Source organism: Stenotrophomonas sp. 85239_Sma (assembly GCF_056481725.1).
Window position 1 is genome coordinate 3,393,444 of sequence record NZ_CM151163.1, and the last position, 112,177, is coordinate 3,505,620.

A 112,177-nucleotide genomic window follows, 5' to 3' on the forward strand; every position below is an offset into this window, starting at 1 on the left:
GTATTGGCGATCAGCGGCCTGCAGGGGAGCGGCAAATCGACGCTGGCCGCGCAGGTGGTGGCGCGCGCACAGGCACGCGGCCTGAACGCCGCTACGTTGTCGATCGATGACGTCTACCTCACCCGCGCGCAGCGCCAGCGACTGGCCCGCCAGGTGCACCCGCTGCTGATCACCCGTGGCCCGCCCGGCACCCATGACCTGCCGCTGGCCCACGCGGTGCTGGACGCGGTGGCCGCACGCACGCCCTTGGCCATGCCGCGCTTCGACAAGCTGGCCGACGAACGCCTGCCCGAGGCGCAATGGCCGCAGTTGCAGCAACTGGACCTGCTGGTATTCGAAGGCTGGTTCCTGGGCACGCCGGCACAGGATGACGACGCGCTTGAAAGTCCGCTGAACGCGCTGGAGCGCGAGGCCGACGGCGATGGCCGCTGGCGCCGCTGGTGCAACCAGGCGCTGTCCCGCGACTACCCTGCGTTGTGGCAGCGCTGCGACCGCCTGTGGTTCCTGCAGCCGCCGGATTTCTCGGTGGTGCCGCGCTGGCGCTGGCAGCAGGAACAGAACCTGCAGGCCGCGCAGCCGGGCCGGCACGGCATGAGCCGGCCGCAGCTGGAGCGCTTCGTGCAGTACTACGAGCGGGTCAGCCGGCAGGCACTGCATGCCCTCCCGCGCCTGGCCGACCACGTGGTGATGCTTGATGGCCAGCGCCAGGTGCAGGCGGTGCGCTGAGGGCGCCTATTCCACCAGGAACGTCACCCGCAGGTTGACCCGCCATTCGGTGATTTCGCCGTTGCCATCGGTCACCACTTTGGTTTCGTTGATCCAGGCACCCTGGATGCCCTTGACCGTCCCGGACACCTTCTTCAAGCCACTGCGCACGGCATCCTCCACGCTCTTGGGCGAGGACGCATTGATTTCGATGACTTTGGCGACCGTCATGGCGGGTACTCCGTCAGGCGCGGGAAAACCCCCGCAGGAACGGCCACCCTGACGTGAAGAACGTAAAGGCCACGGCACGGAGGTGTTAGGATCGCAGGGGCATGAATCCTGCTCCGAACCTGATCCTGATCGGCCCGATGGGCGCCGGTAAAACCTGCATCGGCCGCCGCTTGGCCGAGCGCTTCACGCTGGACTTCGTCGATGTCGACCAGGCCATCGTCGATGCCGCCGGCGCCAGCATCCCGACCATTTTCGAGCATTCCGGCGAAGCCGGCTTCCGGGCCCATGAACGCCAGGCCCTTGCGCGCGTGCTGGACGGCCGCGGCAAGCTGGTTTCCACCGGTGGCGGCGCCGTGCTGGATCCCGGCAACCGTGCACTGATCGCCCGGCGCGGCTTCGTGGTCTACCTGCGGGTCAGTGTGGCCGCGCAGCTGGAACGGCTGGCCCGCGACAAGGCTCGGCCGTTGCTGCAGCGCCCGGACCGCGAGCAGGTGTTGCACGATCTGGCTGCACACCGCGACCCGCTGTACCGCGAACTGGCCGACCTCACCCTTGATACCGACCCGTATACCGCTGCCGACGCGACCGCCCACCTGGTGGTCAAGCTGGCCACGCAATGGCAGCGCCAGGACCTGACCGCATGACTTCCCCCGCCCTGCTGCAGGTCGCCGTTGGCGGCGACCGCCCTTACTCCATCACCATCGGCGCCGGTGCCCAGGCCGACGGCGCCGCGCTGGCCTCGCATGTTCGCGGCCGCCACGTGCTGCTGCTCAGCGACAGCGAAGTGGCCCCGCGCTATCTGGACGCCGTGAAGCAGACGCTGATGGCCGCACGCCCCGACCTGATCGTCGGCGAGCACGTGCTGGCCGCGGGCGAAGCCTCCAAGACCCTGGCCGAATTCGGCCGCGCGATCGAAGCGCTGGCCGCGCTCGGCGCCACCCGAGATGCCTGCGTGTTCGCACTCGGCGGCGGCGTGGTCGGTGACCTTGCCGGGTTCGCTGCCGCCTGCTGGATGCGCGGCGTGGACTGCGTACAGCTTCCGACCACCCTGTTGGCGATGGTCGATTCGTCGGTGGGCGGCAAGACCGCAGTCGATATTCCGGCCGGCAAGAACCTGGTCGGCGCGTTCCATCCGCCGCGCGCGGTGATCGCCGATACCCGCGTGCTCGCCACCCTGCCGCCGCGCGAGCTGCGCGCCGGCCTGGCCGAAGTGGTGAAGTACGGCGCACTCGGCGACGCGGTGTTCTTCGAATGGCTGCAGCAGCATGCCGATGCGCTGATCGCCGGCGAAGACAACGTGCTTTCCGAAGCCATCGCGCGCAGCTGCCGGCACAAGGCCGCCATCGTCGAGCGCGATCCGTTCGAGAAGGGCGAGCGTGCCCTGCTCAACCTCGGCCATACCTTCGGCCATGCCATCGAGACCGAACAGGGCTATTCGGCCCCGGGCCGCGATGCGCTGAACCATGGTGAGGCGGTGGCGGTGGGCATGGTGCTGGCGGCAAAGCTGTCCTCCGACCTCGGCCTGGCCGACGACGCCGACCGCGCGCGCCTGCAGGCGCTGCTGGAACGCCTCGGCCTGCCGGTGGCGATCCCGGACGGGCTGGACCCGCAGGCCCTGCTCGGCCGCATGCGCCTGGACAAGAAGAACGTGGCCGGCCGCCTGCGCCTGGTGCTGTGGCGTGGCATGGGCCGCGCTGAAGTGGTGCCGGACGTGGATGAAGCGGCGGTGCTGAAGGTGCTGGGCGCGGGCTGATCGTTTCCGCGCTCGCCGGGCATGGCCCGGCGCTACCGGGGAGGTTTCATGAGACTGCCGGCCAGTGGCCGGCACGACCGCGTTGCGGCCGGGGTCACCCTGGCCCCGCTACAATCGGCGCCATGCACGTCTTCCTGCAACATCCCGACGCCGGTGCGCAGGCACCGCGTTTCCTGCGCCTGAGCCTGCTGCCGGACCTGTTCGGTGGCTGGGAGCTGCTGCGCGAGAGCGGCCGCGTCGGCAGCCGCTCGCAGCTGCGGCGCGAACTGTTCCTGCAGGCCGACGAAGCCCGCCACGCCTTCGAGAAGGCCCGCGATGCCGAATTGCATCGCGGCTTCCAGATCCTTTCGCACGGCGACTGACGCCGCTGCTCCTCCCGTCCAAGGAATGCCCATCGTGACCAGCCCTCTCCGCAACGATCGCCTGCTGCGCGCCCTGCGCCGCGAACCGGTGGACTGCACCCCCGTCTGGCTGATGCGCCAGGCCGGCCGCTACCTGCCGGAATACCGCGCGACCCGGGCCAAGGCAGGCAGTTTCCTGGCCATGGCCAAGACCCCGGAGATCGCCTGCGAAGTCACCCTGCAGCCGCTGCGCCGCTTCCCGCTGGATGCGGCCATCCTGTTCTCGGACATCCTCACCATTCCCGATGCGATGGGCCTGGAGCTGTACTTCGTCGAAGGCGAAGGCCCGAAGTTCCGCCACCCGGTGCGTGATGAAGCGGCCATCGCCAAGCTGGCGGTGCCGGACATGGAACAGGACCTGGGCTACGTGATGGATGCGGTACGCCTGATCCGCCGCGAGCTGGACGGCCAGGTGCCGCTGATCGGCTTCTCCGGCAGCCCATGGACGCTGGCCTGCTACATGGTGGAAGGCGGCGGCAGCAAGGATTTCGCGCGCATCAAGGCGATGGCGCTGAACCATCCGCAGGCCCTGCATCGCCTGCTGGAGGTCACCACCGAAGCGGTGATTGCCTACCTCGGTGCGCAGCGCGCGGCCGGTGCGCAGGCGCTGCAGGTGTTCGACACCTGGGGCGGCGTACTCTCGCCGGCGATGTACCGCGAGTTCTCGCTGCGCTACCTGCAGCGGATTGCCCAGGGCCTGGACCGTGGCGAGGGCAGCGAGCGCACCCCGCTGATCCTGTTCGGCAAGGGCACCGGCCTGCACCTGGAAGCGCTGTCGCAGACCGGTGCCGATGCACTGGGCCTGGACTGGACGCTGGACCTGGACGAGGCGATGCGCCGCACCGGTGGCCGCGTCGCGCTGCAGGGCAACCTCGACCCGACCACGCTGTACGCTTCACCGGATGCGATCGCCGCGGCCGCCGCGCGCGTGCTCGACACCTACGCGGCCGGCAACGGCGGTTCGCGCGAGGGCCATGTGTTCAACCTCGGCCATGGCATGTCGCCGGACATGGACCCTGCGCATGTGCAGGTTCTGGTCGACGCGGTGCACGCGCACAGCCAACGCTGAGCATTGCGCATGCAGGTACGGCGCGTCCTTGATCGCGCCGTGACCCGCATTGCGCGATCATGGCGGTCCCCACGCTGCACCGGCCGCACGCCATGCCTACATCGTCATCGACCTACAACCGCCACCGCCCCCTGCTGTGGCTGGTGTCCTTGGCGATCTTCATGCAGATGCTGGACTCGACCATCGTCAACACGGCCCTGCCGGCAATGGCGGCGAGCCTGGGCGAGAGCCCGCTGCAGATGCAGTCGGTGGTGTTCAGCTATGCGCTGGCGGTGGCCACCTTCATTCCTGCCTCGGGCTGGATCGCCGACCGCTACGGCACCCGGCGCACCTTCCTGGTGGCGATCATCCTGTTCACCCTCGGCTCGCTGGCCTGCGCGCTGGCCCAGCACCTGCACCAGCTGGTCGGCGCGCGCGTGCTGCAGGGCATCGGCGGTGCGATGCTGCTGCCGGTCGGTCGGCTGGCGGTGATGCGTTCGGTGCCGCGCGAGGATTTCCTGCGCGCGATGAGCTTCATCGCCATCCCGGCCCTGGTCGGCCCGTTGATCGGCCCGACGCTGGGCGGCTGGCTGGTCGAGATCGCCTCGTGGCACTGGGTGTTCCTGATCAACCTGCCGATCGGCGTGATCGGTTTCATCGCCGCGATGAAGATCATGCCTGACCACTACGCCAGCCATCGCACACGTTTCGACCTGCGCGGCTACATCATGCTGGCCTTCGCGATGGTGGTGTTGTCGCTGGCGCTGGACGGCATCTCCGGGCTCGGTACGCCACACGCATTGGTCATGCTGATGACCGTCGCCGGCCTGGCCGCGCTGGTGGGTTACTGGCTGCACGCCGCCAACTCCACTGCGCCCTTGTTCTCGCTGGCACTGTTCCGCGTGCCCAGCTACCGCATCGGCATTCTCGGCAACCTGTTCTCGCGCATTGGCAGCAGCGCCATGCCGATGCTGATTCCGCTGCTGCTGCAGGTCGGCCTCGGCCTGGGCCCGATGCACGCTGGCCTGATGATGGTGCCGGTGGCGGCCGCCGGCATGGTGTCGAAGAAGCTGGCGGTAAAGCTGGTCGAGCGCTACGGCTACCGCCGCGTGCTGATGGTCAACACCGTGCTGGTCGGCCTGGCAATGGCCAGCTTCATCCTGATGACACCGGGCCAGCACCTGGCCTGGCGCCTGTTGCAGCTGGCGTTCTTCGGCGCGGTCAATTCCCTGCAGTTCACCGTGATGAACACCGTGACCCTGCGCGATCTGGACCGCGAATTCGCCAGTTCCGGCAACAGCCTGCTGTCGATGGTGATGATGCTGGCCGCCGGTTTCGGCGCCGCAGCCGCCGGCAGCCTGTTGGCCGCGTTCGGCACCCACCTGGACAGCACCGACGCTACTGCGGCGTTGCATGCCACGTTCCTGTGCGTGGGCGCGATCACGCTGACCTCGACGATGATCTTCTGGCAGCTGCCCGACACCAAGCCTGAACCGCGGCAGGTCGAGCACGTCGCGGAGTGAGGTCTGGCAGGGCCTGCGACCCTGCACCCGCTACACGCAACGGCAACGGCAACAGCTGAAGCAACAGCCAAAGCAGCATTCCGTGGGATGGTGGGGCGGTGTCGGGTTGCGGGGACGCCGCAAGTACGTCCTTGTAGGCTTGGCAGCCGCATCCATGCGGCTGACACCCCGCAACCCGACACCGCCCCACCTCTGACAGATGGTCGCTGCTGTTGGTGGCTGTCGACCTTGGTCGACACGGTAGATCCACGCCATGCGTGGATGAAAGCTGTCAGATATCGAAATACATCTGGGGTCAGATCCGTTTTCCTTCGGAAAACGGATCTGACCCTGAGCGTCGTTCCGACAGATCGCGGAAAACTGTCGAAGGCGGGGTGGGTCCGGTGGCGGGAGTCTCCGCGGCATGGATGCCGCGGCCAAGCCCCCAGGGACGGGTTTACGGCGTCTCCCGCCACCGGACCCACCCCGCCATCCCACGGATTGCACGCTTTTGACGTTGACGTTGATTCTGCAGGTGCAGGGCCGCAGGCCCTGCTGAATCCCTACCTTCCCATCGCCCTGGCGATCGCTTCCACCAGCAGCTCGCCGGTCACCGGCTTGCGCAGGAAGCCACCGATGCCGGCCGCTTCCACCTGCTGCTGAAGGTCCGGATCAGTCCGCGCGGTCACCGCCAGCAACGGCAGCATGTAGCCCTGGTTGCGCAGGTGCTGGGCCAGTTCGAAGCCGCTCAGGCCTGGCAGGTCCAGATCCAGCAGGCCAACGTCGAAATCGCCGGCACTGATCTCGCGCAGCGCCGCCAGCGCGTGGCCCGCATGCACCACCTCGTGGCCGCGTGCGCTCAACAGCCCCCGCACCACATCGGCCACGGTGGCATCGTCCTCGACCAGCAGCACCCGCAGCGGTGGCATGTTCGCCGCCTCGTCGCGATTGCCCTCCCCGGACGCCTCGGCATCACTGTCCACCACCAGTGGCAACGGCAGGGTCACGCCGAAACAGGTGCCCCGGCCCAGCTGGCTCTCCACCTGGATCCGCCCCTGCATCGCATGGGCCAGCTCGCGGCAGATCGCCAGGCCGAGGCCGCTGCCACCGTACTGCGCTGCGGTACGTGCACCGTCGGCCTGCTCGAAGCGGCGGAACAGGCGCTGCTGCTGTTCCTGGCTGATGCCGGGGCCGGTATCGCGCACTTCGAAATGCAGCGCGCGCAGTTCGCCATCGCAGCGTGCATGCAGGGTAATCGTGCCGCGGCTGGTGAATTTCACTGCATTGGACAACAGGTTGAGCAGGATCTGCCGCACGCGCATGGCATCACCGGTCGCCTGCAGGCCCGGCGGCAGCTGGTTGTCGAGGGTGAAGCGCAGGCCCTTCTGTGCGGCCAGCGGGCCCATCAGGGCCGCGAGGTCGTGCAACAGGCCATTCAAGGCAAACGACTGCGACTGCAGTTCCAGGCGGCCAGACTCGATACGCGCCAGGTCCAGCGCATCGTTGACCAGGTGCAGCAGGTGCTCGCCAGCATGCCGGATCGACTGCGTGTAGCCACGCTGCTGCGGGTCCAGTGGTGATGCCAGCAGCAACTCGCTCATGCCCAGCACGCCGGTCATCGGCGTACGGATCTCATGGCCAAGGTTGGCCAGGAAGCGGGTCTTGGCCGCCGAGGCCTGCTCGGCCAGTTCCTGCTTGTGCAGCGCCAACTGGTAGGCGTGGCGCCGCTGCAGGCGGCGTCGGTACAACCAGGCGAACCAGCTGGTCAGCAGCAATCCGACCGACGCCAGCACCAGCAGGCCGGACAGGCTGCGCCACCACGGCGGCTGCACGCGGAATTCCAGACTCTGCACCCGCGACCACACATGGTCGGCCGAGCGTGCCTGCACTTCCAGCCGGTAACTTCCCGGCGCCAGGCGCGAGAACAGACGCTCGCCCGCCGGGCCGACTTCGACCCAATCCGGATCGTAGCCCGCCAAGCGGTAGCGGTAGGTATTGGACGCCGAGTCGGCGAAGGACAGCAATCGCGCGACGATGCGCAGGTCGCGGTCGCCATCGGCGATCTGCAACGGTGCATCGTGGGTCATGTCCAGCACCTGCTCGTTGCGGCGCACTTCCACCCGCTCGATCACCAGTGGGGCGCGACGTACCGAAGGCCGCACCTGCTCCGGGTCGAACACCACGGCGCCCGCCGCTGTTCCGGCCACCAGGTGGCCATCGGCTGCTGCAATCAAGGTGTGCTCGCGGAACTCCTGGCTTGGCAGGCCGTCGTGCACGCCATACAGGCGCACGCTCTGCCCATCGACGCTGACACGTACCAGGCCGCGTGCGCTGGTCGCCCAGGCCACGCCCTGCGCATCCACCACCAGGCCAGAGGCGGAGATCGCCGGATAGCCCTGTTCGGCACCGACCACCGCCTGCCGTTCCAGGCGCCCCTGGCTCCAGCGATATCGCGACAGGCGCCCGTCCTCGGACAACCAGACCTGGCCATCGCCGCCCACATGCAGCGCATGGATGGCGGTTGCCGGCGCCCCCGGCACCGGCTGGAAGCGCTCGCTTTCCGGCAACCACTGCAGCAGGCCACGACTGCTGGCCAGCCAGATGTGGTCCTGCGGACCGCATTCCACATCGAGGTTGAGCTGGCCCTGCTGCAGTCCACGCTGGCCATTGTCCAGCTGGCGACGCACGCGCCCGTCGAGGTCGCGCTGCTGCAGGCCTGCGGGCAGCATCAACCAGAGGCTGTCGCCATCGCAGGTCATCATCGCTTCGATGACCCCTTCCATCGCTGCATCGGCACCGGCGTCGCGCCCCCAGCGGCGCACGTCGCGCCGTTGCGGGTCGTAGCGCACCAGCGCATCGGTCGACCCGATCCAGACCTGGCCGCGACGGTCCTCACGCACCGACGACAACCAGTGCATGCCGTTGACCCAGGTACGGTGCTGTTCGATCCTGCCGGTTTTCGGATCGAAGCGATCCAGCGCGCCATGGCTGCCCACGGTCCAGACGCCGCCATTGCTGGACGGGCTGGTGCCCAGCACCAGCGCATTGCGCAGCGAACTGGGGTCGTCCTCCAGGCGCGACAGCACCGAGAACTGCCACCAGCGTGGCAGCAGGTGCCACAGCCCGGCATTGGTGCTGGCCAACCAGATACCCCCCTCCCGATCCTCATAGGCACCGGTCCAGTTCGGTCGTACCGGCCCGCGCGCGATCGCGCTGTACAGCGGCACGGTCTGGTACTGGCCATCGACCGCGCGCCCCAGCCCGGTGCGCGTATCCAGCCAGTGCCCGCCCTGCTCGTCGCGCAGCATCATGCCCAGCACCTGCTCGCCCGGCGGAAGCTTCCACGGGGGTGCCTCGAAGCGCCCATCCGGGCGGCGCACGGTGGCCCCGGCCAACGTGCTGATCCACAGGCTGCCATCCGGTTCGGTGGTCAAGCCGTTGATCAGCAGACTGGGAATGACGTCCGTACCGACACGCTCGAAGTCGGTCCCGGTCCAGCGCGCCACGCCATGCTTGGTGCCGATCCACAGGCTGCCATCGGGCAGCGTGGCCAGGTAGGGCACCGACGCGGAGGGCAGGCTGCGCGGATTGTTCGGCTCGGGCAGGAAGCGCTGCAGGCGGTCATGGCTGTCCAATCGATACAGGCCACCTTCGTGGGTACCGAACCAGATCGAGCCGTCAGGCGTGCTGGCCAGGCTCCAGACCGTGTTGGTGCCCATCAACGGCTGGCTGCTGCGGTCGTAGAAGTGCAGCTGCCGGCGGTCGGCCGACATGCGCACCAGGCCGGCATTCTCGGTCCCTATCCACAGCTGGTTGCGGGCATCGACCAGCACCGTCCAGATGCGGTTGTCACGCAGCCCGTCCTCCGAGCGCCACACCCGGTAGGTGCGCCCGTCATAACGGGCCAGGCCATCGTTGGTGGCGATCCACAGGTAACCGTACCGGTCCTCGGCCATGCGGTTGACGGTATTGGACGGCAAGCCATCGAACACCGTCACCTGCCGCGGGCTGGGAGGCACCGGCTGTGCCGCAGCGGGCAACGCGCAGCACAGCAGGACCAGCAGCAGCATCGCCGCCCGCAGATACACCACCGATTGCCTCCTCACGCTGATCCTGATGATTCCCGCGCTGCGGGCGTCGGCATGGTAAACCGAAAGTCGCGCCGTTCACGCCCGGCGCCGACGCAGTCACGCAGTCGCCTGCCGTTTCGCACGCGCCTGGGCGATGGCCGCCACCAACAGGTCGCCGGTCACCGGCTTGCGCAGGAAGCCATCGAAGCCTGCGGCCAGTACCTGGGTTTCGGCATAGGCATCGGAACGGGCAGTCACTGCCACCAGGGGCAGTTCATAGCCCATGGTGCGCAGCTGGCGGGCGATGGCCGTACCGTCCAGTGCGGGCAGATCAAGATCGAGCAGGCCAACGTCGAAACCCTCGGTGGCGATCTCCGACAGCGCGCCCAGGCCATGCAGCACGTGCACCACCTCGTGCCCGCGCACCCGCAGCAGACCAGCGATGACTTCGGCCACCGTGGCATCGTCCTCGACCAGCAGGATGCGCAGCGGCGGCAGTTCCGGCAGGGCCGCCACCTCGCCCGCCGTGCTGGCGGACTGGCGTGTCCAGGGCAATGGCAGGCGCACACGGAACCGCGCGCCCTTGCCTGGCTGGCTGTCCACTTCGATACATCCGCCCATGGCCATCGCAAGTTCCTGGCAGATCGCCAGCCCCAGCCCGCTGCCACCGTAGCGCGATGCGGTGCGCGGGCCGTCGGCCTGTTCGAATCGATGGAACAGGCGCTGCTGCTGCTCGGCATTGATGCCCGGGCCACTGTCATGCACTTCGAAACACAGGCCGCCCTTTTCTTCCAGGCGTACGGCCAAGCCGACGTGGCCACGCTCGGTGAACTTGATGGCGTTGCCGAGCAGGTTCAGCAGGATCTGGCGCACACGCATTTCGTCGCCGCTGACGCTGACCGGCCCTGCGGGGTCCTCACCACGCTGGAATTCAAGCTGGCGCTGCTGCGCCATCGGCTGCATCAGGCCCTGCACCTGGTCGAGCAGCTCCTCCAGGTCGAACGGATGCAGGTCCAGCTCCAGCCGCCCGGCTTCGATGCGGGCCAGGTCCAGCGCATCGTTGACCAGCCGCAGCAGATGGCTGCCGGCCTGCTGGATCGACCCCGCGTAACCGCGCTGCACCGGATCGAGCGGAGTGGCCAGCAGCAGCTCGCTCATGCCCAGCACGCCGGTCATCGGCGTGCGCACTTCGTGGCCAAGCGTGGCCAGGAAACGGCTCTTGGCCTGGGAGGCCTGCTCGGCCAGCTGCTGCTTGTGCACCGTCAGCTGCCATTGCTGGCGACGACGCAGCCGCGCGCGGACCGACCAGACCAGGACCACCAACAGCAGCGACCCCAGCAGGATGTAACCGAAAATCGCCATGCCGCTGCGCCACCACGGCGGCAGCACCTTCACATGCAACTGCTGCGAAGGCGTCCATGCGCCCCGGGCGGTCGCCGCCTGCACCTCGATGACGTAGCTGCCGGTCGGCAGCCGCGACAGGGTGCGCTGGCCATCGCCACCCTGCTCCACCCAATCCTGATCGTAACCCTGCACGCGGAAACGGTAACGGTTGCCCTGCGGGCTGGCGTAGGACAGCAGCCGTGCATCGATCTGAAGATCGCGGTCATCCGGTCCCAGCAACAGGGTGCCGGTGACCGGCAACGGTTGCCAGCCGCGCGCATCATCGCGGCGCACTCGCACTTCGGCGATCACCAGCGATGAAGACGGCAGCACGGTGTCGTCGGCATTCACATCGAAGGCAACCAACCCGGTCTGGGTGACGGCCAGCACGCGGCCATCGGCGTTGACCGCCGGCGGGCGGCCGGTGAACTCCGCATCGGAGAGGCCATCGCGTTCGTTGAACTGCTGCAGGCGCCGCGTCTTCGGGTCCCAGCGCAGCAGGCCGCGCGGCGTGGTGGCCCACAGCTGGCCATTGTCGGCCAGCGCCAGCCCCCCCATGGTGACCGGCGGCACGCCCGCACTGGCGTCGATGCGCTGGATCAGGCGCAGGCTCATGCCATCCCACTGGTAGCGCTCGAACGCACCTTGGCGCGCCAGCCACAACTGCTGCGGATCGATCCACACCAGGTCGTAGATGGGTCCGCGCGAAACGCCCGGTACTGCCTCGAAGCGTCCAGCCTGCTCGCGCCAGATGCCCATGTCGCCCATCACCCAGGGCCGGCCATGGGCGTCGAAGCGGATCTGCTCGATCGGCGCATCGGCCGTTCCGCGGAAATGCTCCAGCGGATAGCTGTGCAGCAGCCGCCCGTCCGGACTGCGCTGCTGCAGGTTCAGGCCCATCACCGACACCCACACCGTGCCGTCAGGCGCCTGCCGCATCAGGTCGATGCGCTGGCGCAGGTCGGCACTGCCATCGATCCGCAGATCGCGCAGCGCGCCGGTGGCCGGATCGTAGACGGTGATGCGACCGCCGCGTCCCAGCCACAGGCGACCATCCGGGCGCGGCAACACCGACCACACCACGCCATTGCCGAGCTGCCGGTCGCTGGCCAGCAGGCGCAGGGTGCCCTGCGCATCCAGCTGGTACACCCCTCGCGCCGAGCCGACGTAGTAGTTCTTCCCGTCGCTGGCCGCGCTCAACAGGTACTGGCTGTCCAGCGGCTTGCCGTCGAGCTGGTTCCAGATCGAGAAGCGCCGCCAGTCCGGCGGCAGATAGGCCAGGCCCTGGGTCAGCAGCGCCACCCACAATCCGCCCTCGTGATCCTGCAGCAGATCGAGCACGCCGCTGTGCGCGGTCAGGAAGCCGCTGCCGCGGTCGCCTTCCAGCCGGCGCAGCGCCGCCGCATCCCCTCGCAACAGGCCATCGGAGGTGCCAGCCCAGTAGCCCCCCTGGCGATCGGCCAGGACCAGGGCCGAGCGCAGCTGGGCGCTGTCGGGCCAGCGCGGGCGACTGACCCGGTCCTGGCCATCGATGCGGTACAGGCCATCGTTCTGGCTGCCTACCCAGATCGAACCCTCCGCATCACGGCTCAACCGGAGCACGCTCAGCGTACCCAGTTCCCGCGCGCCTACCGGCTCGAACCCGCTGCCATTCCAACGTGCCACACCGGCTTCGGTGCCCACCCACAGGCGGCCCTGTGCATCGACCAGGCTGGTGAAGATGCTGTTGCTGGGCAGGCCACCCGGATGCGCTGGATCATGGGTGAAAAGGCGCACGCTGCCATCTTCGCCAAGCCGGCAGACGCCATGGTTGTTGGTACCGATCCACAAGGCGTCGTCGACATAGGCCAGTGCCCAGAACTGCCCCTGGCAGGTGGAATTGACCGTGTCGAAGGTCCGGAAGCGTTCGCGATCGGCATCCAGGCGGGCAACGCCCTTGCCGTTGATGCCCAGCCAGACCCGGTCCAGCGGGTCGATCAGCAGGGTCTCGATCTCGTTTCCAGGCAGCGAGCCCGGCTGTTCCGGATCGTGCTCCCAGACCCGCAGGCTGTTGCCGTCATAACGGGCGAGCCCACCGTCAGTGGCCGCCCAGATGTGGCCCTGGCGGTCCTCGGCCAGCGCCACCACCATGCGCGACGGCAAGCCTTCGGCGGCACCGAATCGGCGCAGGCGCGGTGTTTCTGCCATGTCCAGGGTTGCAGCCGCCGTGGCCATCGCCACCAGCAGCAGACCCATACCTGCGATGCCACGGCACCACTGGCGCCAGCCGCTCGTCATCCTGAACCCCCTGTCCTGGGCCGATTGTCACACAGGGCCGGGTTCATGGCTGCAACAGCGTGTTTCCAGCGGTGGCGCCACCACGAACTGTTGCAGCCATGCACGCAACGTTGGCAGGGGGCTGTGCGTATGATCACAGCGTCCCCTTCCGGAGCCCGCCATCGATGCGTCCCTGCCTGGCCCTGCTGCCGATGCTGCTCGCCACCGCCCCTGCCTGGGCGGCCGCTGACACCTATCGCCTCGATCCGGTGCATACGCGGGTGCTGTTCTCCATCGACCACGCGGGTTACTCGCAGGCCATGGGCACGGTGTCCGGCAGCGAAGGCCGCGTGCTGTTCGATCCCGACAACTGGCGCGACGCCACCCTGGAAGTGGACATCCCCGTGTCGCGACTGGACCTGGGCGACGCCAAGTGGAACCAGGCCACGCTGGCCCGCAGCCTGCTCGACGGCGAGCGATTCCCCAGCGCACGCTTCGTCTCCAGCCGGGTCGAACCGATCGACGCCAAGCGTGCGCATGTGATCGGCACGCTGACCCTGCGCGGGGTCAGCCAGGAAGTCACCCTGGACGTGACCCTCAACGCGCTCAAGCGCTACCCGCTCCCTCCATTCCGACGCACCGCCGGGTTTTCCGCCAGTACTACGCTGAGCCGGCGCGCGTTCGGCATCACCGCCTGGCCGGGCGTCATCGGTGATGCGGTACAGGTGCGGATCGAGGCTGAAGCCACCCTCGACCGCAGCGACGCCCCGGGAACTCCCGCTCCCGTTCCACACTCCGACAACACGACGGCCCCCAAGGACCCTTCATGACCGCCAAGAACACCCCTGCCGCCTGGGGGAGTGTCAGCCAGATCCTGCACTGGTTGATCGCACTGCTGATCCTCGCCTTGGGCGTGGTTGGCCTGACCATGGGCGAACTGCCCAAGACGCCCAGGTACTTCTGGGTCTACACCGCGCACAAGTCGATCGGCATCACCGTGCTGGCGCTGGTGCTGTTCCGTCTCGGCTGGCGCCTGTATGCCGGGGCACCGAAGCCGGTGCCGGGCGTGCCCAGTTGGCAGGAACGCATCGCCAGTGCCACCCACGTGCTGTTGTATGTGCTGATGTTCGCCATCCCGCTGTCGGGCTGGCTGTACGACTCGGCCAGTGGCCTGCGCCCGTTCCGCTGGTTCGGCCTGGTCGACGTGCCCAAGCTGAGCGGCCCCGACCCGCAGGTCGTCGCGGTGTCCCATGCCCTCCACGAATACGGCTTCTGGCTGTTGATCGCGGTGGTGCTGGCCCATGCCGGCGCTGCCTTCTACCACCACCTGTTCCAGCGCGATGCAACACTGTCCCGCATGTTGCCGCGCGGCTGGCTCGCCTCCCCTCAGAAGGACTGACCGATGAACCTGAAACTGACCACTCCGGCCGCCGTGGCCGCCGCCCTGGCCGGCATGCTGGCTACCGCCCCGGTGCTTGCTGCGGACTATGCGCAGGCCCCGGGCGCCGGCTCGATCCTGGTGTTCGCCACCAAGTACGACGGCGAAGTGTTCACCGGCAGCTTCCCGGGCTTTGCCACCAAGCTCAGCTTCGACCCGGCCAACCCGGCCGCCGGTTCGCTGGACGTGGTGATTCCGCTGGCTGGCGCCAAGAGCGGCAACAGCGATCGTGACTCGACCCTGCAGGGCGCCGACTTCTTCAATGTCAGCAAGTTCGCCACCGCGCGTTACACCGCCAAGGGCTTCCGCGCGGTGGGCAACGACCAGTTCGCCGCCGATGGCACCCTGGAACTGCGCGGCGTCAGCAAGCCGGTCACCCTCACTTTCACCTGGAAGCCGGGCACCCAGCCGGTGCTGACCGGCAAGGCCACGGTCAAGCGCCTGGACTTCGGCGTCGGCGGCGGTGACTGGGCGGACACCAAGACCATCCCGGACGACACCGCAATCAGCACGATCGTGAAGTTCGACGCGAAATAAAGCGGGTCTGGTAGTGCCGGCCGCTGGCCGGCATCACCGGGCATGGCGGGGTTGCCCGCCAGCGGCCGGCACTACCGCGAGATTCAACGCCCTGCGGCCAGCCAGGCCTGCACCGTGGCCGCATCGAACGGCCAGTCCAGCTCGCGCTCGCCCTGCTCGTCGCGCAGCACCGGCACCCGCGCGCCATAGCGCGCTTCCAGCGCCGGCTGGTCATCGAGGAACACCGACTCGAACTCCGGCGCCCGCGCTTTGGCCAGTTCGGCCAGCGCCAGGTCGCACAGGTGGCAATCGTCACGCTGGATCAGGGTCAACACCGGTCAGGCTCCCGTGGCGGAAATGCTGCGCCGCAGCCATCGGATGGCCCGGCAAGCCGCTAGAATAGCCGCTTGTCCGGTACCCGCAGTTTGGCATCCATGGCTGTCAGCACGTTCGACGTTTTCAAGATCGGCATTGGCCCGAGTTCCTCGCACACCGTCGGGCCGATGAAGGCCGCCGAGCGATTCATCCATCGCTGGCTGCTCGATCCGGGCCGCCTGCACGAGGTCGCGCGCATCCGCGCCGATGTCTATGGCTCGCTGGCGTTGACCGGCCGCGGCCATGGCACCGACAAGGCGATCCTGCTGGGCCTGGAAGGCCAGCGGCCGAACCTGATCGACCCGGACATCATCCCGGCCACCCTCGAGCGCATCCGCAGCAGCAAGCGCATCCAGCTGATGGGCCAGCACGAGATCGCCTTCGACGAGAAGCGCGACCTCGGCATGAACAAGCGCCAGAAGCTGCCGTACCACACCAACGGCATGCGCTTCACCGCGTACAACGCCGACGACGAAGTGATCGCCACCCGCGATTACTACTCGGTCGGTGGCGGCTTCGTGGTCAACCAGGACGACGCGGCCGATGACCGCATCGTGCCCGACGAGACCCCGCTGCCCTACCCGTTCAAGAGCGGCGACGAGCTGCTGGCGCAGACCGCACGCAGCGGCCTGAGCATCGCCCAGCTGATGTTCGAGAACGAGAAGTGCTGGCGCAGCGAAGACGAGATCCGCGCCAACCTGCGCGAGATCTGGAGCGCGATGCAGTCCTGCGTCGCGCGTGGCATCCGCGAGGAAGGCGTGCTGCCGGGTGGCCTGAAGGTCGGTCGTCGCGCACCGGCGCTGTACCGCGAGCTGTCGTCGAAGCCGGAAGCGGCGATGCGCGATCCGCTGACCACGCTGGACTGGGTCAACCTGTACGCGCTGGCAGTGAACGAAGAAAACGCCGCCGGTGGCCGCGTGGTGACCGCACCGACCAACGGCGCCGCCGGTGTGCTGCCGGCGGTGCTGCATTACTTCGACCGCTTCTGCCCCGGCGCCAACGAACAGCGCGTGTTCGACTTCCTGCTGACCTCGGCGGCGATCGGCATCCTGTACAAGGAAAACGCTTCGATTTCCGGCGCCGAAGTCGGCTGCCAGGGCGAAGTGGGCGTGGCCTGCTCGATGGCGGCCGGTGGCCTGGTTGCGGCACTGGGCGGCAACCCGAGCCAGATCGAGAATGCTGCGGAAATCGGCATGGAACACAACCTCGGCCTGACCTGCGACCCGATCGGCGGCCTGGTGCAGATCCCCTGCATCGAACGCAACGCGATGGGCGCGGTGAAGGCGATCAATGCTTCGCGCATGGCCATGCGTGGCGACGGCAAGCACAAGGTGTCGCTGGACAAGGTCATCAAGACCATGCGCGATACCGGCCGCGACATGCAGGACAAGTACAAGGAAACCAGCCGCGGTGGCCTGGCGGTGAACGTCATCGAGTGCTGAGCTGTAGGACGACACCATCACCACGTTCCGGTTAGGCTCGGGGTTCCCCTGCCCCGGATTGCCCCATGCGCGTGATCGCCGCTGCCCTGCTTGCCTGCCTGCCACTGTCCGCCCTTGCCACGCCGACCTATGGCCCGCGGCTGGAAGGCTTCGATTACGGCTATCCGGTGAAGACCTTCGCGCTGGAGTCGCAGCGGCAGCCGTTGGAGATGGCCTACCTGGACGTCCTGCCCAAACGCCGCGCCATCGGCGTGGTGGTACTGCTGCACGGCAAGAATTTCTGCGCCGCCACCTGGCAGCAGACCATCGCGCCGCTGTTGAACGCAGGCTACCGGGTAATCGCTCCGGACCAGGTGGGTTTCTGCAAGTCCAGCAAGCCCGAACGCTATCAGTACACGTTTGCGCAGCTGGCAGCCAACACCCATGCCCTGTTGCAGCAGCTGCAGTTGGGGGATACGCCGGTGCACCTGGTCGGTCACTCGATGGGCGGCATGCTTGCGGTGCGCTACGCGCTGATGTTCCCGCAGGACCTGCGCAGCCTGTCGCTGGTCAATCCCATCGGCCTGGAGGACTGGAAAGCGCTGGGCGTTCCCTGGCGCAGCGTCGACGCGTGGTATGCCGGAGAACTCAAAACCAGCTATGACAGCATCCGCCGCTACCAGCTGGACGTGTACTACGACGGCACGTGGAAACCCGCCTACGAACCGTGGGCGCGGATGCAGTCGGGCATGTACGAAGGCCCGGGCAAGCAGGCCGTTGCATGGAGCCAGGCGCTGGCCTCGGACATGGTGTTCAACCAACCGGTGGTGTACGAACTGAAGAACCTGCAGGTGCCGACCACGCTGTTCATCGGCCAGAAGGACCGCACTGCGATCGGCCGTGACCTGGCACCGCCTGCGGTGAAGGCGGCGCTGGGCAACTATCCGGTACTCGGCAAGGCAGCGGCCGCAGCGATTCCCGGCGCGACGCTGGTCGAGTTCGCCGGACTGGGCCATTCGCCGCAGGTACAGGACCCGAAGCAGTTCAACGCCGCGTTGTTGAAGGCCTTGAAGTCCCGCTGACCGACGGCTGCTTCTGTAGCGTCGAGCATGCGCTCGGCCTTACAGGAATCATGTGATCAACCCACGATCCGCAGCACGTCATCCAGCAACGCGGCTGCGGTAACTTCCGCGCCCGCGCCCGGCCCCTGGATCAACAACGGCTGGCGGCGGTAGCGATCGCTGTGGATGGCCACGCGGTTGTCGGTGCCCGCGCCCTGCGCCAAGGGATGATCGGCCGGCAGCTCGCGCAGGCCCACCTGCGCACCTTCGCCGTCAACACGGCCAACGAAACGCAGTACGCGACCGTTGTCACGTGCCTGCTGCCAACGCGCCTGCAACGGCGCATCCAGCTGCTCCAACGCAGCCACGGCATCTTCCAGCGGCAACGCCGCCAGCGCATCAGGCACCAGCGAATCCACCTGCACCTGCGAAGCATCCAGCGCCAGCCCGCTGCTGCGCGCCAGGATCAGCAGCTTGCGGCGCACGTCCTCGCCGGACAGGTCCAGGCGTGGATCGGGTTCGGTGTAACCGGCCGCCAGTGCCTCGCGCACCGCCGCCGAGAACGGCGACTGGCCGTCATAGCGATGGAACAGCCACGCCAGCGAACCGGACAGCACGCCTTCGATGGCGTGGATGTGATCGCCACCGGCCACCAGCGCGCGCAGGCTGCTCAGCAATGGCAGGCCAGCACCCACGGTCGCGCTGTCGCCATAACGCGCGCCACTGTCGGCACAGCTTTCGGCAATGGCCTGCGCACGGGCCAGCTGCGCGCCACGGCCCAGCTTGTTGGCGGTCACCACGTGCACGCCGCGTGCCAACCATTGCACGTGGCGGGCGGCCACGTCTTCACTGGCCGTCGCATCCACTACCACATCACCCCGTTCCAGCCCTTCGGCGCTCGCCCATGGCGGCGAACTCTGGCCATCGCGTGGTGCGCGACGTGCCAGTTCCAATGGCAGCACCAGGTCGCGATCAATCTCCAGCGCGGTACGTGAATTGGCCAGCCACTGCACGCTGGGCAGTTCCAGCCCGCGTGCCTGCAGCAACTGGTAGCGCTGCACGAAGGCCGAGCCGACCGTGCCGGTACCCAGCAGCGCCAGGCGTCCTGCGCCCAGCACGGGAATTTCAGCGGCGAGCGCGCTCATGCATCCACCACCTGTTTGCGGCGCGCAGCCGCATCGATCACGGCTTCGGCGCGCTGCAGCGCAGCGCCGAGGTCCGCCAGCAGGTCACGCTCGGCCTCGATGCCGACCGACAGGCGCAGCAGCCCTTCGCTGATGCCAGCCGCTGCGCGTGCTTCGGCGGTCATCGCTGCATGGGTCATGGTGGCCGGATGCGCGATCAGGCTTTCGACACCGCCCAGCGATTCGGCCAGGGTGAAACAGCGCAGCCCGTCGACAAACGCACGCACCGCCGCGTGCGGATCATCACCGGCACAGTGCGCCAGTTCGAACGACAGCATCGCGCCGAAGCCATTCTGCTGGCGCGCGGCGATGGCGTGGCCCGGGTGATCGGCCAGGCCCGGGTAGTACACCGCGCCGACCGCCGGATGCTGGTCCAGCAGGGCAACGATGGACGCAGTGTTTTCCTGGTGCACGCGCAGGCGCGCGTCCAGCGTGCGCAGGCCGCGCAGGGTCAGGAAGGCATCGAACGGCGAGCCGGTCAGGCCCAGCGCATTGCCCCACCACACCAGCTGCTCGTGCAGCGCCGGATCGCGCGCAACCACTGCGCCGCCGACCACGTCACTGTGTCCGTTGATGTACTTGGTGGTGGAGTGCAGCACCAGGTCCGCGCCAAACGACAGCGGCTGCTGCAGGGCCGGCGACAGGAAGGTGTTGTCAACAACCACGAGTGCGCCAGCCTTGTGCGCGGCATCGATGACGAAACGCAGGTCGGTGATGCGCAGCAGCGGATTGGACGGGGTTTCCACCAGCACCAGTTTCGGCTGCGTGGCCAGCGCCTGCGCCAGCGCACGCGGATCGGTCAGGTCGGCGGTGACCAGCTCGAAGTGGCCCTTCTTTGCCAGCGCATTGAACAGGCGCCAGCTGCCACCGTAGGCATCGTGCGGCACCACCAGGGTGTCGCCCGGCTGAAGCAGCGCGTTCAGCACCAGGTTGATCGCGCCCATGCCGGTCGCAGTGATGACGCCGCCGGCGCCGCCTTCCAGTTCGGCCAGCGCCTCGCCGAGCAGGTCGCGGGTCGGGTTGCCACTGCGCGTGTAGTCATACTGGCGCTTGTTGCCGAAGCCTTCAAAGCTGAAGTTCGACGACAGCACGATCGGCGGCGTGACCGCGCCATGCGCGGTGTCCCGATCGATGCCGGCACGGACGGCGGCAGTGGTACGACTACAGGACGGCTCGTTGGCGTGCAGGCTCATGCGGACTCTCCAGAAGTGCGGAAGGCGGTGGCGAGGATCGCGTCGATGCGATCGGTTTCTTTGAGAAAGGCGTCGTGGCCGTAGGGCGAGCGCAGCACGCGCAGGCTGCCGCGCGGACCCAGCCCTTCGACCAGGCCGACCAGGTCGGCCAGCGGCACCAGGCGGTCGCCCTCCACCGCCACCACCACGGTCGGCGGCAGGATCGCGGTGGGATCAACGCGATGCAGGTCGATCGATTCGGACAGGCGCAGGTAGGCGGTCACCGGCGTGCGCGCGACGTACTGCGCACCGGCGGCGTCGAGATAGTCTTCGGCGGCCACGCGCACGCGGCCGTTGATGACCTCCGGCGCGGCATCGAAGCGCTCGCCGAATTCTTCCGGCGTGCGGTAGCTGAGCATCGCGAACTGCCGCGCCAGGGCGAGGCCATGGTCTTCGCCGCACTGCAGCTGGCCGAGCGCGACCGCGCGGCGCTGCAGTGCGCGCCAGGCGGCGGCATACGGATGCGGTCGGTGCGCGCCGCTGGCGAGCACCAGCTGGCGCACGCGGGCACGATGACGGATCGCGAACTGCTGGCCGACCAGCGCGCCGTAGGAGTAGCCCACGAACGCCTTCAGCGCGCGGATGCCGAGGTGGTCCAGCAGCAGCGCCAATGCATCGGCCTGGTCGGCGGTATCGATCGGCACATCCAGTGCACCGTCGGCACCGATGAAATCGAAGGCCAGCACGCGCAGTTGCTGCGGATCCAGCGCGCGCCCGCTGCCCACCAGGTCTTCGGCCCAGCCCTTCTCGCTGAACTGTGCGTTGGACGCCACGTGGCGGTGGGCGGAAATGCCACCGGCCAGCACCACCACCGGTGCATTGGCCGGGCCGACCCACTCATAGCGCAGGCGCACCGGGCTGGGGCCTGCGTGGCGCATCGACAGCACCGCGGCGAACTCACCGCGCTCGGCATGCACGCGGTCTTCGACCGGCACGCTGACGGGGACAAAGGGTTCGGGGCGAATGGCGGTACTGGCGGCGAAGCTCATGGCGGGATCCGGTTGGGGAATCGGCCATCGAGCCTTCGCGGGGCCCGCGTTCGAGATGCACGTGTGGTGCATGGTTCGAACCATCTTTCGGTGGACGCCACGGTCCCCGCAGGATTTGGCACCTACGCAGACGCTTGCGCGCCTGCGGGCTGCCCCGGCTTCAAAGGGCCTGTCCCTCTGCCGGTCTCGATGGTGGAGCCACGATGCCAGCCCTTTTCCGCACTGTCAATCCCTTCATACGGATAAAGCGATGAATATTTTCAGGAACACTATGCGAAGGCCGTCGCGGTCGTCCCGTTCAGGATCAGCTACAGTCCCGGCGGTCCTCTCGCTGGAAACGCCGATGCCGCGCCTGCCCCTGTCCTGCCTGCTGTTGACTCTGCTGGCGAGCGCGACCGCACACGCCGGCGACTGGCGCCAGGGGTGGGGACTGGTTCCCTCGCCTGTCCCGGCCACCCGCGCAGCCAGCGCTGAGGTCACCGCCCCCATGGCCCGGTTGCGCCTGCAGCCGGTCGGCGGGCAGTGGCAGGCCCGCATCGACAACGGGCTGGCGGGGCCGCTGCAGATCCAGCTGCGCGCCGCCCCCGGGCACCCGGTTGAAGGCCTCCCGGTCGAGTCGCTGATCCAGGGCGACAGCAGCCTGGTGGTCGGCCACCTGCCCGCCCCGATCGATGGCCGCATGCTCGATCTGCGCCTGCAGTCGGTGCCGGGCCACCCGGCCGCACAGGCCGAAGATGTCGCCTACCGCCTGCCGTTCGACGCGGCCCGCCTGCGCGTGGACCAGGCGCCGCAGGGACGCTTCAGCCATGACGACGAGGAGAACCGCGACGCGGTCGACTTCGCGCTGCCGGAGGGCACCCTGGTGCTGGCCGCGCGCGAGGGCACGGTGATGCAGATCCAGGATGGCTTCCGTGGCAACGGCCAGGACCGCGAACGTGATGGTGCCCGCGCCAACTTCATCCGCGTGCTGCACAGCGACGGCAGCATGGCCCTGTACGGCCACCTGCAGGCCGGCGGCATGCGTGTGCGTCGCGGCCAGGCGATAGGGGCCGGGCAGCCGATCGGTCTGTCCGGCAACAGCGGCTACAGCAGCGCGCCGCACCTGCACTTCGTGGTGCAGGTCAACCGGGGCATGAACCTGCGCTCGGTGCCGGTGCGCATCTTCGCCGAACAGGGCCAACTGCAGTTCGCCCGCCAAGGCGGGGCTGAAGGCGGTACCGGGCGCTGACCGGCCCCGGCCGGTATAATCGGGCGCTTATCTCTTTGAAAAGCGCCCCGGGCGGGCGCCACTGCCATGTCCGAAGTCGCCAACGAAGCGTCGCGCCGCCGCACCTTCGCCATCATTTCCCACCCTGACGCAGGCAAGACCACGCTGACCGAAAAGCTGCTGCTGTTCGGAGGCGCGATCCAGATGGCCGGTTCGGTCAAGGGCCGCAAGGCCGCCCGCCACGCCACGTCCGACTGGATGGCCCTGGAAAAGGAGCGCGGCATCTCCGTCACCTCCTCGGTGATGCAGTTCCCGTACGAAGGCAAGATCGTCAACCTGCTCGACACCCCCGGCCACGCCGACTTCGGCGAAGACACCTACCGCGTGCTGACCGCGGTGGACTCGGCGCTGATGGTGATCGACGTGGCCAAGGGCGTGGAAGAACGCACCATCAAGCTGATGGAAGTGTGCCGCCTGCGCGACACCCCGATCATGACTTTCATCAACAAGCTCGACCGCGAGGGCAAGGACCCGATCGAGCTGCTGGATGAAGTGGAAACCGTGCTCGGCATCCAGTGCGCCCCGGTGACCTGGCCGATCGGCATGGGCCAGCGCCTGAAGGGCGTGGTCCACCTGCTAACCGGCGAAGTGCACCTGTACGAACCGGGCCGCAACTTCACCCGCCAGGACTCGACCATCTTCCCGTCCATCGATGCCCCCGGCCTGGCCGAGAAGATCGGTGCGCAGATGCTGGCCGACCTGCGTGACGAGCTGGAACTGGTGCAGGGCGCCAGCCACCCGTTCGACCTGCAGGCCTATCGCGAGGGCAAGCAGACCCCGGTGTTCTTCGGCTCGGGCGTCAACAACTTCGGCGTGCAGCCGCTGCTGGACTTCTTCGTCGAACACGCACCGGCACCGCAGGCGCGCTCCACCACCGGCCGCGAAATCGCCCCGGAAGAAAACAAGCTGACCGGTTTCGTGTTCAAGATCCAGGCCAACATGGACCCGCAGCACCGCGACCGCGTGGCGTTCATGCGGGTCTGCTCGGGCCGCTTCAGCGCTGGCATGAAGACCTTCCACGTACGTACCGGCAAGGAAATGAAGCTGGCCAATGCGCTGACCTTCATGGCCAGCGACCGCGAGATCGCTGCCGAGGCGTGGCCGGGCGATGTGATCGGTATCCACAATCACGGCACCATCTCCATCGGCGACACCTTCACCGAAGGTGAAGCGGTGACCTTCACCGGCATTCCCAACTTCGCCCCGGAACTGTTCCGCCGTGCACGCCTGCGCGATCCGCTCAAGCTCAAGCAGCTGCAGAAGGGCCTGGCCCAGCTGTCCGAGGAAGGCGCGACCCAGTTCTTCCGCCCGCTCACCAGCAACGACCTGATCCTGGGTGCGGTCGGCGTGCTGCAGTTCGACGTGGCCGCCTACCGCCTGAAGGACGAGTACGGTGTGGAAGCCACCTTCGAGCCGGTCAGCGTGACCACCGCGCGCTGGGTCCACTGCGGCAACGAGAAGAAGCTGGAAGAGTTCCGCGAGAAGAACGCGCTGAACCTGGCGCTGGATGCGGCCGGCCATCTGGTCTACCTGGCACCGACCCGGGTCAACCTGCAGCTGGCCCAGGAACGCTCGCCCGATGTGCGCTTCTCGGCCACCCGCGAAGCGGCGCATACCGTTTCGGTGGGCTGATGCCACGGGGGTCGGCGCCGTCTCCGCCAGGAAAGGGTTCCGACCCCAGCCGCCGCGGGCGGTTCATCCACGCAACGCAGGGATTCACCGACCATACGGTGACGGGCGTGCACATGTCGCCCATCGCGGCGATGATAGGGGGGTGCGGGTCCCCCTCCCCGCGAACGATGCCTACGTCATGTCCACGACTTCCGTTGCTTCGATCCGCGAAGAAATCGCCAGCGCCCTGACCCACGGCCTCGGTGCCGTGTTCGCGCTGGGTGCCGGCGCGGTGCTGATCACCCTGGCCGCCATCTACAGCGATGGCTGGCAGCTGGCCGGCGCCATCGTGTTCGGCATCGCGCTGCTGCTGCTGTACACCGCCTCCACCCTCTACCACGCCATCCAGCACCCGGTCGCCAAGGGGCGGCTCAAGGTGTTCGACCACTGCGCGATCTACGTGCTGATCGCCGGCACTTACACCCCATTCACCCTGATCGGCCTGCGTGGCCCGTGGGGTTGGGGCCTGTTCGCCGCGATCTGGACCCTGGCCCTGGCCGGCGTGGTGTTCAAGCTGTTCTACACCGGCCGTTTCAAGCGCCTGTCCACCGCCATCTACGTGGCCATGGGCTGGCTGGTGATCGTGGCGGTCAAGCCGATGCTGGCCTCGATCGACGGCTGGACGCTGGGTTGGCTGCTGGCCGGCGGCCTGTCGTACACGCTGGGTACTTATTTCTACCACCGCGAATCGATCCCCTATTCGCATGCCATCTGGCACCTGTTCGTGATCGGTGGCAGCGTCTGCCACTTCGTCGCGGTCACCATGCAGGTGCTGTAGCAGCTGCCCGCGCGCGGCGTGTGCACGCCACGCACATGGACGCTTCGCGCCCCGTCGACGATGAGGGGGCAACCATGGCAGCGTGAATGCTGCCGCCTCCCCTGCTGCAAGGCGCACGCCTCGCTGGCGCCTCCGCCGCCCTGGCCCGCGAGGCCAGCGCTGGCTGGCCCTGCTCACCTTCCTGCTGGCCGCGCTGCTGGTACTGATCGCGCTGTGGGACTGGAACTGGTTCAAGGGCCCGGTCGAGCGCGCAGTGCAGGCCCGTACCGGCCGTGCGCTGCACATCGGTCGCCTGGATGTCGACCTCGGCCGTACCAGTACGATCCGGGCCGATGCGATCACCTTCGCCAATGCAGGCTGGGCGGAACAACCGAACATGGCCAGTGCCGACCGCGTCGAGATCGACGTGCGGGTCTGGCCCCTGCTGCGCGGCAGCCTGCAGCTGCCCGAAGTGCGCCTGACCCGGCCGGACGTGCTGCTGCAAACCGCCCCTCGCAAGGGCGAACCAGGTAATTGGGATTTCCTCGGTGACAGCGCTGGCGGCACCAGCCCCCAGCTCAAACGGCTGCGCATCGATGACGGTCGCCTGCAGTTCCTCGATGCGCTCGGCCGCACCGATATCCGCGTGGACGTGCACAGTGGCAAGCCAAAGCAGGCAGACGCCGCGCCACCACTGCTGGTTCAGGGCAAGGGACACTGGCAGGGCAACCCATTCACCTTGCGCGGTGGCACCGAATCACCACTGGAGCTGACCGACAGCAACCACCCGTTCCGCATCCACCTCGACGGCCGCGTCGGCGCCACCCACGCCGTCGCCAGCGGCACACTGACCAATCCCTTCCAGCTGCGTGTGTTCGACCTGCAGTTCGCACTTAGCGGCCAGGACCTGGCCGACCTCTACCCATTGCTCGGCATCGCCATTCCGCCGTCCCCTCCCTACGCGTTGAACGGCCGCCTCAAGCGTGACCACAACGTCTGGCGCTACGACGCCTTCACCGGCAAGGTCGGCGACAGCGACCTTGGTGGCAACCTGCAGTTCGAAGTGGGCGGAGCACGTCCGCGGCTGACCGCTACGCTGGAATCCAAGCGCCTTGATTTCGACGATCTGGCCGGTTTTGTCGGCGCCCCACCAAAGACTGGTGGCGGTGAAACGGCGAACGCGGAACAGAAGGCAGAGGCTGCGCGCATCACCGCAAGCGCGCGGGTATTGCCCGATACCCCCTACAACCTCGGCAAGCTGCGTGCGATGGATGCCGACGTGCGCTGGAAGGCCCACCGCATCAACGCGCCCTCGTTGCCGCTTGACGACATGGATGCACACCTGCTGCTGGATGACGGCGTGCTGCGGCTGGACCCGCTGAACTTCGGCGTCGCCGGCGGCGATATCCGCAGCACGATCCGCATGGACGCGCGCCACCCGCAGATCAGCACCGCACTGAAGGCCAGCGTGCGCGGCGTGCAGCTGGGCCAGCTGTTCCCGGACGCGAAACTGGCCGAGCAGGCCAAGGGCGGCATCGGCGGCGAAGTGGACCTGAGTGGCCGTGGCAATTCGATCGCCGCGATGCTCGGCAGCAGCAGCGGCAAGGTCGGCCTGGCGATGGGCCGCGGCCATGTCGGCAACCTGGTGATGGAGCTGGCCGGCCTGGACATCACCGAGTCGCTGAAATTCCTGGTGACCGGCGACAAGCAGATCCCCCTGCGCTGCGCCTTCGCCGACTTCGGCGTGCGCGACGGCCTGATGACCAGCCAGGCGCTGGCGGTGGATACCACCGACACGATCCTCATCGGCGAAGGCACGGTCAGCCTGCGCGACGAGACCCTGGACCTGCTGCTGAAGCCGCGCCCGAAGGACAAGAGCATCCTGGTGCTGCGCTCGCCGCTGCACATCGCCGGCACCTTCAAGGACCCGTCATTCCGCCCGGACTTCAAAGCATTGGGCATCCGCGGCGCGGTGGCCCTGGCACTGGGCAGCATCGCCCCGCCGGCGGCATTGCTGGCGACCATCGAGCTGGGGCCGGGCAAGGATGCCGACTGCGGTGGGCAGTATGCGAAGTAGAAGCGGGGGTTCGCGGCGCCTCGTTGTTCCGCGCGTAGAGCCGGAGCAAGGCCACAGGCAGGACACGCCGTAAATACGTCCCTGTAGGCTCGGTCGGCGCATCCATGCGCCTCACGGTCCTGCCTGCCGCTACCAAAGGCAGTCAACCGACGCTGCAACCCACCGCACTCGTGGGACGTGTCCAGAGGCTGAGGGCATGGGCGTGCAGGACCGTTGGCGCCATGGGCCCGAGGCATGCCTCGGGCGGGTTGGGTACGACGCCCAACCCCGGTCTTGCCGCGTGCGCAGGACAGCGCACACGAGCAAGGCGCCATCGAGCCTACAGGGATGTACTTGCGGCGTGTCCTGCACGCCCATGCCCTCAGCCTCCCCCCGCATCAGGAAGGCGCTGCTTTGGCTTTGGCTTTGAGCTTCGAAAAGCGGGCCGGCGGGCCGCAGGCCCGCCAGCAACACCTCACCCCGCCACGATGTACTGCTGCAGCTGGTCCAGCTCCTTCCGCTGCGCATCGATCACCGACTTCACCAGGTCACCGATGGAGATCACCCCCAGCACCTGAGCACCCTCGACCACCGGCAGGTGGCGGATGCGGTAGTCGGTCACCAGTTGCAGGCAGTGCTCCACCTTCTCGCCCGGCGACACGGTCACCACCTGCGCCGTCATGATCTCCTCCACCGAGGTATCGCGCGACGAACGATCACGCAGCACGATCTTGCGCGCGTAATCACGCTCGGACAGGATCCCGACCAGCCGCGGCCCGTCCATCACCAGCACCGCACCGATGCCCTTCTCCGCCATCAACCGGATCGCATCGATCACCGCCGCGTCCGGCGCGACCGCATGTACTTCAGGAGACTTGCCGTCCAACAGTTGCCGTACCGTCGTCATCTGCCTGCCCTCCGAGGGTGGGTTGCAGGGCCGAGTCTGCCACGGCGGATGCTAGCCACGCGTCAACCAGATACAACGGCCGCTGCTTGGACTCCTCGTACAGCCGTCCCAGGTACTCACCCATCAAGCCCAGCGCGATCAGCTGCACCCCGCCCAGGAACAGGATCACCGCCATCATCGTCGGCCAACCCGCCACCCGGTCGCCATACAACGCCGCCTTCACGATCACCCACAGGCCGAACACGAAAGCGACCGCTGCGGTTGCCAGGCCCAGATAGGTGGCGGCCCGCAGCGGCACGGTCGAGAATCCGGTGATGCCTTCGAGGGCGAAATTCCACAGCCGCCACAGGCTGAATTTACTGGTGCCGGCCACGCGCGCGTGGCGGTGATAGGGCACGGCGATCCGCTTGAAGCCTACCCAGCTGAAAAGCCCCTTCATGAAACGGTGGCGCTCACGCATCCCGCGCAGGGCGCTCAGTGCGCGCGGCGACAACAGGCGGAAGTCCCCGGTATCGGCCGGAATCGGCGTCCGCGACAGGCGGCCCATCACCCGATAGAACATCGCTGCCGTGGCGCGCTTGATCCAGGACTCGCCATCGCGGGCCATGCGCGTGCCGTACACGTTGTCATGGCCCTCGCGCCAGCACGCAACGAACTGCGGCACCAGCTCCGGCGGGTCCTGGCCGTCGGCATCGAGGATCATCGCCGCCCCCTCGTGCACCAGATCCAGGCCTGCGGTCAGCGCCGCCTCCTTGCCGAAGTTGCGCGACAGCTTCAGCGCCGAGACGCGCGCATCGGCCTGGGCCAGCCCCGCGATCACCTCCCATGTGCGGTCATGACTGCCGTCATCCACATAGAGGATGTGGCCGTCGATGTCGGGCATGCCGTCCAGCACCGCGCACAGCCGTGGGTGCAGCAGCGGCAGTGCCAGGGCCTCGTTGTAGGCGGCGATGACGAAAGTAAGGCGTTCGCGGTTCATGCCCGGATTGTACGTTGCCTGCAGGCGCATGGCCCGCCGCCCCGAGGGCATCTGCCCTCAATCTTCCGACAGGTATGACGCGCCACCCAGCTGGCGTGCCTGGCGCTGGATCCATGCCGCGCGCCGCTGCACATACGGCCCTGGTTTTGCCGCGCTGTAGCGCCTCGGTGCCGGCAGTACCGCCGCCAGTCGCGCGCTCTCGGCCGGACTCAGCCGGGCCGCGTCCTTGCCCCAGAATTTCTGGGCTGCCGCCTGCGCGCCGTATACACCATCACCGAACTCGGCGATGTTCGCGTACATCTCCAGGATCCGCTCCTTCGGCCACAGCGCCTCGATCAGCACCGTGTACCAGACTTCCAGGCCCTTGCGGACCCAGCTGCGGCCCTGCCACAGGAACAGGTTCTTGGCCACCTGCTGGCTGATCGTGCTGGCACCGCGCAGGCGCCCGCCCCTGGCGTTGTGGTCGCGGGCCTTTTCGATGGCCTGCAGATCGAAGCCGTTGTGATCCGGGAAGCGCTGGTCCTCGGCCGCCACCAGCGAGATCGGCAGGCTCGGCGCCATCTGCTCGATGTCGCGCCATTGGTAATGCAGCCGATAGGACCAGTCGGCCTCGCCCAGCGCCTCGCCATAGCGCCACAGCATCACCGTGGACACCGGCGGATCGATGAACCGCAGCACCAGCACCTGCAGGCAGCTGAAGGCGGCCAGCAGCACCGGCAGCCACAGCAGCCGCTTCCAGCGCCGCCGGCGCGGGGCGGCCACCACCGCCTCTACCTTGTGCTGCTCTCCCACTGCCCCCATTACTGGTGCATCCTTCTTCTGTCTGGTTGTCGGCGCATTATCCGGCAACCGCCCCCGTTTACGCGCGATGTGAGCCGATGACCGCCAACTCCGATTCCCTGATCCGTTTCCTGCTTCCCGACGCCGGCGTCCGCGGCGTGCATGTGCACCTGCAGGCCACCTGGCAGGAAATCCTGTCCCACGCCGCGTACCCGGACGCCGCTGCCGAGCTGCTCGGCGAGGCCTGCGTCGCCTCCGCACTGTTCACCGGCCACACCAAGATCGATGGCCGCCTGTCAGTGCAGCTGCGCAGCAGCACTGCCCTGCGCACCCTGTTCGCCGAGTGCACCGCCGGCGGCACCCTGCGCGGCATCGCCCAGCTCAGCGAAGGCACCGACGCGCCGCGTGACCTGTCCAGCCTCGGTGATGACGCCATCCTCGCCATCACCATTGAAAATCCCGGCCTGGATCCGCGCGAGCCGCAGCGCTACCAGAGCCTGGTGGCGCTGAGCGCACCGGAACTGGACGAGGCCTTCGAGGACTATTTCCGCCAGTCTGAGCAGCTGCCGACCCGCCTGCTGCTGGCCGCCGACCGCAGCGGTGCCGCGGGCCTGCTGCTGCAGAAGCTGCCGGGCGACGAAGGCGACGAGGATGGCTGGGCCCGCGCCAGCGCCCTGTTCGAGACCCTGGGCAAGGCGGAACTGCTGGCCACCCCGGCCGAGCAGCTGCTGCACCGCCTGTTCCACGAAGAGCGGCCGGAACTGCTGGGCGGCAAGCCGCTGTCCTTTGCCTGCTCCTGCTCGCGCGAGCGGGTTGCCGGCATGCTGCAGTCGCTGGGGGAAGAGGAGGCCCGTGCGGCCGCCGAGGACACCGGCGCCGTCGAAGTCCGTTGCGAATTCTGCGGGCGCGAGTATCACTTTCCATTGACGGAGTTCGGCATACTGTTCCACGGCGCCCAGGGGGCTGTACCGGCGCCTGAACGACTTCAGTAAACGGCAGTCTTGTACCTGGGGAGGATCAAGGCTTGTTAAGAATTCATAAACACCCTAGGATCAGGTTCCCGTCCCCGCGGGAACTTCCGTTGTCCGTCCCTGTCTGAACTGGTCCGATGCGTACCTACCTGCGTCTACCGCTGGCCCTGCTGATCGCCCTTGGCGCGATCACGGGCGTGCATGCGCAGAGCAAGGACACGCGCACCGTGCTGCCGGTATGGAACAAGGGCAGCGGCAAGGTCGAGGCGCTGCTGTACCTGGAACCGACTGGCGAACAGGCCGCCGGCGCCCGCTGGCATTTCGGCCGCAATTCGCTGGACGCGGCCTTTGGCCTCTCCTCAGGCGATTCGCTCGGCCTGCTCTGCAACAGCAGCAGCGGGACCAGCATCAGCGGCCTGGCCAGTCATTGCATGCTGGCCAGCCTGGGCGACGAGGACGATCTGAACAGCCGCCGTTTCAGCGGTACCGCCGCACTGAACCGTGGCAACAGCCGCCTGGGCATCACCGCCGGCAGCGGCCGTGAAACCCTTCCCGCCTGGTTGTCCGGCCCGAACAAGACGCCCTCGCTGCGTGCCGAGCAGAACGATCTGACCGTGTTCGCGCAGAAGAACATCGGTCGCGAAGGCTTCGTCTCCATTGCCGGTACCTACGCCAAGGCGCGTCTGGTTCCGCTGGCCGACGCCTCGCCAGCCATCGTCGATCGCTGGGACAGCAAGAGCCTGAGCATCGGCGCCGGTTACGGCAACTTCACCGGCAGCATCATCGGCCGCGTGGTCGACGTCCCGGGCAAGCCCGGCAAGTGGGAAGGCCTGGGCATCGGCCTGACCTGGCGTACTCCGTGGTCCGGCCAGCTCACCGTCGGTGCCGAGAATGTGATCAGCCGCGGCAAGAATCCGTTCTCGCCGCGCAACGAAAGCAATGATGACGGCACCGTGCCGTATGTGCGTTACGAACAGGATCTCTGATCCCGCACGCAGGTTCAGTAGCGATGTTCCCAAGGGCGCCGAAGGGCGCCCTTCGCATGTGTGCGCCTGCCACGCACCGGTAGATGGATAACGCTATTGGATATGAAACCGAACACATCGACATAGTGTGATACATATCAGTCGAAACTTTTTCCATCATCCTGCGTTAACAATCGAGGCAGGAACGCATATCCATACCATCAACCTATTGATTGGCATGGATAAAGCGCATTTTTACCAAAATCACAGACTTGATTAACACAGCTTTAATTCTTGGCGAACGCCCGTTACTATCGGGTCAGCCTCGCGATTTGGGAGCGCTTTTTCGCTCCCCCGCCGGGCATTAACCCCAGCCAAGATTTCTTGGAGAGAGAGAGCCAATGAAACTCAAGTCAAGCCAACTGCGTGACGCAGTTGTGATCGCGCTTGTCGCCGGTGCCACCACCGCGACGGCCCACGCCCAGGAAGCCACCAACCTCGACCGTATCGAGGTCACCGGTTCGCGCATCCGTCAGGTCGATACCGAAACCGCACAGCCCGTCCTGAGCATCAGCCGCGCTTCGATCGAGAAGAGCGGCTTCAAGACCGTGGCCGACGTCCTGCAGAACATCTCTGCCGCCGGCAGCCCGGCCATCAGCCGTTCCGAGCCGCTGTCCTCCGGCGAAGCCGTCGGTGGCTTCTACATCGACCTGCGCAACCTCGGTGCCGAGCGCACCCTGGTGCTGGTCGACGGCAAGCGCCTCGGCGCCAGCGTCAGCGGCCTGCAGGACGTGTCGCAGATCCCGTCGGCCATCGTCGAGCGCATCGACGTGCTGAAGGACGGCGCGTCGTCGATCTACGGCTCCGACGCGATCGCCGGCGTGATCAACATCATCACCCGCAAGAACTTCCAGGGCCTGGAAGCCAACGCCTACGTCGGCCAGTACGGCGAAGGCGACGGCCAGAAGACCAGCTACGACTTCGTGGCCGGCTTCACCGGTGACCGTGGCTCGATCACCATCGGCGCCGAATACGCCGAAGAAAAGGAAGTGTGGGCCAAGGACCGCTGGTTCAGCCGTTATCCGCGCACCACCTTCCACCCGGCCCAGAACTGGAGCCCGGTCAGCCAGTGGGGCACCATCATCGATCCGGATACCGATGACTGGCTGGTGCTGAACCGTGGTGGCGACTACCGCGACGTCAATCAGTACCACGACCAGGACTTCGCCGGCATCACCGGTGACACCAGCAACTCCAATACGCAGATGCACCTGCTGACGCCGACCAAGCGTCGCTCGGTGTTCGCCAACGTTCAGTACGACCTGACCGACAACGTCCGTTTCGTCTCCGACCTGCTTTACACCCGTCGTGAGTCGCAGGCCCAGGTCGCAGGCTATCCGCTGCAGACCGCCTCGTATGAGCGCCTGGGTGCGAAGTGGGATGCCGACAGCTACTACAACCCCTTCGGCAAGGACATGGGCTTCATGCGCCGTGGCTGGGAAGTGCCGCGCCTGTCGACCAACAAGCTGACCACCTTCCGCTTCACCGGCGCCCTGCAGGGCAGCTTCCAGTTCAATGACAAGTACTTCGACTGGGAAGCGGGCTACATCTACCAGAACTCTGAGAACCAGCAGAGCCAGACCGGCAACTACAACGTGCTGGCGGTCAATGCCGCCACCGGTCCGTCGTTCTACAACCCGGCCACCGGCCGCGTCGAGTGCGGCACGGCCGCAGGCCTGGTCGACGGCTCCAATCCGATCTATGGCCCGGGCGCCGGCGGCTGCCTGCCGTGGAACCCGGCCATTCCGTATGGCCGTACCGGTGACGGTGGCCTGACCGGCAACCCGGACCTGCAGCAGTTCCTGTTCCCGACCACCAAGAACACCGGTGAAGTCACCACCAAGACCTACTACGCGAACATCGCCGGCAGCCTGTTCACCCTGCCCGCCGGCGACCTGGGCTTCGCGCTGGGTTACGAGTACCGCGAAGACAAGGGTTCGTACAATCCGGACGCCCTGTCGCAGACCGGCTACTCGACAGACCTGGCCGCCGGCCCGACCGGTGGCGGCTACGACGTCAACGAAGTGTACCTGGAGCTGAATGTTCCGATCCTGGCCGACCTGCCGGGTGCCAAGGAACTGAGCTTCAACGCCGCGACGCGCTATTCGAAGTACAGCACCTTCGGCAACACCACCAACAACAAGTTCGGCCTGAAGTGGAAGCCGATCGACCAGCTGCTGGTGCGTGCGACCTACGCCGAAGGCTTCCGTGCGCCGACCATCGACAATCTGTACGGTGGCAGCTCGCAGACCTTCGCGTACTTCACCGATCCGTGCGACACCTCGTTCGGCTCCACCGATCAGCCGGGCGTCGCCGCCCGGTGTGCCGCGGCCATCGGCCCGACCGCCAGCACCTTCCGCCAGCTGCGCCAGGGCTATGTGCCGGCCAGCGGTCCGGATGAGCAGACGCCGGATCCGTTCAATGCCGTCTCCAATCCGGACCTGACCCCGGAGAAGTCGAAGTCCAAGACGGTCGGCCTGGTGTGGAGCCCGACCTTCGCCCAGGGCCTGAACATGAGCCTGGACTGGTGGAACATCAAGATCACCAACACCATCGTCACCGACAGCCCGGATGACCAGCTGAACGACTGCTACGTGCTTGGCATCGCCGAGCGCTGCAACTCGTTCACCCGTGACCCGAACCGTCACAACGTGATCAACCTGACCTACGCACCGCGTAATGCCGGTTACCAGGAAACCGAAGGCTTCGACTTCGACGTGGCCTACCGCTTCGAGACCGACAGCTGGGGTACCTTCAACGCCAACCTGCAGAACAGCTACGTCACCAAGAACGTGCTGAAGACCACCAACGCGCAGCAGGTGCCGGTGTCGATCCTCAACGGCTTCGGCAGCAACTTCCGCCTGCGTTCGAACCTGGTGCTGGGCTGGGAGCGTGGCGACTGGGGCGTGACCTGGGGCACCCGTTACTTCTCCAGCGTCAAGGAGCGCTGCTATTACAGCGACGAGTGCAGCCTGCCGGACTTCGGTTCGCCGGATCCGGTGCGCGACCAGCCGATGAACAAGCGTGGTTCGACCATGTTCCACGACGTCCAGGTCTCCTGGAACGCCCCGTGGAATGCAACCATCGCCGTGGGTGCGCGTAACGTGTTCGATCATTACGGCCCGCAGATGTACTCGGCGCCGAACTCGCAGTACTCCTACTACGGTGGCTACGACATCGGTCGCTTCATGTACATGCAGTACAAGCAGAAGTTCTGATCGGCAGTCTGATCAGCTGATGCAGCAACGGCCCCGCAAGGGGCCGTTGTTCTTTGTGGTGCATGGAAGCACGCTGGGCCGCGCGCGAAAAAAGAAGCCGCGGCATCGCCGCGGCCTTCCTTCAGCATCATTCCCGGGCACTCATCCGTTCGGGATCAGCGTCTCGATCAGATGCTCGACGTACGCTTCGAAATCCTCGCGTGCCTGCTTGGGCTGCTGCAGCTGCAACGACAACTGCAGGAAGCCGACGTAGGCAGCGTAGGCCAGCCGCGCACGATGGCGTGCGTCGGTCGAGCTGAGGCCGGCCTGGCGGAACGAGGCGACCAGATAATCAAGGCGTCGCTGCGAGACGCGGTCGATCACCGGCCGCACCATTGGATGATCCAGTGCCTTGAGCAGCTCGCTGTAGATGATGTGCGGCTGCACTTCATGCGCCACCATCTGGAACAGCTGGCGCAGGCGCACGCGCGGATCCGGTACGTCTTCCAGGCTGCCGAACACCTGTTCCTGTTCGAACAGTTCCCAGCGTTCCAGCGCCGCCTGCAGCAATGCATCGCGCGAAGGGAAATGCCAGTAGAAACTTCCCTTGGTGACACCCAGTCGCCGTGCCAGCGGCTCCACCGCGACGGCGCCGACACCTTGTTCAGCAATCAGATCGAGGGCCGCCTGGGCCCAGTCTTCGGCACTCAGGCGGCTGTTGCGGCCGGCGCGCGGTTCGCCGGCGGAAGCGTCAGGTTGATTCATGGACTGATTTAACCATACGCCGGGGTTCGTTGCAGTACGCGGTTGCGGTCGGAAGCGTCGCAGGACCCTGGGGAGGGTCCATTCAGGCGCCTTTCGCAGTGCACCATACCCTGCAGTATTGACTTCCCCCCGAAGCGATCCATACTAGCAAGTATGGTTACGTCCCCAACTTCCGCTGCGTTCCACGACCTGCGCCTGGACGCCGCCCATGGCGCCCGCCTCGCGGCGACCGCCAGCGACCATGGCCGGCGCGGCCGCGTGCTGTTCGCGCATGGCTTCGGCCAGACCCGTCATGCCTGGAATGCCACCGCCCGCGCGTTGAACGCCGCTGGGCTGCAGACGCTGGCCTACGACGCCCGCGGCCATGGCGATTCCGACTGGAATGCTGCCGACCTGCCCTATCACGGTGAACAGTTCGCCGACGACCTGATCGTGCTGGCCGGCGAACAGCCGCGTCCGCCGGTACTGGTCGCCGCATCGATGGGCGGCCTGTTCGGCCTGCTGGCCGAGTCGCGCTGGCCGGGCCTGTTCTCGGCGATGGTGCTGGTCGACATCACCCCGCGTTGGGACACCGCCGGCGTCGAGCGCATCCTGGCCTTCATGACGGCCCATCCCGACGGCTTCGCTTCGTTGACCCAGGCCGCCGACGTGATTTCGGCGTACATGCCGCATCGTCCGCGCAAATCCGAGCAGTCGCTGCGTGCACTGCTGCGCGAGGACGGCCACGGGCGTTGGCGCTGGCATTGGGATCCGCGCCTAGTGGCCGAGCTGGCCCGCGACAGCGAACAGCACCAGGACGCACTGGCCGAAGCCGCACGCCAGGTGAAATGCCCACTGCTGCTGGTCAGCGGCGGCCGCAGCGACCTGGTCACGCCGCAGACCGTGGCCGAATTCCTGGCATTGGCGCCGCATGCGCGGCATGTACAGCTGCCGCAGGCCACGCACATGGTCGCTGGCGATGACAACGACGCCTTTACCGCTACTGTGTTGGACTATCTGGACGTGTTGCCCGCAGCGGACGCTGCGGCTTCGTCCGCCACAAACGAGCACGTCACCGGAGCACGCTCATGAGCATCGTTCTTCCCTTCCTCGCCCTGCTGCTGGCAGGCGCGTTCGTCGCCTACCACCGCATGCGGCTGGTTACCTGGACGCTGATCAGCGTGGCCCTGCTGGCCGCCTGCTGGTTCATTCCCTACGTCAACCAGACCGCCACGATCGTCGCGGCCGCCGTGCTGGCCGTCATCGCCGTGCCGCTGCTGCTGCCGTTCATCCGCAAGCCGCTGCTGACCGGCCCGATGATGAAGGTGTTCCGCAAGGTGCTGCCGCCGCTGTCGCAGACCGAGCGCATCGCGCTGGAAACCGGCTCGGTCGGTTTCGAGGGCGAACTGTTCACCGGTGATCCGGACTGGAACATCCTGCTCAACTATCCCAAGCCGCAGCTGACCGCCGAAGAACAGGCCTTCCTCGATGGCCCGGTGGAAGAGCTGTGCACCATGGTCAACGACTGGGAAATCACCCACGTCCACGCCGACCTGCCGCCAGAGCTGTGGGCCTTCATCAAGAAGAACAAGTTCTTCGGCATGATCATCCCGAAGGAATATGGCGGCCTGGGCTTCTCCGCGCTGGCCCACCACAAGGTGATCCAGAAGCTGGCCTCGGTGTCCTCGGTGGTCAGCTCCACCGTCGGCGTGCCGAACTCGCTGGGCCCGGGTGAACTGCTGGTGCATTACGGCACCCAGGAACAGAAGGACCAGTACCTGCCGCGCCTGGCCGATGGCCGCGAAGTGCCCTGCTTCGGCCTGACCGGCCCGTTCGCCGGTTCCGACGCCACCTCGATTCCGGACTACGGCATCGTCTGCAAGGGCGAGTGGAACGGCGAGCAGGTGCTGGGCGTCAAGCTGACCTTCGACAAGCGCTACATCACCCTGGCTCCGGTCGCTTCGCTGATCGGCCTGGCCTTCCGCATGTACGACCCGGATCGCCTGATCGGCGATACCCGCGACATCGGCATTACCCTGGGCCTGCTGCCGCGCGACACCGCCGGTGTTGAAATCGGCCGTCGCCACTTCCCGCTGAACTCGACGTTCCAGAACGGTCCGATCCGCGGCAAGGACGTGTTCATTCCGCTGACCCAGCTGATCGGTGGCGCAGCCATGGCCGGCAAGGGCTGGAACATGCTCAACGAGTGCCTGGCCGTGGGCCGCTCGATCACCCTGCCGTCCACTGCCAGTGGCGGTGCGAAGGCCGGTGCGGCCGTCACCGGCGCCTATGCGCGCATCCGCAAGCAGTTCGGCCTGTCGGTCGGCCGCTTCGAGGGCGTCGAGGAAGCGCTGGCCCGCATCGGTGGCAAGGCGTACAAGATCAGCGCACTTTCGCAGGCCACCGCTGCGGCGGTCGACCGTGGTGACGTGCCGTCGGTACCGTCGGCGATCGCCAAGTATCATTGCACCAGCATGAGCCGCGAAGTGATCTCGGACATGATGGACGTGATCGGCGGCAAGGGCATCATCCTGGGGCCGCGCAATTTCGCTGGCCGCAGCTGGCAGGCCGCACCGATCGCGATCACCGTGGAAGGCGCCAACATCATGACCCGCAGCCTGCTGATCTTCGGCCAGGGTGCGATCCTCTGCCACCCGTGGGTGCTGAAGGAAATGAAGGCCGCGCAGGATCCCGATACCCGTGCCGGCCTGCAGGACTTCGACCGCAGCCTGTTCGGCCACATCCGCTTCGGCATTTCCAATGCCGTGCGTTCGTTCTGGTTCGGCCTGACCGGCGCGCGCTTCGGTGCCGCCCCGGGCGACGCCTACACCCGCCGCTACTTCCGCAAGCTGGACCGCTACTCGGCCAACCTGGCGCTGATGGCCGACATCTCGATGATGACCCTCGGCGGCAAGCTGAAGTTCAAGGAATCGCTGTCCGGCCGCCTGGGCGATGTGCTGAGCCACGTCTACATGACCAGCGCCATGCTCAAGCGCTACCACGACGAAGGCGCACCGCAGGCCGACCAGCCGCTGCTGGCCTGGGCCTTCCATGACAGCGTGCACAAGATCGAAGAGTCGCTGTCGGCTGCGCTGCGCAACTTCCCGATCCGTCCGATCGGTTGGCTGATGTGGGCGCTGATCTTCCCGCTGGGCCGTCGTGCCGAGGCCCCGGGCGACCGCCTGAGCCGCCGCGTCGCCGCCCTGCTGATGGCGCCGAATGAAGCCCGCGACCGCCTGGCCAGTGGCGTGTTCCTGACCCCGTGCGAGAACAACCCGGGCGGCCGCATCAACAGCTACCTGAGCAAGGCGATCATGGCCGAGCCGGTGGAGCGCAAGTTCCTGAAGGCGCTGAAGAGCAAGGGCATCGAGGCGCTGGACTTCAAGGCGCAGCTGGACGAAGCCGTGGCCGAGGGCGTGATCACCCAGGACGAGCGCAGCCTGCTGGAAGAGCTGCGTACGCTGACCCTGGACACCATCACCGTGGACGACTTCGACACCCACGAACTGCGCGCGGCCAGCTACTACGACCGCCAGCACAAGGACCCGCATTCGCAGGCGGCCTGATCGCCCGCCACACGCGTTGCCTCGACGGCGGGCCTCGGCCCGCCGTCGCTTTATCCGCCGACCGGAATACCCCTCATGTCCACGCCCCTGCTTTCGCTCTACCGCCGCCTGCAGCGCTGGCCTGCCGGCAACTGGCTGTTCTCGCGCGCGGTGTGCTTCAAGGCGCCCTACTTCGCCAGCATCGCGCCCATCATCACCGCACTGGAGCCAGGCCGCTGCGAAGGCGTGATCCGCCAGCACCGCCGCATCAACAACCACATTGGCACGGTACATGCGATCGCGATGTGCAACCTGGCCGAACTGGTCGGCGGAGTGATGGTGGACGCCAGCCTGCCGGCAGACATGCGTTGGATCCCCAAGGGCATGGAAGTGAAATACCAGGCCAAGGCCTTGGGCACGTTGAAGGCCGTGGCGACGCCAATGTTGTCCATCGTCAGTGCTGCGGACGGCTACGACCTGCCGGTGGGGGTCAGCGTGACCGATGCGGCAGGGACCGAGGTGTTCCATGCGACCATCGCAATGTGGGTATCGCCGCGCCCTCCGCGCACAGGCTGATCAACCATGACAACCACAGAACTACTGGTGCGCCTGGCAGGCATTCACAGTCTGGGGTTTGCCGCCTTCCATCTGGCGTTCTGGCGGCTGTTCGGCTGGAAACGCGAGCTCGCCCAGCTCGGCACAGCCAACCGCGCGATCATGCAGATCCTCAATCTGCGCGTGATCTATGTGTTCCTGGGAATGGGGCTGATCGCGCTGATCTTTGCCCCGGACCTGGTCGACACTCGTCTGGGGGTGGTCCTGCTGGGCTTCATGGCGGTGTTCTGGGTGGGCCGCGCACTTGAACAATTCGTCTTCCTGCGCATCAACGACTGGCGCGTACACCTGCTGACGGGCCTGTTCGTGCTGGGTGCGGCACTGCATGCCGTGCCGATGTGGCTGGGCTTCATGCGCGCCATCAGCCGCTGAGCGGCGACGCCTGCCAGCACGCGCCGACTTCAGAGCGCTCGCAACACCAGCGCCAGGATCGCCGGCACCGCCTGGATCATGAAAATGCGGCGGCTCACGCTGTAGGCGCCATAGCACCCGGCCACCACCACGCAGGCCAGCGAGAACGTCACCAGCACCGGCTGATCGATCACCAGCCCCACCACGATGCCCGCCGCCAGGAAGCCGTTGTAGAGGCCCTGGTTGGCCGCCAGCACGCGCGTGGTCTCGGCCTTCTCCGGCGTGTTGCGGAAGGTCTTCAGGCCCAGCGGGCGGGTCCACAGGAACATTTCAAGCACCAGGAAGTACAGGTGCAGCACAGCGACCAGCACGGTCAGCAACAGGGCGATCACTTGCATATCAAATCCAGCCTCCAGATGGTGATGGTGATGGTCAACGCCGCATTTCTGCACCCTTGGGCGACCAACCTCTACGCGGTGTCCCATCAGGGTACGGAAGCGCCAAGGGCCCCGTCTCCACGACGGATAATGGCGAGGAGAGTTCCACACCTACTGGCTGGACCACCACTTTCCGCAGATGAACCCTTGGATGCTGCGACAACCGTTCCAGCATGTTCTCGTCAGAGCCGCGCCCTCCTGTTGCCCGAACGATCACCAACTGGATCCTGCGATAGCGACGCAGCAATTGGATGATGACATGGCAGCAATCACTGCAAGGGCGTCGCTCCGTAAAAAGATACAACACCCCCTCCATCCGCCTCCAATGGGAGAACCGGTAGAGCCGCCGAAGTGCCAGATCAAAGTAGTTGAGCAGCAGGAACTCCGAGTCGTGGTAGACCGATCGCTTGTGCGGGTACCCTGCACACTGATCGGCATGACGGAGTTGCTCCTCGCCTCCGCCAGGGCCCTGCCGCCTCTTCTGACCTCCCCTGCCGGCTCGAGACCCGCCTTTCAACCGCCCCGCGGTGAGTTGGGGAACAGCACTCAACCAGGCGTCTGGCTTCAGGTCATTGCTGCGGCGAAGGACGTTCAACTTTCCGTGTGTGGTGCGGGTAAGAACATCAAATTCCAGATCGCGTCGGGCTGCATCGACCACCCTCGCCAACGCTCGGGAGCTGGGGCCGATAACGTGCGGAAAGATGAGCCGACCGCCAAATCCACGCGCCGAGAAGTTCATCAGCCCGAGGTTGCCCTTGAGCCATCCTCCGACATCCTCCTCCTCATCAAGGGCGTTGGCGAAGAGCGTTCTCTCCAGGTTCCCATTTCGTAGCTGGCTGACCAGCTCCAGTACCGAAAACACCCATGCTTCCAACTGAGCCTCGTCCAGAACGTGGTCCTTCGCGCTCCCCTTGATCATCCCACTCTCCCCGAAACCAGACAATCAACAACCCTGCATGAGCCTATAGTTGCACGGCCTTCAAGCATCAATCGGCGCTCTATCGATCACGCGGCAGCTTCTTTTCTTCGCGCAGCACGCCGAACGCAGCCAGGGTCATGAAGCCGGCCACCAGCACGCCGCCGATGAACACCACATGCGAACCGAACAGGGTCAGCGCCTTGTGGATCCAGGTGAAGCCCAGGTCCGCGCCGCGGTACACCACCGTGTCGATCGCTGCGCCGGCCTTGTAGCGCCACTGCCGGTCCACGCGCGTGTAGATGGTCTCGCGCGCCGGCTTGGCCAGTGCGAATTCGCTGGCGCGGGTCATCACCTGCACCACCGCGACCATCAGCGGCATCGGCGAGGCCGCCAGCACCGAGAAGCCGATCAGGATCGCGAACCCCGGAATCAGCAGCGCCGGCGCGATGCCATGGCGCGACAGCAGCCAGCGGGTCAGGCCCACCTGCATCAGCAGCGCCAGCGCGTTCACCGCCAGGTCGATGCGCGAGAAGAACGCAGTACTGGCCGCCGGGTCGGTGAAGGCCGCACGCACGATGCTGGCCTGCTGGTTGTACAGCAGCGTGCCGACGCCCACGCCGAACACCACCATCACCGCCAGCCAGCGCAGCAGCGGCTCGCGCACGATCAATTTCAGGCCATCCAGCACGCTGCCGCCCATCGGCTTCTCGCCAGACACCAGTTGCTGCTCGCGTTCGCGCAGCACCGCCCAGTGCCGCAGCCGCCAGATGCACAGCAGGCACACGACCAGGAATGCTGCGGAGACCAGCATCAGGTTGGCGATGCCCACGCGCTGCACCAGCGCGCTGGTGAGCAACGGGCCGAGGAACGCGCCAACGGTACCGGCCGCACCGATGTAGCCGTAGTAGGCACGCGCCTGTGCGTTGGAGAACACGTCGGCCATGAAGCTCCAGAACACCGCCACCGCGAACAGGTTGAAGACCATCACCCAGAGGAAGAAGGCCATGCCCCGCCCTGGCACGTGACTGTCGAACAGTGCGTAGAACCCCAGCAGGGTGACGATGAAGAAGCCGTACACCACGGGAAGGAACACACGGCGTGGGAAGCGGCTGACCAGCCAGCCGTACACCGGCTGCAGCACCAGCATGATCACGAACACGCAGGAGAACAGGAACTGCAGGACGAAGTCCTTCAACGCGATGCCATGACTGGCGAACCAGGCGATCAGCACGGGCGGGAACACCGTTTCCAGGTCCGCCGAGGCGGCCATGGCCTCACGCACCGGGCGCAGCACGTAGTAGCCGCTGAGCAGGCAGAAGAAGTACAGGAACGACCACCACAGCGCCGGCGACTCGCGCAGTGCCGCCGTCAGGCCCTGCAGCGGCCCCTTCCCCCGTACCGCACTCACGCGGTGTCCCTCGCCTGAAGACGGCGGTTGGACAGCGGCATGGCAGGCTCCGGGGCGGTGAAGCGCGTACGTTAGCCAATGCACCGCAACATCGCCAGCGCGACCCGCCTTCCCTCCGGCAGATGAGCGCCGCGGCCGACCCCGGATGACATGTTCTGATACATGCATTCAAGGCGTCAAAATTCCAACTTTTTCAACGAGATGCGCATTCATCTTCGCTTTGTTTGTGCACAAGGGAAAAGCGGCGCTAGAATCGCCATCAGCAGTCGCGCACGGGTCCAACCGATGAAAAAGAACAGCCTGCGTCGTCCGATCCGTTCGGCGGCCACCGGTTTGCTGGGCATGTTGATGCCCGTTGCCTTGTCCACCACCGCGCAGACACCGCCGGCATTGCCGCCGATGCCGACCAACATCGAATCCGCAACGGCTCCCACCGTCGCCCACACCCAGCCGGCGGCCTACCGCACCGGTCTGGTGCCGCGCGTCCAGGCGCCGGCGGCTGGCTTCAACGTTGCCAACATCGAATCGATGGCGCAGCAGTTGACCTATGGCGAGCGCGTGCCAGGCATGGCGGTGGCGATCGTGCAGGGCGGCCGCATCCTCAGCGCGCGCGGCTATGGCGTCACCGACGTCAACAACCCGCTGCCGGTCGATGCGCACACCGTGTTCCGCCTGGCCTCGCTGTCCAAGGCCTTCGCCGGCACCATGGCCGGCCTGCTGGTCAACGACGGCACGCTGCGCTGGGACAGCAAGGTCACCGACTACGTGCCGGGCTTCCGCCTCAACTCGCCGGAAGCCACCGACCGCCTGACCGTGGCCGACGTGCTCAGCCATCGCGTCGGCCTGCCGTACAACGCCTACGACCGCGACATCGAAGGCAACGCCGAGTACTACTCGCTGACCCAGAAACTGGCCAACACCAGCCTGAAGTGCCTGCCGGGCGACTGCTACGCCTACCAGAACGTGGCCTTCAGCCTGATCGGCGACGTTGTCTATGCGGCCTCCGGCAGCTTCTACGAGCAGTCGGTCGAGCGCCGCATCTTCAAGCCGCTGGGCATGAATGATGCCAGCCTCGGCCTGGCCGGCATCCAGGCCAGCTCGCGCTGGGCGCGCCCGCACGTGCGGAGCCGCAACGGCTGGGTCTCGCTGACGCCGAAGCCGACCTACTACCGCGTTGCTCCGGCGGCTGGCGTCAATGCCAGCGCCAGCGACATGGCGCAGTGGCTGCTGGCCCACACCGGCCATCGCCCCGACGTGCTGCCGGCACCGCTGCTGGCCACCCTGCATTCGAGCCTGATCAACACGCCGGGCGAGATGCGTTCGGGCTGGCGCCGTGAGCGCCTGCACTCGGCCGGCTATGCATTGGGTTGGCGTACCTTCGACTACGCCGGCCACGACGTGGTGTTCCATGCCGGTGCCGTGCAGGGCTATCGCGGCCTGGTCGCGCTGGTGCCGGAACGCGATCTCGGCATCGCCATCATGTGGAACGGCGAAAGCAGCCTGCCCAGCGGACTGCTGCCGACCGTGCTTGATTCCGCGCTCGGCCTGCCGACACAGCGCTGGCTGGACGTGGACACCGACTTCGGCAGCGACAACCTGATGGCCGAGGGCGCGAGTCCGGCGCAGCAGGACAAGCGCAAGGGCAAGGGTGCTTCGAGCAACCGTGCGGTGGCATCGCCACGCTGATCTGGCGGGCTCGACCGTAGGCGCAAAGGGCGGCCTGCAGGCCGCCCTTTTTTGTTGGCATGTGTAGTCGGTGCAATCGCGTCCACCGTGATGCCCTGCCCGGCCACCTCCGACAATCCCTTGCTCCACAGGTGCAGTGCCGCCTTCGCCGCGGTGGCGGCATTCACCGCACGCGGTTCCATCGAGCCGCTGAATTGATCACCCGCTTCCATGCCGCGCCTGCATGCAGGGCAACAGCGCCTGGGTCAGCCATCGCCCGGCGGAGAAGTTCAGCGCGATCGCTTCCTCCCGGATACTGTCAGCGTCATCGACCGTGGTTGGCCGGGAGGGCGCCTGCGGCGGCGCCCAGGCACAGCACCCGCCTCTGGCACCGGCAGGCACGCTGCGTATCAGTGCACCGGTGATCTTCGGTACGCATGCGCTGGTACCGGCACTGGCCGAGTACAGGGCGCGTCATCCGGATGTCCGGGTCGAAGCCACGCTGGCGGGTCGTGTGCTCGACTTTGCCGGAGAGGGCTTCGAAGCGGCGCTGTGCATCGACAGCAGCGTGCTGGTGGCGCGTGCACTACCCGCCTATCGCCTGATGATGTGTGCCTCGCCGGGGTACCTGGCCAGGCATGGCACGCCACTCAGCGTACTGGCACGTGCCGGCCATCAATGCCGGTCGTTCGAACCGAGCGCACCTGCAAGTGGCGGCAGGCCGATGCTGGCAGGCTCGACCGTGTGCCCGACGACCGTTGCCACTCCACCCGCCTGTGCAGCTTCCTCGACGTCCTGGTGGAGCGCTTCCCGCCCCCGGCGCTGGCATTGCCCGCCGATACGCGGGCATAAAAAATGTCCGCAGTCAAGCGATTGTTGAAATCAGCCTGATGGCCGGAAGTCTATATGGGGTGCGGGTTTGGCTCTACTTCGGGCCGCCTTGCGGGGCTGTGGCGTTGTGGGCTGGGAGCCACATAGGAGCTTCGCGGTAGAAAGCCCGAGCGTGCTGCATCGGGGGCGGTTGCCTGCAGGCGGTAGCCGCGTTTGGTCTTCATAGCCCAATCGGTCGCCGTCCTCCAGAATGAAGAACGCGCAGCCTTGGGCTGCGCGTTTGAGGGATGGCCGCCAGCGGAAACCGGCATCATCAGCTTGGCTTCGGCGGCGCGGCCTTGCCCGCGCCTCCCTTCCTGAATCCCCGATCTCCGACCATGAAGGCTTCTAGCATGTGCGGAATTAGCACCGTGGCATCGACCGCCTCGCCGTAGGTCTGCGCGTGCAGCGTAGCGTAGCGGTCGAGGTCGGCTTTCAGGCTGGCCGGGCAAGCAAAAGTCAGCTTCGTGGATTCCGTTTTCGGCAGCGGCCCGAGCCGTAGCTTGCGCGTCGTCATCGCGAAGTCCCCCTGTTGAAGAAAAGTGGCTGGTACGGCCGCAGCACCAGATCGCGGTTGACGATGATGCGAACCGGCAAGCCGGGGCGCTCCGTCAAGGTGGGCTGGATGTTGAGGTTGCGCCGGGTCATCTCCTGACCGACCTGATTGATGCTGTCCTGGGCGCTATCGCGGCCGGCGATGATGACGCGATCACCGTCCTGCCGGTTCTCCGGCGCAGCCAGTTCGGCACCGATGCCCAGTAGCGTCGTCAGTGCCGCACCGGCAAAGACGCGATCCCAATGCCAATCCACATCATCTTCCAAGCCGGCGTAGCCGGCCGGATCGGTGCCGGCCAAGTTGTCGAGCTTGAGCGAAGACGTGTCGGGCAGGATGATCCGGTTCCACACCACTTGCACGCGGCTCTGCCCGTAGCTGACCTGGCTGTTGTATTTGCCCAGGATGCGTGACCCCTGCGGGATCAGCAGGAACTTGCCGGTAGCCGTGTCATAGACCGGCTCCGTCACTGTGGCGATCACATCGCCCGGCAAGTCCGACTTGATGCCCGTCACCAGCGCCCCGGCGACCACCGTTCCGGCCATGACCTGATACGGCGACGCCGGCAGCGTCAGGTTGCCGGAATCACGGGCTTCCGTGGTTCCGGCTTTCTGGAATGCCTCTTTCTGGTCTTGCCGGTTCTGCACGGCGGTCGGGTCGGCGGGCTGGGCCGCCGTCGACGCAGGCCCGGCCGCCAGCGGGTCGAAGGCCGCATTGGCGGTGAAGCCCGGCGCAGCGGCTACCTGTGTCTGCGCCACCGGCGCGGCCTTCTGCGAACCAGAGCGGAAGAACACCGCCGATGCCGCTGCTGCTTCGGCTTCCTTGCGCAACGCGTCGTTGGGGTCGTTGCCGGGGGCCGCGTAGGCGGCCGTCACCGGCTGCTGCGACTTCACAATGGCCGGGCCAAGATCGCCTGGCAGCGGCGGCCCCAACTCCGGCACGGATGCCGCCAAGGGGGGCGGCAGCTTCGAGTAGTCCGCCGGCAGCGCGTCCAACCCTTCGGACTTCGAGACGCGATCGACGTTGTAAAGCTCGGTCTGCTCGCCTGCACCGCGCCGCTGCGGTTGCAGCGACCACATCAGCGCGCCGAGCACAGCGACCGAGAGACCGCCGACGAGGATGGCCAGCGTGCGCCGGTTCAGGCGCGTGACCGGGCGCGGTTGGGCGCGCAGCGCAACTGCCTCGGGTGCCACCTTGCCCGCATGCGGCGTGGCGAGGTCGGGAGTGTCGTCCTGGCTCATGGTCAGTTCCTCCGCGCCAAGCCATCCGTGCGTTCGATACGCACCACGTCACCCTTGTCGCCGCCCAGGCGCAGTTCGGCCGCGCCGAACAGCCGATCCACGATGTAGTAAGGCGAGCGAAAACGGTAATTCACCAGTTGTCCGTCGCCCTGCGCGCCGATGACGAACAGCGGTGGCAGCTCGCCTTGGGCGATTCCCGGCGGGAACTGGATATAGACCTTCTCGCCATCGTCGAAGGCGCGCAGCGGCTTCCACGGCGGATTGCTGCCTGAGACGGAATATCGGAAGCGGATCTTCTCCAGCGACAGTCCGGTATCGACCGGTGCGGCGGCGCTAGCCGCCTGCGACTGGCGCTGCAAGGCCAACATCCGGTCTTTTGGGTAGTCCCAGGACACCGACGCCATCCATGCCTTTTCCGTCGAGGTCAGTTCCAGCAGGTATGTTCTGCGACTGGTGGTGATGACCAAATTCGTCTTGAGGCCTGAGCGGATGGGCTTGACCAGCACATTGATGCGCATCGCGTCGCCGCTGCCGCTGGACGTGTCACCGACGATCCAGCGCACGGTATCGCCGGCTGCGACCGTCACTAGTTCCTCGCCCGGCTGCAAGGAAACCACGGTCACGCGTCCCGGCGCGGCATAGACTTGGTAGAGCGCACCATCGGTGAAGGGCCACACCTGAATCGCATTGACGTAGCCCTCGCGCGTGGGCGCGATGCGCGCCTCGGCATTGGCACGGGAAACGCGCACCTTCTCATCGGCCGGCTCCGGCTTAGCCGGGGCCGCGTCCAACTCGTGCAGCGGCTTCAACTGCGCTGGCAGCGCCAGCGGCTCGGGCATGGCGACGACTTCCACTGGAGCAGGCGGCTCCGGCAGCGGCTGTGCCTGCACCGGCTCATCGAGCGAAATGGACGGAGGCGGCTTGCCCTGCGAAGCGCAGCCCGACAGGGCCACCACGGTCAGCGCGAAAGCGTATAAGCGGAAAGACAGGTTCATGGCTTGGCTCCTTCAGAAGAATCCAGTTCGCGGCTCCACGACAGGCCGTTGACGTAGATACCCAGCGGGTTCTTGCGCAGGCGCTGTTCGGTGCGCGGGGTTTGCAGGACGGTGGAAAGCACCGCGTTCCATCGCTCGGTCCCGGCGGGGGCACCGTTGATGAACCGTTGCTCCGTCCAACGGACGTTGAACGAGGCATCGCTGGCGCGTACCACGCTGGTGATCTGCACCGTCACCGACTCGCGGCCAACACGGGCGAAAGGATCGTTCTTGCTGGCGTAGTCGTTGAGCACCGCCGCGCCTTTGTCGGTGGTGTAGTCGTAGGCGTCCAGCCAGTTTTGCCGCACCACGATGGGATCGATAGACAGCGAGCGCACCAGCGTCACGAAGCGCGCCAGGTGGTGCGCGATCTGCGCATCGGCGGGCCGGTACGGCGTGGCGGCTTCGCCGACGGCGCGCACCTGCCCCGACTGATCGACCTCGATGACGTAAGGGGTGACGATGGACTGCGCCGAGCGCCACACCAGGCCACCGGCCATCAGCAGCGCAAGCGTGAGGCAGCCGAAGGCCATAAAACGCCAGTTCTTGGCCTGGACGCGGGCCGAGCCGATGCGCTCGTCCCACACCTGCGCGGCGGATTGGTACGGGGTGGCAGGCTGCGGCGTGTCGGCATAGCGCACCTGCGGGCGTTTGAATCGCATAGGGTTCTCCTTGGTGGTCAGGTATCGGGTCACGCATCGGGGCGCAGGCTTGGGCCTTGCCCTGAGCCGCCGCCGTCGCCACTGCGCAGCGTGTGGGCTGCGGTGGTTGCGGCATGGGTGATCTGCTGGCGGCGGTGCATCCGCTTTGCCCAGGCGGGTTGCTCTTGCTTCGGCGCGCTGGCTGCGCCTTCGCCTGCGGCGGCCTGGCCGGAACCGGCAGCGCCGACATCCGCACCGTTCCATCCTGCCCGGAAGGAGTCGGCCACCTTCTGACCGGCAGCGGAAGCGCCCGATGCAGCTCGGCGGCCTGCCGCTTGCGCGCCGGTCTTGGCGACATTGCCGAGGCCCGCAGCCGCGCCTTTAGCCCCGCCGCCCGCAGCGGCGGAACCGGCCTGGAATGCGGACTTGGCGCTGCTGGCCGCCGACGTGGCGGCGCGTGCGCCGCTCCCGGCCAGCTTTGCGGCGGCCGGGGCCATGCGTGCGCCCGCCATGACGGCACCGCCCACGCCGGTCGCGGCGGCACCGATGGCAACACCCGTGCCTACCGCGCCGACGGCAGCGCCCGCCATCGCACCCGCGCCGAGCTGCGGCGCACCGGACACAAGGCCCGTGGCGATGCCGGGGCCGAAGATGCCCAGCGCCAGCAAGGCAAGCGAAGCCAGCATCACGACAAGCGCATGGTCGATGGAAGGCTCGTCGGGATGAACCTGGAACTCCGCGAACAGGCCCGAGCCGATGCCGACGATTACCGCCAGCACCAAGACCTTGATGCCTGACGAAACCACATTGCCGAGCACCTTTTCCGCGAGGAACGAGGTTTTGTTCCAGAGCGCAAACGGGATCAAGACGAAGCCGGCAAGCGTGGTCAGCTTGAACTCGATCAACGTGATGAAAAGCTGAACCGCGAGCACGAAGAAACAGAGGATCACCACCAGCCAAGCGATGAACAGCACCACGATGGGGTCGAGGTTCACGAACACTTCGGGGAAGCCGGCCATGTCACCGATCTGGTCGAGGATCGGCGCAGCGGCGTCGATGCCGGTCTTGGCAAGCCGACCCGGCTGCAAGAAGTTCTCCATCGTTATGGCCGAGCCAGTGGCGGTGATGCCTAGCCCGGCGAACGAGCGGAACACGATGCTCGACAGCCAATTGAAGTTACCGATGATGTAGGCGAAGGCACCGACGTAAAGCACCTTGCGCAGCAGCTTGGCGATCACGTCCTCGCCCTGGCCGGTCGCATGGCTCATGGCCCAATACAGACCGGCAATGGTCATGTCGATGACAATGAGAGTGGCCGTCAGGAACGCGACTTCGCCTTGCAGCAGACCGAAACCGGAGTCGATGTAGCGCGAGAAGGTATCGAGGAATCTGTCGATGATCGTTACGTCGTTCATGGCGTGTCCTCCGCAGCGGCGAGCGACGCATCACCTTCCGGCGCGTCGTCGGTTGGCGTGTCGAAACTCGCCGGAATCGGCGGCAGTTCTGCCAGCGTCCGGTATTCGTCCGGCCCAGTCTGGCCGGTGAAGAAGCGCCGCCGGAAGGCTTCGGCAGCGGCGCGACAGGTGTCTTCGCCTGCGGTTTGCCGGTCGGCTGCGCATTGGGCGCGCAGCGCCTTGAGCCGCACGGGATCGGCGGCCAAGGTGGCGGTCAGGTCTTCAGCCGGCTGCTGGCCGCATGCGGTCAGCAGCACGGCCAGCAGGACAGGAACGCATCGCATGGCCGCCTCCCGTCAGTTGTTGTAGAAGTTGACGGACTGCGGTGTGTACGGCGTGCCGGTGCCCAGGAAGCGCCGCCGCACTTCGCGGGCGCGCTCGGTGGCCGCTGCCTGCCGCGCCAGCTCCAGCGAGGCCGCCCTGTCTTGTGTGATCTGGAGCTGCTGGGCCTGGATGGACTGCTTGGCCTGCAAGGCGAGAAGCTGGTTCGTTGCCTGCATCGCTTGCAGCGCACCCGTGGCCGATTGGCTTTGGCTCACGAGGTCGGCCAGCGCGCTTTCGTCTTGCGTCAGGTTCTGCGACACCTGCGCCTGCATCCGCATCGCGGTGTGCAGGCCGTCGAGCGTGTTCTTCCAGCGTTCGCGTGCGTCCTGTGCCATGCGGTCGCCGCTGATGGTGGCGGCGTACTGCTCCGGGTACAGGCGCGAGAACGTGGCATCCATGCTCTGCACGTCGTAGGCCAGCCCTTGCGCCTCGGCAATCAGGCGTTCAGTCGTGGCGAGCGTCGAGCGCAGCCGGTTGACGATGTTGAAGTCGAGATTCGCCAGGTTGCGCGCCTGGTTCATCAACATCTGCGCTTCGTTCTGGAGCTGGTTGATCTGGTTGTTGATCTGCTCCAGCGTGCGGATGGCAGTCAGCGTGTTCTGCACCAAGTTGACGGGATCAACGAAAGTGAGCGCCGCCGCTGGCTGAGCGAGCATCAGCGAGCCGGCCAGCGCGGCGGCGAGCGAAACGGAAAGTACACGGGTCTTCATGGCGAAATCTCCAGGGGTTGAGTAGCGAGGAAAGAAGCCGCCGACGGCGAGGACGGCAGCAGGTCGGCGGCCCAATCGAGGCCGCGATGGCGTAGCCACGCACCGGCGAAGCCGGGAGCGCCGGCCTGCGTCAGCACTCGGTCAATGTCGCGTTGGTCTTGCGGTGTGGATGCGCCCGAGAAGGCGAGCGCGGCTGGCCCCAGGTCGAGGTCGAACAGACGATTGCCCAGGCGCGATTGGTAGTAGTAGTCGCGCTTGGGCTGCGCGGTGGCGACGATTTCGATTTGCCGACTGTTGAGGCCAAAGCCCTCGTAGACCGTGCGAATCTGCGGCTCGGTCGCCTGCGGGTTGGGCAAGAAAATCCGGCTCGCGCAGCTTTCGATGATCGCGGGCGCGATGGTCGAATCCTTGATGTCGGCAAGCGACTGCGTGGCGAAGATCACCGACACGTTTTTCTTGCGCAGAGTTTTCAACCATTGCCGGATGCGTGCCGCGAAGGACGGTTCATCAAGGAATAGCCAGGCTTCATCGAGAATCAGCAGCGTGGGAGCACCGTCGAAACGTGCATCGAAGCGGGCGAACAAGTAGCGCAGCACCGCTTGCACGGCGGCGGGGCTGTGCATTAGCTCTTCCATCTCAAAGCCCTGCACGTCGCCGCTGCCGAGCCGGTCGCGGTCGGCATCCAGTAGCTTGCCGTGCGCGCCGCCCAGCACATACGGCGACAATGCCTGCCGCAGCGCGTTCGATTGCAGCAGCACCGAAAGCCCGGTCATCGTGCGCTGCTCCACCGGCGCACCAGCGAGGCTGCCGAGCGCCGACCAAATGGCGGCTTTCTCGTCGGGGCCGACGGTCACGCCTTCATGCAGCAGGCGGCCTTCGATCCACTCGGCGGCCCAGGTGCGATAGCCTTCGCTGTCGATACGGGCCAAGGGCTGAAAGGCAATGGCGCCGTCCGCGCCGAGGTCGTAGTGTTCGCCGCCCAGGCCCAGCACCGTCGCCCGCATGGATCGCCCCATGTCGAAGGCGAAGATGCGCGAGCCGCCATAGCGGCGGAACTGCAAGGCGAGCATCGCCAGCAGGACAGATTTTCCCATGCCCGTCGGCCCCGCGACCAGCGTATGCCCCACGTCGCCGATGTGCGTCACCAGCCGGAACGGCGTCGCGCCATCCGTGCGCGTGACGATCAGCGGCGGGCCGTCGAGATGGGCGTTTTTCTCCGGCCCAGCCCACACGGCGGACACCGGCATCATGTGCGCCAGATTCAGCGTCGAGACGATGGGCTGGCGCACGTTGGCATAGGCATTGCCTGGTATGGACGACAGCCACGCATCGACTGCATTTAAGGTTTCGGGGATGGTGACGAAGCCACGTCCTTGGATGACACGTTCCACCATGCGCAGCTTTTCGTCGGCTACGGCAGGGTCGTCATCGAACACCGTCACCGTGGCGGTGAGGTAGCCGAAGGCGACTTGATCGCTGCCAAGCTCTTGCAAGGCGGCATCCGCGTCGGCCGCCTTGTTGCTGGCATCCGTGTCCACCAGCGGCGATTCCTGCTGGAAGATGGTTTCGCGCAGTAGCGCAATGACATTCTTCCGTTTCGCAAACCACTGGCGACGCAGGCGGCCCAGCTCCTTTTCCGCCTCGGCTTTATCGAGGCAGAGAAACCGGGTACTCCAGCGATAGGCAAAGCCCAGGCGATTGAGGTCGTCCAGCAGGCCCGGCCAGGTCGAGGTCGGAAAGCCCCGCACCGACACCACGCGCAGATGCTGGTCACCCAGCATGGGCGCAAGGCCGCCGACTAGGGCGGAATCGGCCAGCAGTGCGTCGAGGTGGAAAGGCACCTCGGGCACGGCCAGCCGGTAGCGCCGCGTGGACACCGTGGCGTGAAGATAAGTCAGCGTCGCGGCATCGTCCAACCAGACGATTTCTGGCATCACGCCATCGAGCAGGTCGAAAACCCGATCCGTTTCTGCCAGGAAGGCGTCAAGCCGACCGCGCCAGTCCACACCATCGCCCGGCGCGTGCTCGTAGAGCAGCTTGGCTGCACGAGCGCGGGATTCCTCCGGCGGCAGATAGGCTAGCGTCAGGTGATAGCTGCTTTCGTAGTGGTTCCCCGATTCCTCAAAGGCAGCGCGGCGTTCTTCGTCCACCAGCCAGGACAGCGGTTCGGGAAAGTCGGAATGCGGATAGTCCGCGGCCGACTGGCGCTCGGCTTCCACGAACAGCGCCCAGCCCGAACCCAGCCGGCGCAACGCGTTGTTTAGCCGTGCCGTCGTGGCGATCAATTCGCCCTGCGTGGCGCTGTCCAGATCAGGCCCGCGAAAGCGCGCCGTGCGCTGAAACGAGCCATCCTTGTTCAGCACCACGCCCGGCGCGATCAGCCCAGCCCAGGGAAGCCAGTCGGCCAGCAAGGCGGGCCGCTGGCGGTATTCGGCAAGGTTAAGCATGGCGGCGTCTCCTACACGTCCAGCAGCGGCTTGTGCTTGATGTGCCGGGCGAAGACCTGCATGAACTGCGGATCGACCCTCGCGCCCCACACGGCCAGCGAGTGACCGACGATCCAGAGCACTACGCCAGGAATCCAGAGTTGCAGGCCCAGCCCGACGGCAGCGGCTAGCGTGCCGTTGGCAATCGCCACCGTGCGCGGTGCGCCGCCCATCAAGAGCGGCTCGGTCAGCGAGCGATGTAGCGGCACCTCGAAGCCGGCCGCGAAGCTATCCGGGCCACTCATACGACAGCCCCGCCGGAGAAGCTGAAGAACGACAGGAAGAACGAGGACGCGGCGAACGCGATGCTCAAACCGAACACGATCTGGATCAGCTTGCGAAAGCCGCCCGACGTGTCGCCGAAGGCGAGCGCGAGGCCCGTGGCGATGATGATGATGACCGCGACGATGCGTGCCACCGGCCCCTGAATCGACTCCAGAATGGATTGCAGCGGGCCTTCCCATGGCATCGAGGAGCCGGATGCCTTCGCCGTGCCCGCCGTCATCAGCATGACTGCGGCCAGCAGCAGGCCGTGGTGCGCGGGGCCGGCCAGCCGCCGCAGGCGTGCGATGGTTGAAACCGGATTTACGGAATTACGGAAAGCGTGAACGTGCATCTGCGTCATGGCAGTTCTCCAGGTAGGTCAAGGGACGAGGAAGGCGCAGCGGCATCGGCTGCGAGAGGAACCGGCATCAGCTCGGGAAACGGTGTTTCCAGCGCGTCCGCCAGGCGATAGCCGGTGCCGTCGAAACCGACGACACGGGCGATGCTTTCGACGCGGCGCTTGCGGCCACGCCCGGCGATGTGGATCACGACGTTGACCGCCTCGGCGATCAGCGCACGCGGTGGGTTCACCGCCACTTCAAGAATCAACTGTTCGAGGCGCAGCAGCGCGCCCAGCGCGGAACCGGCGTGGATGGTGGCGATGCCGCCGGGGTGGCCGGTGCCCCACACCTTAACCAAGTCCAGGGCTTCGCCGCCGCGTACCTCGCCGACGATCACGCGGTCGGGGCGCAGGCGCATCGTGGCCCGCACCAGCTCGGTCATAGACACGACGCCAGCGCGGGTGCGCAGCGGCACATGGTCGCGGGCTGCGCATTGCAGCTCGATGGTGTCTTCGAGCACAAGCACGCGGTCGCCCGTGGCGGCGATCTCCGCAAGCAAGGCATTGGCGAGTGTGGTTTTGCCGCTGCTCGTCGCCCCGGCGATCAGGATGTTCTGGCGCTCACGCACGGCGCGGCGCAGGAACTCGGCCTGGCCTGTGGTCAAGATGCCGTCGGCCACATAGCGATCCAGCCCGATGATGCTCACGGCGCGCTTGCGCAGCGCGAAGGCTGGGCCGGGCGCTGCGGGCGGCAAGATGCCCTCGAACCGCTCGCCGGTTTCGGGCAGCTCGGCGGTCAGCAGCGGCCGCCCGCGATGCACCTCTGCGCCGACGTGCGCAGCCACCAGCCGGATGATGCGTTCGCCATCGTCTTGGGACAGCTCCACGCCCAGCGGCATGCGGCCCGATGACAACCGATCCACCCATAGGGTGCGGTCGGGGTTGAGCATGATTTCCACCACGTCGGGGTCGGCCAGCGCAGCGGCGATGACTGGCCCCATTGCCGTGCGCAGCATCTGGATACGGCGATCCAGAGAGGTTGCGGCGGATGAGAGTTCGGGCGGGGTTTGCGGAATGGCGCTCATGAGGCACGCTCCTGCGCTTCAGCCAGTGCCTCCGCGTCATCCATTCGCGCCGGGTCTGGGTGCAGTTCTTCCACAACGTCGCGCACCAGGCTGCGGCCACGCAGCAGGTGGCGGCCGAGCCGCTCCACGAATTGCTCGAAACGCGCTTTGCCTTGGGCGCGAGCTGCGTCCTGATGGGCTTCGGGAATCGGGGTGCTGACGGTCAGGAAGTAGCGGATGAACAGCGCCAGTGTTTCGATCTGGATGTTCTGGTCGCGCTCCATGCGCTCGGCCTGCCGCGACAGGCGATCGAGCCGCTTGGCGATGGCCGCCTCGCGCTGGTCGCCAGCATCGGGCGATAGCCACGACGCGAGCGCCGCCGCGACAATGGACGACTTGGACACGCCTTTCTTGGCGGCCAGTTCTTCGAGACGCTTGGCGTGCTCGGGCTGAATGAACAGATTGAGGCGGTATTGGCTCATAAGTCGATTCCGTCGTTGGGGTCGAGGGAAGCCAGCCGGGCCGTGCGCTGCATGGCCGGGTCGAGCTGGCCGGGAAGCGGCAGCGGCAGGTCGTCGTCGTCATCGAGCAGAGTCAGGTCATGGCCGGCGAGCAGCGGTTCGGGGCTGTATTCGCTGACTTCGGATAGCTCCGGCTGTCGGCGTGGGCCGCCGTCATCGGCGGTGCCTGTGCCATCGCCGGACAGGCCCGCAGCCCGGACCGTTGACACGGCTGGGATCGATAGGCCGCTCCAGTCGTCGGGCCGGGCCGGTGGCGCGTCCGCGTATTGCCCGGCCGCGAGCACAGGCGGCGGTAAAACGCGGTTCTTGAAATTCGCGTCGGCGTAGTAGCGCAGCTTCTTGGCCTTGATCGGTGCCACGCTGGACACCATCACCACAGCTTCCTCAGTCGGAAGCTGCATCACTTCACCGGGCGTCAGTAGCGGGCGGGCCGTCTCCTGCCGCGACACCATGAGGTGCCCCAGCCACGGTGCCAATCTGTGCCCGGCATAGTTGCGCTGCGCGCGCAGTTCGGTAGCGGTGCCAAGCGTTTCGGAGATCCGTTTCGCAGTGCGTTCATCGTTGGTGGCGAACGTCACGCGGACATGGCAGTTATCCAGAATCGAATGGTTCTGGCCGTAGGCTTTGTCGATCTGGTTGAGCGATTGGGCGATAAGAAAACTGCGGATTCCGTAGCCCGCCATGAAGGCAAGCGCCGTCTCGAAGAAGTCCAGGCGGCCCAGCGCCGGGAACTCATCGAGCATCAGCAGCAGCTTGTGGCGGCGTTCGATGCCGTCGCTGCCGTCGAGCGATTCGGTGAGCCGTCGGCCGATCTGGTTGAGGATCAGGCGAATGAGCGGTTTCGTCCGCGAAATATCCGAAGGTGGCACTACCAGATAAAGCGACACCGGATGCTCGGACGCGATCAGGTCGGCGATACGCCAGTCGCAGCGCGAGGTGACTTCGGCCACCGTGGGGTCGCGGTAGAGGCCCAGGAACGACATGGCGGTGCTCAACACGCCGGAACGCTCGTTGTCCGACTTGTTGAGCACTTCGCGCGCCGCCGAAGCGACGACTGGATGCGGGCCACCACCTTCCACGTTCACGAGGTGCTGTGTGGTCATCATCCGGTGCAAGGTCAGCTCGAAGGGGCTGGCCGGATCGGAGAGGAAATTGGCGACGCCGCGCAGCGTCTTGTCCTCGCCCGCGTAGAGCACATGCAGGATGGCCCCGACCAGCAGCGCGTGCGAAGTCTTCTCCCAATGGTTGCGCTTCTCAAGCGCGCCTTCTGGATCGACCAGAATGTCGGCTATGTTCTGTACGTCACGCACTTCATGTGCGCCGCGCCGAACTTCTAGCAGCGGGTTGTAGGCCGCCGACTTCGCATCGGTCGGATTGAACAGCAGGCAGTGTGAGTAGCGTGAGCGCCAACCTGCGGTGATCTGCCAATTCTCGCCCTTGATGTCGTGGACTACGGCGGATGCAGGCCAAGAAAGCAGCGTCGGCACCACAAGGCCGACGCCTTTGCCTGAGCGCGTGGGCGCGAAAGTGAGGATGTGTTCCGGGCCTTCATGCCGAAGGTACTTGCCATCGTGCTGACCGAGGAACACGCCGATCGGCTGCGTAAGGCCGGCTTTGCGAATGTCCTCCGTACTTGCCCAGCGTGCCGAGCCATAGGTCGTGACTAGGCGTGATTGACGAGAGCGCCAGATCGACATGCAGACTGCGACCACCACCGCCAGCAAGCCACTGCCACCCGCTATGGCACCGCCCGTGTCGAAAACGCGTGGCGCGTAGGCATCGAAGAAGAACCACCACTCAAACAGCTTCCACGGGAGGTAGATCGGTGTGCCGAGGAAATCAAACCAGGGGGAGCCAAGGCGTACCTGATAGCCAAGGGCTGCTGCCGTCCATTGTGTGGCGCCCCACACACCCGCGATCACGATGCCGAATACCACGGCTATCTGACCGAACAGCACATTCGTACCTTGCATAGCCCCGCCTCCAATCTCTCCTACGCTGATTCCCTTGGGAAACGCGGCTTAGAAATGTGCCGCAGGCGTCAGGATCGGTGCTGGCTTAGTGCCGGTCAAAGACCGTTTGGGGCAGAAAGGTCGATAAGAAAGAATGAATTCGCGCTGTGTCTAGCCAGGGAGTGACTCCGTAAGCGCCGGCGAATATCAGCGTGCCGAACAGAAGATTCAGGCAGACTAGCGAATTGCTGAATTGCTGAATTGCTGAATTGCTGAATTGCTGAATTGCTGAATTGCTGAATTTCAGAATTTGGGGGATTCTTTGGGCGGTGTGTATGGCGTTTTTCCGTCACCGTAGAACCGCTTACGTGTTGCCTCCGCTACCCGGTTGCAAAGCAGTTCGCCCAAAGTAGGCCGATCCGTCTTGCATTGCTGGCGCAACTTCTTGAGCTGTTCCGGGTCTGCCACCAGCTCTTCTACTGTCGGGGTTTTCTTTTCTGCACTAGTGGCTTTGTGCGGTTTATCAGATTGACCGCATGCGACTAGCATTGCAGCGACGAGCGTGATGGCGAGTCTCATGGCATCAATTCCTCCGGAAGATCGGGATTTCGGCTTTTTGTTGACCTGAGAAACTCTGGCAATTCGATGGCCTGTACTCGCTGAATGAAGCGCGCAAGCTCGTCAAACGGATCGCCTTCAAGTCTGAGTAGATAGGTCGTCAAAGGTGGTACGCGTGTCGAAAGCGGCCTCGCCACGACTCCTGGCTCTCGGGAGGCTGCAATGTGTGCAGCCCCTGTAAGTCCGAGTGCAAAACCGGCAGATACCAACGCCATCATCAGGTCGAAAGTGGTAACCCGCTCGGCAACTAGAGGCTGCATTTCAGCCCGGCTAAGTACTCGCTCAATGTGCTTGGCGTGGCCCTCGCACACTTGAGGATCAGATAGCACTAGCGGGTAGCGCAGCAGTTCATCCAATGGAATTCGCTTAAGAGCCAGCAACGGATGCCGAGCTGGCAGCGCCACCATAAGCGTGTCAGTCCACGCGGGAAGTGCGACGATTCCATCACCTACGTCGTCGGACTGTGCAAAGCCGACGTCATACAGGTCGTCGTGCAATCCTTTGATTTGTTGGGATAGTGGCACCTCAAAAAAGCGAATCTCAACCTCGGGCTCCTCCTCGCGACACAACGCCAATAGGGCTGGTAAGCACAGTAGTGTTGCGCCGTCTGACAAGGCGACGCGGAGTTGTCCATGAAAGCCATTTTTTGCTGCCTTCACGCAGTCCCGCGCCTGTTGCAAGGATGCGAACACCCGAGGTGCGTGCTCCATGAGCATCAACCCAGCTCGTGTCAAACGCGTGCTTCTCGTGTTCCGAATAAAGAGCTGTGCTCCTAACTCCTCTTCGAGTTCTTTGATCGTGCGAGACAGTGGGGACTGCTCAATATGCAGTTTCGCAGCGGCGCGAGCGAAGTGAAGTTCCTCGGCGAGCGCCATAAAACAACGTAGATGTCGAATTTCCATGCGTCCCCTACTAATCGTCGATCTATTCAGTATTTAAAACTCGCTGCCATGCTGCGTTCTTCCAACTCAAGGACTCAGGGTGAAGATTGCAGATTCACATGCTCTGGCGAACCAGAAAGCGCTTTAGCGAGAACACCCCATTGCACGGCTGCGTCGGCGCGAGCACGGACCAGAGCCGCTCGCTGGGACAAGGTGCCACGCTCCGCTTCTGCAACAACGGTCGCATCCACCTGTCCCGCCTCAAAGAGGCGTCGACTGCGGTCAAGGAGTCGATCAGCGACGACAAGACCATCGACCTGATGCTGCAGAGAAGTCCGCTGGGTCTGCCAGCCCAGATAAGCGTTCTCCACATCCTGAAGCGCAAGCAAAACCGTGCGTTCCAGGTCAGCCTGTGCGCCGCGACTGCGTGCTGAGCCCTCGTCGATTCCCGCTTGTATTGCTCCACCGTCAAAGATCGGAAGCGTCACACCCAAGCCCAGAGAGAAAATGTTCCCTGCCACACGTGTTCCGTTGTTCTCGAAGCGTTGGCGCCCACCACTCAAATCGAGCACAAGTTTGGGGAACCGCTCGCCTTCTGCTGCGTTCCATCGCGCCGTCGCCGCTGCAAGACGCGCCTGCGCGGCTCTGACGTCGGGGCGCTGCTGCAGCAATTCGCCTGGCACGCTTCTGGGAGTCCAATCGGGCATGGTGAGAGAGGCAAGCGCAGGACCGCTGCCAAGCGCCCCCGGAATCCGGCCAACGAGCACATCCAAGGCATGCGTTGCTTCGCCGCGTACGCGTCGCAACTGCTCTTGCTCCACCCGGAGGGCGATGACCTCGGAACGCGTGCGTTCAATGTCAAAGCCCGTAGCTTGACCTGCCTTGAACTTCTGCTCTGTCAGACGCTCAAGGCGCTCGGCGACTTGAAGTCGCTCTTTTGCCAGATCTTCCAGCTCTGCCGCCTGCCGCTGCTGCAGTGCAGCGGACACTGTCTCAAAGGCGATCTGCCAACGTGTCGCGAACCAGTTCTGTTCGACAGCAACTGCGTCCATCCGTGCGCCATCAGCGGCATGCGAGAGGCGGCCCGCTAGATCAACTTCCCATGAAGCCGACAGCGGAAGCCTGGCATCGCTGCTGATGGTCGGTGCCAAAGAAAAGTCGCGCGCGCGCGTTGCTTGGGGCGTGAGCGCCAAGCTAGGGAACATTGAAGCGCGTGTACGTCGGGTGATCGCCACAGCTTCATCAATCCGCGCTCTTGCAATAGCGAGATCGGTGTTGTGCTCCAGCGCGTTGCGCACCAGCGCGTCAATCAGCGGATCACCGTACGCCGTCCACCACTCGGCCGGGAGTGCTTGTGCTGGCACCTGCTGCACAGCCAGACCCGCTTCGTTCATGAATTTGGCCGGAACCTCAACGCGTGATGTCTCCACCCTGTGAGGCGAGTGGCTGCACGCGGCGAGAAGCGTGATCGATAGGAATGCAACAGCAGTAAGGCCGCGGCGGGCGTAGGGATCGGACATGTTGAGCCACTAGGTTGTGAATTGAGGAGGCCGTCTTGACGGGCATAGTTCATGGCGTGTACTATACCGTCCAGACGGTTCAAAAATCAAGCATCTTTGGAGTTTCACCATGGCAACTCGTATGAAATCAAGCCCAGAGGAGTCGCATTCGGCGGACAACGGCGCTGAAGCCCCCTCCATCTCTAAGAAAGCGCAACAAACACGGGAGCGCATCCTTCAAGCTGCGCGTGACGTAGTCATGGAGGGAGGTGCCGGGCACCTAACGCTTGACGCGGTCGTTGCACGGGCAGGAATGAGCAAAGGTGCGTTCCTGTACCACTTCGAGACCAAGCGCGATCTGCTCCTCACGATGATTGATGACCAGGTCTCGGCGTTTGATGGCGGGCAGGAAGAGCGAGAGCTGCCATTCGTCGGCGATCCAGACCCTTGGCTATCCAGCCAGGTCTCGGCTATGCCTGACGGCGGGATGCAAAAGATGAGCGCTGCATTGCTGGCGGCCGTGGCTGAAGACCCCACGCTGCTTGAGCCTGTGCGCGGCTGGTACCGCAGGCAGTACGAGAACGCGAGCAAATCTCCACGCGGCACCGATATCGCCGGAATCGTTCTATTTGCCTTGGACGGAGTCTTCCTCGCCGAAATGATGGGTTTTCCGACGTTTGCTGCCGAAGACCTTTCTCGACTCATGCACACCCTCCAGGCGCTCGCCCGCGGCGAACTGGAACTCACCCCTATTGATAAACGCTGATGAAAGGCCTTCCCGTGTCTTGCACTCCCTTTAAATCCCAGTCCTGGCAAATGCAGAAAGTCGGCCTCGCGTTTGTTCTGCTCGCATCGCTTGCCGGCTGTGGTAGTCAGAAGGAGCCTGCTTCCGATCCACCGCGAGCGGTCAAGCTGCTCACGGTGGGGGATGTAGGTTCTGTGGCCAATCGCATTGAATTGAGTGGTCTAGCTCGCTCCAGTGAGCGGAGTACCTTGGGGTTCGAGACTGGCGGGCGTATCAGCAAGCTTCATGTGGACGTGGGAGATCGCTTCTCTCGCGGACAGCTTCTGGCTGAGTTGGATGTTCAGCCCGAGCAACTCCGCCTAGAACAGGCTCGGGCGACACTCGCTGCTGCGGAAGCCGCATTGGCAGACAGAATCGTGCAGACAACGCAGCAAAGGGGGCTGCTTGAGGGCAACGTAATCTCCCCGGCTGCATTCGAGAGTGTGAAAGCACAGTTGGTTGCAGCTGAAGGCCAGGTGCGCAATGCAAAGGCCGCATTCGGCCTTGCCGAGCGTGCGCGAAGGGGGGCCGCCATTCATGCGCCATTCGACGGCGTCGTCGCGGAGAAACTCGCTCTGCCGTTCACAGATATTGCAGCCGGAGCGCCGGTGCTTCAAGTGGATGGACTACGCAGCGGCGTAGAAGTCCTTGCGACTGCATCGACGACCCAGGCGGCAAATATCAAAATTGGGCAGGTCGCCGAACTGCGCCTGAGCGAGTCAGCAAGTCCCGTTCGTGCTTCGGTACAACGCATCGGCTTGCGTGCTGAAAATGGCTCACTTTTACCTGTCGTGCTCGTTCCTCAAGATGCTACTCTTGCGCGCAGTCTTCGACCCGGGTCTGCCGTTCAAGTATTGCTGAAGGCACCGGAAGCGAAGGATGCCTCACCAGATCGTCTGATGCTTCCCTATTCGGCACTGGTGCTCAGTGAGAAAGCAGGACAAGCCGCAGTGTTTGTATATGACGTGACCGGAAAGAAGGTGCACCGCCGGGAAGTGCAATTCCAGAGCGAGCCAGGCGGCGACAACGTTCGCGTTGTGGGCGGCCTGAAGCGCGGCGAGATGGTAGTCGCGGCTGGCGCGAGTTGGCTGACGAACGAGCAACAAGTCACCCCACTCAAGGCCACGACCCAATTGGCCGGACGCTGACCCGCTACAGGAAGACTTCGCTATGAAGATCACAGAAATGGCGCTGCGCGCCAGCAGACTCACCTACCTTGCCGCGGTCATCATTCTTGTTGCCGGCATTGCCACGTTTCTCAATTTCCCTTCGCAGGAAGAGCCATCGGTCACGATTCGAGATGCGGTTGTTGCCGTTCTGAACCCTGGAATGCCAGCCGAACGTGTTGAGCAGTTGATCGCGCGTCCGATCGAGGAGCGTTTGCGGGAGCTGGCCGAGGTCAAGCGTGTAACCACAACCGTTCGCGCGGGCGGGGCCGTCATACAGGTCACGATCTGGGAGCGGTACACCGACCTAGCCCCCATATGGCAGCGCGTTCGCGCGAAGGTTGCCGATGCTCAGCCTCTGCTTCCACAGGGTACGTTGGGGCCATTTGTCAACGACGACTTCGGCCGTGTTGCCGTGGCCTCCATTGCGGTGACCGCGCCGGGCTACTCCATGGGCGAAATGCGTGTGTCGTTGAAAGAGATGCGCGATCGCCTATACGCGCTTCCCGGCGTTGATCGCATCAGCTTCTACGGCTTGCAGGAAGAGCGCGTCTATCTCGAATTTGATCGACCAAAACTAGCCCAGCTTGGATTGACCCCACAAGGGGTGATCGATCAACTCGTTAAACAAAACGTCGTGCTTTCAGGCGGGCAAATCGCCATCGGTGGCATCAACGCTTCGCTGGCTGTTAGTGGAGAGGTTCGCGACGCCGCCTCGCTGCGCGCGTTGCCGATCATGATGGCGCAAGCTCAGGGTGCGCGCGGTGCTTCGCCTGCTCCTTCAATCTCACTGGGAGAGCTTGCGCGCGTGCAGGTACAACCTGCAGATCCTCCCGAGTCTGCTGCAGTCTATAAGGGCCAGCCTGCCGTAGTGATGGCAGTGTCCATGACCTCGGGCCAGAACGTGGAGCAATTCGGCGTAGCCCTCAAATCCCGTGTGGCCGAGCTTGAGAAACTTCTGCCCGCAGGTTTCGAGCTCTCCTATGTGACATTCCAGGCAGACGTCGTCAAACGTGAAATGGGCAAGATGAACCAGGTGATGATCGAAACGATTGTCATCGTGCTCGGCGTCGTCGTCCTTTTCCTGGGATGGCGCACAGGATTCATCGTCGGGATGATCGTGCCGCTTACCATTCTGGGGGCACTGATCGTGATGCGCGCGCTGAACATCGAGCTGCAAAGTGTTTCGATGGCAGCCATCATCATCGCTTTGGGGCTCTTGGTAGACAACGGCATCGTGATTGCCGAAGACATTGAACGGCGCTTGGCAGCCGGTGAAGACCGCAAACAGGCTTGTCTCGAAGCGGGTCGTACCCTCGCACTGCCGCTGCTGACGTCCTCATTGGTTATCGTCATCGCCTTCTCCCCGTTCTTCTTCGGCCAGAGTGCGACGAGTGAGTATCTGCGCTCTCTCGTCATTGTCCTCGCGCTCACGTTACTCGGATCTTGGCTGTTGTGTCTGACCGTCACTCCACTGCTGTGCTACCACTTCACCAAAGTGCATCATCAACCGGCGAATGACGCGCAAACCTACAACACACGCTTCTATCGCGGCTATCGCAAGTTGCTTGAGTGGGTGCTTGACCACAAGGCGATCTACGTTGGTGTGATGACGGGTGCATTGGCCGTAGCTCTGTACGGATTCACGACACTGCCATACGACTTCTTGCCGAAGTCCGACCGAGTTCAATTCCAAATACCGGTGCAGCTCGCCCCTGGAACGGATTCACGGCTCACTCTTGCCAAAGTGAAGGAAGTGAGCGGCTGGCTCGGTGATCAAGAAATCAACCCCGAAATCACGGATCACATTGGCTACGTCGCTGACGGTGGGCCGCGCTTCATCCTTGGGCTCAATCCCCCATTGCCAGCATCGAACATCGCGTACTTTGTCGTGACGGTCAAGGCAGGCACCAACATTGACGTCGTGATTGCCCGAACTCGGGCTTACTTCGCGCAGCATCATGGAGATGTACGCGCAGAGCCTCAGCGGTTCTCGCTAGGCACTACCGAAGCCGGCACAGCCGTCTACCGGGTCAGTGGGCCGGATCATGAGGTGCTGATGAATGCGGCGGCGAAAATTGAGTCCGCGCTACGGGAGCTGCCAGGTACGGCCAACATCAAGAACAACTGGGATACCCGTGTCGGCCGTCTCGATGTTCGGGTCGATCAAGATCGTGCGCGACGTGCTGGCGTCACCACCGACGACATAGCTGCCTGGCTTGGCACCCGCTACATCGGCCAGTCGATCTCTGTGATCCGAGATGGCGATACCAGCGTGCCAATCGTGATGCGCGGGACGTCCAATGATCGGCGCAGCACTGCGGACGTTGGTTCGACGACCATCTATCCAGCGTCGGGTGGCCAGCCGGTTTCCCTGGCGCAAGTGGCCGATGTCACGCTCGCTAGCGAGCCGTCTGTGATCCAGCGCCGCAATCTCATTCGTACAGTCACAGTTCAGGGGCAGAACACCGCATACACCGCGCAAGAGATCGTGGATCACCTCGCACCTCGGATCGCCGCAATTGAACTACCTGCAGGCTATGCCATAGAGCTTGGTGGAGAAATTGAGGAATCGGCTGAATCGAATGCATCGCTCACGCACTACATGCCGTTCGCTCTTCTGGCGATGTTGCTGCTATTCATCTGGCAGTTCAACTCCTTCCGCAAGCTGATCGTGATTCTCGCAACGATTCCCTTCACGTTGATTGGGGTCGTGATTGCACTGAAGGCAACAGGCACTCCTTTCAGCTTCATGGCGACATTCGGGGTGCTTGCGCTGTTCGGAATCATCGTCAACAACGCCGTTCTTCTGCTCGAACAAATTGAACACGGCCTCTCGGAAGGTCTCGCCCGACATGAAGCCCTGGTGGGAGCTGCGATGCAGCGGCTGCGTCCAATCGTGATGACCAAGGTGACCTGTATCGCGGGTCTCGTGCCCCTGATGTTGTTTGCGGGGCCGCTGTGGAAGGGCATGGCCATCGGCATGATCGGTGGTCTCGCACTTGGCACGCTCGTGACGCTTGGCCTGATTCCGTTGCTCTACGAGGTGCTGTTCGGAATGAAGTGGCCGGGCAGCAAACGGAGTCACGAGGCGGTACAACAACCAGTGCAACCGGTCTGATCCCTCAGCGTAACTGTCCACACGCTTCCCCCGATCTCTCTCGTGGCCGGAGAGATCGGGGAGACAGATTCTCGCCATCAGAGAGTTTAAGAAGAAATCAGAAGCAGAGCGAATTGACCGCCTACTGCCTATTCTTTGATGCTTTGATGCTTTGATAATCAATTTTCACTGAATAGATTTGGAGAAATATATGAACCCGTTGTCATGGAATCCATGGTTGGTTCTACTGATTGCCGGCCTGTTCGAAATCGGTTGGCCACTAGGCCTCAAGATGGGTGCGGCCAATGCAGCGATGCGCTACGTGGGGCCGGCGATTGCAGTTGCCTGTATGGCAGCCAGCGGCTTTTTCCTATGGTTATCTCTTAAACAGATCCCCATAGGAACAGCTTATGCGGTCTGGACCGGCATCGGTTCGCTGGGCGCGTTTTTCGTGGGCGTGTATGTGTTCGGCGATACCGCCTCCTTGATACGTTGGGTTGGAATTGCGCTGGTTGTTGCTGGCATCGTCTGTCTGAAAATGGGATAAATGAAAATATATATGAAACGCCCTATTTCATTAATCCATTTTGTGCTGCTGGCAGGCCTCACGGCAACCTTATCTGGCTGTGCTTCAAACGGAATGACTCGATCAGGGTTTCTTGGTGATTACGATGTATTGGGAAAAACGAAGTACGAAAATGTTCTGCTCTTCAAGGCGCCAGGCTTTGAACCCAGTCGTTACCGGGAAATATTAGTCGAGGATGCTCAGGTAGTGACGGCAACTGGACGCATAGGTGGGCTTGAAGCTGAGCAAGTGCGAGAGCTTCTCGATCACGTCAACAGTGAACTGCGACATCTCCAAACTAAGAGCTTATCCGTAAATAGTTAGAATGTCACTCCGAGCCGTATTGGACACGGTGTTGGAGACGCATGATGGGCAAGCGAGTTGATTCCTGGGTGGTAACGGATGCGCTCTGGCAGCGCGTGGAACCACTGGTACCGCAACGCGCTCTTGTAGCGGGCAAACAGTATGTGCGCAAGCCTGGAGCCGGTCGCCCGGCGAAGCCGGCGCGCCTGGTGTTCGAGGCCATCGTGTATGTTTTGCGCACGGGCTGCCAGTGGAAGGCGTTACCTGTGGAGCGCTTTGGTAGCGCCAGTGCCGTTCACAAGCGCTTTCTCGAATGGGAGAAGGCCGGCTTTTTCGAATCGGTCTGGAGAGCCGGGCTGGCAGAGTACGATGACATGCAGGGTATCGCTTGGCGCTGGCAAAGCATCGATGGCGCAATGATGAAGGCGCCTCTGGCGCAGGAGGCTGTAGGGCGCAATCCCACGGACCGGGGAAAAAAAAGGAAGCAAGCGGCACCTGTTGGTGGACGGCCGTGGCGTCCCGCTGTCGCTCGTCGTGACCGGGGCCAACGTCCATGACTGCAAAGGATTGGATGCCGTGCTCGGCGCAGTTGTGGTCAAGCGAAAGAGTCCACCGTGCAGACGGCACAAGCATCTGTGTGCCGATGCGGGCTACCGAGGTGCTGAGCACCTGCGCACAATGCAAAGGCATGGCTATATTCCTCACGTCGTTGGCCGACGCAAGGAGGCCGAGGCCAAGCGGCTCAATCCCAAGCAGAAGGCGAGGCGCTGGGTGGTCGAGGTGTGCCACAGTTGGTTCAACCGTTTCCGCAAACTGCTGGTGCGCTACGAGAAGCTTGAGCGCAGCTTCCTTGCGCTCAACCACTTGGCGGCGGCCATCATCGCTTTCCGCAAGGTGCCATTGAGCGTCAACATAATTTACGGATAAGCTCTTAGTTTTGCTGCATTGCCGTCTGACGAGACGAACGCAAATTGATCGTGAAGGCCACTACAACGATGACTAACACGGCGAACTGCGCTGAGAGTGTTTGCCACGACGGATAGATGCCTAGTAGGTCGATGCGTGGGATCGCAATCGGGCTGGTATGCAACAACCCGGCCTCTTGCAGTCCCGCAATACCCTTTCCCGCCAAGACCACGGCAAGTATGGCCACCAGCAGTGAGCTGGCAGCGAAGAACTGGCCAATCGGCAGGCGCGCACTGGTGCGCAGCAGCACGGCTGCAAGCAGGGCCAGGATTCCCATGCCGGTGCCCAAGCCTGCCAGCAGGGGCCAGCCATTTCCCTCTGTCCAGAGCGCAGCATAGAACAGCACCGTCTCAAACACTTCACGGTAGACGGCAACGAAGGCCAGCGAAAACAAGAACCAAGCCGTGCGTTTGTTGAGCGCCGAGGACAGCTTTTCCTTGAGATAGACCTGCCAGCGGCCAGCAACGCTCTTCTGGTGCATCCACATGCCCACACCCAGCAAGACCACGGCAGCAAAGAGTGACGAGAACCCTTCCGTCAGTTCGCGGCTCGCCCCGCTGACGCCCACCAAGTAGGTTGCCACGGCCCATGTAATGCCGCCTGCGGCCAGCGCGGACGCCCAGCCTGCATGCACGTAGATCAATACGTCTTTCCGTTCGGCTTAAAAACGTGGTGCGCTGAATTACCAGGTTTTAGCCAGATACTGCGCCTGTTGCCCGGTATAACTGGCCAGGTTTTGAATGGCTTGCGACGTTAAAGCGGTGACAGGATGAAAACCTCGTTGTTGCCAATAAGAAGCTGAATTTTGCACTGCAACCAGTGTTAAAGCTGAAAGTGAACACTGCCGCGCCTGCTGCTCAGCTGCGGCCAGCAATTGTTGCGCAACCCCCTGCCCACGGGCGTCACTACTAACCGCCATATCATGCAGATACAAACAATCAGCTTGCGTAACTTCAGTAAAATCTTCACCAAGCTGACTGAACAGATCAATCCCCGCTTTAATGAAACTGACGCGCTGGGCCATATCAATAACACAGTGCTGGCCTGCTGGTTTGAAGGCGCCCGCGACCCGCTGTTTCGTTTGTTTACCGCCGATTTGGATCCGGCCCACTGGCGGCTGATCCTGGCAAAATTCAGTGTCGAATTTCATGCCGAACTGTTTTACGGCCAACCAGTTGAACTGCGAAGCTGGGTCAGCCGGGTTGGCGGCAGCTCATTTGATGTGACGCAGGAAGCCTGGCAAGCCGGCCATAAATGCGCCAGCGGTGTCGCCGTGTTGGTGCAATATGATTTTGCCGGCAAACAAAGTGTCGCGCTGAGCGAGTCGTTAAAAACGCAGTTGCTGGCGTTGTGATGCCACGGCTACACCTCTGCCATGATGCGATGATCTGATGATGAAAAAACCCAGCGCTGCCAGCGATACCCTGACGCTGCATTATCTGCAAGCCTTTGTCCTCAGTGCAGAATTGGGTTCCGTTTCTGCTGCAGCGCGGGTGCTTGGCAAGCGGCAGTCTCAGGTGAGTCTGTGGGTGCAGGAGCTGGAAATCGAACTGGCGCAAAGCTTGTTTATCCGCAGTGGCAATAGCCTGCAACTGAGCGCCGCCGGTCAAAGTCTATTGCCGTTGGCCCAGCACACGCTGGCACAATCAGCGCGGCTGCAGGCGGCAGCGGCTGCGTTGCGACAACAACACAGCTTGGTGTTTCATATCGGCGTCGCCCGCCATATCCCACAACCGCTGTTCGCTGCGGCCATAGCCCGCTTTATCGCGTTACACCCACAGGTGCAGTTACGTGTAACGACCCACAGCGAAGACTACTTACAAGACCAGTTGGCCGGGGGTGGTTTTGACCTGATCCTGGTGCATGAAAGTCTGACGCAACATAGCAGCAGTTATGATTATTGCCGGGTTGGCTATTACGATGAAGTCATGGTGGTCAGAACGGGTCACCCTTTGTTGCAGCAACCTGGCAGCGCCGCGCATCTGGCGGCAGGCGATGCAACTGGTGTCACGCAGCACTTTAGCAGTGCCGACTTAGCGCCGTACCGCGAACTGGTCTGCAGCGCGGAAAGCCCGGCGACGTTGGATGAAAGTGGTTACAGCGGCCAGTTTAGCCTGCTGGACGATTTCCCCACGCTGCGGGCGGTGTTGTGCCGCACAGACAGCCTGGCCTTGTTGCCGCTGGTGTTAGTGCAAGCCGATCTCGACGCAGGCTTGCTACAAATTTTGCCGCTGGCGCAGGAGCGCTCCACTATCCGCCGACGCCTGGAATTACGCTGGCCGCTTGGCAGCCAGCATCAACCGTTGACGGCTTGCTGGCTGGCATTGTTACAACAAACCCTGACCAACAGCCGTTAGCCTCTGATTGCCTGCTCACCGCCAGCCCATCTGCGTCGGTTAATAGTCCGGGTGTTGATAAACCACCCGGCCCTGTAACACAGTCAGCAAAATCCGGCTCCGGCGAATTTGCGCCGGCGTCGCCTGGCTGATATCCCGATCGAGCAGCACTAAATCAGCCGATTTGCCGACCGTCAGCGAACCGGTTTCAGCAGCCAGCCCCAGCGCTTTGGCAGCATTGATGGTGTACGCATCCAGTGCGCCGGCCACATCGCTGAAAGCGCCATCCTGCAGCTCCAGTGCATTGGCAATGCTGATCAACGGATTGAGCTCATTCACATTCCAGTCGCTGCTTAGTGTCAGATTCGCGCCCGCTTGCCGCAGCGCGGCCACCGGCATTAAACGGGCGGCCCGCGCTTCACCCAACAACCAGGGTTCAGCCCACTGATGATCGGCATGTAACACCTCGTCATTGCCAATTTGCATATCCGCATCAACCTGCAGTTGTTTAAAACGCGGCAAATCTTCGGCGTCGACCAGCTCTAAGTGTGTCAGGCCGTACAAGCGGGTTGAGCCTTGCCGACGCGCCTGCGCAATGGCATCCAGTGCCTGCCGGGTGCCGCCATCGCCGATCGCATGAATATGCGCGCCATACCCCAGCGTGTTTAGCTGCTGCAGCCACCAGGGCAGCTGATCCGGTCCGATATAATCCAACCCGGTGGGCAAGTCAGGATTGATGGTGTGCCGGTACGGCTTCAGCAAACGGGCGGTGCCATTTTGCAGCAAACCGTCACTGTAGATTTTGACCTGATTAATCACTAACAACCGGCTCAGGTCCGGTTGATAAGCCTGGCGGAAAAATTGCAGTTGCCGTTGGGCAGCATCCGCCGGATACACCCAAGGCCGTACGCTGACCCGCGCGGTCAGTTGTCGGTCGCGTTCCAGTTGTTGCCAGCTTTGCAACCAGCCACGTTGCCAGTACAAGCGGCCATCACCGACCGTGGTAATACCGTTCGCTGCCAACTGGCGCAAACCACGCAGCAGTCCGCGCCGGTGGGCACTCTGCAAATCCGGCTGCGCCAGCCAGGCTTGTTCAAACAAACGATCGCCGGCGTTATCGAGCAAAATACCGCTGAGGCTGCCATCTACCTCACGCAGCATACGGCCACCTTGCGGATCCGCCGTGTTGGCGTCGATGCCACCCAGCGCCAATGCCGCGCTGTTCGCCCACATCGAATGGGAGGTTTGTTCCATGATGATCACCGGGTTAGCCGGATACAACCGATCCAACATCGCTAATGGCGTCTCATCACTGAGTTTGAGCAACTCAGCCAGCTGATGCCCGTATCCCAACACCCACTCGCCCGGCTGCAACGCTAAGGTGCGCTGGCACTGCAATAACAGCGGTTCGTAGTCACGGTAACCAGCGGCGTCGGACAAATCACAATCGCCGCCAATCTCTGCATCTGCTTCAAACACATGGTTATGGTTGTCGATAAAACCGGGCGCAATAAAAGCCTGCCCGACATCCTGCCAGTCTGCCTGTTGCGGGTATTGCTGTTTTGCTTGTGCTGCAGTGCCGATAAAGGCGATGCGGCCCTCTTTCATCACCAGCGTATCTGCCGCCTGATGCTGATAAATCACCGCATTGGTGAGCACGGTCACCGGCGGGGCTGAGGTCAATGTATTGGCGAGCGGCAATGGACTGACTGATTCATCAGCCGCTTTGCAACTCAGTAATAAAGTGCTGCTACACAACAAACACAGCGGTAAAAGTTTCATATTTTCGCACTCAATCTGCTTAAACTTTGTGCATAGTAACCATTTTTAGCAGCAGTAAAAGTTAGTCAGCATCACATAAACGAGATAGCAAAAACGACATCAACCGCCCCATCACCTTCGGCAGCACAGTTGACAGCGGCAGCCTGCCCACATTGTTACTGAAGTAACTTTGCTGTGAACTATGCAACATCATCCGGTGCGTGTCAAGATAGTTGTCGCGCAAGTCATGCGGCCAATTGTTGTGTATCGTGATGCAGCGTGAGGCCTTCGATCACCGCGTCGCGCTCGGGGTTGAGCGTGACGGCGCCGATGGGCTGCCAGTTGCGCGTGTGCCGACTCCAGCGCGACGGATGGCGCTGGCGGGCACGTTCGTAAACCTGATGCCTGGCCGCCAGGATCGCTTGGTCACGCCCTTCATGCCGCGCTGCCGGGCTCACGTAGCGGATGCCGCCGTGCAGATGCTCATGGTTGTACCAATGCACAAACTGCGCCGCCCAGTCGCGAGCGGCGTGCAGGACGGCAAAGCCACGGGCAGGGAACTCGGGCCGGTACTTGGCGGTGCGAAACAGCGATTCGACAAAGGCGTTATCGTTGCTGACGCGTGGGCGCGAGTACGAGGGCTTGATGCCCAGCCAATGCAGCATGGCCAGCACCGTGGTGGCTTTGAGCGTGGAGCCGTTGTCGCCGTGCAGCACGGGCTTGCTCGCCTGTGTGGCAATGCCCTCGGCCAGCGCCGTGCGGCGCACCAGGTGCGCGGCATGGCAGGCGTCGTCGTGCTCGTGCACCTCCCAGCCCACGATCTTGCGACTGTAGAGGTCTAGGATCAGATACAGGTAGAACCAGCGCCCGGCGATCTGGGCGGGCAGATAGGTCATGTCCCAGCACCAGAGCTGGCGCGGGCCACTGGCCACATGCGTGCTCGGGCCGCGTCGCGCCTGCGGCGCCTTGGCGCGGCCGCGATGGGCGGCTTGCCCTTGTGCGCGCAGGATGCGGTAGAAGGTCGATTCGCTGGCCACATAGCGGCCTTCATCGGCCAGCGCAGGCACGATGCGCGCAGGCGGCTGGTCCGCAAAGCGCGGCTCGTTGGCAATGCGCAGCACCTCGGCGCGCTCGGCTTGGCTGAGCGCATGGCTTGGCCTGGGTCGCTGCGCCTGGGGGCGAGCGTCACAGCGGATGGAGCCGTCGGCTATTGTCCAGCGCTGCAGCGTGCGCAGCGTGATGCCGGCCGTCTCGCAGGCCTTGTACAGACTGGCGCCATCGCGGTGCGCTTGCCCGATCAGTTCCACCAGATGTCGGCGGTCTTGCAGCGGGATCATGCGTCCTCGCCCCCCGGCAAGACCGCCTCGAGCTTTTTTGAGAGCACCAGCAATGCCGCGGTCTCTGCCAACGCCTTGTCCTTGCGGCGCAGATCGCGCTCGAGTTGTTTGATGCGGCGCTGCTGGGCCTTGGCTTGGGCCGGGCTGCTGCGCTCGCTGGCTGTGCTGCCCAGTGCCTCGGTGGCCGCCTGGCGCCACTCGATGAGCTGCTGCGGGTACACGCCGTTGGCGCGGCACCAGGCATTGCGTTGCTGTTCATCCATGGCCGCCGTCGTCAGCAACGCCTCAAAACGGGCTGCAGGCGTCCAGGCCTGGGCAGCGGCCGGCGGCGACAACGCCGCATCGCGCCACTTCTGCAGCGTCTGCACGCTCACACCAAATTCCCGCGCCACGTCTGTCAGCGAAGCGCTCTCAGGCGGCAGCAACCGCGCCACAGCACGGTCCTTGAATGCTTGTCCGTATCTGGCCAACTTGTTCTTCCATCATCGCCCCCAGGTTCAGAGTTCTATGCGGGCGACATCTATTCTGACGCGGGGGGCATCAATAGAGTCATATGGTTACAATATGATATTATCGGTACGGATTGTTTTTTGTTGCTGCTGTTGCAACATCGGATTGATTAGCTGGAAACTTTTATGCGTTTATTATGGATGTTTGGCTTCGGTATTTTTTCATGGGTTGCCGAGGCAGCGACTGAGCTGCAACACGGTCTTTGGTATCAACAAGGGCAATTTGTCGCGCAAACCTGGTATGAGGTTGATGGCAAGCTAACCCGCAATAAGCCAGCGCAAATCCGGCAAACTCTCGATTTAAACGGCGGTTATGTCGTACCGCCTTTTGCTGAGGCGCATAATCACAATCTGCAAAACCCTTGGTTAGTGCAGAATTTTCACCAGCGTTACTTGCAAGACGGCGTGTTGTACGGCCTGATGATGTGCGGCAACCACGGCAATGATCAGGCCACAAAGCAGGCACTGGCTCAGTTACCAATGAGTATCGACAGCGTGGGCGCCTGTATTTCCAGTTCTGACGGTCACCCGCTGCGGTTAGCGGTGAAAGCCGCCCCCGGCCAACCGGATCTGCAGCCGGCACAAGTGTACGACAGCGCCTATATCGTGATGGATACTCCGGCCGATATCGCAAAAAAGTGGCCATTGTTTAAAGACACCAAAGCCCGCTGGGTCAAAATCATCCTGGTCCATTCCGAACAACCGCAGCGCCGGACGGATAAACAATTGTTTGGCCTCAATGGCTTAGCACCTGAGGTGGTGCGGCCACTGGTCAGCTTTTTACACCAGCAAGGCTTAAAGGTGACCGCCCATGTTGAATCAGCCGCCGATTTTGCGCTGGCGGTGGAGGCTGGTGTGGACTTGATCGCCCACCTGCCGGGTTATCAGTGGTGGCAAGGCTATGCGCCGGCACTATACCGGTTGTCAGATGCCAGTATTGCCATGGCGGCGCAAAAACAGATCGCCGTGATCGCAACGGCGGGCATCAGTGCGGTGTTTTATCAAAAAGAACAAGACAAGCTGCCGGCGGTCCAAGCGCTGCAGCGCGACAACCTGCAGCGGCTGAAACAAGCAGGTGTTCAAGTACTGGTCGGCTCTGATCGCTTCGATGCCAATGTGCTGGCCGAAGTCAATTATTTGCAGCAAATGGGCGTTTACTCCAATGCCGAATTGCTGCAGCTGTTGGTCAGCGACACACCACGTTTTTTATTCCCCGGCCGTGCCATTGGTGCTTTGGCCGAAGGGCATGAAGCGAATCTGTTGGTTCTGCACGACAATCCGCTGAAGAACTGGCAGGCGCTGAGCGACATCCAACTAAGGATGTGGCAAGGGAAAGTGATTCAACTACCGCCCAAAGAGAAATCAGCAAGTCCGCAATAATGTCCGATCAGCGGGAGCATCATGCTCCCGCTGGGGTGGCAGATCTGCCCCGCCAGGCCGTTGATGCCGCGTATACCCGGCAATGACACCGCATATTTGTCTCTAATTCGTATAAATTCCACGGGTTTTGTTACATATCCTGCTCATTTCTACCACAGACTTGCCAACATTGCGCTGGCTACACTGCCCGACACGACAACCAACGCAACAATGCACCGACATCATGACAATATCTTCGCATCCTATCGTCTTCACGCTGCTCGCCACTATCTGTTTGCCGGCATGTAACGACAGCAACCAAACCAGCCCCGACCTGTTGATCACACAGGTTTCTCAGCTTAATCAGGTACAAGGGCTTTGGCACAAGAAAGCTTATGGTGAAATCATCGCCATCGGTAATGACCGGGTTAAGCGTTATCAATTCAACAGTAAAGCCTGCCTGCTACTGCAGGATGATAGCTATCAAACAGCACTGCAGAACCAAATTGACTCGCTGCGCCTGAAAAACGGCACCCTCTTAGCAGTGACCGAAAAAGGCAGGCCTATTGCCGATAGTTTTGCCAAAATGGCCGAACTGCCGGCCGCCTGTACAGCGCCATTAACGGTGCAACAACAGAACAGCCCCAGTCAGGTTTTTGAGTACTTTTGGCATACATTTCATGATTATTATGCCTTTTTTACGCTGCGAAACCTCAACTGGCAGCAGCAGTACCAGCGCTATGCACCGCAGATCCATGATGGAATGAGCGATGAAGCATTGTTTGCAGTGCTTGCTGAGATGGTGGATCCATTGCAAGACGCGCATATTTCGCTTGAAAGTGATTTCAAATCATTTACCGCATTTAAGCCTGCACCGCTATTGCGTAGCGCCACAGCAATCGCCCAATCTGAACTGTCGGCAGACGATGCCCCAGACACCGAAAGCGTCGTCAGACAAATGTTGGCTGCGGCCAGCCACATCGCTGCCGGTTATCTGACACCACAAAGCCTCAGGACTTTCCCGGCGGAAGGGGATGAAAAAACCTTGTTGTGGGGGATCACCCCGGATAACGCCGGCATCCTGGTGATCAACAACATGGCGAAATTTCAGCAAAACCCAGCGGCGACTGAAGTTGAACAACTGCAAGCCGCCGAAGCCATGCTAGACAAGGTCTTCAGTGAACTGAGCGGTACTGACGGGCTGATCGTCGACATCCGGCATAATCTGGGTGGCGATCTGTTTATTGCCCAAGCTATCGCGAATCGTTTTGCCAGCAGCGATCAACTGGTCGCGACATGGCAGGCCAATAACCGCTGGGGCCAGGGAGAAGCGGCCACATTGAGCCTAAGCCGTCACCCCAGACCTTACACTAAACCGGTGTATTTACTCACCAGTGAACTGACCATGAGCGCAGGGGGGATAGGAAATCCAACCGCATGAGCACAAGTATAGCACACGTTTGGGGCGTCTCAGGCATGCACACAGGGGACTGCTGGGTTGATTTCTCAAAGCCAGTTGCCCGAGATTTTTCGGTATGACCCGTTTTTGGCGGTGACAGGCGCAGCGCTGCCTCGCAACGTTGGCAAAACCACTGTTAACCGCTGTTGCCACCCTACCAACTGACGCGCTGATCGACCTCGAAGTCCGGGGCCGGTTGGGTCGCTTCATCCCAGTCTGGGGCTGGCTCCACGCCCTCTGCGGCTTGCGCGTCGCACTCGTCCCACAGTGGCGGCCCGCGTGCCGGGGTGATGTGCGGCGGCTCCGTCTCCACCCCGATGTGCTCCAGTATTTGGCGGATATCGGCACTGTGTGTGATGAAGGCGATGATGTGCATTTGCCCGCCGCAGATGGGGCACAGCAGCGGGAACACCTCGTAGATACGGGCCATCAGCACCGCCCACAAATAGTGCGCCGGGCGCTTGGGTGGCACCGGCTGGGCGGGCTCGGTCTGGGTTGGCAGTGGGCTTCTTACCCCAAGTGCGCCCTCGCCTGCAGCCGTGCTGGCTGGCTCGGCTTGCACCTGCGCCGGTTTCACCGCTGCATCACGCGCCAGCGCCGTGACGGCAGGCCTCAAGGGTGAGTTCGGTGCCAGCACGCCAAAGTAGCGGTGGCGGTGCGTGCGCGGCGGGGGCACCAGCTTGGCGATACGTTCAATCAGCTCCAGCGGGGTGAGGGTGATCTCATCGGCCTTTACGCCGCGCTTGTTGTGAGGCAGGCTGCCGGGCTCGCTGTGCTGCTTGGCGCAGCGGTAGACCAGCTCGCTGCCCGCTTTGCGCAGCCGCTCCATGGCAAACGGCGGGCGGGCGCAGTAGCGCAGCAGCCGCTCCAGCCCGGCGCGGTCGTGCGCCGCTATGCACACGCTGGTGTCCGCCGAAAACCCGCTGTGCTTGTAGCCCAGCATCTCTTGGGCCTCGAAACTCTCCAGCAGGCCCCGTCCGACAAAGGCGCGCAGGATGCGTTTGCGTAAGCTGGCCTGCACCTGACCCACGGCATCCGCAGTCACGCCGGTGGCGGGGTGGAAGATGATGCGCGATGGTGAGCTTTGAGAAGCTGCATCAGCAGCATCGCCCTCCTCGCCCGCCACTTCCTCAAACACGCCATCGACTGCGCAGACATGGAAGTGCACATGCTCGTTCAGACTGGAGCCAAAGCGGTGGATGAAGGCGACTGCGCCTATGTGCAGTGCTGCCTTGTCCACATTGGCCGCACCAGGGCTGTTGGCTTGCAGCGTTTGCGCGATGACGCGTAGGAAGATGCGCAGCACCATGCCCAGCACCGGGCCCTCTCGCTGCATGTAGTACCGCAGCCGTTTGGGCACCGACAGCACCCACTGGCGCACCGGCAGGCGGGGAAACACATGGTCGGTGAGGTGTGCCGCCGTCTCAGCCATGCGCCGGGTGTTGCATGAGGGGCAGACACCCCTGCCTTTGCACGAGAAGGCGACCAGGAAGTCGTGTCCGCAGTCGTCGCAGCGGGCGCGGGCAAAGCCGTGGGCGAAGATGCCGCACTCCAGATATTTCTCGAACGCTTTGCGCACGTAGGGCCTGGGGCTGTGGTGGTCGCCCTGGCCCTCAAATTGACCCTCGCAAGCCAGCTCCAGCCAGCTCTCGTAGTGCTCGGCCACGGTTTGGTAGAGCAGAGTGCGTTCGGGGTGGCGGGGGTTGTAGCGCTTGGGTTTGGCGGTGGCTGGCATGAATACTGCGCAAATACACAGTATTTTGCAGACTTCTCCTCAGCCGTGTGAACGCTGGTCAGGAACCGCCTCTATTCGCCGGTGAGGTGGCGGTTTTGATGCGCGGCGGGTTCAGCTGAGCAGCGCCTGCTGGTCTGGCCTGGCTTTGATCGGGGTGTACTCTCGGCGGTTATTCGCACCGGTTACTCGCGCGACGGCTGACCGACCAGTCCCATGTACTGGTCGGCAAACGAGAAGCGCGCGCCGACGCGGTTGCCGTAGTAGAGGTCGTGGTGCCAGAGCGTGAGCGTGGTGCCGCCGTCGTACTCCGCCTGCTGCGGCTCCCACGGTTGGCCGCAGAAATTCAGTGCGCTGAAGCGCATCGGGGCCAGCGCCGGCTGGCCGGCCATGAAGGTGGCTTCGTAGGCGCGGGTCGCTAATGCACCATGGACTTCAGGCGTGAAGCTTTCGCGGCCCCCACTAATCGAGCAGGCAATGCCATCAGCACCATGGAGCAGGGTAATGTGCTGATGCAGGAAGGCCTGTCGCGCAATGCCGACGTCGCGTCGGCCCTGGCACGCATTGACGAACAAAGCCGCTCGGCCGGCCAGCAGTTTGCCGCGATCACCACCGCCACCCAGGAGCAGAGCAGCACCGCAACCCTGCTCAGCAGCAACCTGCAGAGCATCGCCCTGGCCAATAGCGAGCAGCGTGAAGTGGTGTCGAACCTGGCCGTTACCGCCAAGGAACTGGAGACCCTGGCGGCAGGGTTGCGCCAGGAAGTGGATCGGTTCCGCTAAGGCTGATCAGTCCCCCAGCCCCGGGTCCACCCGTTTGCCGATGTCCTTGAGCCGCGCCAGTTGATCAACCATCCCTGGCGCTTCGTCGAGGCTGCTGACAAAGGTCCACAGATAGGTCATCACTGCATAGATATGGCCGGCCTTGACCGCCGGTGACAAGGCCAGTTGGCTGATCGCGACGATGAACAGCAGCGCGGCCAACGCGCCGAAGAACAGGTAGGCAGCGGCCTCGCGGTCCGACAGCCAGATCCGCAGGCGCGACAGCAGTTGATAATGGCGTCGCAGGGTTTGGGCGCCGACTTTCTCTACCAGGCCGATCTCCTTCTCCAGGCGGTTGTTCAACCGTTCGTGCAGTTGCTCGTTACGGCGGGCAAAGCGCGGCAGCAGGGTGATGCATATCGCCAGCGCGGCAAAGCAGGCCAGGCCAACCCAAGGTTCAATCACCAATAGCATCACGGCTGCACCGACGATGGACACCAAGGCCGTTGCAATAATGGGCACATGTTTTTCGAAGAAATCGACAAAGTCCCGCGCCAGTACCACCCGCGCGGCGGCCTTTGACGTGCTGTGATTTTGCAGGCGCTGATTGAGAATCACCGGTACGGCAAGATCGGCGTAGATCCGGGTGAAGGTGCGGGTATCCAGGGCCCGGCGTGCGGCACCGACTACCCAGAAAGCCATCACCACCGCCGCATAGAACAACGCACTGCCGGCATCGCCGCGCAGGATCGAGTCCACCGCAAAACCGGCAAACAGGGGATAGGCCAGCAGCAATGCGTTCTCCAGCGCGACCAGTGACAGCGTGCAGAACAGCTTGCCGGGATAGGCCTTGGCGATTGCCTTGAGGGTTTGGCTGGCGGATTGCTGGCCGATTTTCTTGCTTTCTTCGATCAGGATGTGTGGCGTTACGGATGGCATGGGTGCACCAAAGGAGTAATAGGCGCTACTATTGAGCGACCGCTCAAGTATCCTTGAGCAGTCGCTCAAGGGGATAGGAAATCCAACCGCATGAGCACAAGTATAGCACACGTTTGGGGCGTCTCAGGCATGCACACAGGGGACTGCTGGGTTGATTTCTCAAAGCCAGTTGCCCGAGATTTTTCGGTATGACCCGTTTTTGGCGGTGACAGGCGCAGCGCTGCCTCGCAACGTTGGCAAAACCACTGTTAACCGCTGTTGCCACCCTACCAACTGACGCGCTGATCGACCTCGAAGTCCGGGGCCGGTTGGGTCGCTTCATCCCAGTCTGGGGCTGGCTCCACGCCCTCTGCGGCTTGCGCGTCGCACTCGTCCCACAGTGGCGGCCCGCGTGCCGGGGTGATGTGCGGCGGCTCCGTCTCCACCCCGATGTGCTCCAGTATTTGGCGGATATCGGCACTGTGTGTGATGAAGGCGATGATGTGCATTTGCCCGCCGCAGATGGGGCACAGCAGCGGGAACACCTCGTAGATACGGGCCATCAGCACCGCCCACAAATAGTGCGCCGGGCGCTTGGGTGGCACCGGCTGGGCGGGCTCGGTCTGGGTTGGCAGTGGGCTTCTTACCCCAAGTGCGCCCTCGCCTGCAGCCGTGCTGGCTGGCTCGGCTTGCACCTGCGCCGGTTTCACCGCTGCATCACGCGCCAGCGCCGTGACGGCAGGCCTCAAGGGTGAGTTCGGTGCCAGCACGCCAAAGTAGCGGTGGCGGTGCGTGCGCGGCGGGGGCACCAGCTTGGCGATACGTTCAATCAGCTCCAGCGGGGTGAGGGTGATCTCATCGGCCTTTACGCCGCGCTTGTTGTGAGGCAGGCTGCGCGGGCTCGCTGTGCTGCTTGGCGCAGCGGTAGACCAGCTCGCTGCCCGCTTTGCGCAGCCGCTCCATGGCAAACGGCGGGCGGGCGCAGTAGCGCAGCAGCCGCTCCAGCCCGGCGCGGTCGTGCGCCGCTATGCACACGCTGGTGTCCGCCGAAAACCCGCTGTGCTTGTAGCCCAGCATCTCTTGGGCCTCGAAACTCTCCAGCAGGCCCCGTCCGACAAAGGCGCGCAGGATGCGTTTGCGTAAGCTGGCCTGCACCTGACCCACGGCATCCGCAGTCACGCCGGTGGCGGGGTGGAAGATGATGCGCGATGGTGAGCTTTGAGAAGCTGCATCAGCAGCATCGCCCTCCTCGCCCGCCACTTCCTCAAACACGCCATCGACTGCGCAGACATGGAAGTGCACATGCTCGTTCAGACTGGAGCCAAAGCGGTGGATGAAGGCGACTGCGCCTATGTGCAGTGCTGCCTTGTCCACATTGGCCGCACCAGGGCTGTTGGCTTGCAGCGTTTGCGCGATGACGCGTAGGAAGATGCGCAGCACCATGCCCAGCACCGGGCCCTCTCGCTGCATGTAGTACCGCAGCCGTTTGGGCACCGACAGCACCCACTGGCGCACCGGCAGGCGGGGAAACACATGGTCGGTGAGGTGTGCCGCCGTCTCAGCCATGCGCCGGGTGTTGCATGAGGGGCAGACACCCCTGCCTTTGCACGAGAAGGCGACCAGGAAGTCGTGTCCGCAGTCGTCGCAGCGGGCGCGGGCAAAGCCGTGGGCGAAGATGCCGCACTCCAGATATTTCTCGAACGCTTTGCGCACGTAGGGCCTGGGGCTGTGGTGGTCGCCCTGGCCCTCAAATTGACCCTCGCAAGCCAGCTCCAGCCAGCTCTCGTAGTGCTCGGCCACGGTTTGGTAGAGCAGAGTGCGTTCGGGGTGGCGGGGGTTGTAGCGCTTGGGTTTGGCGGTGGCTGGCATGAATACTGCGCAAATACACAGTATTTTGCAGACTTCTCCTCAGCCGTGTGAACGCTGGTCAGGAACCGCCTCTATTCGCCGGTGAGGTGGCGGTTTTGATGCGCGGCGGGTTCAGCTGAGCAGCGCCTGCTGGTCTGGCCTGGCTTTGATCGGGGTGTACTCTCGGCGGTTATTCGCACCGGTTACTCGCGCGACGGCTGACCGACCAGTCCCATGTACTGGTCGGCAAACGAGAAGCGCGCGCCGACGCGGTTGCCGTAGTAGAGGTCGTGGTGCCAGAGCGTGAGCGTGGTGCCGCCGTCGTACTCCGCCTGCTGCGGCTCCCACGGTTGGCCGCAGAAATTCAGTGCGCTGAAGCGCATCGGGGCCAGCGCCGGCTGGCCGGCCATGAAGGTGGCTTCGTAGGCGCGGGTCGCTAATGCACCATGGACTTCAGGCGTGAAGCTTTCGCGGCCCCCACTAATCGAGCAGGCAATGCCATCAGCACCATGGAGCAGGGTAATGTGCTGATGCAGGAAGGCCTGTCGCGCAATGCCGACGTCGCGTCGGCCCTGGCACGCATTGACGAACAAAGCCGCTCGGCCGGCCAGCAGTTTGCCGCGATCACCACCGCCACCCAGGAGCAGAGCAGCACCGCAACCCTGCTCAGCAGCAACCTGCAGAGCATCGCCCTGGCCAATAGCGAGCAGCGTGAAGTGGTGTCGAACCTGGCCGTTACCGCCAAGGAACTGGAGACCCTGGCGGCAGGGTTGCGCCAGGAAGTGGATCGGTTCCGCTAAGGCTGATCAGTCCCCCAGCCCCGGGTCCACCCGTTTGCCGATGTCCTTGAGCCGCGCCAGTTGATCAACCATCCCTGGCGCTTCGTCGAGGCTGCTGACAAAGGTCCACAGATAGGTCATCACTGCATAGATATGGCCGGCCTTGACCGCCGGTGACAAGGCCAGTTGGCTGATCGCGACGATGAACAGCAGCGCGGCCAACGCGCCGAAGAACAGGTAGGCAGCGGCCTCGCGGTCCGACAGCCAGATCCGCAGGCGCGACAGCAGTTGATAATGGCGTCGCAGGGTTTGGGCGCCGACTTTCTCTACCAGGCCGATCTCCTTCTCCAGGCGGTTGTTCAACCGTTCGTGCAGTTGCTCGTTACGGCGGGCAAAGCGCGGCAGCAGGGTGATGCATATCGCCAGCGCGGCAAAGCAGGCCAGGCCAACCCAAGGTTCAATCACCAATAGCATCACGGCTGCACCGACGATGGACACCAAGGCCGTTGCAATAATGGGCACATGTTTTTCGAAGAAATCGACAAAGTCCCGCGCCAGTACCACCCGCGCGGCGGCCTTTGACGTGCTGTGATTTTGCAGGCGCTGATTGAGAATCACCGGTACGGCAAGATCGGCGTAGATCCGGGTGAAGGTGCGGGTATCCAGGGCCCGGCGTGCGGCACCGACTACCCAGAAAGCCATCACCACCGCCGCATAGAACAACGCACTGCCGGCATCGCCGCGCAGGATCGAGTCCACCGCAAAACCGGCAAACAGGGGATAGGCCAGCAGCAATGCGTTCTCCAGCGCGACCAGTGACAGCGTGCAGAACAGCTTGCCGGGATAGGCCTTGGCGATTGCCTTGAGGGTTTGGCTGGCGGATTGCTGGCCGATTTTCTTGCTTTCTTCGATCAGGATGTGTGGCGTTACGGATGGCATGGGTGCACCAAAGGAGTAATAGGCGCTACTATTGAGCGACCGCTCAAGTATCCTTGAGCAGTCGCTCAAGGGGATAGGAAATCCAACCGCATGAGCACAAGTATAGCACACGTTTGGGGCGTCTCAGGCATGCACACAGGGGACTGCTGGGTTGATTTCTCAAAGCCAGTTGCCCGAGATTTTTCGGTATGACCCGTTTTTGGCGGTGACAGGCGCAGCGCTGCCTCGCAACGTTGGCAAAACCACTGTTAACCGCTGTTGCCACCCTACCAACTGACGCGCTGATCGACCTCGAAGTCCGGGGCCGGTTGGGTCGCTTCATCCCAGTCTGGGGCTGGCTCCACGCCCTCTGCGGCTTGCGCGTCGCACTCGTCCCACAGTGGCGGCCCGCGTGCCGGGGTGATGTGCGGCGGCTCCGTCTCCACCCCGATGTGCTCCAGTATTTGGCGGATATCGGCACTGTGTGTGATGAAGGCGATGATGTGCATTTGCCCGCCGCAGATGGGGCACAGCAGCGGGAACACCTCGTAGATACGGGCCATCAGCACCGCCCACAAATAGTGCGCCGGGCGCTTGGGTGGCACCGGCTGGGCGGGCTCGGTCTGGGTTGGCAGTGGGCTTCTTACCCCAAGTGCGCCCTCGCCTGCAGCCGTGCTGGCTGGCTCGGCTTGCACCTGCGCCGGTTTCACCGCTGCATCACGCGCCAGCGCCGTGACGGCAGGCCTCAAGGGTGAGTTCGGTGCCAGCACGCCAAAGTAGCGGTGGCGGTGCGTGCGCGGCGGGGGCACCAGCTTGGCGATACGTTCAATCAGCTCCAGCGGGGTGAGGGTGATCTCATCGGCCTTTACGCCGCGCTTGTTGTGAGGCAGGCTGCCGGGCTCGCTGTGCTGCTTGGCGCAGCGGTAGACCAGCTCGCTGCCCGCTTTGCGCAGCCGCTCCATGGCAAACGGCGGGCGGGCGCAGTAGCGCAGCAGCCGCTCCAGCCCGGCGCGGTCGTGCGCCGCTATGCACACGCTGGTGTCCGCCGAAAACCCGCTGTGCTTGTAGCCCAGCATCTCTTGGGCCTCGAAACTCTCCAGCAGGCCCCGTCCGACAAAGGCGCGCAGGATGCGTTTGCGTAAGCTGGCCTGCACCTGACCCACGGCATCCGCAGTCACGCCGGTGGCGGGGTGGAAGATGATGCGCGATGGTGAGCTTTGAGAAGCTGCATCAGCAGCATCGCCCTCCTCGCCCGCCACTTCCTCAAACACGCCATCGACTGCGCAGACATGGAAGTGCACATGCTCGTTCAGACTGGAGCCAAAGCGGTGGATGAAGGCGACTGCGCCTATGTGCAGTGCTGCCTTGTCCACATTGGCCGCACCAGGGCTGTTGGCTTGCAGCGTTTGCGCGATGACGCGTAGGAAGATGCGCAGCACCATGCCCAGCACCGGGCCCTCTCGCTGCATGTAGTACCGCAGCCGTTTGGGCACCGACAGCACCCACTGGCGCACCGGCAGGCGGGGAAACACATGGTCGGTGAGGTGTGCCGCCGTCTCAGCCATGCGCCGGGTGTTGCATGAGGGGCAGACACCCCTGCCTTTGCACGAGAAGGCGACCAGGAAGTCGTGTCCGCAGTCGTCGCAGCGGGCGCGGGCAAAGCCGTGGGCGAAGATGCCGCACTCCAGATATTTCTCGAACGCTTTGCGCACGTAGGGCCTGGGGCTGTGGTGGTCGCCCTGGCCCTCAAATTGACCCTCGCAAGCCAGCTCCAGCCAGCTCTCGTAGTGCTCGGCCACGGTTTGGTAGAGCAGAGTGCGTTCGGGGTGGCGGGGGTTGTAGCGCTTGGGTTTGGCGGTGGCTGGCATGAATACTGCGCAAATACACAGTATTTTGCAGACTTCTCCTCAGCCGTGTGAACGCTGGTCAGGAACCGCCTCTATTCGCCGGTGAGGTGGCGGTTTTGATGCGCGGCGGGTTCAGCTGAGCAGCGCCTGCTGGTCTGGCCTGGCTTTGATCGGGGTGTACTCTCGGCGGTTATTCGCACCGGTTACTCGCGCGACGGCTGACCGACCAGTCCCATGTACTGGTCGGCAAACGAGAAGCGCGCGCCGACGCGGTTGCCGTAGTAGAGGTCGTGGTGCCAGAGCGTGAGCGTGGTGCCGCCGTCGTACTCCGCCTGCTGCGGCTCCCACGGTTGGCCGCAGAAATTCAGTGCGCTGAAGCGCATCGGGGCCAGCGCCGGCTGGCCGGCCATGAAGGTGGCTTCGTAGGCGCGGGTCGCTAATGCACCATGGACTTCAGGCGTGAAGCTTTCGCGGCCCCCACTAATCGATCGAACGAGCCAACTAAGAGCTTATCCGTAAATAGTTAGAATGTCACTCCGAGCCGTATTGGACACGGTGTTGGAGACGCATGATGGGCAAGCGAGTTGATTCCTGGGTGGTAACGGATGCGCTCTGGCAGCGCGTGGAACCACTGGTACCGCAACGCGCTCTTGTAGCGGGCAAACAGTATGTGCGCAAGCCTGGAGCCGGTCGCCCGGCGAAGCCGGCGCGCCTGGTGTTCGAGGCCATCGTGTATGTTTTGCGCACGGGCTGCCAGTGGAAGGCGTTACCTGTGGAGCGCTTTGGTAGCGCCAGTGCCGTTCACAAGCGCTTTCTCGAATGGGAGAAGGCCGGCTTTTTCGAATCGGTCTGGAGAGCCGGGCTGGCAGAGTACGATGACATGCAGGGTATCGCTTGGCGCTGGCAAAGCATCGATGGCGCAATGATGAAGGCGCCTCTGGCGCAGGAGGCTGTAGGGCGCAATCCCACGGACCGGGGAAAAAAAAGGAAGCAAGCGGCACCTGTTGGTGGACGGCCGTGGCGTCCCGCTGTCGCTCGTCGTGACCGGGGCCAACGTCCATGACTGCAAAGGATTGGATGCCGTGCTCGGCGCAGTTGTGGTCAAGCGAAAGAGTCCACCGTGCAGACGGCACAAGCATCTGTGTGCCGATGCGGGCTACCGAGGTGCTGAGCACCTGCGCACAATGCAAAGGCATGGCTATATTCCTCACGTCGTTGGCCGACGCAAGGAGGCCGAGGCCAAGCGGCTCAATCCCAAGCAGAAGGCGAGGCGCTGGGTGGTCGAGGTGTGCCACAGTTGGTTCAACCGTTTCCGCAAACTGCTGGTGCGCTACGAGAAGCTTGAGCGCAGCTTCCTTGCGCTCAACCACTTGGCGGCGGCCATCATCGCTTTCCGCAAGGTGTAAGTCCGAAGCTCCCGCATCGTCAGGCCGCATACGTGTGCGTGTGGCAATTACGACCATTGAGACGCCCAATAGAGCAGTCAACACCCTAACGACGTTGCTTGTTGGACCAGTGACAACTGGGGGAGCTAGTTTGGAGTTTGAGGCAGTAGATGAACAAACAGATCGTCGGGTGGCTGCTGCTAGCTGCTTCGAGCACGGCAACGCTCTCGCGGATTTCAAAGGCTCCTACACACTGCTCGGGCATGCAAAGTCTGCAATCACCACCTGCCTTGAACGGATCAATAGCGCTTGGAGAAGTGCTGGCTCGTGAATAGCTGCTATTCCATAACTTCGCGCGGATCGCGAGGAGCCTCATCAAGGGGATTCGTAGGGTGCCGTTCTTGTAACGTCTGCAGCATTCTGGAGTGGCTCTGCTTCGTCGCAAAATTGCCGGCGTTTCTCGTTCTTGTCTATTCGAAACGCTGCGTGGTGCTGCTTGCAGAGGTAAAGCGCCTGGAGGTGTGTAAATTCACACGATGGAGTTTGGCCGGTGTGCTGGCAACGGTAGTTCTGACAGGGTGTTCCACTTACCGTCCTTGGATCAACCCGACACTTTCCGACGCCGCCTTAATGTCTCTCGCCGAGAACGACCAACGCATCAGGCCGTCGGAGGTCAACCAACCGGTGGTTGTAGCGGTGACACTGTCAGGCGGGGGCGCTCGGGCGGCGGCCTTCGGCCTGGGCGTGCTGCGCGAACTCAAGGCCACACGCTTCGCGCTAGAGGGCCAGGAGACCACTCTGTTGGATCAGGTGTTCCTGGTCAGCGGAGTGTCGGGGGGCAGCATCCTTGCCGCGCACTTCGCGGCCTTCGGCGATGCCACGCTGACTCGTTTCGAGCCGGATTTTCTGCTTGTGCCTTTTGAGGGGCGACTCATACGTGAAGCTCTGTGGCCTGAGCGTCTTTATAGACTAACTTCACCTTGGTTTGGGCGCAGCCAGATCCTGGCTCAACGCTTGGACGAACTTTTTGAAGGCCGCACCTTTGGTGACGTGCGCCGACGACCGGGCGCGCCCGAACTGATGATCACGGCAACCGACCTCACGACCGGTGCCCCTTTCGATTTCACCACCGAGCAATTCCGGCTAATCTGTTCCGACCTCGATGCAACGCCGCTGTCTTTCGCGGTGGCGGCCTCGTCGGCAGTACCGCTGGTGCTGTCGCCCGTAACGGTGCGAAACAACGCCAATACCTGTCCGCCGCCTCTCCGATCTTTGCCTGTCAGAGGGCAAAATTACAGATCACGCATCCTGCAAAGCGGCATAGACAGCTACCTCAATGCGCACGATCGGCCCTATATCCACCTCGTGGACGGTGGTGTCTCCGACAACCTCGGCGTACGTCTGATGCTAGACCGGCTAGTAGCTTCGGGCTCAATGAGCGCCAATTTCTCGGAGGTCAAGCCCGGAAGCTTGCGCCGACTCGTGTTGGTGACGGTGAACTCCGAACGAGGACTGAGCGAGAGAGTGGACAGTAGCGACCGAGTTCCCAGCACGACGCAAGTACTTGAGTCGCTGATCTTCGGTGCCGGCGCTCGCGAGACCCAGGTGACGCTGGCCATGCTTAACGACGACCTGCAACACTGGCGTTCCGAGATTGTCCGCACCCGTGGCCAAGCGGACAGCCCCTTTGCGGCCGACGCAGAAATCTACGTAGTAAGCGTAAGTCTGAACGACGTGCCGGACGACAAGATCCGGCATTCGCTGCTGCGCGTGCCCACAGCCTTCACGATCGAGGCTACGGATGTCTTGGACCTGCAAACTGCGGGAGGCGAAGCACTGAGGCAATCCAAGGAGTTTATGGCATTGATTGAATCTCTAAGAAGAATCACAGCAGCCAAGCAGACTGCGCCTGGTACTCAGCTTCCCTTGATATCTAACTGATACCGATACTGGGCTTTCGTCCAAGTTCCCAAGAGGCACTTCCGCCGATAACCTTTGCGGCAAGCTGTTGTCCCAGTCGCGGCTCAATTACCGGCCGCCACGGCACAAGGCTGAACCCCATGCCGTCATCGAGCATCGCGTAGCGCCCGCTGGCGAGCATAATGGAACGCCGGTAGATACCGGCTACGCGCTGCCCGTCGGCCACCGGGCGATGCTCTAGGCCGGTTTCCGCCGCAATGTCTTTCGCGGCCTGCACTAGTTCCCGATTGCGTAGCGTGCCCAGCAGGTTGCGCGCGAGGATGACGCGCTGCCCGCGGCGCTGTGCCAGCCCCTGTTCTTCGAGGAAATCGGCTCGCTGCTGTATGGCCTGCTTGGTATCACCGCCAAAGCCCAAGTTGCCCAGCCCACGGCCACCGCCGATCAGTTGCTGGTCAAGCCAAGTCGCGCCGATGACGCGGGCCTGCCGTTCAATAGGAAGGTGTGATTTCAGCTCTACGGCTACATCGCCCAGCCGTTGCGCGTCGTATTGGCGGCCACGCTCGGCCAGGTCGTCCGGTACCTTCCATAGCCCTTCGGCCACGCGCTCCACGATGCAAGCCCGGCGCAGGGCTTCCAGCCGCCGGACATGAGCGGCGACGACTTCCTGCGGGTCGCGTCCGGGCGTAGCCCGGCCCTGCTCGATTACCAGGTGATGATCGGTGCGGTACAGGCCATCGCTCGCCAGCGAGGCGATGTTCTTGTCGGCCGTGCGCACCTCAGTCGAACCCTTCACCTCTACCACAGCGCCCGTGGGATAGTTCGCCAGTTCGTCGCGGGCGTTCAGTGCAACGTAGTGGGCCTTACCGTCCGTGCCGTCGATGATCAGATAGCCTCGGTCGTGCAACTCATCGGCAAGCCCCTTCGCGGCCACGCGGCCGATGAGGCTGCGACCATCGTCGCCCGGCTCGAACACCGCCAGCTCACGCGGCTGGCCGCTCATGGCCCGCTGCATCGTTCGGATGATGTCGCCACGCTCACCCAGGGCACGCAAGGTCTTCTCGGCATCGGCATGAATGGCCCAGGTGCCGGGCTGCACCTCGTCGGCTAGGCCCAGGCGCTGCAAGCGTTGCAGGCGGCCGATCAGCAGCAGGCGCTGGCGTTGCAACCTCGGCTCGTTGAGCCGTTCGACATGCACCCGGCCATCCTCGCCGGTCTCGCGCTGCAAGGTGCGATCCAGGCTCGTCCACCGCTCCTGTTCCACCTCGCGCCTCAAGGTCTGCTGAATCTCCAGTTCGGTGCGCGGCCCCAGCCACTCGGTCGCCAGCTCGGCGGCGCGATGGCGGAAGCCGTGGGCGATGTAGTCACCCGCGATGATGAGGTCTTTGCCGGTGTCGTCGCGCCCGCGCACGATCAGGTGGGTGTGCGGGTTGTCGGTGTTCCAGTGATCCACCGCCACCCAATCCAGCCGCGTGCCCAGGTCGGCTTCCATGCGGCTCACCAGATGCCGGGTGTAGGTGCGCAGGTCGTCCAGCTCGGCCCCGTCCTCGGGCGAGACGATGAAGCGGAAATGGTGCCGGTCGTCGGCGCAGCGTTCCTTGAAGGCGTCCAGATCGGCTTCGTCGGCCTGTGGCCCGTAGCCCCGGCCCGGTTCGCCATCGCGACCCGCGCCGTCGCGCTCGATGTAGCGCAGGTGCTTGGCGAGCGATTGCGGGCTGGCCCGCTGGTGATTGACCAGCAAGGTCTTGATGGTCACGCGCCGCGACATGGGCATTAGCTTCGCCCCGGCGAAGCGCGCCGCCGTGTGGCCACGTCCGAGCCGAGAGCCGGGCCGCTGGCCGGTGCCAGCCGCGCCAGGACGGCGTACTGCCGACTTGCCGCTGCTGGCTTTGCCGGCCTGCTTGAGCACCTTGGAAACGAAGCTCTGCCCCTGGCCCTTGCCCCGGTTCTTCGGGGCGCTGGGGCGCACGCGAAAGTCGTCGTCGCGGCTGTCGGTCATGGCTGCGCTCCCCGCAAGCTTGGGCGTGTCCTGTCGTGCGAAGCACGCGGACATGCCAGCATTGGCGCGACCCTCGCGCCAAACGCGGCACGGTGGCGAAGCCGCTCCGTGCCGCGTTCCCCCCATGTGCTGACTGGCTTTCGACGCGGCCAGGTGCCGCGTCCTTTTGTCTTGCCTTCCGCCTTTGCCCTTCGCTGTCGCTCCAGGCAACGGCGGCCCGGCGGCGCTGCTGCGTGAACAGACAGCGCGCCGGCGAAAGCGCCAATGGCCGCAGGCCGGGCGCGTTCGAGGCAAGACGCCTGAACGTTGGACGGCTGCGCCGGATGCTGCGCGACGTGCGGTGCGAATGCACCGGCACGACAGGCGCAGCGACACTGAAGCAGCCAGCAGAACGACATGCCCGATGGCACGTCAGAGCGCAGCGAATCGGCGGCCATCATGGGCGTATCTCCGGCCACACCGGATGCGCAACGCCGATCACGGCGGATGCGCTGACCGGGCCGAAATAGCGGCTGTCGAACGATGCTGGATTCGTCACGCTCAACAGGAGCAGTTCGCCCGGTTCAAGGCGGCGGCAAAGCTGCAAGGACGGCAGCGCCCGGCCCAGCCGGTCGGCGGGCAGTACGGCGGCCGAAGGCACGCCGTCGATGCGTACCTGACCGGCGACGATGCAGACGTGTTGCGGCGCGACCGCGCCCACACGTTTGAGCAGCGGAACGCGCGTCGGCAGGTAGCCGCGCTGCGCAGCGAGCGCGGCAGCCGTGGCCGGAAGCGGCACCAGCACGATGCTGTCCACGGACAACGGACGTGGCAGCGAGGCGGTGCGCGGGTCGAACGGGTCAATGCGATACCAGCCGACCGCCACGCTGTCGGACGGGTTGTAGGTCAGACGCGGCAGCGGCGACACGAAAGCCGCCCAGGCCAGCGCAGCGAAGCCGATGGCGGCCAGTGTCGCCAGCACGATGCGAGCGCGCAGGCGTGAGCGAGGACGCGGCGCCACGTCGGGCGCGTTGGGTGTGGTGGTCGGGGCGGTCATGGCAGCACCTTCCCGGCCAGCCAGGCGGTATGCCGCTCGGTGGTGTATTCGGGCAGCGCAAGGCGAGCCGCAAGACGGTTGCCCAGCGTGCGCCAGTACGCCGGCGACACGTCGATGGCAGCGATGCCCAGCGCCTCGATGCCGTCGATGCGCTCCAGCACGGCGCGCACGTTGGCATCGCCTTCGGTGTGTAGGAGCAAGCGCGCGCCCGGCTGAACACCGGGGATGCGCTGCGCCGCGTCCAGCGGTGTGCAAGCCTGCATCACCATGAGTTGCCAGCGGATCGTGCCGTAGTCGTTGGCCTGCCAGCGGATGCGGCAGAGCATCGCGCCCGGCAGGAACACCGCGCAGCGCCGCCAGCGGTCGAGCTGAAGCGTGCGCGCCGGTTCGCCGAAGCGCAGGTAGAGCTTGAAGCGATGTTCGAGGTAGGCCAGCGAAACGCGCGTCAGCGGCACATTGCCGGCCTGTCCGGCGAGTGCCGAAAGCGCAGGCAGCGGCGCAGCCGGTGCCGCGTTCGCGGCAGGCCAAGCGAATGCGTTCATGGTGTGTTCTCCGGCGGAAACTCCCGCTCCAGCAGGCCGCGCAGCAGGTCGGCCACGGTCACGCCTTGCGTGAAGGCCGACACCTTGATGCGCGCCCGCATGGCGGGCGTGATGTCGAGCGTGAGGCGGGCCGTGTAGAGGTCGCCTTTGCCCAGCGCGTCGGCATCGCCCTGACGAATCCACGCCTCGGCGTGCGGATTCGCGGGCGGACGTGCGCCGATGCCGACGCGCTTGCCCGTGCGTTTGCTGTTGGGTGGCTGCTGCGCTGTCATGTCGGCCACCGCAGCAGTTCGTCCACCAGGGCGGTGATTTCGCGGGCGGCGGCACTGTCGGGCGCTGTCTCGCGTGCGAGCCGGCCAGCGGCCACGCTGTCGGCGAAGACGATGCGCTGATGCACCTCCGAGCGCAGCGCGGGCAGCGGCTGTTCGGCGAGCGATTGCCGCGCCTCGCGCCCGATGATGGTGGTGCTGACGCGCCGGTTGATGACGAAGGCCGCGCGGAGCAGCGGCCGGAACACCTGCGCCTCGCGGATCAGCGAAACCATTTCCGAGCTGGCCCAGAGGTCGTAGGGGCTGGGCTGCACCGGGATCAGCACGCGCTCGGCCGCCAGCAGCGCGGAGCGCGCCAAGGCGGCGATGCGCGGCGGCCCGTCGATGATGACGTGATCGGCCCGCCTGGCGAGTTCTGGCGCTTCCTGATGCAGCGTTTCGCGTGCGAGGCCCACGGCGCTGAACAGCCGTGGCAAGCCTTGCTGGCTTCTGCGCTGCGTCCAGTCCAGGGATGAACCCTGCGGGTCGGCATCGAGCAGGACGACATGCTGGCCGCGCATCGCCAGTTCGCCCGCGATGTGCGTGGCGAGCGTGGTCTTGCCGACACCGCCTTTCTGGTTGAGCAGAGCGAGGATCATGGCGCGGCCCTCCCTGCTGGAAAGCCGGGCTTTACCTGCCGTGCAAAACGCTGTTCGCCGTGCCGTTTCTCGGTTGTCCACCGAAACGGCGCGCTTCTACTAAAAGTTATGTATTTCTTGTTAGGGAAGTTAGAGGGGCCGCAAACCCGCGCCGTTATTGGCTTTCCGGCGTTTTCGTACTCCTGATAGCACGATAGGCGTACTCCCGATAGCACGATACCCGGTACTCCTGATAGCACGAGGCCGTCCACACCTTTTCCACGAGTTATCCCCGTGCCGTGTGCAGCACGGGCCGGAAGGTCAGCAGTTCTTGTCCGTCGTCCGGCATTCGCTCGATGCCCAGGACGTAGCCGGGCAGCGACTGCCGCGCCACCAGGACGCGCAGGTCGTAAGCGAAGTCGGAGAAGCGCGCAGCGCTGCCCGACTTGCGGTGCAGGTGCCGGAAGTCGAATTGCCAGCCGCCCGGCTGCTTGCCGCCGTGCTTGCGCACCAGGCGGTACAGCCAGCGCTCGATCCCGCCCTTCAAGCGGAAATAGGCTGGGTCGATGGTCAGCACCAAGGCGGCATCGAGCACGCCCGCATAGAACCAGTCCGGCAGGATCAGTTCGATGCCCAGCGGCACGCCGCTGGCATCGGCCAGTTCCTTCCACTCGTTGATCCACGAGAAGCGATGCAATCGCCTTCCCGTGGTTTCGCGGATGGACGTGGCCACCGTGGTCGATTGCAGCCGGTCGAGCGCGGCTTTCAGGCGCAGGTAGTCGTTGAGAGACGTGCCGCGCCCGATGAAGCGCAGGATCTCGTAGGGAGTGGCGCGTATCCAGCGCGACGGGCGCAAGCCCGCGTCGCGCGCCTCCACGATCTGCGAGGCGGCCCAAATCAGCAGGTCGGCATCCCATATCGTTGCGATGCCGTGCTCCTGCGTACCCTCCACGCGGATGGTGATGCCGCCGGCGCGGAAGTCGATCGGCGCGGTACGCCGCGACTTCGCCAGCGAGAAGAACGGAAAGGCCATCAAGTCCTGGCTGTCGCGGGGTGCCATGTCGCCCGGCAGCGCGCGGAACAGGTCGAGCTGTTCGCGCTGCAAGGCTTGCCCTGGCGGGCTGGACATGGCGACGGCCACCCACGCGCCAGCGATCAGCGGCCATCACGGTAATCGCCCGCGTGGCGTTCGGCATATTCCGGGTCGGAAGTCGCCTCGTAGCTGCGCTGGTCGGCCCAGGCATCGAGGTCGGACACCGCGTACATGACGCGGCGGCCGAACTTGCGGAACTTCGGGCCGCCGCCGATCACGCGCTGTTTCTCCAGCGTGCGTGGCGACAGGCGCAGGTACTCGGCGGCTTCGTCGTTGGTCAGGTAGCGTTGGGGCTGCGCAGGCGCAGCGACAGCAGCGGCGGCAGGCCGCAAGGGAGCGGGTCGCATGGGATGTACCTCCATCAAGCCCGGCCACACCACGCGGCCGGTTAGAGGCACTTTCAAGAAAGCGAGGCTGCTTGCTAAGGGACGATCTACGGGGGACGCGAAACGTCCCCCCCTACTGCAACGGCGGCGGAAGCTGTGCCAGGCGGCGATAGCCGCCACGCATCAGCGCATCGCCACGACGTACCAGCCGCCGCACGCGGGCACGTAAGGCGCTGTCCTTGTGCCAGTCGGCGGCGACGGCATCGGCGCCGAACAGCCCTTCGGCCACTTCGCGCAATGACGCGCCCGCCAGGGTCGCGTCGAGCGTCTGCAAGGTGTGCAGTTCCAGCACCGCGGCCGTCGTGGGCCTGGAACGGGCCGCCGCCGCAGGCGTGGCAACCGTGGCCACGGCCAATGCGTCCAGCTCGGACGCGAGCGTGCGATAGCGCGCGCAGGGCGTGGCGCAGGCGCGGGTGGCGTAGAGGTAGGCCATGCCGTCTTCCAGGCCCGGCGCGAGCGCGAGCCGCAGGCAGCAGCCGGGCCAATGCGACACCAGCACCAGGCGCTTGCCGTCGTGGATCAGTTGCTTGCGGCCAGGGACGCGCCAGAACTCGAAGGCATGGGCTTCGGGTGGCGGGTCATCGTCCGGGTAAACCTGCACGACGGCATCGTGATCGGGAAACCAGGCCGGATGCGCGTCGCGCGCATCCAGGGCTGGGTCTTCCAGCAGGCGCAGGCCCCACGCCTGCGCCGTGTCCGGCCGGCGGCGGCGGCGCAGCCAGTCGCGGCGGTAGTCGGGATTTCGGCGCAGGTATTCCCACGCCAGCGCAGGGCCGTCAAGGTGCAGAACGTAGAGATAGGCCGCTGTCGGATACCAGTGTTCGGCGCTGCGATCAGTCATGGCGAAACCTCCCTCTGTTTGGGATGCGTCGCCACGATTTCCGCGATGCGGGAACTATCGAAATGCCATCAGGTCGTCATCAAAATTGGTTAGGCTGTAACTGTCGGTGTCAAGACCATTTGGCTCTGCGTGTTGCGGAAATCGTCTGAATGCGACGGCTACGCCTTCAGGAAAATGACGCGCAGCACCGAACACCGTGCCGCAGCCCGCGCCCAAGATCAGGACTGTTTTCAACAGGATCGCACCACTTCGGTGCAAGAATGCGGATTCAGACCTGCACGGTCTTGATCAAGATTGAAATAGTCACGATGCGCCCCGGCTGGCTAGGCCGCGCTGGTTTTCATCAGTCCGTGATCGCGCCGTTCTCCTGCGCCAGCCGGACGTACTCCGATAACGGGCGCACCGCCTGGAAATACCGATCCCGCCGCACCGGCAGCTTGCGCGGCCCGACGATGCCCGCCAGGTCGGACAGCTTGACCATCCCGAGCTCAGGCATACCGATACCGAGGTCGATCAGGCCGTAGGCCGTGTCGCCATCCGCCGGGTCGAGCGACACCAGCAGCCAGGTCACATGCGCGTCCGGGGTGAACAAGCGCACCACGGGCAGCGGGTCGAGCCGCTGACCAGCGGCGAGCGCCGCGCCGTGGGCCAGCAGCCGGGCGCGTTCATCAGCGGTGACAAGCGGCAGGGTCATGGGCAGCTTCTCCACGAAACCGACGATGCGCGAATGCGCTTTGGTGCCGAAGCGCAGAACTGCCGAAACGCATCCGTGCATTCGTGTGGAAGCACCGATGTGCAAGCCATCGCATCCGTAGAAGAACAGAAGCGCCGAAGCGGAATTGTCGGAAGCCGGAAAGACACGGATGCGATTCCCCGGTTCTGTCGGAATCCGCATCTGCGGATTTCCGTAAAAGCACGAAAGCGGGCCTTTCAGCCATGAATGAACACTATAGATTGTAGCCCTATAGGGCGCAATGGGCTGTCATCTTGGTTTTTATGGGGAAACCAAGTTAGTGACAGCGAAACACTCATTGGCAACGGCAATACGGACAGTCAGGAAGGCGCGAGGCTTGAGCCAGGAAGCGTTCTCCGACGTGTCCAGCCGCACCTATATGAGTACGCTGGAGCGCGACTTGAAAAGTCCGACCCTGCACAAGCTGACCGAGCTGTGCGAGGTCATGGAAGTGCATCCGCTGACGCTGTTGACGCTGGCCTACGCCGGCGACGACACGCACAAGGCCGACGAACTGCTGGCGCGGGTGCGCCAGGAGTTCGAGGCCGTGCTGAAAGAGCGCGACGCGCCCTAGCGCGTCTGAATGCCCGCAAGCGGAGCGCGCAGCGCCGCCAGGCGCGAAGGCGTGAGGGATTGAAGCCGAATGGACATGACGCCATTGGCGGCATGGGGCGCAGCCCGAAAGCCCGGCGGCGCAATGCGCCGACACGCCATGCTGTTCCTACTGCCACGGGCTTCGAGCCATTCGACCATCACCAATGCAATGCTGGCCTTGGACATGCGGGACATGGGGCAACTGCCGAAACCCTGTGCGTGCGATGCTGCGATCAGCAGCACCGCGCCCCGCCGCAATGGGCGGGGCGCGGTGGGCGGCCGTCAGGCCGCCTTGGGCTTGCTGCGCGACCAGATGAGGTCGTGCGTGTCATTCTCGCCTTCGATCAGGCGGGCATAGACCGTCGCCGGGAATGAAGGATCGTCGATGGCCACCGACAGGTAATCCCGCCCGGCCTCGCTGGTTTTCTTCCACGCCGCGCCGAAGTCGTGGCCGGCCGCTTGCAGGCGGAAGTCCGGGGCGCTTTCGTTCTCGCCCTTGTCGTTGGGAACCAGCTTGACCTTGAAGTTGAGGGTCAGGGTGCGGAGCTGGCCGGTGAAGCCGTCTTTCTCTGCGGTGAAGGTGCCGATGTTAGCCATGATGATTTCTCCTTTCGGGTTGAACAAGGTCGCGCCAGTGCGTCCTTGTTGTGATCCGTCCGGCGGGGGATGGGCTGGCCGCACCGCGCAGCGGTCGCAACACCGTGGAGAACCTGGAAGCGAAAAGAATTTGTCCCGCGAGGAATGCGCGCAGCGCAGGGGGAATTGTTTTCGCTGGAAGGTTGCGGCCATGAAGCCCAGCCACCGCCAGGATTCACAACAACACAAGGACGTACTGGCCGCCCGCTCCCGAATGGAGGCATGGCCGACTCGGCATCCCCGCGCGACGGCTTCACCGGCCTGCGCCCTGACACGGGCAAGGACAATGCCCAGCGACAAGGTGAAAGCGTTCCTACCGCTGCTTGCGGCCCTTTGCGTGAGGCGTGGCGTGGAAGCTCCATTGCAAGGCCGGGCGGCGTGTCGGTGAACCGTCCTTCGTGACGTACAGGCGACGAACCGCCAGCGTCGAGGACGGCACGCTTTCGTGCAACCTGCGGCAGCAAGCCGGGGCGTAGCCCCACACGCCCGTCCATTGCGGTGGGGCGCGTTCGGAATGTCGTCGGCGCTGTGCGCCGACGCACTTATGGGCTTCGAGGGTTTCCCGCGCACAAGGTCACTTGTGCGCCGCCCCTTCGCCGTCCGCCCGAAGGCGGCGAAGGGGCGTTCTGGCTTTGGGCTTGGAAACCGGGCGCGGCCACCGCCGCGCCCGGATTTTTGACCATCGGCACCAGGGCGGAACGGCCTGGGGCCGATGCTGATGGAACAGCGAAGCGCCCCGGCCGAAACCGGGGCGCTCGGTGGTGGTGAAGGTCAGGCGGCGAGTGCGTGGGCCTGCTGCTCGTCGTCGTTGTCGATGGCTTCCGGCTCGTCGTTCGTCACCGCCTGCGGCGCATCCTGCGCCGTGGTGTCGTCGGTGCCTTCGGCCTTGAAGATGGCAGGCATCCAGCCGGTGCCATCGGCCAGCCGCTCGGCTTCGCTGGCAATGTCGGCCTTCTTCAACTTCGCCAGCCGGGTGACGTGCGCCGGGGCGTACTGCTCCACGGCTTCCAGAATCGCGGCCTTCGGCACATGCCGGAAATAACCCTCATTGGTGGGCTTCCACCATGCGGCCATGTCCAAGCCGACAGCCTGCGCCAGTTCCGCGCCCGGTTGCTGCGGCGTGGCGCGGGGTGTCACCACGTCCACCGTGACGGCCACGGATATCGCCAGCAGCCGCACCAGTTCATCTTGCGACTTCGCTAGGGATGGTCTGAATAACTCGTTTGCGGAGAGTCAGACAACGTGAAGGCCGCAACAAGTTCGCTGAATTCGCTTCGGGCCACCTCGCCCGGTTGGCCAAACAGCCAGAAGCCGGCGACTTGGCACTGAAAAACGCCCTGCGTCCTGCATTTTGGGCGCACTCATGCCGCCGCATCCATGAGGATGCCGCGCACCATCCACAGGTTGCTGAGCATGAACAGAGTCTTGAGTTGTGCGGTGTTTTTATCCAGCCCTCGGTAGCGAACCTTCACATGGCCGAACTGCTTCTTAATCACCCTGAACGGATGTTCAACCTTGGCGCGGATGCTCGCCTTGATTCGTTCGACCTGGTCGGTGAGGGCGTCAAGTGGGTCCGTCAAATCCAGCGCCTTGCGTTTGCCTGGGCGCATGGCCACATGCCAGTTCACATCACCCTTGGCCTCTGGCCGTTTGTGTGCACCCCGGTAGCCCGCATCGGCAAAGGCATCTGTCTCTTGGCCGTGCAGCAACTTGTGCGCCTGGGTCACGTCATTGACGTTGGCAGCCGTACCCTCCACGCTGTGCACCAAGCCAGAATCGGCATCCACACCAATGTGCGCCTTCATGCCGAAGTACCACTGGTTGCCCTTCTTGGTTTGATGCATCTCTGGATCTCGTTTGCCTTCAGCATTCTTGGTCGAGCTCGGCGCCGAGATCAGCGTGGCATCCACCGCCGTGCCCGACTTGAGCAACAACCCCTTGTAGGCCAGCAGATCGTTGACGATGCGCAGCATGTCGGTGGCTAGGTCATGCTTCTCCAGCAGATGACGGAACCGAAGGATCGTGCTCTCGTCGGGCAGGCGGTCAAGCACGCCATCGAGCTTGGCAAACTCGCGGTACACCGGCATGTCATGCAGCGCTTCTTCCATGGCCGGATCGCTCAGACCGAACCATTGCTGCAAGTAATGGATGCGCAGCATGGTCTCAATGGCAAAGGGGGGGCGGCCAGTCTTGGACTTGGGCCAGTGCGGCTCGACCACGCCAACCAGCACATCCCACGGCACAACCTTGTTCATCTGCTCCAGGAACTCGCGCTTGCGCGTCTTCTTGGTCGACAGGTTCAATCCCAAACTGACTTGCTTCATGTTCTTGCGCCACGCATCAACTTGACGACATCATCCCTCAAGATCCACGCACTGCGGCCGGGTTTTGCAGACTTTCCCTAGCAGCACGGCGAACAGTTCGGCGCTGTCCTCCGGCAAGCCTTCGCCTGCTACCTGCTGCAACTCGCGCAGCGCCACGGCGGCGGGCGAATCCGGTATATCCGGGGCGATGCCTTCCAGCCGGTCTTGCGCTTTCAGGCTCACGCCCAGCGGCAAGTCGTGGCCGTAGTGGCTGCCCTGCAAGACGGTCTGCACCATGCCATGCACCAGCGCGGCCAGCGCCACTTGCGGATGCCGGGCGACTTCGATTTGCAGCGCGGCGGTGCGGTGGGCGCTCAACCGCTGCGCCAGCTTGTCGGACATGGCGGCGGTCTTGGGCTGCTCGTCGTCCTCGCCTTCGTCGTCGTTCCCGGCTTCGCTTTCGCTGCCGAAACCTTGGCGCAGGCGTTCCAGTGTGCGCAGCGCCTTGGCCTCGGCCTCGCGCATCAACCCGCGATGAATCACTGCCTGCCCGTTGCGGTCGATGGTGACGATGGCACCGGCTGCGGCCTTCACGGTCGTGCCGTAGTCCTGCAAGCCATCTTCCAGCGCCTGCAACTGCTCGCCCACGGCTTCGCCTTCTTCCTGCAAGGCATCGGCCTTTTCCTCGTCCTCGGTATCAAGCGCGTCATCCACGGCGGCGGCCAGTTCGTGCATCTTGGTTTGCAGCTTCTCGATGCGCTGCGCTTCGCGCTTGTTCGGTTCGCGGCGCTCCCTCGGCGCACGCTGGAAGGCGTGCAGGTCGGCATGGGTCACGGCGGGGGTGGCATCCACCCACGCCCAGCCTTCGTCCTTCACCTCGGCGGCGATACCTGCCAGCTTGTCTTGCGCCAGCCGTTCCAGCAGCGCGGCATCGGTCAGATACACGCCCGCGTCACCTTCCGCGAACAGGTCACGGCGCACACCACCGCCTGCGGCTCCGTAGGTATCCAGCCCCACGAAACGCACCAGCGGATGCCGGTATGCGTCAATCTCGCGCTCGGTGAGGCGGTCGCGCAATTGGGAAGGGTTGCGCTGCCACGTCGGCGCGTCGTAGAACGCGGTTTCCTGCGCGGCGTGGTCGTCGGTGATGGCAAGGGCCATCAACTGATCGAGCGTCACGGCTTCGGCGCGGTAGTCGGCCAGCAGCCGGGGCGAGACGTTCGCCAGCTTCAAGCGGCGCTGCACCACCAGCGGCGTGACGCTGAAATCGGCGGCTATGTCCTCGATGGGTCGGCCTTCGGCCACCAGCGCGGCGAATGCCTCGAACTGGTCGGCGGGGTGCATGGCTTCGCGCTGCACGTTCTCGGTGAGGCTGGCCGTGCGGGCGGTGCCATCGGCCACCAACAGGCAAGGCACTTCCCATTCCTTGCTGATGCGGCGCTTCTTCGCCAGCAGCTTCAACGCGGCCAGCCTGCGGCCACCGGCCACGACTTCGTAATGCTCGCCATCGGCGGCGGCAATGACGATGAGGTTTTGCAGCAGGCCGACACGCTGAATGCTCGCGGCGAGTTCGGGAATGGACATGCGCGGGGTCTTGCGCACGTTGCGGCCAGCAGGACGCGACACCAGCCGCGACAGCGGAACCAAAATCAGGTTCTTGGTCGGGTCGGCGGCTTCCAGCGGGATAGCGGCGGCGGTGTTGAGGGCGCGGGCTTCGGTTTGGGTAATGGCGTTCATGGTGATAACTCCTATCGGTTCAGGGATGCAGCAGCGAAGAAAGCGGCAAGGGCTGCTGCCTGCCCCTGCCGCGTGGGGAATCAGGCCTTCAACTGGCGCAGGCCATCGGCCAACATCCAGAGGGCGCGATTGAGGCGCACATCGGAATCAATGCCCTGCACGGGGCGGGTCTGCTGGCGGCGTCCGTTGGCGCTGCGGCCATGCAATCCGCCTTTGGTCAGGTTTTCTTGGGTGCGGTTGAACACGCTCCACAAGTCCGGGCGGCGGTCGTCGAACCGGCGCGGCATCAGGATTTGGCTTTCCGTGATGGGCGCGGGCTTGTTATCGGTGGGGTCGTACTTGAGGGCCAGCGCGGAACGGGCGAACACTTCGGCTTCGCCTTCGTCCAGCGTGATAGCGCGCATCAGGTCGCGGGATTCCTTCACGCGTTCGAAGCCGCTCAACACCTCGAAAGCGCCTTCGATGACAGAACCGGCCACGTCGCCCTTGTGCGGCACGCGCACATCGGCCACGGTATCGCCGCACACAAGGCCATTGCTGCAAACGAACCGGAACATTCCGGCCAGCATCTGATAGCTGCTGGTGCCGTCGTGCGAGTTCAGCAGCACGATTTCATTGGCTTCCGCGCCGTTGATCTGACTGGCATGGCGCAGGCGAATCATGTGTTTGGTGTAGTCGCGGCGGTCGTCGTGCCGCACGCGGGTTTGCGCTGCCATGAAGGGTTCAAACCCTTCCTTGCGCAGTTCCGCCAGCACGGCGGCGGTGGGAATGTAGGCGTACCGTTCGGAGCGGCTATCGTGCGGGGCCTCCGCGAAGATGGACGGGGCTACGCGGCGGATTTGGTCGTCGGACAGCGGGTAGTCACTGCGCAGCGTCGGGGAATGGGAAGCGAATCGAGATGCGAGTTGCATGGTTTTCTCCAATGAGTTGCTGTGGTTTCAAAGCTGACCGGATTCCAAGATTCGGAGCCCGTTGTGGCTTCGGTTGGTTCGGCGCAGAGACCTGGGCCGGTCCTGTTTGCCGCCGTCTTTCCTGAGTTCATCGCCCGCGAAAAACCGGGCCAGCGAGGGACTGGCCGTCAAGGGAGAAGCGCAGGGTTGGTGCGGCCCGCAGCGCAGCGAGGACTCGGCCCTGCGCGCCTTGACGGCCAGGCACCGCGGGCTACGGTCGCGGGAAAAAGCGATGAACTTGGGGAAAGACGAACAGCGGCCAATGGGCCAGGGGGTGCGCTGAAACCAACGCCGCGCGGCGAGCGCCCCTGCGTGCCAGCGGCACGCCTAGCTGGATGGCTGTTGGTCGATCAGGTGCAACCTGTTCGGTGCATGCGAGGGGCGCCAAGCAAGGCGCGGCGGGGATGGGCTGTCCAGCCGATCCCCTGGAGGGCAAGCGCCGCGCGCAGGCCAGGAGCGAAGAGACGGCCGGAGGCATCAGGGATCAAAGCCGCATGGCCGCGACTCGGCACGAGGCGCGGGGCAACGCCCGCGAGCCCGACGGCGGCACGCCGGGATGCTCTACTGTTCACAACAAAATGTAAGTGACGCAATAGTACTTATGAGCCACAATGTAGCTACATCTATTGTGAGCGCAACAATGGCAAGTAACGACGTCGTTCGTGCCCGGATTGACGGGCAGATTAAAGAAGCCGCAACTGTTGTTCTGGCTGAAATGGGGTTATCAATTTCGGATGCGATTCGGATGCTGCTGACCCGAATCGCGGCAGATAAGGCACTCCCCTTTGACATCAATCGTGTGTCGTCCGATTCTGATCGGAAGGCACCATAAGGTTGCGCTGAGGCAAGGCCCGCAAATCGTTTCTCTGAACAGTAGGGATCAAGAATAGTTCATGGCATCTATCAGACCTTCAGCATTCAATCAACGTGAGCGTTTGGACGGCGGCCCCTTCCTTGTCATTGAAGCAGCCGAACCGGAAGAGGAAGGCATTAACGTTTTCTTCACTGATATTCCCGCAGCGGAGCGCAAGCCGGATTCGCCAATAGCGAGACTGCTCAATGTGTGTCCAGACAGATTGACCATTTGGCCTCTTAATATTCGAGAAGATCGCGACGATTACCTGCAACCTAAATACGGCACCCTTGAACGCATCGTCGTCGCTCGGCCTGTTATCGAGCCCTACATACTGCCAGAGACTACTGACGATGTCGTTGGGCTTCTTGAGCAGTTGCCGGATGGGTTTGCCAAAGATTTTCGATTCGGTTTGGGGCTTCTGTGGGAATATCGGCAAATTTGCGAAACAGCCGCCAGCTTAGAAAACGTAAGCATACTCATTGTCCACAAAGGAAATGACGCGAAAATTGATTCGCCATTCTTTATTCTCGGAATAAGAAGATTTCATGAATTAAGAAAAGAATTAAATCGCATAGCCTCTCGCCACCAGAGAGACGCGCGCAAGGACAAGCAATTTCATGTCTACCAGACCTTATTACATGCTGCCGATTCAGCACAATTTCCCGCTCTAAAGAAGAGCGTAAGACCTGATGCACTAACGGAAATGACCGATGGTGGGCGGCAGCATGTGACGCTTTCCAAGCGTGATCGGCGCGCCGCTGTTCGCATGGTTCAAGACAATATAGAAGCACTGGCGGAATCTGAGCCGCGCTCGCTGCTGGCATTAAAGAATGATATTGAGCTCATCACACTGAATCAACTGATTGAGCGATACCAGGAAATGCTTGGAAAAGGACTGACGGAAAGCAAGTGGCAAAGCTTCTTTCTGGAAAATCCTTTCATACTTAGTCTTGCATTTGCCGTTCCAGCCATGCTGGTTCAGGGGCAAGCTTATGCAGGTGGCAAGCGACTTAACGGGTCCGGCGGAAAATTTTCAGATTTTCTATACGCATCCGCTTCCACGGGCAATCTTGGCCTCATTGAGATAAAAAAGCCGCAAACCGAACTGCTAGGAAAATCTCCCTATCGTGGAGATGATGTTTTTGGCCCATCGACAGAATTGGGTGGAGCGATTGCTCAAATTCTAGATCAGCGTTTCAAATTGCAGAGTGAACTACCCGTCATAAAAAATAACATGAACCGATACGACCTCCACAGCTATGCGGTTCGCTGCATAGTTGTCGCTGGCATGACGCCACAAGAGCATCAGCAAAGAAAGTCATTCGAGCTCGTTCGAAATGCGTTCGCAGAGATCGTGATCGTGACTTTCGATGAACTACTTGCAAGGCTAACCGAGATTAAAAATGCGCTCCAACCGATTCCTACCTTAGACACGGTGCCGTTCTAAAACCAACTGACAGTTGGCCATTCCGTAGTTGGGATCAATGGCTGCAGTGTTCAACCAATCCATCGGCCGATCGGCATGTGGATTTCAACAACAAGATTGAATCAAATGCATATATCCAAGCTCAGCCTGGTCAACTACCGGAACTTTCCCAACACGAAGCTGCTGTTCCAGAAGGGTATCAACACTGTCATCGGCGAAAATGGATCTGGCAAAACCAATCTCTTTCGCGCAATCAGATTGCTGCTTGATGACAACATGATTCGCTCTGCCTACCGGCTGGAGCATACCGACTTTCATCGCGGCCTAGGGCGCTGGCAGGGACATTGGATCATCATCAGTCTTGAGTTTGAGGAAATCTCTGCGGATGAATCAGTGCAGGCGCTCTTCCGACATGGGACGGGCGTAATTGAGGAAGAGGCGAACGGCAAGGCCACTTACAACCTGATCTTTCGTCCGAAGAAGGAAATCAGGCTGCGACTTTCTCAATTGAACGATGGTGATCAGGCAGGCCTCGACGCTATCCTGAACCCGGTCACCATCGACGACTATGAAACGATTTTCACAGGTCGGAGTGAAGCCGACTTCAACGACGAGGCCTTCTATAAGGATGTGGTCGGCGACTTCGCGAATGTTCGATTCAATGAAGAGGTTGAATTTCGTGTTATCGGCGCGAAGATTCCGAACGTGCTGTCCGTCTCCAAAGAAATTTCGTTCACTTTCGTCCAGGCGCTACGGGACGTCGTCTCCGAATTTCACAACAACCGGACAAATCCGCTCTTTTCGCTTCTGAAGGGCAAGAGCGGCGATATCGACCCCGTGGCGTTCCAGGCTATCACCGACGGGGTAAAGGCATTGAATGACTCCATCGAAGCGTTGCCAGACGTGCAGGTCGTCCGGACGGATATCAGAGACACCATCAAGGATGCGGCGGGTGAGGCGTATTCGCCGTCTTCTCTTTCTATCAAGTCGGATCTGCCAGACGAAGCTGACAAGTTGTTCCAGTCGCTCAAGCTGTTCGTTGGCGAATCGGGGGAGAGCCACGAAGGACCGATCCACGAGCTGAGCCTTGGTGGAGCAAACCTGATATTCCTCACGTTGAAACTGCTTGAATTCAAGTATCAAAAGGCTAAACAGTCGATCGCCAACTTTCTGCTTATCGAAGAGCCGGAAGCTCACATTCACACACATATCCAGAAAACACTGTTCGACAAGCTCAAATACGACGACACACAGATCATTTATTCGACCCATTCGACGCACATCTCTGAGGTCAGCAATGTTCAGAACGTGAACATCCTCGGCAGAGAAGGTGATCGTTGCGAGGCATACCAGCCTGCAATTGGCCTAAACCCAGAAGAGATCGGCAACATTCAACGCTACCTGGATGCTGTCCGTAGCAACTTGTTGTTTGCCAAGAGCGTCCTCTTAGTGGAGGGCGATGCAGAAGAAATTCTCGTTCCGATCCTGATCAAGAACGTGCTAGGCGTCAGCCTTGATGAACTCGGCATCAGTTTAATTAATATCCGCAGCACTGGATTTCAGAACGTCGCGGTTCTTTTCGATGATGCCCGAATCCGGAAGCGGTGCAGCATCGTCACCGACCTTGACAAGTCCATCATTGACACAACGCCGGCGGCGGGAGACTCCGAAGGGCTGCTCCGGCGCAAGGGCAAGTATCAGGCATCCCAGGAAAAAGGGGTCGCCAGGAAAGCGTTATTGGAAGACACCTTCAAAGATAACGGGTGGGTTTCTCCATTCTTTGCCCCCCATACCTTCGAGGTCGACTTCATTGCCGCCGGCAATGCGCGTAAGGTGGTCGGCATCCTTCCTGATGTCTACAAGGATGCACCAACCATCGCGACGGCCAAGGCGGAGCTCGAATCAGCGGACATCGCGTTGTTCGGTCAGCGCGCATTGACCATGGCGGACAACTACGGCAAGGGATGGTTTGCCATCTTGCTGGGAAAGAAGATCGATCCGCAGACCGCCATTCCGAAGTACATCTTGGACGCCATCGCTTTTGCGCATCCGGTGGTCACTAAGGAAGTCTGGTTTAACGTGCTGAGCTACCGCGTGAACTACATCGATGCAGAAGATATCTTCACTGCGTCTGCCGTATTCGACGACTTTAGGGCCAAGCTGCTGGCCTTCCGAAATGGAGACATCGACTTCGTCGGCATCCGAAACGAGATGCTTGCCACGTTCCCAGATGATCGCATCAACGATGTACTCGCGGTGTTCTGATCATGTTCATGTGGAACAAAGATGATCTGAATCCCGAGCAGGAAGCAGCCATTCTGAAGCCAGGGAGCGTCTTTCTCATCGCTTGCCCGGGCAGCGGGAAAACGCGCACGCTCACCTACAAAATCGCCTATGAGTTGTCCAGGCTGAAATCGAACAAGCAGTTTGTCGTTGCCATCACTTATACGCACCGTGCCGCCGACGAAATCCACGAGCGCATTGAGAGCCTTGGGGTGGATACATCCCGATTATGGATAGGAACGATACATTCGTTCTGTCTTGAATGGATATTGAAACCGTACGGCATCTATCACGAAGCGTTGGATCGAGGCTTCCGTGTGATCGATCAGCATGAGCGCGAGAAAATCCTGGAGGCATTGTGCAAGCCTTACCAGAAGCCAAAAATAACATTCTGGGATTGTGAGTTTTATTACACCGAAACTGGATATGTGCTCTCCTGCCCACAAGATTGGAAGCATTCGGGTCTTCACGTCATATTGGGCAAGTATTTTGAGATTCTGCACGAAAGTCGGCAGCTAGACTTTGAGCTCATTCTTTACTATGCGTACCAACTGATCGCACGTCATCCTGCGATCAGCACTCTTCTGGCACAGTTGTTCTCTTTCGTGCTGATCGACGAGTATCAGGACACCAAACGAATTCAGTATTCGATCATCACCGCCATTCTGAAAGCTGGTCAAGGTGCGACCAAGGCCTTTATTGTCGGAGATCCTAACCAGGCGATTTATCAATCGCTTGGCGGATATCCGATTGCCTTCGAGGATTTCAAGGCGATGGCCAATATCGATTTGGACGAACTCGAACTGTCGCGGAACTACCGTTCTTCTGAGCGCATCATTGAGTACTTCGGAAACTACAACGTTCACAACACACGCATCGAAGCCGCATCCGAGGACAAGGCGTACCCAAGCCTTATTTCATTCGACGACACAGTGAGCAAAAATGATCTGGACGCTGAGCTCATCCGGCTCATCCGTTTCAACATTGAGACTATGGGCATCTCACCTCACGAGGTGTGCATTCTCGCGCCACAGTGGACGCATCTTGCAAGCATGACACGTCGTTTGGTCGCCAGCATGCCGGAGTCCTCATTCGATGGCCCCGGTATGGTTCCCTTTGCACGGGACACAGAGAATTTCTGGTACAGGCTTTCTAAGATTGCACTTACTCAGGCATCGCCGGGAATGTATGTGCGCAGACTGCGGTGGGCCGGGGAGATTCTGAATGACCTAGAGGCGGCCGGGGCTAGCGTGTCGAAGCTCACGCGGAGGTCCTTGTTGAGGGAGTGCAATGCAATTAAGATCGATGAAACAGATGGTCTTACCTACTTGAGCGCATTTTTCGAGCGTCTGTTTGCAAACTTAGCAATCGACTTTCGCCTTTTCACGCTGCTTCAAGAGCATCACGTTGCCTTCTTCGATAGTTCGCAAGCCCGGGTAAATCGATTGAAGAGTGAAGGTAGCGAATTTATAGGCGATATTGAGACATTCAGGAAGGTATTTCAGCATAGGACTGGAATCACCATCTCGACGATACACGGCGTCAAGGGAGCCGAGTTCGATGCAGTGATCGCTTATGCATTATTAGAAGATATGGTGCCGCATTTCAATGATCCGAACGGTCAAGAAAGCGCGATGAAATTGCTGTATGTCATTGGTTCGCGGGCAAGGAAGAACCTGCACCTTGTTTCGGAACGAGGTCGAGTTCGCCAGTATTCTGGCGAAGAGTATCAAGTAACTCGCAAGCTTGCCTCATGCAGTTTTGGATACGATCAAATTCCATAGAAATCACGAGTAGCGCAACCGCGCTCTCTATGGGATGCCCTACAGCTTTGTTTAGCGTTTGGCTGAATCATCTGCGCGCGGCTCGCTCTGCATGCCCTGCTGTCGCCAGCTCAACATGCAAGCGGAGCGCGCAGGCCCGGATCACAGTGTCGGGCCGTGGAGGGCTGGCGAATGCCAGTCCCGTCAGGGATGAGCGAATAGCGAACGTGGAGCAGCGCGATCCACAAAGTGGAGACGCTCAAGGTTCCGTCGCTTACTATTTGGACTACGGCGAGTTGAGTAAAAAATATGAAAAATATCTTTGAAGAAATCAATGAATTTTCTTCGGAAAAAATCGCGTTATTCAGCTTTGGGAAATTTTGCTACGTCTTTCTTAATAAAGACCCGATCTTTGTCAAGAAATTGCTTCCCCTCATCCAAACCTCTCTGGCAAATGAGAGCTTTCAGGCAGACGTAATGCGTGCTTATACGGAGGGCTGCATGAATGAAAAGGCGGCCATTCTGAAAGAATTTGAAGCCAAACGCGACCATCCAAACGCAGCCAAGTTTTATGGGCCACAGCTTGATCTAGTGGACAAGCGATTGGCTATAAAGACAATCCAGCATTTAATGGACTACTTAAATAATTATCTCAACGAGTATCCGGGATCGCTAGAAATTCTCAACAATTCCTACAAGCATATCCATGACGAAGATGGTGTTTCGTACATAAAAGAAAATTACGCAAATTATCGCATTGGCTGCATTTTTTATTCCAAGCACCAATCAATCATGGGGAGGGCTGAGATGCTGGAGCTAAAATATTCCAAGGTAGTTGAACGTGAGTACGAGAAAATTGGAATTGACATAAGAAAGGAAGATGCTCAGTTCTCTAAATATAGTCTTGTCAGCCTGAACGAGAATATTCAGATATTCAACGACAAGGATAGTCAGACAATACGCGATGAACGCATAGGGCGACACTTCTGGATAAAAGTTCCGAGGAAGCTGCTTACCTCTATCGAGGAACTCATTGAAAAAGGAATGCTGTCCGAAATAGCATTCAGGATTGATTACGTCTCCGATTATGTCCCTGCAATGGAGGAGATGGAGTTTGGCGCTCCGTTGCGATTGAAAATATCTTCCCTTCCTAGATTGTCAAAGTTCTACTCCACCGATAAATATGAGAACAATCTATGGATTCACCATGACGCAGAGAAGCTAAGTTTGACTTTTGAAGAATTGATGGAGGACTTTGAGGTGGCAGGCGACGACGTCGTAACGCAAGTCATCCATCTTGAATACAGTTCAAAAGGCGATGATTTTTTTATAACTCACTTGGATCACGAATTTATCGTATATACGTTGGATAGCTATCAAGAAAGATTGAGCAATGCCAACATCAAGGGGCATAGAAAAATAAAGACATTCAAAATAGATAACTCAATGATCCCGTTTGATATAAATATTAGCGGGGATCTTTTTCTGTTTCAGGTTCTCGATTCGTATTTAAAAAATGATGACTTGATTCGTGAATATTTTGAAAAAATTAACTGACTTTATAGTTTGAGATATTTAATTAAAACAGCGATCGGCATAGAACATGGCGCTGCTGCCCGCGATAATCATGTGATTGGGCGCTCGCGCCCACTAGCCCCAGCGCATCCTTGAGCCGCAGGCCAGTTCCTTATCGGCCTATGGCGATTCCACACTAGCATGGAGCCTCGATAGAGCAAGAGATCCGTTGCCACATGCTCGTGCTGTGGTTTGGGTGTACGGTTGGACAGATGCTGCTGTCAGGACTTCTCGCCAGGCTGCCGCTGCTCGATCTGCAACCGCGCCCGTTCGGTCGCCTGCTGCAACCGCTCCCCCAGCACCGCACGCGGCGGCAGGGTCGTCAGGTATTCGGCTACGTGGATGCCCGACTTGTCCAGCTCCAGCAACTCGATCTGCTCTGACTTCTTGCCGGTACAAAGAATGATGCCCAGCGGCGAGGCTTCCTCCGGTTCGCGTTCGTGCTTGTCGAGCCAACGCAAATAAAGCTCCATCTGCCCCTTGTATGCTGCCTTGAACTCGCCGATCTTCAACTCCACCGCCACCAGCCGCCGCAGCTTGCGGTTATAGAACAGCAGGTCCAGGTGGAAATCCTCGTCGTCGATCTGGATGCGTTTCTGCCGGGCTAGGAAAGAGAAGCCCGCGCCCAACTCCAGCAAAAAAGACTCCATTTCGCGGATGATCGCGGCTTCCAGGTCGCCTTCCTGCCAGGTATCGCGCAGGCCCAGGAAGTCGAGGATGTACGGGTCGCGCATGACCAGCGCCGGCGACATGCGCTGCGCATCGCGCATCGCCGCCAGCTCTTGCGTGATCGTCTCGTCCGGCTTCTTGGACAGCGCCGTGCGCTCGTATAGCATCGAGTCGATGCGCTCGCGTAGCGTCCGCACGCTCCAGCGTTCGGCGCTGGCCATTTGCACGTAGTAGTCCCGCTGGAGCGGGTCTTTTAGCGGCAGCAGCGCCACGAAATGCGACCAGCTCAATTGTCGTGACAGCGTCACGACAATTGGCTCGTCCGAGAAGGTGGCGGCGAACTGCACCATCCGGCGCAGGTTCTTGTCCGCGAAGCTACGTCCGTAGTCGCGGACAAGCTGCGCCGCCAGGGTCGGCAGGATTTCGTCGCCGTACCCGGCCCGCTGCCCGGCAAGCACTTCCGTATGGATGCGCTGGCCAATGCGCCAGAACAGCAATGTCAGCTCGGCATTGACCGCCGAGGCGACGCGCTGGCGCGACGCTTCGATCAGTGCCCGGATGTCGCCCAGCAGCGCGGGCGGCGCTGCTGGCGCTGAGACGGATGCCTTGCGCCGGGTCATGCGGCCACCTCCTTGGCTCCCTGCATCCCGGTGATCGTCTTACGCCGATTCGCCACCAGTTCGGCCGCCTCTCGCACCGGCTTATCCTCGGTGTGGACGTAGCGCATGAACATGACGACGGTCTTGTGCGCCGTTAGCGCCATGCCGACCTTGACCGGGATGCCCGAATTGGCAATGTCGGTCGCCGA

At 63.3% G+C, this 112,177-nt stretch carries 103 protein-coding genes, 1 pseudogene and 1 riboswitch (2 of these 105 only partly in view); of the genes and pseudogenes, 45 read left to right on the forward strand and 59 right to left on the reverse strand.

What is annotated here, in order from left to right; all coding sequences use genetic code 11:
* A protein-coding gene (locus ACYKG1_RS15870) for a kinase (protein WP_478470889.1) crosses the window boundary here: on the forward strand, nucleotides 1-726 show its 3' portion. Its footprint begins 99 nt before the window's first position; only the last 726 of its 825 coding nucleotides appear in the window; its start codon lies beyond the left edge, outside the window; the stop codon is at nucleotides 724-726.
* A gap of 6 nt (nucleotides 727-732) precedes the next feature.
* Here ACYKG1_RS15870 and ACYKG1_RS15875 read toward each other — a convergent pair whose 3' ends face one another.
* Nucleotides 733-936: a dodecin family protein gene (locus tag ACYKG1_RS15875; RefSeq protein ID WP_012511846.1), complete on the reverse strand. Its 204-nt coding sequence runs from the start codon at nucleotides 934-936 to the stop codon at nucleotides 733-735.
* 101 nt (nucleotides 937-1,037) lie between these two features.
* On the opposite strand from ACYKG1_RS15875, the gene ACYKG1_RS15880 reads away from it, so the two are divergent.
* From ACYKG1_RS15880 to mdtD, 5 genes are all read left to right on the forward strand, one after another.
* Nucleotides 1,038-1,580, forward strand: a complete 543-nt coding sequence (locus ACYKG1_RS15880) for a shikimate kinase (protein WP_100473612.1) — start codon at nucleotides 1,038-1,040, stop codon at nucleotides 1,578-1,580.
* A complete protein-coding gene (aroB, locus tag ACYKG1_RS15885) occupies nucleotides 1,577-2,689 on the forward strand; it encodes a 3-dehydroquinate synthase (protein ID WP_262082846.1) in 1,113 nt (370 codons plus the stop codon). The genes ACYKG1_RS15880 and aroB overlap by 4 nt, the downstream gene beginning before the upstream one ends.
* Before the next feature lie 122 nt (nucleotides 2,690-2,811).
* Entirely contained in the window at nucleotides 2,812-3,051 is a 240-nt protein-coding gene (locus ACYKG1_RS15890; protein ID WP_100473614.1) for a WGR domain-containing protein, read from the forward strand.
* Nucleotides 3,052-3,076: 25 nt separating this feature from the next.
* On the forward strand, nucleotides 3,077-4,159 hold the full coding sequence (gene hemE, locus ACYKG1_RS15895) for a uroporphyrinogen decarboxylase (RefSeq protein ID WP_478470890.1): 1,083 nt from the start codon (nucleotides 3,077-3,079) through the stop codon (nucleotides 4,157-4,159).
* A 92-nt stretch (nucleotides 4,160-4,251) separates the two neighbouring features.
* Complete coding sequence (gene mdtD / locus ACYKG1_RS15900; protein WP_100475236.1) at nucleotides 4,252-5,661, forward strand: multidrug transporter subunit MdtD; 1,410 nt, start codon at nucleotides 4,252-4,254, stop codon at nucleotides 5,659-5,661.
* A gap of 542 nt (nucleotides 5,662-6,203) precedes the next feature.
* Here mdtD and ACYKG1_RS15905 read toward each other — a convergent pair.
* Nucleotides 6,204-9,731, reverse strand: a complete 3,528-nt coding sequence (locus tag ACYKG1_RS15905) for a hybrid sensor histidine kinase/response regulator (protein WP_478470891.1) — start codon at nucleotides 9,729-9,731, stop codon at nucleotides 6,204-6,206.
* A gap of 96 nt (nucleotides 9,732-9,827) precedes the next feature.
* Nucleotides 9,828-13,370 carry a sensor histidine kinase gene (locus tag ACYKG1_RS15910; protein WP_478470892.1) on the reverse strand — a complete coding sequence of 1,181 codons (3,543 nt, stop codon included), beginning with the start codon at nucleotides 13,368-13,370 and terminating at the stop codon, nucleotides 9,828-9,830.
* A 164-nt stretch (nucleotides 13,371-13,534) separates the two neighbouring features.
* Between ACYKG1_RS15910 and ACYKG1_RS15915 the strand changes: the two genes are divergently transcribed.
* The 3 genes from ACYKG1_RS15915 to ACYKG1_RS15925 are packed head-to-tail and all read left to right on the forward strand — an operon-like array spanning nucleotide 13,535 to nucleotide 15,324.
* Nucleotides 13,535-14,179, forward strand: a complete 645-nt coding sequence (locus ACYKG1_RS15915) for a YceI family protein (RefSeq protein ID WP_100473619.1) — start codon at nucleotides 13,535-13,537, stop codon at nucleotides 14,177-14,179.
* Complete coding sequence (locus tag ACYKG1_RS15920; RefSeq protein ID WP_100473620.1) at nucleotides 14,176-14,748, forward strand: cytochrome b; 573 nt, start codon at nucleotides 14,176-14,178, stop codon at nucleotides 14,746-14,748. The genes ACYKG1_RS15915 and ACYKG1_RS15920 overlap by 4 nt, the downstream gene beginning before the upstream one ends.
* Before the next feature lie 3 nt (nucleotides 14,749-14,751).
* The gene (locus ACYKG1_RS15925) at nucleotides 14,752-15,324 is read left to right on the forward strand and encodes a YceI family protein (RefSeq protein ID WP_100473621.1); all 573 of its coding nucleotides are present in this window, start codon (nucleotides 14,752-14,754) and stop codon (nucleotides 15,322-15,324) included.
* Nucleotides 15,325-15,407: 83 nt separating this feature from the next.
* Here ACYKG1_RS15925 and ACYKG1_RS15930 read toward each other — a convergent pair whose 3' ends face one another.
* Complete coding sequence (locus ACYKG1_RS15930) at nucleotides 15,408-15,638, reverse strand: glutaredoxin family protein (protein WP_100473622.1); 231 nt, start codon at nucleotides 15,636-15,638, stop codon at nucleotides 15,408-15,410.
* Between the two features lie 99 nt (nucleotides 15,639-15,737).
* Between ACYKG1_RS15930 and ACYKG1_RS15935 the strand changes: the two genes are divergently transcribed.
* Both ACYKG1_RS15935 and ACYKG1_RS15940 read left to right on the forward strand, forming a co-directional pair.
* Entirely contained in the window at nucleotides 15,738-17,120 is a 1,383-nt protein-coding gene (locus tag ACYKG1_RS15935) for an L-serine ammonia-lyase (RefSeq protein ID WP_049456519.1), read from the forward strand.
* 65 nt (nucleotides 17,121-17,185) lie between these two features.
* A complete protein-coding gene (locus tag ACYKG1_RS15940; protein WP_478470893.1) occupies nucleotides 17,186-18,181 on the forward strand; it encodes an alpha/beta fold hydrolase in 996 nt (331 codons plus the stop codon).
* A 56-nt stretch (nucleotides 18,182-18,237) separates the two neighbouring features.
* Here the strand turns inward: ACYKG1_RS15940 and ACYKG1_RS15945 are convergent, their stop codons facing one another.
* Genes ACYKG1_RS15945 through metX form a run of 3 tightly spaced genes read right to left on the reverse strand, consistent with a single transcriptional unit; the run spans nucleotide 18,238 to nucleotide 21,565 of the window.
* Entirely contained in the window at nucleotides 18,238-19,305 is a 1,068-nt protein-coding gene (locus ACYKG1_RS15945) for a homoserine dehydrogenase family protein (RefSeq protein WP_100473624.1), read from the reverse strand.
* Entirely contained in the window at nucleotides 19,302-20,537 is a 1,236-nt protein-coding gene (locus tag ACYKG1_RS15950; protein WP_046432019.1) for an O-succinylhomoserine (thiol)-lyase, read from the reverse strand. Before ACYKG1_RS15950 ends, ACYKG1_RS15945 begins: the two co-directional genes overlap by 4 nt.
* Entirely contained in the window at nucleotides 20,534-21,565 is a 1,032-nt protein-coding gene (metX, locus tag ACYKG1_RS15955; protein WP_100473625.1) for a homoserine O-succinyltransferase MetX, read from the reverse strand. The genes ACYKG1_RS15950 and metX overlap by 4 nt, the downstream gene beginning before the upstream one ends.
* Before the next feature lie 77 nt (nucleotides 21,566-21,642).
* A riboswitch (SAM riboswitch) is annotated at nucleotides 21,643-21,761 on the reverse strand.
* Nucleotides 21,762-21,908: 147 nt separating this feature from the next.
* On the opposite strand from metX, the gene ACYKG1_RS15960 reads away from it, so the two are divergent.
* From ACYKG1_RS15960 to ACYKG1_RS15975, 4 genes are all read left to right on the forward strand, one after another.
* Nucleotides 21,909-22,793 (forward strand): M23 family metallopeptidase, encoded by an 885-nt coding sequence (locus ACYKG1_RS15960; protein ID WP_478470894.1) that lies wholly within the window; start codon nucleotides 21,909-21,911, stop codon nucleotides 22,791-22,793.
* Between the two features lie 66 nt (nucleotides 22,794-22,859).
* On the forward strand, nucleotides 22,860-24,464 hold the full coding sequence (locus tag ACYKG1_RS15965; RefSeq protein WP_100473627.1) for a peptide chain release factor 3: 1,605 nt from the start codon (nucleotides 22,860-22,862) through the stop codon (nucleotides 24,462-24,464).
* Nucleotides 24,465-24,642: 178 nt separating this feature from the next.
* On the forward strand, nucleotides 24,643-25,281 hold the full coding sequence (trhA, locus tag ACYKG1_RS15970; protein ID WP_014038156.1) for a PAQR family membrane homeostasis protein TrhA: 639 nt from the start codon (nucleotides 24,643-24,645) through the stop codon (nucleotides 25,279-25,281).
* Nucleotides 25,282-25,363: 82 nt separating this feature from the next.
* On the forward strand, nucleotides 25,364-27,337 hold the full coding sequence (locus ACYKG1_RS15975; RefSeq protein ID WP_478470895.1) for an AsmA family protein: 1,974 nt from the start codon (nucleotides 25,364-25,366) through the stop codon (nucleotides 27,335-27,337).
* A 454-nt stretch (nucleotides 27,338-27,791) separates the two neighbouring features.
* Here the strand turns inward: ACYKG1_RS15975 and ACYKG1_RS15980 are convergent, their stop codons facing one another.
* From ACYKG1_RS15980 to mtgA, 3 genes are read right to left on the reverse strand one after another with little or no spacing between them, the layout of a single operon-like run.
* Nucleotides 27,792-28,223: a CBS domain-containing protein gene (locus ACYKG1_RS15980; RefSeq protein ID WP_100473629.1), complete on the reverse strand. Its 432-nt coding sequence runs from the start codon at nucleotides 28,221-28,223 to the stop codon at nucleotides 27,792-27,794.
* Nucleotides 28,183-29,202 (reverse strand): glycosyltransferase family 2 protein, encoded by a 1,020-nt coding sequence (locus ACYKG1_RS15985; RefSeq protein ID WP_100475237.1) that lies wholly within the window; start codon nucleotides 29,200-29,202, stop codon nucleotides 28,183-28,185. Before ACYKG1_RS15985 ends, ACYKG1_RS15980 begins: the two co-directional genes overlap by 41 nt.
* 57 nt (nucleotides 29,203-29,259) lie before the next feature.
* Nucleotides 29,260-30,003 carry a monofunctional biosynthetic peptidoglycan transglycosylase gene (gene mtgA, locus ACYKG1_RS15990; RefSeq protein ID WP_478470896.1) on the reverse strand — a complete coding sequence of 248 codons (744 nt, stop codon included), beginning with the start codon at nucleotides 30,001-30,003 and terminating at the stop codon, nucleotides 29,260-29,262.
* Nucleotides 30,004-30,080: 77 nt separating this feature from the next.
* Between mtgA and hslO the strand changes: the two genes are divergently transcribed.
* From hslO to ACYKG1_RS16005, 3 genes are all read left to right on the forward strand, one after another.
* Complete coding sequence (gene hslO, locus ACYKG1_RS15995; RefSeq protein WP_262227543.1) at nucleotides 30,081-30,974, forward strand: Hsp33 family molecular chaperone HslO; 894 nt, start codon at nucleotides 30,081-30,083, stop codon at nucleotides 30,972-30,974.
* A 116-nt stretch (nucleotides 30,975-31,090) separates the two neighbouring features.
* Nucleotides 31,091-31,939, forward strand: a complete 849-nt coding sequence (locus ACYKG1_RS16000; RefSeq protein WP_100473632.1) for an XOO1806 family protein — start codon at nucleotides 31,091-31,093, stop codon at nucleotides 31,937-31,939.
* 380 nt (nucleotides 31,940-32,319) lie between these two features.
* On the forward strand, nucleotides 32,320-35,196 hold the full coding sequence (locus tag ACYKG1_RS16005; protein ID WP_262227544.1) for a TonB-dependent receptor domain-containing protein: 2,877 nt from the start codon (nucleotides 32,320-32,322) through the stop codon (nucleotides 35,194-35,196).
* A 141-nt stretch (nucleotides 35,197-35,337) separates the two neighbouring features.
* Here the strand turns inward: ACYKG1_RS16005 and ACYKG1_RS16010 are convergent, their stop codons facing one another.
* Nucleotides 35,338-35,940, reverse strand: a complete 603-nt coding sequence (locus tag ACYKG1_RS16010) for a TetR/AcrR family transcriptional regulator (protein WP_005418411.1) — start codon at nucleotides 35,938-35,940, stop codon at nucleotides 35,338-35,340.
* Nucleotides 35,941-36,093: 153 nt separating this feature from the next.
* Between ACYKG1_RS16010 and ACYKG1_RS16015 the strand changes: the two genes are divergently transcribed.
* From ACYKG1_RS16015 to ACYKG1_RS16030, 4 genes are all read left to right on the forward strand, one after another.
* Nucleotides 36,094-37,011: an alpha/beta fold hydrolase gene (locus tag ACYKG1_RS16015; protein ID WP_100473634.1), complete on the forward strand. Its 918-nt coding sequence runs from the start codon at nucleotides 36,094-36,096 to the stop codon at nucleotides 37,009-37,011.
* A complete protein-coding gene (locus ACYKG1_RS16020) occupies nucleotides 37,008-39,485 on the forward strand; it encodes an acyl-CoA dehydrogenase (protein WP_478470897.1) in 2,478 nt (825 codons plus the stop codon). The genes ACYKG1_RS16015 and ACYKG1_RS16020 overlap by 4 nt, the downstream gene beginning before the upstream one ends.
* Nucleotides 39,486-39,560: 75 nt before the next feature.
* Nucleotides 39,561-40,040 carry a hotdog fold domain-containing protein gene (locus ACYKG1_RS16025; RefSeq protein WP_478470898.1) on the forward strand — a complete coding sequence of 160 codons (480 nt, stop codon included), beginning with the start codon at nucleotides 39,561-39,563 and terminating at the stop codon, nucleotides 40,038-40,040.
* A 27-nt stretch (nucleotides 40,041-40,067) separates the two neighbouring features.
* Nucleotides 40,068-40,451 carry a hypothetical protein gene (locus tag ACYKG1_RS16030; RefSeq protein ID WP_232289652.1) on the forward strand — a complete coding sequence of 128 codons (384 nt, stop codon included), beginning with the start codon at nucleotides 40,068-40,070 and terminating at the stop codon, nucleotides 40,449-40,451.
* 29 nt (nucleotides 40,452-40,480) lie between these two features.
* Here the strand turns inward: ACYKG1_RS16030 and ACYKG1_RS16035 are convergent, their stop codons facing one another.
* The 3 genes from ACYKG1_RS16035 to ACYKG1_RS16045 form a co-directional block, all read right to left on the reverse strand.
* Nucleotides 40,481-40,828: a DUF1304 domain-containing protein gene (locus tag ACYKG1_RS16035; protein WP_014038168.1), complete on the reverse strand. Its 348-nt coding sequence runs from the start codon at nucleotides 40,826-40,828 to the stop codon at nucleotides 40,481-40,483.
* 34 nt (nucleotides 40,829-40,862) lie between these two features.
* A complete protein-coding gene (locus ACYKG1_RS16040) occupies nucleotides 40,863-41,786 on the reverse strand; it encodes a hypothetical protein (protein WP_099562610.1) in 924 nt (307 codons plus the stop codon).
* A gap of 79 nt (nucleotides 41,787-41,865) precedes the next feature.
* Nucleotides 41,866-43,194: an NTP/NDP exchange transporter gene (locus tag ACYKG1_RS16045; RefSeq protein ID WP_262227546.1), complete on the reverse strand. Its 1,329-nt coding sequence runs from the start codon at nucleotides 43,192-43,194 to the stop codon at nucleotides 41,866-41,868.
* Nucleotides 43,195-43,479: 285 nt separating this feature from the next.
* Here ACYKG1_RS16045 and ACYKG1_RS16050 point away from each other — a divergent pair, with 285 nt between their 5' ends.
* Nucleotides 43,480-44,880, forward strand: coding sequence for a serine hydrolase domain-containing protein (locus ACYKG1_RS16050; protein WP_478470899.1), 1,401 nt, complete (start codon nucleotides 43,480-43,482; stop codon nucleotides 44,878-44,880).
* 223 nt (nucleotides 44,881-45,103) lie between these two features.
* Nucleotides 45,104-45,739: a LysR substrate-binding domain-containing protein gene (locus ACYKG1_RS16055; protein ID WP_478470900.1), complete on the forward strand. Its 636-nt coding sequence runs from the start codon at nucleotides 45,104-45,106 to the stop codon at nucleotides 45,737-45,739.
* Between the two features lie 264 nt (nucleotides 45,740-46,003).
* Here the strand turns inward: ACYKG1_RS16055 and ACYKG1_RS16060 are convergent, their stop codons facing one another.
* The 16 genes from ACYKG1_RS16060 to ACYKG1_RS16135 form a co-directional block, all read right to left on the reverse strand.
* Nucleotides 46,004-46,246: a DUF2274 domain-containing protein gene (locus ACYKG1_RS16060; protein ID WP_004883121.1), complete on the reverse strand. Its 243-nt coding sequence runs from the start codon at nucleotides 46,244-46,246 to the stop codon at nucleotides 46,004-46,006.
* On the reverse strand, nucleotides 46,243-47,523 hold the full coding sequence (locus tag ACYKG1_RS16065) for a TraB/TrbI/VirB10 family type IV secretion system protein (protein WP_004883119.1): 1,281 nt from the start codon (nucleotides 47,521-47,523) through the stop codon (nucleotides 46,243-46,245). The genes ACYKG1_RS16060 and ACYKG1_RS16065 overlap by 4 nt, the downstream gene beginning before the upstream one ends.
* Nucleotides 47,524-47,525: 2 nt before the next feature.
* On the reverse strand, nucleotides 47,526-48,518 hold the full coding sequence (gene trbG / locus ACYKG1_RS16070) for a P-type conjugative transfer protein TrbG (protein ID WP_004883112.1): 993 nt from the start codon (nucleotides 48,516-48,518) through the stop codon (nucleotides 47,526-47,528).
* Entirely contained in the window at nucleotides 48,515-49,219 is a 705-nt protein-coding gene (gene trbF, locus ACYKG1_RS16075; RefSeq protein ID WP_004883108.1) for a conjugal transfer protein TrbF, read from the reverse strand. The genes trbG and trbF overlap by 4 nt, the downstream gene beginning before the upstream one ends.
* A gap of 29 nt (nucleotides 49,220-49,248) precedes the next feature.
* Nucleotides 49,249-50,613, reverse strand: coding sequence for a P-type conjugative transfer protein TrbL (gene trbL, locus ACYKG1_RS16080; RefSeq protein WP_004883106.1), 1,365 nt, complete (start codon nucleotides 50,611-50,613; stop codon nucleotides 49,249-49,251).
* Nucleotides 50,610-50,936, reverse strand: coding sequence for a hypothetical protein (locus ACYKG1_RS16085; protein WP_004883103.1), 327 nt, complete (start codon nucleotides 50,934-50,936; stop codon nucleotides 50,610-50,612). The genes trbL and ACYKG1_RS16085 overlap by 4 nt, the downstream gene beginning before the upstream one ends.
* 12 nt (nucleotides 50,937-50,948) lie before the next feature.
* The gene (trbJ, locus tag ACYKG1_RS16090; RefSeq protein WP_004883101.1) at nucleotides 50,949-51,686 is read right to left on the reverse strand and encodes a P-type conjugative transfer protein TrbJ; all 738 of its coding nucleotides are present in this window, start codon (nucleotides 51,684-51,686) and stop codon (nucleotides 50,949-50,951) included.
* On the reverse strand, nucleotides 51,683-54,133 hold the full coding sequence (trbE, locus tag ACYKG1_RS16095) for a conjugal transfer protein TrbE (protein ID WP_004883099.1): 2,451 nt from the start codon (nucleotides 54,131-54,133) through the stop codon (nucleotides 51,683-51,685). The genes trbJ and trbE overlap by 4 nt, the downstream gene beginning before the upstream one ends.
* A gap of 11 nt (nucleotides 54,134-54,144) precedes the next feature.
* A complete protein-coding gene (locus ACYKG1_RS16100) occupies nucleotides 54,145-54,417 on the reverse strand; it encodes a VirB3 family type IV secretion system protein (protein WP_004883097.1) in 273 nt (90 codons plus the stop codon).
* A complete protein-coding gene (locus ACYKG1_RS16105; protein ID WP_004883090.1) occupies nucleotides 54,414-54,797 on the reverse strand; it encodes a TrbC/VirB2 family type IV secretion system protein in 384 nt (127 codons plus the stop codon). The genes ACYKG1_RS16100 and ACYKG1_RS16105 overlap by 4 nt, the downstream gene beginning before the upstream one ends.
* The gene (gene trbB / locus ACYKG1_RS16110) at nucleotides 54,794-55,861 is read right to left on the reverse strand and encodes a P-type conjugative transfer ATPase TrbB (protein ID WP_004883088.1); all 1,068 of its coding nucleotides are present in this window, start codon (nucleotides 55,859-55,861) and stop codon (nucleotides 54,794-54,796) included. Before trbB ends, ACYKG1_RS16105 begins: the two co-directional genes overlap by 4 nt.
* Nucleotides 55,858-56,322: a ribbon-helix-helix protein, CopG family gene (locus tag ACYKG1_RS16115; protein ID WP_004883086.1), complete on the reverse strand. Its 465-nt coding sequence runs from the start codon at nucleotides 56,320-56,322 to the stop codon at nucleotides 55,858-55,860. Before ACYKG1_RS16115 ends, trbB begins: the two co-directional genes overlap by 4 nt.
* Nucleotides 56,319-58,334 (reverse strand): conjugal transfer protein TraG, encoded by a 2,016-nt coding sequence (locus ACYKG1_RS16120; protein ID WP_004883083.1) that lies wholly within the window; start codon nucleotides 58,332-58,334, stop codon nucleotides 56,319-56,321. Before ACYKG1_RS16120 ends, ACYKG1_RS16115 begins: the two co-directional genes overlap by 4 nt.
* A 282-nt stretch (nucleotides 58,335-58,616) precedes the next feature.
* Nucleotides 58,617-58,892, reverse strand: a complete 276-nt coding sequence (locus ACYKG1_RS16125) for an EexN family lipoprotein (protein ID WP_004883082.1) — start codon at nucleotides 58,890-58,892, stop codon at nucleotides 58,617-58,619.
* On the reverse strand, nucleotides 58,889-59,833 hold the full coding sequence (locus ACYKG1_RS16130; RefSeq protein ID WP_004883081.1) for a LysR family transcriptional regulator: 945 nt from the start codon (nucleotides 59,831-59,833) through the stop codon (nucleotides 58,889-58,891). Before ACYKG1_RS16130 ends, ACYKG1_RS16125 begins: the two co-directional genes overlap by 4 nt.
* Before the next feature lie 74 nt (nucleotides 59,834-59,907).
* Nucleotides 59,908-61,332 (reverse strand): efflux transporter outer membrane subunit, encoded by a 1,425-nt coding sequence (locus tag ACYKG1_RS16135; RefSeq protein WP_028699135.1) that lies wholly within the window; start codon nucleotides 61,330-61,332, stop codon nucleotides 59,908-59,910.
* Between the two features lie 109 nt (nucleotides 61,333-61,441).
* Between ACYKG1_RS16135 and ACYKG1_RS16140 the strand changes: the two genes are divergently transcribed.
* From ACYKG1_RS16140 to ACYKG1_RS16165, 6 genes are all read left to right on the forward strand, one after another.
* A complete protein-coding gene (locus ACYKG1_RS16140) occupies nucleotides 61,442-62,077 on the forward strand; it encodes a TetR/AcrR family transcriptional regulator (RefSeq protein ID WP_028699136.1) in 636 nt (211 codons plus the stop codon).
* Complete coding sequence (locus ACYKG1_RS16145) at nucleotides 62,077-63,243, forward strand: efflux RND transporter periplasmic adaptor subunit (protein ID WP_023123862.1); 1,167 nt, start codon at nucleotides 62,077-62,079, stop codon at nucleotides 63,241-63,243. Before ACYKG1_RS16140 ends, ACYKG1_RS16145 begins: the two co-directional genes overlap by 1 nt.
* 22 nt (nucleotides 63,244-63,265) lie before the next feature.
* The gene (locus tag ACYKG1_RS16150) at nucleotides 63,266-66,382 is read left to right on the forward strand and encodes an efflux RND transporter permease subunit (protein ID WP_004883075.1); all 3,117 of its coding nucleotides are present in this window, start codon (nucleotides 63,266-63,268) and stop codon (nucleotides 66,380-66,382) included.
* Between the two features lie 190 nt (nucleotides 66,383-66,572).
* Nucleotides 66,573-66,908 (forward strand): DMT family transporter, encoded by a 336-nt coding sequence (locus tag ACYKG1_RS16155; RefSeq protein ID WP_004883073.1) that lies wholly within the window; start codon nucleotides 66,573-66,575, stop codon nucleotides 66,906-66,908.
* 12 nt (nucleotides 66,909-66,920) lie between these two features.
* The gene (locus tag ACYKG1_RS16160) at nucleotides 66,921-67,250 is read left to right on the forward strand and encodes a DUF3313 domain-containing protein (protein WP_478470901.1); all 330 of its coding nucleotides are present in this window, start codon (nucleotides 66,921-66,923) and stop codon (nucleotides 67,248-67,250) included.
* A gap of 44 nt (nucleotides 67,251-67,294) precedes the next feature.
* A protein-coding gene (locus tag ACYKG1_RS16165) for an IS5 family transposase (RefSeq protein WP_155888429.1) occupies nucleotides 67,295-68,156 on the forward strand; the annotation gives its coding sequence in 2 pieces (ribosomal slippage) (nucleotides 67,295-67,710 and nucleotides 67,709-68,156; 864 coding nt in all).
* A gap of 4 nt (nucleotides 68,157-68,160) precedes the next feature.
* Here the strand turns inward: ACYKG1_RS16165 and ACYKG1_RS16170 are convergent.
* Both ACYKG1_RS16170 and ACYKG1_RS16175 read right to left on the reverse strand, forming a co-directional pair.
* A complete protein-coding gene (locus tag ACYKG1_RS16170) occupies nucleotides 68,161-68,829 on the reverse strand; it encodes an FTR1 family iron permease (protein WP_478472759.1) in 669 nt (222 codons plus the stop codon).
* A 48-nt stretch (nucleotides 68,830-68,877) separates the two neighbouring features.
* Nucleotides 68,878-69,114, reverse strand: coding sequence for a GNAT family N-acetyltransferase (locus ACYKG1_RS16175; protein WP_478470902.1), 237 nt, complete (start codon nucleotides 69,112-69,114; stop codon nucleotides 68,878-68,880).
* Here ACYKG1_RS16175 and ACYKG1_RS16180 point away from each other — a divergent pair.
* Both ACYKG1_RS16180 and ACYKG1_RS16185 read left to right on the forward strand, forming a co-directional pair.
* Entirely contained in the window at nucleotides 69,073-69,549 is a 477-nt protein-coding gene (locus ACYKG1_RS16180; RefSeq protein WP_478470903.1) for an acyl-CoA thioesterase, read from the forward strand. The genes ACYKG1_RS16175 and ACYKG1_RS16180 overlap by 42 nt on opposite strands.
* A 40-nt stretch (nucleotides 69,550-69,589) precedes the next feature.
* Entirely contained in the window at nucleotides 69,590-70,552 is a 963-nt protein-coding gene (locus ACYKG1_RS16185; RefSeq protein ID WP_478470904.1) for a LysR family transcriptional regulator, read from the forward strand.
* A gap of 39 nt (nucleotides 70,553-70,591) precedes the next feature.
* Here the strand turns inward: ACYKG1_RS16185 and ACYKG1_RS16190 are convergent, their stop codons facing one another.
* Nucleotides 70,592-72,313 carry an amidohydrolase gene (locus ACYKG1_RS16190; RefSeq protein WP_368035727.1) on the reverse strand — a complete coding sequence of 574 codons (1,722 nt, stop codon included), beginning with the start codon at nucleotides 72,311-72,313 and terminating at the stop codon, nucleotides 70,592-70,594.
* A gap of 224 nt (nucleotides 72,314-72,537) precedes the next feature.
* Nucleotides 72,538-74,099, reverse strand: a protein-coding gene (locus tag ACYKG1_RS16195; RefSeq protein ID WP_368035728.1) for an IS3 family transposase whose coding sequence is annotated in 2 segments (ribosomal slippage) — nucleotides 72,538-73,670 and nucleotides 73,670-74,099 — 1,563 coding nt in all. Because the reading frame shifts where the segments join, the coding sequence is not laid out codon by codon here.
* Nucleotides 74,100-74,264: 165 nt separating this feature from the next.
* Here ACYKG1_RS16195 and ACYKG1_RS16200 point away from each other — a divergent pair.
* Together ACYKG1_RS16200 and ACYKG1_RS16205 are read left to right on the forward strand one after the other, a co-directional pair.
* A complete protein-coding gene (locus ACYKG1_RS16200) occupies nucleotides 74,265-75,518 on the forward strand; it encodes an amidohydrolase family protein (RefSeq protein WP_368035729.1) in 1,254 nt (417 codons plus the stop codon).
* Nucleotides 75,519-75,741: 223 nt separating this feature from the next.
* Nucleotides 75,742-76,938, forward strand: coding sequence for a S41 family peptidase (locus tag ACYKG1_RS16205; protein WP_368035730.1), 1,197 nt, complete (start codon nucleotides 75,742-75,744; stop codon nucleotides 76,936-76,938).
* Between the two features lie 172 nt (nucleotides 76,939-77,110).
* On the opposite strand, the gene ACYKG1_RS16210 is transcribed toward ACYKG1_RS16205, so the two are convergent.
* Both ACYKG1_RS16210 and ACYKG1_RS16215 read right to left on the reverse strand, forming a co-directional pair.
* Nucleotides 77,111-78,691, reverse strand: coding sequence for an IS91-like element ISCR22 family transposase (locus ACYKG1_RS16210; RefSeq protein ID WP_011798713.1), 1,581 nt, complete (start codon nucleotides 78,689-78,691; stop codon nucleotides 77,111-77,113).
* Nucleotides 78,692-78,873: 182 nt separating this feature from the next.
* A complete protein-coding gene (locus ACYKG1_RS16215; protein WP_020205952.1) occupies nucleotides 78,874-79,080 on the reverse strand; it encodes a hypothetical protein in 207 nt (68 codons plus the stop codon).
* A 99-nt stretch (nucleotides 79,081-79,179) separates the two neighbouring features.
* Here ACYKG1_RS16215 and ACYKG1_RS16220 point away from each other — a divergent pair, with 99 nt between their 5' ends.
* Complete coding sequence (locus tag ACYKG1_RS16220) at nucleotides 79,180-79,470, forward strand: hypothetical protein (RefSeq protein ID WP_478470905.1); 291 nt, start codon at nucleotides 79,180-79,182, stop codon at nucleotides 79,468-79,470.
* Between the two features lie 6 nt (nucleotides 79,471-79,476).
* Here the strand turns inward: ACYKG1_RS16220 and ACYKG1_RS16225 are convergent, their stop codons facing one another.
* From ACYKG1_RS16225 to ACYKG1_RS16235, 3 genes and pseudogenes are all read right to left on the reverse strand, one after another.
* Nucleotides 79,477-80,388 (reverse strand): ABC transporter six-transmembrane domain-containing protein, encoded by a 912-nt coding sequence (locus ACYKG1_RS16225; RefSeq protein ID WP_478470906.1) that lies wholly within the window; start codon nucleotides 80,386-80,388, stop codon nucleotides 79,477-79,479.
* A 266-nt stretch (nucleotides 80,389-80,654) separates the two neighbouring features.
* Nucleotides 80,655-82,236: pseudogene (locus ACYKG1_RS16230) on the reverse strand (IS91-like element ISCR22 family transposase).
* Between the two features lie 182 nt (nucleotides 82,237-82,418).
* A complete protein-coding gene (locus ACYKG1_RS16235; protein WP_020205952.1) occupies nucleotides 82,419-82,625 on the reverse strand; it encodes a hypothetical protein in 207 nt (68 codons plus the stop codon).
* Between the two features lie 99 nt (nucleotides 82,626-82,724).
* Here ACYKG1_RS16235 and ACYKG1_RS16240 point away from each other — a divergent pair, with 99 nt between their 5' ends.
* A complete protein-coding gene (locus ACYKG1_RS16240) occupies nucleotides 82,725-83,015 on the forward strand; it encodes a hypothetical protein (protein ID WP_478470905.1) in 291 nt (96 codons plus the stop codon).
* Nucleotides 83,016-83,021: 6 nt separating this feature from the next.
* Here ACYKG1_RS16240 and ACYKG1_RS16245 read toward each other — a convergent pair whose 3' ends face one another.
* The 3 genes from ACYKG1_RS16245 to ACYKG1_RS16255 form a co-directional block, all read right to left on the reverse strand.
* The gene (locus tag ACYKG1_RS16245; RefSeq protein WP_478470906.1) at nucleotides 83,022-83,933 is read right to left on the reverse strand and encodes an ABC transporter six-transmembrane domain-containing protein; all 912 of its coding nucleotides are present in this window, start codon (nucleotides 83,931-83,933) and stop codon (nucleotides 83,022-83,024) included.
* Nucleotides 83,934-84,199: 266 nt separating this feature from the next.
* Complete coding sequence (locus ACYKG1_RS16250; RefSeq protein WP_011798713.1) at nucleotides 84,200-85,780, reverse strand: IS91-like element ISCR22 family transposase; 1,581 nt, start codon at nucleotides 85,778-85,780, stop codon at nucleotides 84,200-84,202.
* A 182-nt stretch (nucleotides 85,781-85,962) separates the two neighbouring features.
* On the reverse strand, nucleotides 85,963-86,169 hold the full coding sequence (locus ACYKG1_RS16255) for a hypothetical protein (protein ID WP_020205952.1): 207 nt from the start codon (nucleotides 86,167-86,169) through the stop codon (nucleotides 85,963-85,965).
* A 161-nt stretch (nucleotides 86,170-86,330) separates the two neighbouring features.
* Here ACYKG1_RS16255 and ACYKG1_RS16260 point away from each other — a divergent pair.
* The 3 genes from ACYKG1_RS16260 to ACYKG1_RS16270 all read left to right on the forward strand — a co-directional run bounded on the left by ACYKG1_RS16260 (nucleotide 86,331) and on the right by ACYKG1_RS16270 (nucleotide 89,085).
* Nucleotides 86,331-87,165 (forward strand): IS5 family transposase gene (locus ACYKG1_RS16260; RefSeq protein ID WP_478470907.1). Its coding sequence is split into 2 segments (ribosomal slippage): nucleotides 86,331-86,746 and nucleotides 86,745-87,165, totalling 837 coding nucleotides; the frame shifts between segments, so codons are not numbered across the junction.
* Between the two features lie 40 nt (nucleotides 87,166-87,205).
* The gene (locus tag ACYKG1_RS16265) at nucleotides 87,206-87,475 is read left to right on the forward strand and encodes a hypothetical protein (protein WP_478470908.1); all 270 of its coding nucleotides are present in this window, start codon (nucleotides 87,206-87,208) and stop codon (nucleotides 87,473-87,475) included.
* A 155-nt stretch (nucleotides 87,476-87,630) separates the two neighbouring features.
* Complete coding sequence (locus ACYKG1_RS16270; RefSeq protein ID WP_196636953.1) at nucleotides 87,631-89,085, forward strand: patatin-like phospholipase family protein; 1,455 nt, start codon at nucleotides 87,631-87,633, stop codon at nucleotides 89,083-89,085.
* Here the strand turns inward: ACYKG1_RS16270 and ACYKG1_RS16275 are convergent.
* From ACYKG1_RS16275 to ACYKG1_RS16315, 9 genes are all read right to left on the reverse strand, one after another.
* Entirely contained in the window at nucleotides 89,078-91,060 is a 1,983-nt protein-coding gene (locus ACYKG1_RS16275; RefSeq protein ID WP_004883068.1) for a relaxase/mobilization nuclease domain-containing protein, read from the reverse strand. The genes ACYKG1_RS16270 and ACYKG1_RS16275 overlap by 8 nt on opposite strands.
* Nucleotides 91,061-91,496: 436 nt before the next feature.
* Nucleotides 91,497-92,096 carry a S26 family signal peptidase gene (locus tag ACYKG1_RS16280; protein WP_004883067.1) on the reverse strand — a complete coding sequence of 200 codons (600 nt, stop codon included), beginning with the start codon at nucleotides 92,094-92,096 and terminating at the stop codon, nucleotides 91,497-91,499.
* Nucleotides 92,093-92,638, reverse strand: a complete 546-nt coding sequence (locus ACYKG1_RS16285) for a DUF2840 domain-containing protein (RefSeq protein ID WP_004883064.1) — start codon at nucleotides 92,636-92,638, stop codon at nucleotides 92,093-92,095. The genes ACYKG1_RS16280 and ACYKG1_RS16285 overlap by 4 nt, the downstream gene beginning before the upstream one ends.
* Complete coding sequence (locus ACYKG1_RS16290) at nucleotides 92,635-92,910, reverse strand: hypothetical protein (protein ID WP_004883063.1); 276 nt, start codon at nucleotides 92,908-92,910, stop codon at nucleotides 92,635-92,637. The genes ACYKG1_RS16285 and ACYKG1_RS16290 overlap by 4 nt, the downstream gene beginning before the upstream one ends.
* Nucleotides 92,907-93,545, reverse strand: a complete 639-nt coding sequence (gene parA / locus ACYKG1_RS16295) for a ParA family partition ATPase (protein WP_004883061.1) — start codon at nucleotides 93,543-93,545, stop codon at nucleotides 92,907-92,909. The genes ACYKG1_RS16290 and parA overlap by 4 nt, the downstream gene beginning before the upstream one ends.
* A gap of 265 nt (nucleotides 93,546-93,810) precedes the next feature.
* On the reverse strand, nucleotides 93,811-94,665 hold the full coding sequence (locus ACYKG1_RS16300) for a replication initiator protein A (RefSeq protein WP_028699137.1): 855 nt from the start codon (nucleotides 94,663-94,665) through the stop codon (nucleotides 93,811-93,813).
* A 14-nt stretch (nucleotides 94,666-94,679) separates the two neighbouring features.
* Entirely contained in the window at nucleotides 94,680-94,964 is a 285-nt protein-coding gene (locus ACYKG1_RS16305) for a helix-turn-helix transcriptional regulator (protein WP_004883058.1), read from the reverse strand.
* Between the two features lie 112 nt (nucleotides 94,965-95,076).
* Nucleotides 95,077-95,844 carry a DUF2285 domain-containing protein gene (locus ACYKG1_RS16310; protein WP_004883055.1) on the reverse strand — a complete coding sequence of 256 codons (768 nt, stop codon included), beginning with the start codon at nucleotides 95,842-95,844 and terminating at the stop codon, nucleotides 95,077-95,079.
* Nucleotides 95,845-96,187: 343 nt separating this feature from the next.
* Nucleotides 96,188-96,739: a DUF2958 domain-containing protein gene (locus ACYKG1_RS16315; protein ID WP_004883053.1), complete on the reverse strand. Its 552-nt coding sequence runs from the start codon at nucleotides 96,737-96,739 to the stop codon at nucleotides 96,188-96,190.
* Between the two features lie 175 nt (nucleotides 96,740-96,914).
* On the opposite strand from ACYKG1_RS16315, the gene ACYKG1_RS16320 reads away from it, so the two are divergent.
* Nucleotides 96,915-97,151 (forward strand): XRE family transcriptional regulator, encoded by a 237-nt coding sequence (locus tag ACYKG1_RS16320; RefSeq protein WP_028699140.1) that lies wholly within the window; start codon nucleotides 96,915-96,917, stop codon nucleotides 97,149-97,151.
* Here ACYKG1_RS16320 and ACYKG1_RS16325 read toward each other — a convergent pair.
* The 6 genes from ACYKG1_RS16325 to ACYKG1_RS16350 form a co-directional block, all read right to left on the reverse strand.
* Nucleotides 97,148-97,366, reverse strand: coding sequence for a hypothetical protein (locus ACYKG1_RS16325; protein WP_103790875.1), 219 nt, complete (start codon nucleotides 97,364-97,366; stop codon nucleotides 97,148-97,150). The genes ACYKG1_RS16320 and ACYKG1_RS16325 overlap by 4 nt on opposite strands.
* An 87-nt stretch (nucleotides 97,367-97,453) precedes the next feature.
* A complete protein-coding gene (locus tag ACYKG1_RS16330; RefSeq protein WP_004883051.1) occupies nucleotides 97,454-97,768 on the reverse strand; it encodes a DUF736 domain-containing protein in 315 nt (104 codons plus the stop codon).
* 810 nt (nucleotides 97,769-98,578) lie between these two features.
* Nucleotides 98,579-98,986 (reverse strand): hypothetical protein, encoded by a 408-nt coding sequence (locus ACYKG1_RS16335; RefSeq protein ID WP_478470909.1) that lies wholly within the window; start codon nucleotides 98,984-98,986, stop codon nucleotides 98,579-98,581.
* Nucleotides 98,987-99,168: 182 nt separating this feature from the next.
* On the reverse strand, nucleotides 99,169-100,131 hold the full coding sequence (locus ACYKG1_RS16340) for an IS5 family transposase (protein ID WP_280025850.1): 963 nt from the start codon (nucleotides 100,129-100,131) through the stop codon (nucleotides 99,169-99,171).
* Between the two features lie 30 nt (nucleotides 100,132-100,161).
* A complete protein-coding gene (locus ACYKG1_RS16345; protein WP_478470910.1) occupies nucleotides 100,162-101,847 on the reverse strand; it encodes a ParB/RepB/Spo0J family partition protein in 1,686 nt (561 codons plus the stop codon).
* An 80-nt stretch (nucleotides 101,848-101,927) separates the two neighbouring features.
* Nucleotides 101,928-102,758, reverse strand: coding sequence for a DUF932 domain-containing protein (locus ACYKG1_RS16350; protein WP_004883049.1), 831 nt, complete (start codon nucleotides 102,756-102,758; stop codon nucleotides 101,928-101,930).
* A gap of 640 nt (nucleotides 102,759-103,398) precedes the next feature.
* Here ACYKG1_RS16350 and ACYKG1_RS16355 point away from each other — a divergent pair.
* The 5 genes from ACYKG1_RS16355 to ACYKG1_RS16375 all read left to right on the forward strand — a co-directional run bounded on the left by ACYKG1_RS16355 (nucleotide 103,399) and on the right by ACYKG1_RS16375 (nucleotide 110,682).
* A complete protein-coding gene (locus ACYKG1_RS16355) occupies nucleotides 103,399-103,629 on the forward strand; it encodes a type II toxin-antitoxin system RelB/DinJ family antitoxin (RefSeq protein WP_050554911.1) in 231 nt (76 codons plus the stop codon).
* 61 nt (nucleotides 103,630-103,690) lie between these two features.
* On the forward strand, nucleotides 103,691-105,100 hold the full coding sequence (locus ACYKG1_RS16360) for a Shedu immune nuclease family protein (protein ID WP_004883043.1): 1,410 nt from the start codon (nucleotides 103,691-103,693) through the stop codon (nucleotides 105,098-105,100).
* 105 nt (nucleotides 105,101-105,205) lie between these two features.
* A complete protein-coding gene (locus ACYKG1_RS16365; RefSeq protein ID WP_004883041.1) occupies nucleotides 105,206-107,344 on the forward strand; it encodes an AAA family ATPase in 2,139 nt (712 codons plus the stop codon).
* A 2-nt stretch (nucleotides 107,345-107,346) separates the two neighbouring features.
* The gene (locus ACYKG1_RS16370) at nucleotides 107,347-109,146 is read left to right on the forward strand and encodes a UvrD-helicase domain-containing protein (protein ID WP_478470911.1); all 1,800 of its coding nucleotides are present in this window, start codon (nucleotides 107,347-107,349) and stop codon (nucleotides 109,144-109,146) included.
* Nucleotides 109,147-109,434: 288 nt separating this feature from the next.
* The gene (locus tag ACYKG1_RS16375; RefSeq protein WP_004883036.1) at nucleotides 109,435-110,682 is read left to right on the forward strand and encodes a hypothetical protein; all 1,248 of its coding nucleotides are present in this window, start codon (nucleotides 109,435-109,437) and stop codon (nucleotides 110,680-110,682) included.
* A 239-nt stretch (nucleotides 110,683-110,921) separates the two neighbouring features.
* On the opposite strand, the gene ACYKG1_RS16380 is transcribed toward ACYKG1_RS16375, so the two are convergent.
* Nucleotides 110,922-111,989, reverse strand: a complete 1,068-nt coding sequence (locus tag ACYKG1_RS16380; protein WP_004883035.1) for a PDDEXK nuclease domain-containing protein — start codon at nucleotides 111,987-111,989, stop codon at nucleotides 110,922-110,924.
* Nucleotides 111,986-112,177: the end of a tyrosine-type recombinase/integrase gene (locus tag ACYKG1_RS16385; protein ID WP_004883034.1), read on the reverse strand. 1,008 nt of this gene lie beyond the right edge of the window; 192 of the gene's 1,200 nt are visible here — the last part of the coding sequence; its start codon lies beyond the right edge, outside the window; the stop codon is at nucleotides 111,986-111,988. The genes ACYKG1_RS16380 and ACYKG1_RS16385 overlap by 4 nt, the downstream gene beginning before the upstream one ends.

What these genes read in the sequence shown, in the direction of transcription:
- ACYKG1_RS16285 (WP_004883064.1), bottom strand. Translation starts at nt 92,638, where the DNA reads ATGAACGCATTCGCTTGGCCTGCCGCGAACGCGGCACCGGCTGCGCCG.
- metX (WP_100473625.1), bottom strand. Translation starts at nt 21,565, where the DNA reads ATGAGCTTCGCCGCCAGTACCGCCATTCGCCCCGAACCCTTTGTCCCC.
- ACYKG1_RS16155 (WP_004883073.1), top strand. Translation starts at nt 66,573, where the DNA reads ATGAACCCGTTGTCATGGAATCCATGGTTGGTTCTACTGATTGCCGGC.
- ACYKG1_RS16010 (WP_005418411.1), bottom strand. Translation starts at nt 35,940, where the DNA reads ATGAATCAACCTGACGCTTCCGCCGGCGAACCGCGCGCCGGCCGCAAC.
- trbG (WP_004883112.1), bottom strand. Translation starts at nt 48,518, where the DNA reads ATGAACCTGTCTTTCCGCTTATACGCTTTCGCGCTGACCGTGGTGGCC.
- ACYKG1_RS16050 (WP_478470899.1), top strand. Translation starts at nt 43,480, where the DNA reads ATGAAAAAGAACAGCCTGCGTCGTCCGATCCGTTCGGCGGCCACCGGT.
- hemE (WP_478470890.1), top strand. Translation starts at nt 3,077, where the DNA reads ATGCCCATCGTGACCAGCCCTCTCCGCAACGATCGCCTGCTGCGCGCC.
- ACYKG1_RS16025 (WP_478470898.1), top strand. Translation starts at nt 39,561, where the DNA reads ATGTCCACGCCCCTGCTTTCGCTCTACCGCCGCCTGCAGCGCTGGCCT.
- ACYKG1_RS15985 (WP_100475237.1), bottom strand. Translation starts at nt 29,202, where the DNA reads ATGAACCGCGAACGCCTTACTTTCGTCATCGCCGCCTACAACGAGGCC.
- ACYKG1_RS15910 (WP_478470892.1), bottom strand. Translation starts at nt 13,370, where the DNA reads ATGACGAGCGGCTGGCGCCAGTGGTGCCGTGGCATCGCAGGTATGGGT.
- ACYKG1_RS16215 (WP_020205952.1), bottom strand. Translation starts at nt 79,080, where the DNA reads ATGGCCGGCCAGCCGGCGCTGGCCCCGATGCGCTTCAGCGCACTGAAT.
- ACYKG1_RS15935 (WP_049456519.1), top strand. Translation starts at nt 15,738, where the DNA reads ATGGCTGTCAGCACGTTCGACGTTTTCAAGATCGGCATTGGCCCGAGT.
- ACYKG1_RS16255 (WP_020205952.1), bottom strand. Translation starts at nt 86,169, where the DNA reads ATGGCCGGCCAGCCGGCGCTGGCCCCGATGCGCTTCAGCGCACTGAAT.
- ACYKG1_RS16370 (WP_478470911.1), top strand. Translation starts at nt 107,347, where the DNA reads ATGTTCATGTGGAACAAAGATGATCTGAATCCCGAGCAGGAAGCAGCC.
- ACYKG1_RS16105 (WP_004883090.1), bottom strand. Translation starts at nt 54,797, where the DNA reads ATGACGCAGATGCACGTTCACGCTTTCCGTAATTCCGTAAATCCGGTT.
- ACYKG1_RS16340 (WP_280025850.1), bottom strand. Translation starts at nt 100,131, where the DNA reads ATGAAGCAAGTCAGTTTGGGATTGAACCTGTCGACCAAGAAGACGCGC.
- ACYKG1_RS16355 (WP_050554911.1), top strand. Translation starts at nt 103,399, where the DNA reads ATGAGCCACAATGTAGCTACATCTATTGTGAGCGCAACAATGGCAAGT.
- ACYKG1_RS16235 (WP_020205952.1), bottom strand. Translation starts at nt 82,625, where the DNA reads ATGGCCGGCCAGCCGGCGCTGGCCCCGATGCGCTTCAGCGCACTGAAT.
- trbB (WP_004883088.1), bottom strand. Translation starts at nt 55,861, where the DNA reads ATGAGCGCCATTCCGCAAACCCCGCCCGAACTCTCATCCGCCGCAACC.
- ACYKG1_RS16305 (WP_004883058.1), bottom strand. Translation starts at nt 94,964, where the DNA reads ATGCGACCCGCTCCCTTGCGGCCTGCCGCCGCTGCTGTCGCTGCGCCT.
- ACYKG1_RS16315 (WP_004883053.1), bottom strand. Translation starts at nt 96,739, where the DNA reads ATGCGGATTCCGACAGAACCGGGGAATCGCATCCGTGTCTTTCCGGCT.
- hslO (WP_262227543.1), top strand. Translation starts at nt 30,081, where the DNA reads ATGACCGCCAACTCCGATTCCCTGATCCGTTTCCTGCTTCCCGACGCC.
- ACYKG1_RS16380 (WP_004883035.1), bottom strand. Translation starts at nt 111,989, where the DNA reads ATGACCCGGCGCAAGGCATCCGTCTCAGCGCCAGCAGCGCCGCCCGCG.
- ACYKG1_RS16365 (WP_004883041.1), top strand. Translation starts at nt 105,206, where the DNA reads ATGCATATATCCAAGCTCAGCCTGGTCAACTACCGGAACTTTCCCAAC.
- ACYKG1_RS16225 (WP_478470906.1), bottom strand. Translation starts at nt 80,388, where the DNA reads ATGCCATCCGTAACGCCACACATCCTGATCGAAGAAAGCAAGAAAATC.
- ACYKG1_RS16115 (WP_004883086.1), bottom strand. Translation starts at nt 56,322, where the DNA reads ATGAGCCAATACCGCCTCAATCTGTTCATTCAGCCCGAGCACGCCAAG.
- ACYKG1_RS16085 (WP_004883103.1), bottom strand. Translation starts at nt 50,936, where the DNA reads ATGCGATGCGTTCCTGTCCTGCTGGCCGTGCTGCTGACCGCATGCGGC.
- ACYKG1_RS16145 (WP_023123862.1), top strand. Translation starts at nt 62,077, where the DNA reads ATGAAAGGCCTTCCCGTGTCTTGCACTCCCTTTAAATCCCAGTCCTGG.
- ACYKG1_RS16205 (WP_368035730.1), top strand. Translation starts at nt 75,742, where the DNA reads ATGACAATATCTTCGCATCCTATCGTCTTCACGCTGCTCGCCACTATC.
- ACYKG1_RS16345 (WP_478470910.1), bottom strand. Translation starts at nt 101,847, where the DNA reads ATGAACGCCATTACCCAAACCGAAGCCCGCGCCCTCAACACCGCCGCC.
- ACYKG1_RS16360 (WP_004883043.1), top strand. Translation starts at nt 103,691, where the DNA reads ATGGCATCTATCAGACCTTCAGCATTCAATCAACGTGAGCGTTTGGAC.
- ACYKG1_RS16065 (WP_004883119.1), bottom strand. Translation starts at nt 47,523, where the DNA reads ATGAGCCAGGACGACACTCCCGACCTCGCCACGCCGCATGCGGGCAAG.
- ACYKG1_RS15880 (WP_100473612.1), top strand. Translation starts at nt 1,038, where the DNA reads ATGAATCCTGCTCCGAACCTGATCCTGATCGGCCCGATGGGCGCCGGT.
- ACYKG1_RS16280 (WP_004883067.1), bottom strand. Translation starts at nt 92,096, where the DNA reads ATGACCGCCCCGACCACCACACCCAACGCGCCCGACGTGGCGCCGCGT.
- trbE (WP_004883099.1), bottom strand. Translation starts at nt 54,133, where the DNA reads ATGCTTAACCTTGCCGAATACCGCCAGCGGCCCGCCTTGCTGGCCGAC.
- ACYKG1_RS16120 (WP_004883083.1), bottom strand. Translation starts at nt 58,334, where the DNA reads ATGCAAGGTACGAATGTGCTGTTCGGTCAGATAGCCGTGGTATTCGGC.
- ACYKG1_RS16100 (WP_004883097.1), bottom strand. Translation starts at nt 54,417, where the DNA reads ATGAGTGGCCCGGATAGCTTCGCGGCCGGCTTCGAGGTGCCGCTACAT.
- ACYKG1_RS16350 (WP_004883049.1), bottom strand. Translation starts at nt 102,758, where the DNA reads ATGCAACTCGCATCTCGATTCGCTTCCCATTCCCCGACGCTGCGCAGT.
- ACYKG1_RS16135 (WP_028699135.1), bottom strand. Translation starts at nt 61,332, where the DNA reads ATGTCCGATCCCTACGCCCGCCGCGGCCTTACTGCTGTTGCATTCCTA.
- ACYKG1_RS16210 (WP_011798713.1), bottom strand. Translation starts at nt 78,691, where the DNA reads ATGCCAGCCACCGCCAAACCCAAGCGCTACAACCCCCGCCACCCCGAA.
- ACYKG1_RS15925 (WP_100473621.1), top strand. Translation starts at nt 14,752, where the DNA reads ATGAACCTGAAACTGACCACTCCGGCCGCCGTGGCCGCCGCCCTGGCC.
- ACYKG1_RS16330 (WP_004883051.1), bottom strand. Translation starts at nt 97,768, where the DNA reads ATGGCTAACATCGGCACCTTCACCGCAGAGAAAGACGGCTTCACCGGC.
- ACYKG1_RS16125 (WP_004883082.1), bottom strand. Translation starts at nt 58,892, where the DNA reads ATGAGACTCGCCATCACGCTCGTCGCTGCAATGCTAGTCGCATGCGGT.
- ACYKG1_RS16140 (WP_028699136.1), top strand. Translation starts at nt 61,442, where the DNA reads ATGGCAACTCGTATGAAATCAAGCCCAGAGGAGTCGCATTCGGCGGAC.
- ACYKG1_RS16250 (WP_011798713.1), bottom strand. Translation starts at nt 85,780, where the DNA reads ATGCCAGCCACCGCCAAACCCAAGCGCTACAACCCCCGCCACCCCGAA.
- ACYKG1_RS16130 (WP_004883081.1), bottom strand. Translation starts at nt 59,833, where the DNA reads ATGGAAATTCGACATCTACGTTGTTTTATGGCGCTCGCCGAGGAACTT.
- ACYKG1_RS16040 (WP_099562610.1), bottom strand. Translation starts at nt 41,786, where the DNA reads ATGATCAAGGGGAGCGCGAAGGACCACGTTCTGGACGAGGCTCAGTTG.
- ACYKG1_RS16220 (WP_478470905.1), top strand. Translation starts at nt 79,180, where the DNA reads ATGGAGCAGGGTAATGTGCTGATGCAGGAAGGCCTGTCGCGCAATGCC.
- ACYKG1_RS15945 (WP_100473624.1), bottom strand. Translation starts at nt 19,305, where the DNA reads ATGAGCGCGCTCGCCGCTGAAATTCCCGTGCTGGGCGCAGGACGCCTG.
- ACYKG1_RS16185 (WP_478470904.1), top strand. Translation starts at nt 69,590, where the DNA reads ATGAAAAAACCCAGCGCTGCCAGCGATACCCTGACGCTGCATTATCTG.
- mdtD (WP_100475236.1), top strand. Translation starts at nt 4,252, where the DNA reads ATGCCTACATCGTCATCGACCTACAACCGCCACCGCCCCCTGCTGTGG.
- ACYKG1_RS15940 (WP_478470893.1), top strand. Translation starts at nt 17,186, where the DNA reads ATGCGCGTGATCGCCGCTGCCCTGCTTGCCTGCCTGCCACTGTCCGCC.
- ACYKG1_RS16150 (WP_004883075.1), top strand. Translation starts at nt 63,266, where the DNA reads ATGAAGATCACAGAAATGGCGCTGCGCGCCAGCAGACTCACCTACCTT.
- ACYKG1_RS16190 (WP_368035727.1), bottom strand. Translation starts at nt 72,313, where the DNA reads ATGAAACTTTTACCGCTGTGTTTGTTGTGTAGCAGCACTTTATTACTG.
- ACYKG1_RS16200 (WP_368035729.1), top strand. Translation starts at nt 74,265, where the DNA reads ATGCGTTTATTATGGATGTTTGGCTTCGGTATTTTTTCATGGGTTGCC.
- ACYKG1_RS16175 (WP_478470902.1), bottom strand. Translation starts at nt 69,114, where the DNA reads ATGGCGGTTAGTAGTGACGCCCGTGGGCAGGGGGTTGCGCAACAATTG.
- trhA (WP_014038156.1), top strand. Translation starts at nt 24,643, where the DNA reads ATGTCCACGACTTCCGTTGCTTCGATCCGCGAAGAAATCGCCAGCGCC.
- mtgA (WP_478470896.1), bottom strand. Translation starts at nt 30,003, where the DNA reads ATGGGGGCAGTGGGAGAGCAGCACAAGGTAGAGGCGGTGGTGGCCGCC.
- trbF (WP_004883108.1), bottom strand. Translation starts at nt 49,219, where the DNA reads ATGCGATTCAAACGCCCGCAGGTGCGCTATGCCGACACGCCGCAGCCT.
- ACYKG1_RS16005 (WP_262227544.1), top strand. Translation starts at nt 32,320, where the DNA reads ATGAAACTCAAGTCAAGCCAACTGCGTGACGCAGTTGTGATCGCGCTT.
- aroB (WP_262082846.1), top strand. Translation starts at nt 1,577, where the DNA reads ATGACTTCCCCCGCCCTGCTGCAGGTCGCCGTTGGCGGCGACCGCCCT.
- trbJ (WP_004883101.1), bottom strand. Translation starts at nt 51,686, where the DNA reads ATGAAGACCCGTGTACTTTCCGTTTCGCTCGCCGCCGCGCTGGCCGGC.
- ACYKG1_RS15960 (WP_478470894.1), top strand. Translation starts at nt 21,909, where the DNA reads ATGCCGCGCCTGCCCCTGTCCTGCCTGCTGTTGACTCTGCTGGCGAGC.
- ACYKG1_RS15980 (WP_100473629.1), bottom strand. Translation starts at nt 28,223, where the DNA reads ATGACGACGGTACGGCAACTGTTGGACGGCAAGTCTCCTGAAGTACAT.
- ACYKG1_RS16035 (WP_014038168.1), bottom strand. Translation starts at nt 40,828, where the DNA reads ATGCAAGTGATCGCCCTGTTGCTGACCGTGCTGGTCGCTGTGCTGCAC.
- ACYKG1_RS16325 (WP_103790875.1), bottom strand. Translation starts at nt 97,366, where the DNA reads ATGTCCCGCATGTCCAAGGCCAGCATTGCATTGGTGATGGTCGAATGG.
- ACYKG1_RS16055 (WP_478470900.1), top strand. Translation starts at nt 45,104, where the DNA reads ATGCAGGGCAACAGCGCCTGGGTCAGCCATCGCCCGGCGGAGAAGTTC.
- ACYKG1_RS15890 (WP_100473614.1), top strand. Translation starts at nt 2,812, where the DNA reads ATGCACGTCTTCCTGCAACATCCCGACGCCGGTGCGCAGGCACCGCGT.
- ACYKG1_RS16375 (WP_004883036.1), top strand. Translation starts at nt 109,435, where the DNA reads ATGAAAAATATCTTTGAAGAAATCAATGAATTTTCTTCGGAAAAAATC.
- ACYKG1_RS15875 (WP_012511846.1), bottom strand. Translation starts at nt 936, where the DNA reads ATGACGGTCGCCAAAGTCATCGAAATCAATGCGTCCTCGCCCAAGAGC.
- trbL (WP_004883106.1), bottom strand. Translation starts at nt 50,613, where the DNA reads ATGAACGACGTAACGATCATCGACAGATTCCTCGATACCTTCTCGCGC.
- ACYKG1_RS16290 (WP_004883063.1), bottom strand. Translation starts at nt 92,910, where the DNA reads ATGACAGCGCAGCAGCCACCCAACAGCAAACGCACGGGCAAGCGCGTC.
- ACYKG1_RS16275 (WP_004883068.1), bottom strand. Translation starts at nt 91,060, where the DNA reads ATGACCGACAGCCGCGACGACGACTTTCGCGTGCGCCCCAGCGCCCCG.
- ACYKG1_RS15965 (WP_100473627.1), top strand. Translation starts at nt 22,860, where the DNA reads ATGTCCGAAGTCGCCAACGAAGCGTCGCGCCGCCGCACCTTCGCCATC.
- parA (WP_004883061.1), bottom strand. Translation starts at nt 93,545, where the DNA reads ATGATCCTCGCTCTGCTCAACCAGAAAGGCGGTGTCGGCAAGACCACG.
- ACYKG1_RS16060 (WP_004883121.1), bottom strand. Translation starts at nt 46,246, where the DNA reads ATGACGACGCGCAAGCTACGGCTCGGGCCGCTGCCGAAAACGGAATCC.
- ACYKG1_RS16160 (WP_478470901.1), top strand. Translation starts at nt 66,921, where the DNA reads ATGAAACGCCCTATTTCATTAATCCATTTTGTGCTGCTGGCAGGCCTC.
- ACYKG1_RS16020 (WP_478470897.1), top strand. Translation starts at nt 37,008, where the DNA reads ATGAGCATCGTTCTTCCCTTCCTCGCCCTGCTGCTGGCAGGCGCGTTC.
- ACYKG1_RS16240 (WP_478470905.1), top strand. Translation starts at nt 82,725, where the DNA reads ATGGAGCAGGGTAATGTGCTGATGCAGGAAGGCCTGTCGCGCAATGCC.
- ACYKG1_RS15920 (WP_100473620.1), top strand. Translation starts at nt 14,176, where the DNA reads ATGACCGCCAAGAACACCCCTGCCGCCTGGGGGAGTGTCAGCCAGATC.
- ACYKG1_RS15950 (WP_046432019.1), bottom strand. Translation starts at nt 20,537, where the DNA reads ATGAGCCTGCACGCCAACGAGCCGTCCTGTAGTCGTACCACTGCCGCC.
- ACYKG1_RS16310 (WP_004883055.1), bottom strand. Translation starts at nt 95,844, where the DNA reads ATGACTGATCGCAGCGCCGAACACTGGTATCCGACAGCGGCCTATCTC.
- ACYKG1_RS16245 (WP_478470906.1), bottom strand. Translation starts at nt 83,933, where the DNA reads ATGCCATCCGTAACGCCACACATCCTGATCGAAGAAAGCAAGAAAATC.
- ACYKG1_RS16000 (WP_100473632.1), top strand. Translation starts at nt 31,091, where the DNA reads ATGCGTACCTACCTGCGTCTACCGCTGGCCCTGCTGATCGCCCTTGGC.
- ACYKG1_RS16015 (WP_100473634.1), top strand. Translation starts at nt 36,094, where the DNA reads ATGGTTACGTCCCCAACTTCCGCTGCGTTCCACGACCTGCGCCTGGAC.
- ACYKG1_RS15915 (WP_100473619.1), top strand. Translation starts at nt 13,535, where the DNA reads ATGCGTCCCTGCCTGGCCCTGCTGCCGATGCTGCTCGCCACCGCCCCT.